The organism is Xanthomonas sp. CFBP 8151, assembly GCF_011761885.1.
Classification (GTDB): domain Bacteria; phylum Pseudomonadota; class Gammaproteobacteria; order Xanthomonadales; family Xanthomonadaceae; genus Xanthomonas; species Xanthomonas arboricola_B.
In genome coordinates, this window is record NZ_JAASQZ010000002.1 from 288,358 (window position 1) to 399,995 (window position 111,638).

At 65.5% G+C, this 111,638-nt stretch carries 115 protein-coding genes, 5 tRNA genes and 2 pseudogenes; 44 read left to right on the forward strand and 78 right to left on the reverse strand.

All coding sequences use genetic code 11. The annotated features are described in order from the left end of the window. Window positions 1–85: 85 nt before the first annotated feature. From secY to FHT08_RS09305, 47 genes are all read right to left on the reverse strand, one after another. Window positions 86–1,453: a preprotein translocase subunit SecY gene (gene secY / locus FHT08_RS09075; protein ID WP_016900648.1), complete on the reverse strand. Its 1,368-nt coding sequence runs from the start codon at window positions 1,451–1,453 to the stop codon at window positions 86–88. Between the two features lie 7 nt (window positions 1,454–1,460). Beyond that, complete coding sequence (gene rplO, locus FHT08_RS09080; protein ID WP_016900650.1) at window positions 1,461–1,904, reverse strand: 50S ribosomal protein L15; 444 nt, start codon at window positions 1,902–1,904, stop codon at window positions 1,461–1,463. A gap of 4 nt (window positions 1,905–1,908) precedes the next feature. Further along, the gene (rpmD, locus tag FHT08_RS09085) at window positions 1,909–2,100 is read right to left on the reverse strand and encodes a 50S ribosomal protein L30 (protein WP_024938563.1); all 192 of its coding nucleotides are present in this window, start codon (window positions 2,098–2,100) and stop codon (window positions 1,909–1,911) included. Next, window positions 2,093–2,635: a 30S ribosomal protein S5 gene (rpsE, locus tag FHT08_RS09090; protein ID WP_003486682.1), complete on the reverse strand. Its 543-nt coding sequence runs from the start codon at window positions 2,633–2,635 to the stop codon at window positions 2,093–2,095. Before rpsE ends, rpmD begins: the two co-directional genes overlap by 8 nt. Before the next feature lie 159 nt (window positions 2,636–2,794). Further along, window positions 2,795–3,154 carry a 50S ribosomal protein L18 gene (gene rplR, locus FHT08_RS09095; protein ID WP_016900655.1) on the reverse strand — a complete coding sequence of 120 codons (360 nt, stop codon included), beginning with the start codon at window positions 3,152–3,154 and terminating at the stop codon, window positions 2,795–2,797. Between the two features lie 90 nt (window positions 3,155–3,244). Next, window positions 3,245–3,772 (reverse strand): 50S ribosomal protein L6, encoded by a 528-nt coding sequence (gene rplF / locus FHT08_RS09100; protein ID WP_104532919.1) that lies wholly within the window; start codon window positions 3,770–3,772, stop codon window positions 3,245–3,247. A gap of 15 nt (window positions 3,773–3,787) precedes the next feature. Next, the gene (rpsH, locus tag FHT08_RS09105) at window positions 3,788–4,186 is read right to left on the reverse strand and encodes a 30S ribosomal protein S8 (protein WP_010371096.1); all 399 of its coding nucleotides are present in this window, start codon (window positions 4,184–4,186) and stop codon (window positions 3,788–3,790) included. A 205-nt stretch (window positions 4,187–4,391) separates the two neighbouring features. Further along, on the reverse strand, window positions 4,392–4,697 hold the full coding sequence (rpsN, locus tag FHT08_RS09110; protein ID WP_005917137.1) for a 30S ribosomal protein S14: 306 nt from the start codon (window positions 4,695–4,697) through the stop codon (window positions 4,392–4,394). Between the two features lie 18 nt (window positions 4,698–4,715). Next, a complete protein-coding gene (gene rplE / locus FHT08_RS09115) occupies window positions 4,716–5,258 on the reverse strand; it encodes a 50S ribosomal protein L5 (RefSeq protein WP_010371090.1) in 543 nt (180 codons plus the stop codon). 11 nt (window positions 5,259–5,269) lie between these two features. Next, a complete protein-coding gene (gene rplX, locus FHT08_RS09120) occupies window positions 5,270–5,587 on the reverse strand; it encodes a 50S ribosomal protein L24 (RefSeq protein ID WP_003486696.1) in 318 nt (105 codons plus the stop codon). A 15-nt stretch (window positions 5,588–5,602) separates the two neighbouring features. Next, window positions 5,603–5,971, reverse strand: a complete 369-nt coding sequence (gene rplN / locus FHT08_RS09125; RefSeq protein ID WP_003486699.1) for a 50S ribosomal protein L14 — start codon at window positions 5,969–5,971, stop codon at window positions 5,603–5,605. Window positions 5,972–5,985: 14 nt separating this feature from the next. Further along, a complete protein-coding gene (rpsQ, locus tag FHT08_RS09130; RefSeq protein WP_016900663.1) occupies window positions 5,986–6,255 on the reverse strand; it encodes a 30S ribosomal protein S17 in 270 nt (89 codons plus the stop codon). Between the two features lie 11 nt (window positions 6,256–6,266). Then, window positions 6,267–6,452 (reverse strand): 50S ribosomal protein L29, encoded by a 186-nt coding sequence (gene rpmC, locus FHT08_RS09135; protein WP_006450638.1) that lies wholly within the window; start codon window positions 6,450–6,452, stop codon window positions 6,267–6,269. Further along, on the reverse strand, window positions 6,452–6,865 hold the full coding sequence (rplP, locus tag FHT08_RS09140; RefSeq protein WP_011036127.1) for a 50S ribosomal protein L16: 414 nt from the start codon (window positions 6,863–6,865) through the stop codon (window positions 6,452–6,454). The genes rpmC and rplP overlap by 1 nt, the downstream gene beginning before the upstream one ends. A gap of 5 nt (window positions 6,866–6,870) precedes the next feature. Beyond that, window positions 6,871–7,605, reverse strand: coding sequence for a 30S ribosomal protein S3 (gene rpsC, locus FHT08_RS09145; protein WP_024938565.1), 735 nt, complete (start codon window positions 7,603–7,605; stop codon window positions 6,871–6,873). A 17-nt stretch (window positions 7,606–7,622) separates the two neighbouring features. Next, window positions 7,623–7,958: a 50S ribosomal protein L22 gene (gene rplV / locus FHT08_RS09150; RefSeq protein WP_002811686.1), complete on the reverse strand. Its 336-nt coding sequence runs from the start codon at window positions 7,956–7,958 to the stop codon at window positions 7,623–7,625. A gap of 13 nt (window positions 7,959–7,971) precedes the next feature. Beyond that, window positions 7,972–8,241 carry a 30S ribosomal protein S19 gene (rpsS, locus tag FHT08_RS09155; RefSeq protein WP_005993369.1) on the reverse strand — a complete coding sequence of 90 codons (270 nt, stop codon included), beginning with the start codon at window positions 8,239–8,241 and terminating at the stop codon, window positions 7,972–7,974. Between the two features lie 6 nt (window positions 8,242–8,247). Next, window positions 8,248–9,075: a 50S ribosomal protein L2 gene (gene rplB, locus FHT08_RS09160; protein ID WP_003486715.1), complete on the reverse strand. Its 828-nt coding sequence runs from the start codon at window positions 9,073–9,075 to the stop codon at window positions 8,248–8,250. A gap of 10 nt (window positions 9,076–9,085) precedes the next feature. Beyond that, window positions 9,086–9,385, reverse strand: coding sequence for a 50S ribosomal protein L23 (rplW, locus tag FHT08_RS09165; protein WP_002811694.1), 300 nt, complete (start codon window positions 9,383–9,385; stop codon window positions 9,086–9,088). Then, window positions 9,382–9,987 carry a 50S ribosomal protein L4 gene (rplD, locus tag FHT08_RS09170; protein ID WP_016900669.1) on the reverse strand — a complete coding sequence of 202 codons (606 nt, stop codon included), beginning with the start codon at window positions 9,985–9,987 and terminating at the stop codon, window positions 9,382–9,384. The genes rplW and rplD overlap by 4 nt, the downstream gene beginning before the upstream one ends. Window positions 9,988–9,999: 12 nt before the next feature. Next, window positions 10,000–10,650: a 50S ribosomal protein L3 gene (rplC, locus tag FHT08_RS09175; protein ID WP_006450633.1), complete on the reverse strand. Its 651-nt coding sequence runs from the start codon at window positions 10,648–10,650 to the stop codon at window positions 10,000–10,002. A gap of 11 nt (window positions 10,651–10,661) precedes the next feature. Further along, window positions 10,662–10,973, reverse strand: a complete 312-nt coding sequence (gene rpsJ, locus FHT08_RS09180) for a 30S ribosomal protein S10 (protein ID WP_003486723.1) — start codon at window positions 10,971–10,973, stop codon at window positions 10,662–10,664. A gap of 458 nt (window positions 10,974–11,431) precedes the next feature. Next, complete coding sequence (gene tuf / locus FHT08_RS09185; RefSeq protein ID WP_104538414.1) at window positions 11,432–12,622, reverse strand: elongation factor Tu; 1,191 nt, start codon at window positions 12,620–12,622, stop codon at window positions 11,432–11,434. Between the two features lie 48 nt (window positions 12,623–12,670). Further along, entirely contained in the window at window positions 12,671–14,788 is a 2,118-nt protein-coding gene (fusA, locus tag FHT08_RS09190) for an elongation factor G (RefSeq protein WP_053045361.1), read from the reverse strand. Between the two features lie 137 nt (window positions 14,789–14,925). Further along, window positions 14,926–15,393: a 30S ribosomal protein S7 gene (gene rpsG / locus FHT08_RS09195; RefSeq protein WP_005993356.1), complete on the reverse strand. Its 468-nt coding sequence runs from the start codon at window positions 15,391–15,393 to the stop codon at window positions 14,926–14,928. 12 nt (window positions 15,394–15,405) lie between these two features. Continuing rightward, window positions 15,406–15,780, reverse strand: coding sequence for a 30S ribosomal protein S12 (gene rpsL / locus FHT08_RS09200; protein ID WP_002811712.1), 375 nt, complete (start codon window positions 15,778–15,780; stop codon window positions 15,406–15,408). A 221-nt stretch (window positions 15,781–16,001) separates the two neighbouring features. Next, entirely contained in the window at window positions 16,002–20,216 is a 4,215-nt protein-coding gene (gene rpoC / locus FHT08_RS09205; RefSeq protein ID WP_166774924.1) for a DNA-directed RNA polymerase subunit beta', read from the reverse strand. A 100-nt stretch (window positions 20,217–20,316) separates the two neighbouring features. Then, complete coding sequence (rpoB, locus tag FHT08_RS09210) at window positions 20,317–24,468, reverse strand: DNA-directed RNA polymerase subunit beta (protein ID WP_016900677.1); 4,152 nt, start codon at window positions 24,466–24,468, stop codon at window positions 20,317–20,319. A 299-nt stretch (window positions 24,469–24,767) separates the two neighbouring features. Beyond that, a complete protein-coding gene (gene rplL, locus FHT08_RS09215) occupies window positions 24,768–25,133 on the reverse strand; it encodes a 50S ribosomal protein L7/L12 (RefSeq protein ID WP_008574194.1) in 366 nt (121 codons plus the stop codon). A gap of 61 nt (window positions 25,134–25,194) precedes the next feature. Further along, window positions 25,195–25,728, reverse strand: a complete 534-nt coding sequence (rplJ, locus tag FHT08_RS09220; protein ID WP_166774925.1) for a 50S ribosomal protein L10 — start codon at window positions 25,726–25,728, stop codon at window positions 25,195–25,197. 546 nt (window positions 25,729–26,274) lie between these two features. Next, window positions 26,275–26,973 (reverse strand): 50S ribosomal protein L1, encoded by a 699-nt coding sequence (gene rplA / locus FHT08_RS09225; protein WP_016900681.1) that lies wholly within the window; start codon window positions 26,971–26,973, stop codon window positions 26,275–26,277. 3 nt (window positions 26,974–26,976) lie between these two features. Continuing rightward, on the reverse strand, window positions 26,977–27,405 hold the full coding sequence (rplK, locus tag FHT08_RS09230; protein ID WP_016900682.1) for a 50S ribosomal protein L11: 429 nt from the start codon (window positions 27,403–27,405) through the stop codon (window positions 26,977–26,979). Between the two features lie 199 nt (window positions 27,406–27,604). Next, the gene (nusG, locus tag FHT08_RS09235) at window positions 27,605–28,162 is read right to left on the reverse strand and encodes a transcription termination/antitermination protein NusG (protein ID WP_016900683.1); all 558 of its coding nucleotides are present in this window, start codon (window positions 28,160–28,162) and stop codon (window positions 27,605–27,607) included. A 13-nt stretch (window positions 28,163–28,175) separates the two neighbouring features. Further along, complete coding sequence (gene secE, locus FHT08_RS09240; RefSeq protein ID WP_104607505.1) at window positions 28,176–28,586, reverse strand: preprotein translocase subunit SecE; 411 nt, start codon at window positions 28,584–28,586, stop codon at window positions 28,176–28,178. Window positions 28,587–28,635: 49 nt separating this feature from the next. Beyond that, window positions 28,636–28,711, reverse strand: a tRNA-Trp gene (locus FHT08_RS09245). A 106-nt stretch (window positions 28,712–28,817) separates the two neighbouring features. Continuing rightward, a complete protein-coding gene (gene tuf, locus FHT08_RS09250) occupies window positions 28,818–30,008 on the reverse strand; it encodes an elongation factor Tu (protein ID WP_104538414.1) in 1,191 nt (396 codons plus the stop codon). A gap of 46 nt (window positions 30,009–30,054) precedes the next feature. Then, window positions 30,055–30,130 (reverse strand) — tRNA-Thr (locus FHT08_RS09255). 33 nt (window positions 30,131–30,163) lie between these two features. After that, window positions 30,164–30,237: transfer RNA gene (locus tag FHT08_RS09260), tRNA-Gly, on the reverse strand. A gap of 29 nt (window positions 30,238–30,266) precedes the next feature. Then, window positions 30,267–30,352: transfer RNA gene (locus tag FHT08_RS09265), tRNA-Tyr, on the reverse strand. Window positions 30,353–30,506: 154 nt separating this feature from the next. Further along, entirely contained in the window at window positions 30,507–31,598 is a 1,092-nt protein-coding gene (gene ychF / locus FHT08_RS09270) for a redox-regulated ATPase YchF (protein WP_104538415.1), read from the reverse strand. Window positions 31,599–31,675: 77 nt separating this feature from the next. Further along, entirely contained in the window at window positions 31,676–32,254 is a 579-nt protein-coding gene (pth, locus tag FHT08_RS09275; RefSeq protein ID WP_104538416.1) for an aminoacyl-tRNA hydrolase, read from the reverse strand. Window positions 32,255–32,303: 49 nt separating this feature from the next. Further along, complete coding sequence (locus FHT08_RS09280; RefSeq protein WP_016900688.1) at window positions 32,304–32,939, reverse strand: 50S ribosomal protein L25/general stress protein Ctc; 636 nt, start codon at window positions 32,937–32,939, stop codon at window positions 32,304–32,306. 109 nt (window positions 32,940–33,048) lie between these two features. Further along, complete coding sequence (locus FHT08_RS09285) at window positions 33,049–34,008, reverse strand: ribose-phosphate diphosphokinase (RefSeq protein WP_002811729.1); 960 nt, start codon at window positions 34,006–34,008, stop codon at window positions 33,049–33,051. Between the two features lie 185 nt (window positions 34,009–34,193). Further along, window positions 34,194–34,270, reverse strand: a tRNA-Gln gene (locus FHT08_RS09290). Between the two features lie 3 nt (window positions 34,271–34,273). Next, a complete protein-coding gene (gene ispE, locus FHT08_RS09295; RefSeq protein ID WP_166774926.1) occupies window positions 34,274–35,161 on the reverse strand; it encodes a 4-(cytidine 5'-diphospho)-2-C-methyl-D-erythritol kinase in 888 nt (295 codons plus the stop codon). Further along, a complete protein-coding gene (lolB, locus tag FHT08_RS09300) occupies window positions 35,143–35,796 on the reverse strand; it encodes a lipoprotein insertase outer membrane protein LolB (RefSeq protein WP_166774927.1) in 654 nt (217 codons plus the stop codon). Before lolB ends, ispE begins: the two co-directional genes overlap by 19 nt. After that, window positions 35,793–37,481, reverse strand: a complete 1,689-nt coding sequence (locus FHT08_RS09305; protein WP_166774928.1) for a tetratricopeptide repeat protein — start codon at window positions 37,479–37,481, stop codon at window positions 35,793–35,795. Before FHT08_RS09305 ends, lolB begins: the two co-directional genes overlap by 4 nt. 65 nt (window positions 37,482–37,546) lie before the next feature. Here FHT08_RS09305 and hemA point away from each other — a divergent pair, with 65 nt between their 5' ends. The 5 genes from hemA to ppk2 all read left to right on the forward strand — a co-directional run bounded on the left by hemA (window position 37,547) and on the right by ppk2 (window position 43,084). Beyond that, the gene (gene hemA, locus FHT08_RS09310; protein WP_166774929.1) at window positions 37,547–38,845 is read left to right on the forward strand and encodes a glutamyl-tRNA reductase; all 1,299 of its coding nucleotides are present in this window, start codon (window positions 37,547–37,549) and stop codon (window positions 38,843–38,845) included. Beyond that, window positions 38,823–39,908 carry a peptide chain release factor 1 gene (gene prfA / locus FHT08_RS09315; RefSeq protein ID WP_104538421.1) on the forward strand — a complete coding sequence of 362 codons (1,086 nt, stop codon included), beginning with the start codon at window positions 38,823–38,825 and terminating at the stop codon, window positions 39,906–39,908. Before hemA ends, prfA begins: the two co-directional genes overlap by 23 nt. Then, window positions 39,905–41,593: a tetratricopeptide repeat protein gene (locus FHT08_RS09320; RefSeq protein ID WP_166774930.1), complete on the forward strand. Its 1,689-nt coding sequence runs from the start codon at window positions 39,905–39,907 to the stop codon at window positions 41,591–41,593. The genes prfA and FHT08_RS09320 overlap by 4 nt, the downstream gene beginning before the upstream one ends. Window positions 41,594–41,750: 157 nt before the next feature. Continuing rightward, a complete protein-coding gene (gene moaB / locus FHT08_RS09325; RefSeq protein ID WP_166774931.1) occupies window positions 41,751–42,269 on the forward strand; it encodes a molybdenum cofactor biosynthesis protein B in 519 nt (172 codons plus the stop codon). A gap of 32 nt (window positions 42,270–42,301) precedes the next feature. Beyond that, a complete protein-coding gene (gene ppk2, locus FHT08_RS09330) occupies window positions 42,302–43,084 on the forward strand; it encodes a polyphosphate kinase 2 (protein ID WP_166774932.1) in 783 nt (260 codons plus the stop codon). On the opposite strand, the gene FHT08_RS09335 is transcribed toward ppk2, so the two are convergent. The 4 genes from FHT08_RS09335 to FHT08_RS09350 form a co-directional block, all read right to left on the reverse strand. Beyond that, the gene (locus FHT08_RS09335) at window positions 43,066–44,292 is read right to left on the reverse strand and encodes a hypothetical protein (RefSeq protein WP_166774933.1); all 1,227 of its coding nucleotides are present in this window, start codon (window positions 44,290–44,292) and stop codon (window positions 43,066–43,068) included. The two genes, ppk2 and FHT08_RS09335, sit on opposite strands and share 19 nt — an antisense overlap. A gap of 84 nt (window positions 44,293–44,376) precedes the next feature. Next, a complete protein-coding gene (locus tag FHT08_RS09340) occupies window positions 44,377–44,643 on the reverse strand; it encodes an acylphosphatase (protein WP_104604284.1) in 267 nt (88 codons plus the stop codon). Further along, entirely contained in the window at window positions 44,643–45,251 is a 609-nt protein-coding gene (locus FHT08_RS09345) for a TlpA disulfide reductase family protein (RefSeq protein WP_104538427.1), read from the reverse strand. Before FHT08_RS09345 ends, FHT08_RS09340 begins: the two co-directional genes overlap by 1 nt. Further along, entirely contained in the window at window positions 45,248–46,525 is a 1,278-nt protein-coding gene (locus FHT08_RS09350; RefSeq protein WP_166774934.1) for a YihY family inner membrane protein, read from the reverse strand. Before FHT08_RS09350 ends, FHT08_RS09345 begins: the two co-directional genes overlap by 4 nt. A 16-nt stretch (window positions 46,526–46,541) precedes the next feature. On the opposite strand from FHT08_RS09350, the gene wrbA reads away from it, so the two are divergent. The 4 genes from wrbA (at window position 46,542) to ybaK (ending at window position 48,624) form a co-directional block, all read left to right on the forward strand. Next, entirely contained in the window at window positions 46,542–47,234 is a 693-nt protein-coding gene (wrbA, locus tag FHT08_RS09355; RefSeq protein WP_208408952.1) for an NAD(P)H:quinone oxidoreductase, read from the forward strand. Further along, window positions 47,231–47,575, forward strand: coding sequence for a DUF2069 domain-containing protein (locus tag FHT08_RS09360; RefSeq protein ID WP_104538429.1), 345 nt, complete (start codon window positions 47,231–47,233; stop codon window positions 47,573–47,575). Before wrbA ends, FHT08_RS09360 begins: the two co-directional genes overlap by 4 nt. A gap of 85 nt (window positions 47,576–47,660) precedes the next feature. Beyond that, the gene (locus FHT08_RS09365) at window positions 47,661–48,146 is read left to right on the forward strand and encodes an asparaginase domain-containing protein (protein WP_166774936.1); all 486 of its coding nucleotides are present in this window, start codon (window positions 47,661–47,663) and stop codon (window positions 48,144–48,146) included. A gap of 4 nt (window positions 48,147–48,150) precedes the next feature. Further along, window positions 48,151–48,624 carry a Cys-tRNA(Pro) deacylase gene (gene ybaK / locus FHT08_RS09370; protein WP_104604275.1) on the forward strand — a complete coding sequence of 158 codons (474 nt, stop codon included), beginning with the start codon at window positions 48,151–48,153 and terminating at the stop codon, window positions 48,622–48,624. On the opposite strand, the gene FHT08_RS09375 is transcribed toward ybaK, so the two are convergent. The 6 genes from FHT08_RS09375 to FHT08_RS09400 form a co-directional block, all read right to left on the reverse strand. Continuing rightward, entirely contained in the window at window positions 48,621–49,268 is a 648-nt protein-coding gene (locus FHT08_RS09375; protein ID WP_166774937.1) for a S8 family serine peptidase, read from the reverse strand. The two genes, ybaK and FHT08_RS09375, sit on opposite strands and share 4 nt — an antisense overlap. 87 nt (window positions 49,269–49,355) lie before the next feature. Continuing rightward, complete coding sequence (locus FHT08_RS09380; protein WP_166774938.1) at window positions 49,356–50,765, reverse strand: S8 family peptidase; 1,410 nt, start codon at window positions 50,763–50,765, stop codon at window positions 49,356–49,358. Between the two features lie 260 nt (window positions 50,766–51,025). Beyond that, window positions 51,026–52,771 (reverse strand): S8 family peptidase, encoded by a 1,746-nt coding sequence (locus FHT08_RS09385; protein ID WP_166774939.1) that lies wholly within the window; start codon window positions 52,769–52,771, stop codon window positions 51,026–51,028. A gap of 314 nt (window positions 52,772–53,085) precedes the next feature. Further along, complete coding sequence (locus FHT08_RS09390; RefSeq protein ID WP_166774940.1) at window positions 53,086–54,171, reverse strand: branched-chain amino acid aminotransferase; 1,086 nt, start codon at window positions 54,169–54,171, stop codon at window positions 53,086–53,088. A gap of 64 nt (window positions 54,172–54,235) precedes the next feature. Then, the gene (sufT, locus tag FHT08_RS09395) at window positions 54,236–54,790 is read right to left on the reverse strand and encodes a putative Fe-S cluster assembly protein SufT (protein ID WP_017156958.1); all 555 of its coding nucleotides are present in this window, start codon (window positions 54,788–54,790) and stop codon (window positions 54,236–54,238) included. Window positions 54,791–54,834: 44 nt separating this feature from the next. Then, on the reverse strand, window positions 54,835–55,059 hold the full coding sequence (locus FHT08_RS09400) for a hypothetical protein (protein WP_166774794.1): 225 nt from the start codon (window positions 55,057–55,059) through the stop codon (window positions 54,835–54,837). Here FHT08_RS09400 and FHT08_RS09405 point away from each other — a divergent pair. Next, window positions 54,962–55,381: a hypothetical protein gene (locus FHT08_RS09405; RefSeq protein WP_166774941.1), complete on the forward strand. Its 420-nt coding sequence runs from the start codon at window positions 54,962–54,964 to the stop codon at window positions 55,379–55,381. The genes FHT08_RS09400 and FHT08_RS09405 overlap by 98 nt on opposite strands. A gap of 472 nt (window positions 55,382–55,853) precedes the next feature. Here the strand turns inward: FHT08_RS09405 and FHT08_RS09410 are convergent, their stop codons facing one another. Then, window positions 55,854–57,311 carry an NAD(P)(+) transhydrogenase (Re/Si-specific) subunit beta gene (locus FHT08_RS09410; protein WP_104604265.1) on the reverse strand — a complete coding sequence of 486 codons (1,458 nt, stop codon included), beginning with the start codon at window positions 57,309–57,311 and terminating at the stop codon, window positions 55,854–55,856. After that, window positions 57,308–57,613 carry an NAD(P) transhydrogenase subunit alpha gene (locus FHT08_RS09415; RefSeq protein WP_104604584.1) on the reverse strand — a complete coding sequence of 102 codons (306 nt, stop codon included), beginning with the start codon at window positions 57,611–57,613 and terminating at the stop codon, window positions 57,308–57,310. Before FHT08_RS09415 ends, FHT08_RS09410 begins: the two co-directional genes overlap by 4 nt. A 123-nt stretch (window positions 57,614–57,736) precedes the next feature. Here FHT08_RS09415 and FHT08_RS09420 point away from each other — a divergent pair, with 123 nt between their 5' ends. The 3 genes from FHT08_RS09420 to FHT08_RS09430 are packed head-to-tail and all read left to right on the forward strand — an operon-like array spanning window position 57,737 to window position 59,135. After that, on the forward strand, window positions 57,737–58,300 hold the full coding sequence (locus FHT08_RS09420) for an RNA polymerase sigma factor (RefSeq protein ID WP_104604263.1): 564 nt from the start codon (window positions 57,737–57,739) through the stop codon (window positions 58,298–58,300). Then, window positions 58,297–58,641: a hypothetical protein gene (locus tag FHT08_RS09425; RefSeq protein WP_166774942.1), complete on the forward strand. Its 345-nt coding sequence runs from the start codon at window positions 58,297–58,299 to the stop codon at window positions 58,639–58,641. The genes FHT08_RS09420 and FHT08_RS09425 overlap by 4 nt, the downstream gene beginning before the upstream one ends. A 5-nt stretch (window positions 58,642–58,646) precedes the next feature. After that, a complete protein-coding gene (locus FHT08_RS09430; protein WP_166774943.1) occupies window positions 58,647–59,135 on the forward strand; it encodes a DUF3106 domain-containing protein in 489 nt (162 codons plus the stop codon). A gap of 172 nt (window positions 59,136–59,307) precedes the next feature. On the opposite strand, the gene FHT08_RS09435 is transcribed toward FHT08_RS09430, so the two are convergent. From FHT08_RS09435 to FHT08_RS09445, 3 genes are all read right to left on the reverse strand, one after another. Continuing rightward, a complete protein-coding gene (locus FHT08_RS09435; protein ID WP_166774944.1) occupies window positions 59,308–60,399 on the reverse strand; it encodes an NAD(P) transhydrogenase subunit alpha in 1,092 nt (363 codons plus the stop codon). 346 nt (window positions 60,400–60,745) lie between these two features. Then, entirely contained in the window at window positions 60,746–63,100 is a 2,355-nt protein-coding gene (locus FHT08_RS09440; RefSeq protein WP_104538440.1) for a DUF1631 domain-containing protein, read from the reverse strand. A 220-nt stretch (window positions 63,101–63,320) separates the two neighbouring features. Beyond that, window positions 63,321–65,567 carry a DUF1631 domain-containing protein gene (locus FHT08_RS09445; protein ID WP_166774945.1) on the reverse strand — a complete coding sequence of 749 codons (2,247 nt, stop codon included), beginning with the start codon at window positions 65,565–65,567 and terminating at the stop codon, window positions 63,321–63,323. A gap of 130 nt (window positions 65,568–65,697) precedes the next feature. Between FHT08_RS09445 and FHT08_RS09450 the strand changes: the two genes are divergently transcribed. Genes FHT08_RS09450 through FHT08_RS09465 form a run of 4 tightly spaced genes read left to right on the forward strand, consistent with a single transcriptional unit; the run spans window position 65,698 to window position 68,582 of the window. Next, window positions 65,698–66,273: a nitroreductase gene (locus tag FHT08_RS09450; RefSeq protein WP_104538442.1), complete on the forward strand. Its 576-nt coding sequence runs from the start codon at window positions 65,698–65,700 to the stop codon at window positions 66,271–66,273. Beyond that, complete coding sequence (locus tag FHT08_RS09455) at window positions 66,270–67,256, forward strand: 5'-3' exonuclease H3TH domain-containing protein (RefSeq protein WP_104538443.1); 987 nt, start codon at window positions 66,270–66,272, stop codon at window positions 67,254–67,256. The genes FHT08_RS09450 and FHT08_RS09455 overlap by 4 nt, the downstream gene beginning before the upstream one ends. Then, on the forward strand, window positions 67,253–67,804 hold the full coding sequence (locus FHT08_RS09460) for an NUDIX hydrolase (RefSeq protein ID WP_047125938.1): 552 nt from the start codon (window positions 67,253–67,255) through the stop codon (window positions 67,802–67,804). The genes FHT08_RS09455 and FHT08_RS09460 overlap by 4 nt, the downstream gene beginning before the upstream one ends. After that, window positions 67,797–68,582: an N-formylglutamate amidohydrolase gene (locus tag FHT08_RS09465; protein WP_166774946.1), complete on the forward strand. Its 786-nt coding sequence runs from the start codon at window positions 67,797–67,799 to the stop codon at window positions 68,580–68,582. Before FHT08_RS09460 ends, FHT08_RS09465 begins: the two co-directional genes overlap by 8 nt. A gap of 127 nt (window positions 68,583–68,709) precedes the next feature. On the opposite strand, the gene pip is transcribed toward FHT08_RS09465, so the two are convergent. Then, complete coding sequence (gene pip, locus FHT08_RS09470) at window positions 68,710–69,651, reverse strand: prolyl aminopeptidase (RefSeq protein ID WP_166774947.1); 942 nt, start codon at window positions 69,649–69,651, stop codon at window positions 68,710–68,712. Between the two features lie 235 nt (window positions 69,652–69,886). Then, on the reverse strand, window positions 69,887–70,738 hold the full coding sequence (gene prmC / locus FHT08_RS09475; RefSeq protein WP_104604243.1) for a peptide chain release factor N(5)-glutamine methyltransferase: 852 nt from the start codon (window positions 70,736–70,738) through the stop codon (window positions 69,887–69,889). A gap of 200 nt (window positions 70,739–70,938) precedes the next feature. Between prmC and ahpC the strand changes: the two genes are divergently transcribed. From ahpC to FHT08_RS09505, 6 genes are all read left to right on the forward strand, one after another. After that, window positions 70,939–71,502 (forward strand): alkyl hydroperoxide reductase subunit C, encoded by a 564-nt coding sequence (gene ahpC, locus FHT08_RS09480; RefSeq protein ID WP_016900725.1) that lies wholly within the window; start codon window positions 70,939–70,941, stop codon window positions 71,500–71,502. Window positions 71,503–71,717: 215 nt separating this feature from the next. Continuing rightward, window positions 71,718–73,310, forward strand: coding sequence for an alkyl hydroperoxide reductase subunit F (gene ahpF / locus FHT08_RS09485; protein ID WP_166774948.1), 1,593 nt, complete (start codon window positions 71,718–71,720; stop codon window positions 73,308–73,310). A 79-nt stretch (window positions 73,311–73,389) separates the two neighbouring features. Further along, window positions 73,390–74,331, forward strand: a complete 942-nt coding sequence (locus tag FHT08_RS09490; RefSeq protein WP_166774949.1) for a LysR substrate-binding domain-containing protein — start codon at window positions 73,390–73,392, stop codon at window positions 74,329–74,331. 411 nt (window positions 74,332–74,742) lie between these two features. Beyond that, window positions 74,743–75,165 carry a nucleoside diphosphate kinase regulator gene (gene rnk, locus FHT08_RS09495; RefSeq protein ID WP_104538449.1) on the forward strand — a complete coding sequence of 141 codons (423 nt, stop codon included), beginning with the start codon at window positions 74,743–74,745 and terminating at the stop codon, window positions 75,163–75,165. 75 nt (window positions 75,166–75,240) lie between these two features. Next, window positions 75,241–76,209: a transaldolase gene (gene tal / locus FHT08_RS09500; protein WP_166774950.1), complete on the forward strand. Its 969-nt coding sequence runs from the start codon at window positions 75,241–75,243 to the stop codon at window positions 76,207–76,209. Window positions 76,210–76,550: 341 nt separating this feature from the next. Then, entirely contained in the window at window positions 76,551–77,120 is a 570-nt protein-coding gene (locus FHT08_RS09505; protein ID WP_166774951.1) for a type 1 glutamine amidotransferase family protein, read from the forward strand. 330 nt (window positions 77,121–77,450) lie between these two features. On the opposite strand, the gene msrA is transcribed toward FHT08_RS09505, so the two are convergent. Then, complete coding sequence (gene msrA, locus FHT08_RS09510; protein WP_166774952.1) at window positions 77,451–78,101, reverse strand: peptide-methionine (S)-S-oxide reductase MsrA; 651 nt, start codon at window positions 78,099–78,101, stop codon at window positions 77,451–77,453. A 180-nt stretch (window positions 78,102–78,281) separates the two neighbouring features. Here msrA and FHT08_RS09515 point away from each other — a divergent pair, with 180 nt between their 5' ends. Then, window positions 78,282–78,989: a response regulator transcription factor gene (locus FHT08_RS09515; RefSeq protein ID WP_104538452.1), complete on the forward strand. Its 708-nt coding sequence runs from the start codon at window positions 78,282–78,284 to the stop codon at window positions 78,987–78,989. A gap of 290 nt (window positions 78,990–79,279) precedes the next feature. Here FHT08_RS09515 and FHT08_RS09520 read toward each other — a convergent pair whose 3' ends face one another. Continuing rightward, window positions 79,280–79,510 carry a DUF2007 domain-containing protein gene (locus FHT08_RS09520; RefSeq protein ID WP_039409981.1) on the reverse strand — a complete coding sequence of 77 codons (231 nt, stop codon included), beginning with the start codon at window positions 79,508–79,510 and terminating at the stop codon, window positions 79,280–79,282. 1 nt (window position 79,511) lies between these two features. Further along, entirely contained in the window at window positions 79,512–80,153 is a 642-nt protein-coding gene (locus tag FHT08_RS09525) for a glutathione S-transferase family protein (RefSeq protein ID WP_104604231.1), read from the reverse strand. A 243-nt stretch (window positions 80,154–80,396) separates the two neighbouring features. Here FHT08_RS09525 and FHT08_RS09530 point away from each other — a divergent pair, with 243 nt between their 5' ends. From FHT08_RS09530 to rlmM, 5 genes are all read left to right on the forward strand, one after another. Further along, window positions 80,397–82,136 (forward strand): glutamine--tRNA ligase/YqeY domain fusion protein, encoded by a 1,740-nt coding sequence (locus tag FHT08_RS09530; protein WP_104538453.1) that lies wholly within the window; start codon window positions 80,397–80,399, stop codon window positions 82,134–82,136. A gap of 224 nt (window positions 82,137–82,360) precedes the next feature. Continuing rightward, a complete protein-coding gene (locus FHT08_RS09535; protein WP_166774953.1) occupies window positions 82,361–83,290 on the forward strand; it encodes a DMT family transporter in 930 nt (309 codons plus the stop codon). A 233-nt stretch (window positions 83,291–83,523) separates the two neighbouring features. Continuing rightward, entirely contained in the window at window positions 83,524–83,940 is a 417-nt protein-coding gene (locus FHT08_RS09540; RefSeq protein ID WP_104538455.1) for a hypothetical protein, read from the forward strand. Continuing rightward, a complete protein-coding gene (locus FHT08_RS09545) occupies window positions 83,940–84,500 on the forward strand; it encodes a nucleoside deaminase (protein ID WP_104604225.1) in 561 nt (186 codons plus the stop codon). Before FHT08_RS09540 ends, FHT08_RS09545 begins: the two co-directional genes overlap by 1 nt. Window positions 84,501–84,536: 36 nt before the next feature. Next, on the forward strand, window positions 84,537–85,580 hold the full coding sequence (gene rlmM / locus FHT08_RS09550) for a 23S rRNA (cytidine(2498)-2'-O)-methyltransferase RlmM (RefSeq protein ID WP_104538456.1): 1,044 nt from the start codon (window positions 84,537–84,539) through the stop codon (window positions 85,578–85,580). Between the two features lie 308 nt (window positions 85,581–85,888). Here the strand turns inward: rlmM and FHT08_RS09555 are convergent, their stop codons facing one another. Further along, window positions 85,889–86,998, reverse strand: coding sequence for a Gfo/Idh/MocA family oxidoreductase (locus tag FHT08_RS09555; RefSeq protein ID WP_166774954.1), 1,110 nt, complete (start codon window positions 86,996–86,998; stop codon window positions 85,889–85,891). Window positions 86,999–87,263: 265 nt separating this feature from the next. Here FHT08_RS09555 and FHT08_RS09560 point away from each other — a divergent pair, with 265 nt between their 5' ends. From FHT08_RS09560 to FHT08_RS09585, 6 genes are all read left to right on the forward strand, one after another. Beyond that, on the forward strand, window positions 87,264–88,166 hold the full coding sequence (locus FHT08_RS09560) for an SMP-30/gluconolactonase/LRE family protein (RefSeq protein WP_166774955.1): 903 nt from the start codon (window positions 87,264–87,266) through the stop codon (window positions 88,164–88,166). Between the two features lie 81 nt (window positions 88,167–88,247). After that, window positions 88,248–88,970, forward strand: a complete 723-nt coding sequence (locus FHT08_RS09565; protein ID WP_104538459.1) for a hypothetical protein — start codon at window positions 88,248–88,250, stop codon at window positions 88,968–88,970. A 212-nt stretch (window positions 88,971–89,182) separates the two neighbouring features. Beyond that, window positions 89,183–89,578, forward strand: coding sequence for an EF-hand domain-containing protein (locus tag FHT08_RS09570; RefSeq protein WP_166774956.1), 396 nt, complete (start codon window positions 89,183–89,185; stop codon window positions 89,576–89,578). 142 nt (window positions 89,579–89,720) lie between these two features. Continuing rightward, window positions 89,721–90,194 (forward strand): MarR family winged helix-turn-helix transcriptional regulator, encoded by a 474-nt coding sequence (locus tag FHT08_RS09575; protein ID WP_104538840.1) that lies wholly within the window; start codon window positions 89,721–89,723, stop codon window positions 90,192–90,194. A 34-nt stretch (window positions 90,195–90,228) separates the two neighbouring features. Then, window positions 90,229–91,056 carry a p-hydroxycinnamoyl CoA hydratase/lyase gene (locus tag FHT08_RS09580; protein WP_166774957.1) on the forward strand — a complete coding sequence of 276 codons (828 nt, stop codon included), beginning with the start codon at window positions 90,229–90,231 and terminating at the stop codon, window positions 91,054–91,056. Between the two features lie 437 nt (window positions 91,057–91,493). Further along, window positions 91,494–92,972, forward strand: a complete 1,479-nt coding sequence (locus FHT08_RS09585; RefSeq protein ID WP_166774958.1) for an AMP-binding protein — start codon at window positions 91,494–91,496, stop codon at window positions 92,970–92,972. Window positions 92,973–93,162: 190 nt separating this feature from the next. On the opposite strand, the gene FHT08_RS09590 is transcribed toward FHT08_RS09585, so the two are convergent. The 5 genes and pseudogenes from FHT08_RS09590 to ubiH form a co-directional block, all read right to left on the reverse strand. Continuing rightward, window positions 93,163–94,164 carry a LysR substrate-binding domain-containing protein gene (locus tag FHT08_RS09590; protein ID WP_104538463.1) on the reverse strand — a complete coding sequence of 334 codons (1,002 nt, stop codon included), beginning with the start codon at window positions 94,162–94,164 and terminating at the stop codon, window positions 93,163–93,165. A gap of 65 nt (window positions 94,165–94,229) precedes the next feature. After that, a pseudogene (locus FHT08_RS09595) lies at window positions 94,230–94,567 on the reverse strand (protocatechuate 3,4-dioxygenase). A gap of 61 nt (window positions 94,568–94,628) precedes the next feature. After that, a pseudogene (locus tag FHT08_RS09600) lies at window positions 94,629–95,138 on the reverse strand (protocatechuate 3,4-dioxygenase); the annotation flags it as partial. 537 nt (window positions 95,139–95,675) lie between these two features. Then, window positions 95,676–96,857, reverse strand: a complete 1,182-nt coding sequence (locus FHT08_RS09605; RefSeq protein WP_166774959.1) for a UbiH/UbiF family hydroxylase — start codon at window positions 96,855–96,857, stop codon at window positions 95,676–95,678. Continuing rightward, window positions 96,854–98,062: a 2-octaprenyl-6-methoxyphenyl hydroxylase gene (gene ubiH, locus FHT08_RS09610; protein WP_166774960.1), complete on the reverse strand. Its 1,209-nt coding sequence runs from the start codon at window positions 98,060–98,062 to the stop codon at window positions 96,854–96,856. The genes FHT08_RS09605 and ubiH overlap by 4 nt, the downstream gene beginning before the upstream one ends. Before the next feature lie 282 nt (window positions 98,063–98,344). On the opposite strand from ubiH, the gene FHT08_RS09615 reads away from it, so the two are divergent. From FHT08_RS09615 to FHT08_RS09655, 9 genes are all read left to right on the forward strand, one after another. Then, on the forward strand, window positions 98,345–98,923 hold the full coding sequence (locus FHT08_RS09615) for a hypothetical protein (RefSeq protein ID WP_104604208.1): 579 nt from the start codon (window positions 98,345–98,347) through the stop codon (window positions 98,921–98,923). Window position 98,924: 1 nt separating this feature from the next. Next, window positions 98,925–99,482, forward strand: a complete 558-nt coding sequence (locus tag FHT08_RS09620; RefSeq protein WP_166774961.1) for a cob(I)yrinic acid a,c-diamide adenosyltransferase — start codon at window positions 98,925–98,927, stop codon at window positions 99,480–99,482. A 37-nt stretch (window positions 99,483–99,519) separates the two neighbouring features. After that, window positions 99,520–100,428 carry a histone deacetylase family protein gene (locus FHT08_RS09625; protein WP_166774962.1) on the forward strand — a complete coding sequence of 303 codons (909 nt, stop codon included), beginning with the start codon at window positions 99,520–99,522 and terminating at the stop codon, window positions 100,426–100,428. Between the two features lie 125 nt (window positions 100,429–100,553). Continuing rightward, window positions 100,554–102,983 (forward strand): LPS-assembly protein LptD, encoded by a 2,430-nt coding sequence (gene lptD, locus FHT08_RS09630; protein ID WP_166774963.1) that lies wholly within the window; start codon window positions 100,554–100,556, stop codon window positions 102,981–102,983. Further along, window positions 102,980–104,380 (forward strand): peptidylprolyl isomerase, encoded by a 1,401-nt coding sequence (locus FHT08_RS09635; RefSeq protein WP_166774964.1) that lies wholly within the window; start codon window positions 102,980–102,982, stop codon window positions 104,378–104,380. The genes lptD and FHT08_RS09635 overlap by 4 nt, the downstream gene beginning before the upstream one ends. Window positions 104,381–104,384: 4 nt before the next feature. Beyond that, on the forward strand, window positions 104,385–105,353 hold the full coding sequence (gene pdxA / locus FHT08_RS09640) for a 4-hydroxythreonine-4-phosphate dehydrogenase PdxA (protein WP_166774965.1): 969 nt from the start codon (window positions 104,385–104,387) through the stop codon (window positions 105,351–105,353). A gap of 115 nt (window positions 105,354–105,468) precedes the next feature. Continuing rightward, window positions 105,469–106,257, forward strand: a complete 789-nt coding sequence (gene rsmA, locus FHT08_RS09645) for a 16S rRNA (adenine(1518)-N(6)/adenine(1519)-N(6))-dimethyltransferase RsmA (protein WP_166774966.1) — start codon at window positions 105,469–105,471, stop codon at window positions 106,255–106,257. Window positions 106,258–106,293: 36 nt separating this feature from the next. Beyond that, window positions 106,294–106,677 carry a Co2+/Mg2+ efflux protein ApaG gene (apaG, locus tag FHT08_RS09650; RefSeq protein ID WP_104538471.1) on the forward strand — a complete coding sequence of 128 codons (384 nt, stop codon included), beginning with the start codon at window positions 106,294–106,296 and terminating at the stop codon, window positions 106,675–106,677. Between the two features lie 28 nt (window positions 106,678–106,705). Continuing rightward, the gene (locus tag FHT08_RS09655) at window positions 106,706–107,665 is read left to right on the forward strand and encodes a symmetrical bis(5'-nucleosyl)-tetraphosphatase (protein WP_104538472.1); all 960 of its coding nucleotides are present in this window, start codon (window positions 106,706–106,708) and stop codon (window positions 107,663–107,665) included. A gap of 207 nt (window positions 107,666–107,872) precedes the next feature. Here the strand turns inward: FHT08_RS09655 and FHT08_RS09660 are convergent, their stop codons facing one another. The 5 genes from FHT08_RS09660 to FHT08_RS09680 all read right to left on the reverse strand — a co-directional run bounded on the left by FHT08_RS09660 (window position 107,873) and on the right by FHT08_RS09680 (window position 111,553). Beyond that, the gene (locus tag FHT08_RS09660) at window positions 107,873–108,367 is read right to left on the reverse strand and encodes a dihydrofolate reductase (protein WP_104538473.1); all 495 of its coding nucleotides are present in this window, start codon (window positions 108,365–108,367) and stop codon (window positions 107,873–107,875) included. 62 nt (window positions 108,368–108,429) lie between these two features. Beyond that, window positions 108,430–109,224: a thymidylate synthase gene (locus FHT08_RS09665; protein WP_104538474.1), complete on the reverse strand. Its 795-nt coding sequence runs from the start codon at window positions 109,222–109,224 to the stop codon at window positions 108,430–108,432. Continuing rightward, window positions 109,221–110,111 carry a prolipoprotein diacylglyceryl transferase gene (gene lgt / locus FHT08_RS09670; RefSeq protein ID WP_166774967.1) on the reverse strand — a complete coding sequence of 297 codons (891 nt, stop codon included), beginning with the start codon at window positions 110,109–110,111 and terminating at the stop codon, window positions 109,221–109,223. The genes FHT08_RS09665 and lgt overlap by 4 nt, the downstream gene beginning before the upstream one ends. A gap of 54 nt (window positions 110,112–110,165) precedes the next feature. Further along, window positions 110,166–110,657, reverse strand: coding sequence for a TPM domain-containing protein (locus tag FHT08_RS09675; RefSeq protein ID WP_104604201.1), 492 nt, complete (start codon window positions 110,655–110,657; stop codon window positions 110,166–110,168). Beyond that, a complete protein-coding gene (locus tag FHT08_RS09680) occupies window positions 110,657–111,553 on the reverse strand; it encodes a TPM domain-containing protein (protein WP_166774968.1) in 897 nt (298 codons plus the stop codon). The genes FHT08_RS09675 and FHT08_RS09680 overlap by 1 nt, the downstream gene beginning before the upstream one ends. Between the last annotated feature and the right edge of the window lie 85 nt (window positions 111,554–111,638).

Sequence of the window (111,638 nt, forward strand, 5' to 3'; positions counted from 1 at the left end):
GACGTCGCGCGAGCCGCCCTTCTGATCGGAAGATCGTGGCCCGGGAACCAGGCCGTCTTCACGCAATGAAGATCTAGTGTACCACTTAACTGCGCGCCAGACCGCCGCGCGAGCCGCCCTTGAGGTTGGCCTTCTTCAGCAGGCTCTCATACTGATGCGACATCAGATGGGCCTGGATCTGCGCGATGAAGTCCATCACCACTACCACGGCGATCAGCAACGACGTACCACCGAAGTGGAACGAGGTGCCCAGCTGCGTGCGCATGATTTCCGGCAGCAGGCAGACGATCACCAGATACAACGAACCCGCTGCGGTCAGACGTGTCAGCACGCCGTCCACGTAATCGGCCGTCGCCTTGCCCGGACGGATACCCGGAATCAACGCACCCGACTTTTTGAGGTTGTCGGCGGTTTCCTGCGAGTTGAACACCAGCGCGGTATAGAAGAACGCAAAGCCGATGATCAGTGCAGCGAACACCAGCATGTGCACCGGCTCGCCGGGCCCGAGTGCATTGGCGATCTTCTGCAGCCAAGAACCCACGCCGCTGCCGGACGCCGCCTGACCGGACCACATCGACAGCGTCGCCGGGAAGGCCAGGATGCTGGACGCGAAGATCGGCGGAATCACGCCTGCCATATTGAGCTTCAGCGGCAGGAACGAGGTCTGGTTCATGTACGCATTGCGACCGCCCTGGCGGCGCGCGTAATTGACCGTGATACGTCGCTGCCCGCGTTCGACAAACACCACAAACAGCGTGAACGCCAGAATGGTGATGACGATCAGCAGCAGCGAGATGAAGCTCAGATTGCCTTCGCGGAAGGCCTCGACGGTCTGGATTGCCGCCGACGGAAGGCCTGCAACGATGCCGGCAAAGATGATCAGCGACACACCATTACCGATGCCACGCTCGGTGACCTGCTCGCCCACCCACATCAAAAAGATGGTGCCGGCGGTCAGTGCAATCACTGCGGTGAGCACAAAGCCCATGCCCGGCGCGTATACCACCGGAGCGCCACCAGGCGCGGTCTGGTTCTGCAGTGCCAGCGCGATACTGCCGCCCTGCACCACCGCCAGCAACACCGCACCGATGCGCGAATACTGGGTGATCTTGCGTCGGCCGGATTCGCCTTCCTTCTGCATCGCCTTGAGGGCGGGAAAGATGTGCGTGGCCAACTGGATCACGATCGATGCCGAGATATACGGCATCACGTTCAACGCAAAAATACTGAACCGGTGCAGGGCGCCGCCCGAGAACATGTTGAACATGTCCACGATGCCGCCGCCCTGCGCCTGCATCAACGAAAGCATGGCATCGGGATTCACGCCCGGCACCGGCACATAGCAGCCGATGCGATAGACGATCAATGCCCCGAGGACGAACAGTAGCCGCTGGCGAAGTTCCGTGAACTTGCCGAGCCCGCCACCGAGGTTACCAATGCCAGCCTGCGCCATCTGCCGATTACTCCTCTACGCTGCCGCCGGCAGCTTCGATTGCCGCCTTGGCGCCCGCACTTGCGGCGACACCCTTCAGCACGAACTTCTTGCTCAGCTCGCCCTTCAGCACGATCTTCGCCTTCTTGGCGCGGCTTGGGACCAGATTGGCCGCACGCAGCGCTGCAAAGTCGATCTCACCTGCTTCCAGCTTGTCCAGCTGGTAGGACAACACTTCGGCACTGTCACGCGCCATCTTGGAGCGGAAGCCGATCTTCGGCAGACGGCGCTGCATCGGCGTCTGGCCGCCTTCGAAGCCGGCCTTGATCTTGCCGCCGCCCTTACGCGCGAACGAACCCTTGTGGCCGCGGCCGCAGGTCTTGCCAAGGCCGGAGCCGATGCCACGACCGACGCGGGTGCGCTCGGTACGGGCGCCGTCGGCGGGCTTGAGGTCATTGAGATGCAAAGTCATGGGATTAGTCCTCAACCTTGACGAGGTAGTGAACGGTATTGATCAGACCGCGAACCTGCGGGCTGTCCTTCAGTTCACGCACATCGTTGAGCTTATTCAGGCCCAACGCACGCACCGACAGGCGGTGACGCGACTGGGTTCCACGCAGGCCACGCACCAGGCGCACCTTCACGGTCTTGTTGGTGTCCTTAGCCATGGTTGAGCTCCTCCACCTTCTTGCCGCGCTTGGCCGCAACACGGGCCGGCGACTGCACTTCCGACAGACCCTTCAGGGTTGCACGGACCAGGTTGATCGGATTACGCGACCCAACCGCCTTGGCCAGCACGTTCTTGACGCCGACCGCTTCCAGCACGGCGCGCATCGCGCCGCCGGCGATGACGCCCGTACCTTCCGAAGCCGGCTGCATGTAGACGCGCGCTGCGCCATGGCCGGACTTGACGGCATGCCACAAGGTACCGTTGTTCAGATCGACAGTGGCCAGGTTCTTGCGCGCCTGCTCCATCGACTTCTGAATGGCGACCGGCACTTCGCGCGCCTTGCCATACCCGAAACCGACCTTGCCCAGACCATCGCCAACCACCGTCAGCGCGGTGAAGGTGAACTGGCGACCGCCCTTGACCGTCTTGCTGACGCGATTGACCGCGACCAGCTTTTCGATCATGCCATCGTCGACTTTCTCTTCGCGGTTACGGTCGCGATCACGACCCCGCGGTGCACGTTCTTCTGCCATCTTGATTCCTTGATTGATTGAGTATGTACAGCTCGGGGCCGCTTATGGTTGTGGAGTCACGCTGTGTTCCCGGCTCCGTTGCAAAAGAACGGGACGGTCCGGCATCTCCCCTGCCGGCGGTAACGCGGATGTGGCCGATGGCCACATCCGCAGCAGTGCTTAGAACTGCAGGCCGCCTTCGCGAGCTGCGTCGGCCAGCGCCTTGATACGGCCATGGTAGCGGTAGCCCGAGCGGTCGAATGCGACCTTCTCGATGCCGGCAGCCTTGGCGCGCTCGGCGATCAGCTTGCCGACCTTGACGGCCGCATCGCTGTTCTTGCCGTTCTTCAGGCCTTCCTTGACGTCGGCCTGCAGGGTGTTCGCCGCAGCGATCACCTTGGAGCCGTCGGCGGTGAAGACCTGCGCATACAGATGCTGGCCGGTGCGCAGCACCGACAGGCGAGCGACGCCCAGTTCACGGATGTGCGAACGGGTGGACTTGGCGCGACGCAGACGGGCGATGTTCTTGTTGATGCTCATGATATTTATCCTACGGAAGCTGAAGGAAGCAGGCTTTTGCATCGAAACGTCCGGCCATGGATGGACGGGCTCCTAGCAGAGGGACCTGCGTTACGCCTTCTTGGCTTCCTTGCGAATGATGACTTCACCGGCGTACTTCACACCCTTGCCCTTATAGGGCTCCGGCGGACGGAAACCGCGAATCTTGGCGGCGACTTCGCCGACGCGCTGCTTGTCGGCGCCCTGGACCAAGATTTCGGTCTGGGTCGGGGTCGACAGCGTGATGCCTTCCGGCGCCACGAACACCAGCGGATGCGAGAAGCCGAGCGCCAGGCTCAGATCCTTGCCCTGCATGGCGGCACGGTAACCGACGCCGACCAGCTCGAGCTTGCGCTCGAAGCCTTCGGACACGCCCTTGACCATGTTGGCCAGGATGGCGCGCACGGTGCCAGTAATGGCGATCTGCGACGGGTCGTTGGCCGACAGCGTGGCGACGTCGCCGTCGATGGCGATTTCCACGCCAACCGGCTTCGGCAGGGTCAGGGTGCCCTTCGGGCCCTTGACGCTGACCAGCTCGGGCTGGACGTTGAGTTCAACACCCTTCGGAAGGGAAACAGGCTTCTTGGCTACACGGGACATGATCGATTCCTTCCCTTAGGCCACGAAGCACAGGACTTCACCACCAACGCCGGCTTCGCGAGCCTGCGCATCGGTCATGATGCCCTTCGACGTGGAGATGATGGCGATACCCAGGCCACCCAGGACCTTGGGCAGCTCGGTCTTGCCGCGGTACTGGCGCAGACCCGAGCGCGAAAAACGCTTCAGGGTCTCGATGACCGGGCGGCCTTCGAAATACTTCAGCACGATTTCCAGCTCCGACTTGTTGTTCTCGGTCGCTGTCACGCGCAGGTCCGTGATGTAACCCTCGTCCTTCAGGACCTGGGCGATCGCGACCTTGATCTTGGACGACGGCAATTTCACCGTCTGCTTACCAACCGCGGCCGCATTCTTGATGCGTACCAGCAGGTCGGCGATGGGATCAGTCATGCTCATATGAGTACCTTTGAGTGCACCGATATCCGCTTTCGCGAAAATCTTGTGTTTTCCTGGGGATGGGCCAGGACCCTTTACGCCATGCCAGGCCCATGCGGGCAAGACAGAAGCGGAAGTATACGACAAAAGAGCCCGACTTGCGTCGGACTCCCTTGTTGAACAGAACCATCCTGTTCAAGCCGGCCGCGAACGGCCGGCAATGCTGTTACCAGCTTGCCTTGCGCAGGCCCGGAACGTCGCCGTTCATCGTGGCCTTGCGCAGCATGTTGCGACCCAGACCGAACTTGCGGTAGACACCGCGCGGACGGCCGGACAACTCGCAACGGTTGCGGTGGCGGCTCGGCGACGAATCGCGCGGCAGCTTCTGCAACTTGGTCGACGCATCGATCTTCTCTTCGTAGGACGCATCCTGACTGGAGAGGATCTTCTTCAGCGCATCACGCTTGCCGGCGAATTTCTTCGCCAGCTTTGCACGCTTGATATCGCGGTGGATCATGGAGGTCTTTGCCATTTCGGATGTCCTCGACGGTCAGTTACGGAACGGGAACTTGAACGCTGCCAGCAGCGCCTTCGCTTCCGCATCCGTCTTGGCGGTGGTGGTGATGGCGATATCCATACCGCGGATCGCGTCGACGGCGTCGAAGTCGATTTCCGGGAAGATGATCTGTTCCTTCACACCCATGTTGAAGTTGCCACGACCGTCAAAGGAACGACCGGAAACACCACGAAAGTCGCGCACGCGCGGCAGCGAGATGTTGATCAGACGATCCAGAAACTCGTACATCTTGGCGCGACGCAACGTGGTCTTGCAGCCGATCGGCCAACCGTCACGAATCTTGAACGATGCGACCGAAACGCGCGACTTGGTGACCACCGGCTTCTGACCGGAGATCTTGGACATGTCGGCGACCGCATTTTCCAGAATCTTCTTGTTGGTAGCCGCCTCGCCCACGCCCATGTTGAGCGTGACCTTGACCAGCTTCGGCACTTCCATCGGATTGGTGTAGCCGAATTCCTTCATCAGGGCCGGCACCACGTTTTCCTTGTAAAACTTTTCGAGACGAGTGTTCATGATCGCATTCCTCAGGCGTCGAGCGCCTCACCGCTGGAGCGGAACACACGCAATTTGCGTCCATCCTCCAGCACCTTGAAGCCAACGCGCTCGCCCTTGCCCGTCGCCGGGTTGACGATATTGACGTTGGAGATATGGATCGACGCTTCACGCTCGACCACGCCGCCGGCGACACCCGCCTGCGGGTTCGGCTTGGTGTGGCGCTTGATGACGTTGGCATTGGAGACGATCACGCGATCGCCGTCCACACGCACAACTTCACCCTGCTTACCCTTGTCCTTGCCGGTGTTGATGACGACCTGGTCGCCCTTCTTGATACGGTTAGCCATGTATATGTCCTCCGCTCACAGCACTTCGGGAGCGAGCGAGACGATCTTCATGAACTTCTCGGAACGCAGCTCGCGCGTCACCGGCCCGAAGATGCGGGTCCCGATCGGCTCCTGCTTATTGTTCAACAGCACAGCGGCGTTGCCATCGAAGCGGATCAGCGAACCGTCGGGACGGCGCACACCCTTGCGGGTACGCACCACGACGGCGTCGTAGACTTCGCCCTTCTTGACCTTGCCACGCGGAATGGCGTCCTTGACGGTCACCTTGATGATGTCGCCAATGTGTGCATAGCGGCGCTTGGAGCCGCCCAGCACCTTGATGCACATCACTTCCTTGGCACCCGAATTGTCGGCGACATCGAGGTAGCTCTGCATCTGGATCATGATTCAGATCTCCCTTATTCGGCCGAACGGGTGACGATTTCGACCACCCGCCAGTTCTTGGTCTTGGACATTGGAGCAATCTCGGTCACACGCACGACGTCGCCTTCGTTGCAGGCATTGTCGGCGTCGTGTGCGTGAAGCTTGGACGAGCGCTTGATGTACTTACCGTACAACGGGTGCTTGACCTGGCGCTCCACCAACACGGTGACCGTCTTGTCCATCTTGTTGCTGACGACACGGCCTTCGACCGTGCGCAGCGCTTGCTTTTCGTTGTTGTCGCTCATCGCGGCCGTCCTTACTTGGTGCTGCCGAGCAGGTACTTGACGCGAGCAATCTCGCGGCGCACCCGGCGGGTATCGTGGGTCTTCGGCAGCTGGCCGGTGACCTGCTGCATACGGAGCGAGAACTGCTCCTTACGCAGATCAGTCAGGTGGGCCTTCAGTTCGTCAGCCGACTTCTCGCGGAGTTGTTTGATATCCATCAGCGCACCGTCCGGGTCACGAAAGTGGTGGTCACCGACAATTTCGCGGCGGCAAGGCGGAACGCCTCACGTGCGATATCTTCGGGAATACCCTCGATTTCATAGATCATGCGGCCCGGTTGAATCTGCGCGACCCAGTACTCCACGTTGCCCTTACCGGAGCCCATGCGGACTTCGATCGGCTTCTTGGTGATCGGCTTGTCGGGGAACACACGGATCCACATCTTGCCGCCCTTCTTGACGTGGCGGCTGATCGTACGACGTGCTGCTTCAATCTGACGCGCGGTCAGCTGACCGTGCGCGGTGGCCTTGAGGCCGTACTCGCCGAAGCTGACGGCGTTTCCGCTCCATGCCAGGCCGTCGTTACGGCCCTTGTGCATCTTGCGATATTTGGTTCGCTTGGGTTGCAACATTGCCGTTACCTCGCTTCACGAGCCGGGCGCGAAGGACGGTCACCACGGTCGCCGCGATCGTTACGATCGTTGCGCGGGCTGTCGTCCTGCTTCTCCTGGCCAACCTGGGAGAAGTCAAAGACCTCGCCCTTATAGATCCAGACCTTGATGCCGATGATGCCGTACGTCGTGGACGCTTCGGCAAAACCGTAATCGATGTCGGCACGTAGCGTGTGCAGCGGCACGCGGCCTTCGCGGTACCACTCCGAACGGGCGATTTCTGCACCGTTGAGGCGGCCAGCCACATTGACCTTGATGCCCAGGGCACCCAAGCGCATCGCGTTGCCGACCGAGCGCTTCATTGCGCGGCGGAACATGATGCGACGCTCAAGCTGCTGCGCGATCGACTCGGCGACCAGCTGCGCATCCAGCTCCGGCTTGCGCACTTCGGTGACATTGATGTGGGCAGGAACACCCATCATCGCGCTCACTTCCTTACGCAGCTTTTCGATGTCCTCGCCACGCTTGCCGATCACCACGCCCGGACGGGCGGTGTGGATCGTCACGCGGGCGGTTTTGGCAGGGCGCTCGATCAAGATCTTGCTGATACCTGCCTGCGCGAGCTTCTTGCGCAGCATTTCACGCACTTTCAGGTCGGCTGCCAGGTAGGCGGCGAAGTCGGCCTTGCTTGCGTACCACTTGGAATTCCAGTCCTTGGCGATGCCAAGGCGAATTCCAGTCGGATGAACTTTATGACCCATGGTCTTTTCCTTTCCGCTTACTTGGCGGCGCCGACAATCACAGTGATGTGACTGGTGCGCTTGAGGATGCGGGTACCGCGGCCTTTCGCCCGCGCCATGAAACGCTTCAGGGAGGGACCTTCATCAACCATGATGGTCTTGACCTTCAGCTCGTCGACATCCGCGCCCTGATTGTTCTCGGCATTGGCAATAGCCGACTCCACAACCTTTTTGATCAGGTGCGCAGCCTTCTTGTCCGAGAACTTCAGCAGATTGACCGCACGTTCGGCGGACAGTCCACGCACCTGGTCAGCGACCAGGCGGGCCTTCTGCGGGGAGATGCGCGCGGTGCGCAGGATTGCTTTCGCTTCCATCGTCATCTCTCCCTTACCTGCTCGACTTCTTGTCGCCACCGTGACCCTTGAAGGTCCGGGTGACGGCAAATTCGCCGAGCTTGTGGCCGACCATATTCTCGTTGACGAGCACCGGAATGTGGTTCTTGCCGTTATGCACGGCGATGGTGATGCCCACCATTTCCGGCAGGATCATCGAACGGCGCGACCAGGTCTTGATCGGCTTCTTGCTACCCGCAGCGGACTCCACCTTCTTTGCAAGGTGGTGATCGACGAACGGGCCCTTCTTGAGTGAACGTGCCATGGTCGATTAGCCCCTACGATCGCGGACGATGAATTGCTGGGTGCGCTTGTTCTTGCGCGTCTTGTAACCCTTGGTCGGAACACCCCACGGGGTGACCGGATGCGGATTACCCTGGCCAGCCTTGGCCTCACCACCACCGTGCGGGTGATCGACCGGGTTCATGGCCGCACCGCGAACGGTCGGGCGAACACCGCGCCAGCGCTTGGCGCCAGCCTTGCCCAGCTTCTCGAGGTTGTGCTCGTCGTTACCGACTTCGCCGATGGTGGCGCGGCACTCGACCGGCACCTTGCGCATTTCGCCCGAGCGCAGACGCAGCGTGGCATAGATGCCTTCGCGAGCGACCAGCTGGACGGCTGCACCGGCAGCACGTGCGATCTGAGCGCCCTTACCCGGCTTCAGCTCGATACCGTGGACCGTCGTACCGACCGGGATGTTGCGCAGCGGCAGCGTGTTGCCGGTCTTGATCGGTGCGTTGGCACCGGCAATGACCTGATCGCCAGCCTTCAAGCCCTTGGGGGCGATGATGTAGCGACGCTCGCCGTCGACATAGCACAGCAGGGCGATATGAGCGGTACGGTTCGGATCGTATTCGATCCGCTCCACACGCGCCGGAATGCCTTCCTTGTTGCGCTTGAAGTCGATGATGCGGTAGTGCTGCTTATGACCACCACCGACGTGACGCACGGTGATGCGGCCATGGTGGTTACGACCACCGGACTTGCTCTGCGAGTCGAGCAGCGCCGCGTGCGGTGCGCCCTTGTGCAGATCGGGAGTAACCACGCGCACGGCGGAACGACGGCCGGGAGAGGTGGGTTTGAACTTCATCAATGGCATGGGATGGACCTCAGGCCTTGGCCGTTACGTCGATGGACTGACCATCAACCAGGCGGACGTACGCCTTGCGCCAATTGCCACGGCTGCCAGCACGGTTACGGAAGGACTTGCTCTTGCCCTTGACGTTGACCACGTTGACCGCTTTGACCTTGACGTCGAACAGCTGCTCAACCGCGGCCTTTACATCGGCCTTGGTGGCTTCGTTCGAAACTTCGAAGACATACTGGTTGGAAATTTCCTGCAGGCGCGCGGTCTTTTCGGAGACTCGCGGAGCACGCAGCACGCTGAAGATTTTTTCGTTGCTGCTCATGCCAGCCACTCCTCGACCTTCTTGACCGCATCGGCGGTGATCACGACCGTATCGGCCCCGACCAGAGCGACCGGATCCAGACCCTGCACATCACGCACCTGCACATAAGGCAGATTGCGGGCGGACAGATACAGGTGCTCGGAGGCTTCCTCGGTGACGATCAGCGGGCGCTTGCCCACATCCAGCCCCTTCAGCTTCTCGATCAGACCCTGGGTCTTGGTGGTTTCGACGTCGAACGCATCGACGATCATCAGGCGACCCTGGCGATTAAGCTCAGAGAAGATCGCGCAGATGGCCGCACGGTACATCTTGCGGTTGACCTTCTGTTCGAAGCTGCGCGGCTTGGCCGCGAAGGTCACGCCGCCGCCGACGAAGATCGGAGCTGTCAATGCGCCATGACGCGCACCGCCGCCCTTCTGCTTCTTCGACTTCTTGGTCGTGCCCGCAACTTCCGAGCGCGTCTTCTGTGCCTTGGTACCAGCGCGACCGGCATTGCGATAAGCGACGACGACCTGGTGAACCAGATCTTCGCTGAATTCGCGACCGAACACGGCATCGGAGACCGAGACCTTGTTGTTGCTACCCGTGATAACGAGTTCCATCGTCATCTCTCCTTATGCCTTGCTCGCCGGACGGACGATCACGTCGCCACCAGCTGCGCCAGGCACGGCGCCGCGGATAGCAATCAGACCACGCTCGACGTCGACCTTAACCACTTCCAGGTTCTGCGTGCTTTGCTGCACGGCGCCCATGTGGCCCGACATCTTCTTGCCCGGGAAAACGCGACCCGGGGTCTGGCGCTGACCCAACGAACCCGGCGCGCGATGCGACAGCGAGTTACCGTGAGTTGCATCGCCCATACGGAAGTTGTAGCGCTTGATGGTGCCCTGGAAACCCTTACCCTTGGTGACGCCCTGGACGTCGACCTTCTGGCCGACCTCGAAGATGTCCGCCTTGATTTCGCCGCCGACGGCGAAATCGCCGAGCTGCGCGTCTTCAACGCGGAATTCCCACAGGCCGCGACCCGCTTCCACCTTCGCCTTGGCGAAGTGTCCAGCAGCCGGCTTGTTGACCAGCGCGGCACGACGGGCACCGACGGTAATCTGCACGGCGCTGTAGCCGTCAGCTTCGACGGTCTTGATCTGCGCGATGCGGTTTGGAGTTGCTTCGATCAGCGTGACCGGTACCGAGCGACCGTCTTCAGTGAAGACGCGGCTCATACCAGCCTTGCGGCCTACGAAGCCCAACGAATATTTCTTCGTCATGGTCGTAGTCCTCAGGTCAACTTGATCTGTACGTCGACGCCAGCCGCGAGTTCGAGCTTCATCAGCGCGTCCACGGTCTTGTCGTTCGGGTCGACGATATCGAGCACACGCTTGTGCGTGCGGGTTTCGTACTGGTCACGCGCATCCTTGTCGGCATGCGGGGATACGAGGATGGTGTAACGTTCGATCTTGGTCGGCAACGGGATCGGGCCACGCACTTGCGCGCCGGTCCGCTTAGCCGTTTCGACGATCTCGCTGGCCGAACGGTCGATCAAACGATGATCGAACGCCTTCAACCGAATCCGGATCTTTTGTTCCGACATGACGGAAGCTTCCTTCGTTAAAAGAGCGACGGGCAAGGCCTCTGGGATACCTGCCCCGATATTCCTGACGTAGATGAATTCGCCACGCATCCTGCTGGCGAGGGCATTTCCTCCGCCCAAAAACTGAGGCAGACCGGTAAACCGGCCTGCCCAGACGGAAAAGTATAGTGCGCAACAAGAGCACGGTCAACAACACGTGAGTTGTTGAGTGCTCCATGCGACACGACCTTCCCGGTCTGGCGAACACGAGCGGCATCCTGCCGTTCTTTTCGCTGTAACTCAGCGCCCTACCCAGGGACACCGAGCCGCGCATTATAGCGGCGCAATTGTACTGACGCAAGCGTCCTTCCCCATAAGTACGTCGGCGCGCGCACCGACCTGGCCACAAAAAAAGGGCCGGCTTGCGCCGACCCTCTCTTTTGCAGATCCAGCGACCAAAGCCGCCGGGCTGCAGGGACTTACTTGACGATCTTGGCAACCACGCCGGCGCCGACGGTACGACCGCCTTCACGGATGGCGAAGCGCAGACCTTCGTCCATCGCGACCGGGTTGATCAGGGTCACGACCATCTTCACGTTGTCGCCCGGCATCACCATCTCCACGCCTTCCGGCAGCTGGCAAGCGCCAGTGATGTCGGTGGTGCGGAAGTAGAACTGCGGACGGTAGCCCTTGAAGAACGGGGTATGACGGCCACCCTCATCCTTGGACAGCACGTAGACTTCGGCTTCGAACTCGGTATGCGGCTTGATCGAACCCGGCTTGCACAGCACCTGGCCGCGCTCGACGTCGTCACGCTTGGTGCCGCGCAGCAGCAGACCGGCATTGTCGCCTGCCTGACCCTGGTCCAGCAGCTTGCGGAACATTTCCACGCCGGTGACGGTGGTCTTCTGGGTGTCGCGGATACCGACGATTTCGATTTCGTCGCCGACCTTGATGATGCCGCGCTCGATACGACCGGTCACCACGGTGCCGCGGCCGGAGATCGAGAACACGTCTTCGACCGGCATCAGGAACGGACGATCGACGTCGCGGGTCGGCTCCGGAATGAACGAATCCAGCGCCTCGACCAGCTTCAGGATCGCCGGCACGCCGATCTCGCTCTGGTCGCCATCCAGCGCCAGACGCGCCGAACCGTGGATGATCGGGGTGTCATCGCCCGGGAAGTCGTACTTGCTCAGCAGCTCGCGCACTTCCATCTCGACCAGCTCGAGCAGCTCGGCATCGTCGACCATGTCGGCCTTGTTCAGGAACACGACGATGTGCGGCACACCGACCTGACGCGAGAGCAGGATGTGCTCGCGGGTCTGCGGCATCGGGCCGTCGGCAGCCGAACACACCAGGATCGCGCCGTCCATCTGCGCCGCACCGGTGATCATGTTCTTGACATAGTCGGCGTGGCCGGGGCAATCGACGTGCGCGTAGTGACGGCTCGGGGATTCGTATTCGACGTGGGCGGTCGAAATCGTGATGCCGCGCGCCTTCTCTTCCGGCGCAGCGTCGATCGCATCATACGCCTTGAACTCGCCACCGAAACGCTCAGCACCGATCTTGGTCAGCGCGGCTGTCAACGTGGTCTTGCCATGGTCGACGTGACCGATGGTGCCGACGTTCACGTGCGGCTTGGTGCGCTCAAATTTAGCTTTTGCCATGACTAACTACCTCTAATTGAAAAATTTGTGAGAAGTGGCTGAGCGAACTCAGCCCTTCTTGGTGACGGCGTCGGCGATGTTGGCCGGTGCCTCTTCGTAGTGGTCGAATTCCATCGAGAACGTCGCACGACCCTGGCTCATCGAGCGCAGCGAGGTCGCGTAGCCGAACATCTCACCCAGCGGAATCATCGCGTTGATGATCTTGCCCGACGGGCTGTCGTCCTGACCCTGCAACACGCCACGACGGCGGCTCACGTCGCCCATCACGTCACCCAGGTAATCCTCCGGGCTGACGATTTCGACCTTCATGATCGGCTCCAGCAACACCGGGCTGGCTTTCGCAAAGCCCTGCTTGAACGCCATCGACGCGGCCAGCTTGAACGCCATTTCCGAAGAGTCGACGTCGTGGTACGAGCCGAACACCAGCTTGACCTTCACGCCCACCACCGGGAAGCCGGCGATCGGACCACTGGTGATCGTCTCGCGCAGACCCTTTTCAACCGAGGGAATGAATTCCTTCGGGATGATGCCGCCGGTGATGTCGTTGATGAAGAGGAAATCGTCCTTGACGTTGTCGCTCTTGCGGTCATCCTCGGTCATCGGCGACAGCTCGATCACCACGTGACCGTACTGACCCTTACCACCGGACTGCTTGGCGTGCTTGTAGTCGGACTTGACGTCGGACTTGCGGATCGTTTCGCGGTAGGCCACCTGCGGCTTGCCGACGTTGGCCTCGACATTGAACTCGCGACGCATACGGTCGACGATGATGTCCAGGTGCAACTCGCCCATGCCCGAGATGATGGTCTGGCCGGATTCTTCGTCGGTCTTGACGCGGAACGAGGGATCTTCCTGCGCCAGACGGCCCAGGGCCATGCCCATCTTTTCCTGGTCCGACTTGGTCTTGGGCTCCACCGCCATCGAGATCACCGGCTCCGGGAACACCATGCGCTCCAGGGTGATGACCTTGTCCTGCGCACACAGCGTGTCGCCGGTGGTGACGTCCTTCAGACCCACGGCAGCGGCGATGTCACCAGCGCGCACTTCCTTGATCTCTTCGCGATTGTTGGAGTGCATCTGCAGGATGCGGCCCACACGCTCTTTCTTCGACTTGACCGGGTTGTAGACCTGGTCGCCCGAGTTCAACGTGCCCGAGTAAACACGGAAGAACGTCAGCGAGCCCACGAACGGGTCGGTCATGATCTTGAACGCCAACGCCGAGAACGGCGCGGTATCGGTGGCAGGACGGGTGTCTTCCTTCTCGTCCTCGTCGATACCCGCAACCGGCGGACGGTCGGCCGGCGACGGCAACAGGTGCACGACGCCGTCGAGCATGGCCTGCACGCCCTTGTTCTTGAACGCCGAGCCGCAGAACACCGGCACGATTTCGACCTTCAGGGTGCGCTCGCGCAGACCCACCAGGATCTCTTCTTCGCTCAGGTCGCCCTCGTTGAGGTACTTGTCCATCAGGTCTTCGCTGGCTTCTGCAGCCGCCTCGACCATGAACGAACGCGCCTCGGTCGCGATCTCGACCAGATCGGCCGGGATGTCGCGGTACTCGAAGGTGGTGCCCTGCGATGCGGTATCCCAATGGATCGCCTTCATCTTGAGCAGGTCGACCACGCCCTCGAAGCCGTCTTCGGCACCGATCGGCACCTGCATCGGCACGGCATAGGCGCCCAGACGGGCCTTCAGCTGCTCGACGACCTTGTCGAAGTTGGCACCGGTACGGTCCATCTTGTTGACGAAGGCCATGCGCGGCACGGCGTACTTGTTGGCCTGGCGCCACACGGTCTCGGACTGCGGCTGCACGCCACCGACGGCGCACAGCACGAACACCGCGCCATCGAGCACGCGCAAGGAGCGCTCCACTTCGATGGTGAAGTCGACGTGCCCGGGGGTGTCGATGATGTTGAAGCGGTGCTGCGGCATGGACTTGTCCATACCCGACCAGAACGCGGTGGTCGCAGCGGAGGTGATGGTGATACCACGCTCCTGCTCCTGCTCCATCCAGTCCATCACTGCAGCGCCGTCATGGACTTCGCCGATCTTGTGACTGACACCGGTGTAGAACAGGATGCGCTCGGAAGTGGTGGTCTTGCCGGCATCGATGTGGGCCATGATGCCGAAGTTGCGGTAACGCTCGATAGGGGTGGTGCGGGCCACGGGGAGCCTCTCAATTTCTTGGATTTCGGATGGCCGAACGCCGCCTTTCGGCGGCCTTCGGATTGGATGCGACGCAAAACGCGTCGCAAACAGCACTCAGATGGTGCTGAAGGGCCCCGTTACCAAGGCCCACGAGGTCACCAGCGGTAATGTGCGAACGCCTTGTTCGCCTCCGCCATACGGTGCGTCTCTTCGCGCTTCTTGATCGCGCCGCCACGGCTTTCCGAGGCGTCCAACAGTTCTGCAGCCAGCTTGCGCGGCATGGTGTTCTCGCCACGCTTGCGCGCGGAATCGATCAACCAGCGCATTGCCAGCGCCATGCGACGGGAGGAACGCACTTCGACGGGCACCTGATAGGTAGCACCACCGACGCGACGCGATTTAACTTCGACAGCCGGGGCCACGTTGTCCAGTGCTTTCTGCACCAGCTCGACGGCATTCGGATTCTTTTCGCCAATGACGTCCATCGCGCCATAGACAATTTTCTCAGCAACCGACTTCTTGCCACTTTGCATCACCATATTGATGAAGCGGGCAATGGTTTCGCTGCCATGCTTTGGATCAGGCAGGACGGTGCGCTGCGGAGTAGAACCTTTACGGGACATTGGAGTGTTTCCTTAGCTCTTCGGGCGCTTGGCGCCGTACTTGGAACGACCTTGACGGCGCTTTGCGACGCCGGCGGCGTCCAGCGAACCACGGACGGTGTGATAACGCACACCGGGAAGATCCTTGACGCGGCCACCACGGATCAGGACCACGGAGTGCTCCTGCAGGTTGTGGCCTTCACCACCGATGTAGCTGATGACCTCTTCCTGGTTCGTCAGGCGCACTTTGGCAACCTTACGCAGGGCCGAGTTCGGCTTCTTCGGGGTAGTGGTATAGACGCGTGTGCAGACGCCACGGCGCTGCGGACACTTGTCCAGTGCCGGGGAGGCACTCTTGTAGGTGGTCGCTTGCCGAGGCTTGCGGACCAGCTGATTGATCGTCGTCATCAGTTGATTCTTCTGATTGAGAGGCCGAGACGGCCTTGCACGAAAACAAAGGCAGGCCGAAAAACGGCCCGCCGAGACAGGGAAGTATAGCTGGCAGGACGAAACTCCGTCAACTTCACGGAATTCTAACCCTGCTGGCCCATCCAAGGCCGGAAAACGGAGGGCCTCCTGCCCTCCTTTTCGCTTGGCTTACGGCGGTCTTGCGACCGCCGTCGGAGCGCTTACTCCTCGTCCGCGCCAGCGTCGGCCACGACTGCGACCGGTTCGGCCACCGTCGGCTTGCCCGACAGCGTTTCCATTTCCGAGTCGGTCAGACCCGACGACTTGCGACGTCCGGCGTGATACGCCAGACCGGTACCGGCCGGGATCAGACGACCCACGATCACGTTTTCCTTCAGACCGCGAAGGTTGTCGCGGGTGCCGCGCACGGCAGCCTCGGTCAGCACGCGGGTGGTCTCCTGGAACGAGGCCGCCGAGATGAACGACTCGGTGGCCAGCGAGGCCTTGGTGATACCCAGCAGCACCGGATCGTACTTGGCCGGCAGTTCGTTGCGCTTGACCAGGCGGGCATTTTCCTCGATGACGCGCTGGCGCTCGACCTGCTCGCCGTTGAGGAACTTGCTGGTGCCCTGGTCGGTGATCTCGACCTTACGCAGCATCTGGCGAGTGATCACCTCGATGTGCTTGTCGTTGATCTTCACGCCCTGCAGGCGGTACACGTCCTGGATTTCCTTGACCAGATACGCGGCCAGCGGCTCGACACCCAGCAGACGCAGGATGTCCTGCGGGCTCGGCTCGCCGTCCACCACGGTTTCGCCCTTGGTCACATGCTCGCCTTCGAACACGATGATCTGGCGGTACTTCGGGATCAGCTCTTCGTGTTCCGACCCATCGGTGTCCTTGATGATCAGACGCTGCTTGCCCTTGGTGTCCTTACCGAAGCTGATGATGCCCGAACGCTCGGCCAGGATCGCAGGATCCTTCGGCTTGCGTGCTTCGAACAGGTCGGCAACGCGCGGCAAACCACCGGTGATGTCGCGGGTCTTGGACGCTTCCTGCGGGATCTTGGCAACCACGTCGCCCACGCCGACGGCGGCGCCGTCCTGCAGGTTGACAATGGAGCGCGGCGGCAACAGGTACTGGGCCGGCAGATCCGTATTCGGGATCGTCAGGTCGTTGCCCTTGCCATCGACGATGCGCACGATCGGGCGCAGTTCCTTGGCATGTGCACCGCGACGCTTCGGGTCGGTGATCTCGCGCGAGGCCAGGCCGGTCAGTTCGTCGGTCTTCTCGATGACCGTGACGCCGTCGACGAAGTCGATGAAGCGGATGAAACCGGCCACTTCCGACACGATCGGGTGGTTATGCGGATCCCAGTTCGCCACGCCCTGCCCGGCCTTGACCGCATCCCCGTCCTTGGCGGTGATGGTGGCGCCGTATGGCAGCTTGTAACGCTCGCGCTCGCGGCCATGGCCGTCGAGCACGGACAGTTCGCCCGAACGCGAGACCGCAACCAACGCGCCGCTGGCGTGCGCCACCGACTTGAGGTTGTTGAACTTCACCGAACCGGTGGTCTTGACGGTGATGTTGTCCACCGCCGCCGCACGCGATGCCGCACCACCGATGTGGAACGTACGCATGGTCAGCTGGGTACCCGGCTCACCGATCGACTGGGCGGCGATGACGCCGACCGCTTCACCGATGTTGACCTGGTGACCGCGTGCGAGGTCGCGGCCGTAGCAACGTGCGCACACGCCGAACGAGGACTCGCAGCTGATGGTCGAACGCACCTTCACCGACTGCACGCTGGCGTCTTCCAGCTTGGCAACCCAGGCTTCGTCCAGCAGCGTGTTGCGCGTGACGATCGGCTCTTCGTCGTTGCCCGGCAGGTACACGTCCTCGGCCACCACACGGCCCAGCACGCGCTCCTTCAACGGCTCCACCACGTCGCCGCCTTCCACGATCGGGGTCATGATCAACCCTTCGGTGGTGCCGCAATCGACTTCGGTGATCACCACGTCCTGCGCCACGTCGACCAGGCGACGGGTCAGATAACCCGAGTTCGCGGTCTTGAGCGCGGTATCGGCCAGACCCTTACGGGCACCGTGGGTGGAGTTGAAGTACTCCTGCACGTTCAGGCCTTCGCGGAAGTTCGCCTTGATCGGCGTCTCGATGATCGAGCCATCCGGACGCGCCATCAGGCCGCGCATGCCGGCCAGCTGACGGATCTGCGCCTGCGAACCACGCGCACCGGAGTCGGCCATGATGTACAGCGAGTTCATCGACTTCTGGTCGATGGTCTCGCCCTTGGCGTTTTCGACCTTTTCAGTACCGATGGTGTCCATCATCGCCTTGGCGATGCGCTCGCTGGTGCGCGACCAGATGTCCACGACCTTGTTGTAGCGCTCGCCGGCGGTGACCAGACCGGACTGGTACTGCTCCTGGATTTCCAGCACTTCGGCTTCGGCCTCGGTGAGGATGCCCTTCTTCTCGTCCGGGATCAGCATGTCGTCGATGCCGATCGACACGCCTGCGCGGGTCGCGTAGGCATAGCCGGTGTACATCAGCTTGTCGGCGAACACGACGGTGTCCTTCAAGCCCAGCAGACGGTAGCTGGAGTTGATCAGACGCGAGATGTTCTTCTTGGTCATCTCGGTGTTGGCCAACTGGAACGGCAGGCCTTCGGGCAGGATCTCGCTCAACAGCGCACGACCGACCGTGGTGTCCACGATCGAGGTGCCGCTGCTGCGCTTGCCGTCGGCTTCCACGTCCACCTGGGTGATGCGGACCTTGACCTTGGCGTGCAGTTCCACCACGCGGTTGTCGTAGGCGCGCTTCACTTCGCTGGTGTTGGCGAACACCATGCCTTCGCCCTTCTTGTTCTCCAGGGCGCGGCTCATGTAGTACAGGCCCAACACCACGTCCTGCGACGGCACGATGATCGGCTCGCCGTTGGCCGGCGACAGAATGTTGTTGGTGGACATCATCAACGCACGCGCTTCCAGCTGGGCTTCCAGCGAGAGCGGCACGTGGACGGCCATCTGGTCACCGTCGAAGTCGGCGTTGAACGCAGTACACACCAGCGGATGCAGCTGGATGGCCTTGCCTTCGATCAACACCGGCTCGAACGCCTGGATGCCCAGACGGTGCAGGGTCGGCGCACGGTTCAGCAGCACCGGATGCTCACGGATCACTTCTTCCAGGATGTCCCACACCTCGGCTTCTTCGCGCTCGACCAGCTTCTTGGCCGCCTTGATGGTGGTGGCCAGGCCGCGACGCTGCAGCTTGGCGAACACGAACGGCTTGAACAGCTCCAGCGCCATCTTCTTCGGCAGGCCGCACTGGTGCAGCTTGAGGTACGGACCGACGGTGATGACCGAACGACCGGAGTAGTCCACGCGCTTGCCGAGCAGGTTCTGGCGGAACCGGCCCTGCTTGCCCTTGATCATGTCGGCCAGCGACTTCAGCGGACGCTTGTTGGTGCCGGTGATGGCACGGCCGCGACGGCCGTTGTCCAGCAGCGCATCGACCGACTCCTGCAGCATGCGCTTCTCGTTGCGCACGATGATATCCGGCGCATTGAGCTCGAGCAGACGACGCAGACGGTTGTTGCGGTTGATCACGCGGCGGTACAGATCGTTCAGATCCGAAGTCGCGAAGCGGCCGCCATCCAGCGGCACCAGCGGACGCAGATCCGGCGGCAGCACCGGCAGCACGGTCATGACCATCCACTCCGGACGGTTGCCCGATTCCAGGAAGGCTTCGATCAGCTTGATGCGCTTGGTGAGGCGCTTGAGCTTGGTTTCCGAACCGGTGCTGGCGATTTCCTCGCGCAGGCGGGTCATTTCCGACTGCAGGTCGATCGTGCGCAACAGCTCGTACACGGCTTCGGCGCCCATGGCGGCGTCGAAGTCGTCGTTGTACTCCTGGCGTGCGGTCAGGTACTGCTCTTCGGTCAGCAGCTGGCGGCGCTCGAGCGGGGTCAGGCCCGGCTCGGTGACCACGTAGGCTTCGAAGTACAGCACGCGCTCGATGTCACGCAGGGTCATGTCCAGCATCAGGCCGATGCGCGAGGGCAGCGACTTGAGGAACCAGATGTGCGCGACCGGCGAGGCCAGGTCGATGTGACCCATGCGCTCGCGACGGACCTTGGCCAGGGTGACTTCAGTGCCGCACTTTTCGCAGACGACGCCACGGTGCTTCATGCGCTTGTACTTGCCGCACAGGCACTCGTAATCCTTGATCGGTCCGAAGATGGCGGCGCAGAACAGGCCGTCACGCTCGGGCTTGAAGGTACGGTAGTTGATGGTTTCGGGCTTCTTCACTTCGCCGTAGGACCACGAACGGATCAGGTCCGGCGATGCCAGCGCGATCTTGATCGCGTCGAAATCCAGCGTCTGGCGCTGTTGATTGAAGAGGTTGAGCAGGTCTTTCATTTGATATCTCCGGGTCGGAGGAATTTCGTAGCTGAGATGAAACCGAGGGCCTTACGTTCCGGATCCCGGCACCGCAGCGCGGCGCAGGGATCCGTCTCGATCACTCTTCCAGTTCCATGTTGATCGCCAGCGAGCGGATTTCCTTCACCAACACGTTGAAGGATTCCGGCATGCCCGCGACCATCTCGTGCTCACCATCGACGATGTTCTTGTACATCTGGTTGCGGCCCTGCACGTCGTCGGACTTCACCGTCAGCATTTCCTGCAGGGTGTAGGCCGCGCCGTAGGCTTCCAGCGCCCAGACTTCCATCTCACCGAAGCGCTGACCACCGAACTGCGCCTTGCCGCCCAACGGCTGCTGGGTGACGAGCGAGTACGGACCGGTCGAGCGCGCATGCATCTTGTCGTCGACCAGGTGGTTCAACTTCAGGTAGTGCATGTAGCCAACCGTGGTCTTGCGATCGAACGCTTCGCCGGTACGACCGTCGTACAACTGGGTCTGACCGCTCTGCGGCAGTTCGGCCAGTTCCAGCATGCGCTTGATTTCCGCTTCGCTGGCGCCGTCGAACACCGGCGTGGCCATCGGCACGCCATCGATCAGGTTCTTGCCCAGGTTGAGCAATTCCTCATCGCTGAACTGCGACAGGTCCACGCGCTGTGCATTGATCGCGCTGTCGTGGTTGTAGATGTCGTCCAGGAACTTGCGCAGCTCGCTGACCGCCGCCTGGGCTTCCAGCATGCGCTGGATCTTGCGACCCAGGCCCTTGGCGGCCCAGCCCAGATGCACTTCCAGAATCTGGCCGATGTTCATACGCGACGGCACGCCGAGCGGGTTCAGCACGATGTCGACCGGCTCGCCGGTGGCCATGTACGGCATGTCCTCGACCGGCACGACGTTGGAGACCACACCCTTGTTGCCGTGGCGGCCTGCCATCTTGTCGCCCGGCTGGATGCGGCGCTTCACTGCCAGGAACACCTTGACCATCTTCAGCACGCCCGGTGCGAGGTCGTCGCCCTGGGTGATCTTGCCGCGCTTGTCGGCAAAGCGTGCCTCGAATTCCTTCTCGTGCGCCTGGATCTGCTTCTGCGCGCGCTCGATGGCGTCGGCAGCGTCTTCGTCCTTCATGCGCAGCTGGAACCAATCGGACTTCTTCAGCCCGTCCAGATACGCGTCGGTGACGTTGTCGCCCTTCTTCAGGTTCGGACCGCCGTTGGCGACCTTGCCCACGATCTGCGAGCGAAGACGTGCGTAGATGGCCGCTTCCAGGATACGGAACTGGTCGTCGAAGTCCTTCTTGACGCGCTTGATCTCGGACTCTTCGATCTGACGCGCGCGCTTGTCCTTCTCGATGCCGTCGCGGGTGAAGACCTGCACGTCGATGACGGTGCCGTCCATGCCCGGGGGCACGCGCAGCGAGCTGTCCTTTACGTCGGACGCCTTCTCACCGAAGATCGCACGCAGCAGCTTTTCTTCCGGGGTCAGCTGGCTCTCGCCCTTCGGCGTGACCTTGCCGACCATGATGTCGCCGGCGCGCACTTCGGCACCGATGTACACCACGCCGCTCTCGTCCAGACGGTTCAGCGCCTGCTCGGACACGTTCGGGATGTCGGCGGAAATTTCCTCCGGCCCCAGCTTGGTGTCGCGCGCAACGCAGGTCAGTTCTTCGATGTGGATCGTGGTGTAACGATCTTCTTCCACCACGCGCTCGGAGAGCAGAATGGAGTCTTCGAAGTTGTAGCCGTTCCACGGCATGAACGCGATCAGCATGTTCTGACCCAGCGCCAGCTCACCGATGTCGGTGGACGGGCCGTCGGCCAGCACGTCGCCGCGCGCGATCACGTCACCCACGTTCACCAGCGGACGCTGGTTGATGCAGGTGTTCTGGTTGGAGCGGGTGTACTTGATCAGGTTGTAGATATCCACGCCGGCATCGGTGCCGCCGCCGATTTCTGCCTCGTTGACCTTGACCACGATGCGGGCCGCGTCGATCTGCTCGATCACGCCGCCACGCAAGGCGTTCACGGTCACGCCCGAGTCGCGCGCAACCGCACGCTCGATACCGGTTCCGACCAGCGGCTTCTGCGAACGCAGCGTCGGTACGGCCTGGCGCTGCATGTTGGCGCCCATCAGTGCGCGGTTGGCGTCGTCGTGCTCCAGGAACGGCACCAGCGCCGCGGCGACCGACACGGTCTGCATCGGCGAGACGTCCATGAAGTGCACTTCGGCCGGCGGCTTCAGCAGCGACTCGCCCTGGAACCGGCACGGCACGAACTGCTCGGTGAGCATGTTCTTGGCATCGGTCAGCGCGTTCGCCTGGGCGATCACGTACTCGTTTTCCTCGATCGCCGACAGGTATTCGACGTCGTCGGAGACCTTGCCGTCCAGCACCTTGCGGTACGGCGTCTCGAGGAAGCCGTACTGGTTGGTGCGGGCGAACACGGCCAGCGAGTTGATCAGGCCGATGTTCGGGCCTTCCGGCGTTTCGATGGTGCAGACGCGGCCGTAATGGGTCGGGTGCACGTCGCGCACTTCGAAGCCGGCGCGCTCGCGGGTCAGACCGCCCGGGCCCAGTGCGGAGACGCGACGCTTGTGCGTCACTTCCGACAGCGGGTTGTTCTGATCCATGAACTGCGACAGCTGCGAGGAGCCGAAGAACTCCTTGATCGCCGCAGCCACCGGCTTGGCGTTGATCAGTTCCTGCGGGGTCAGACCCTCGGACTCGGCCATCGACAGGCGCTCCTTGACCGCGCGCTCGACGCGGACCAGGCCCACGCGGAACACGTTCTCGGCCATTTCGCCGACCGAACGCACGCGACGGTTGCCCAGGTGATCGATGTCATCGACCACGCCGCGACCGTTGCGGATCTCGGTGAGCACCTTGATCACTTCCAGGATGTCGGAGGTGTCGGTGTGCTCGGCGACCAGGCGCTTGGATTCTTCGTCGTTGCGCTCGGCGAAGTACTTCTTGTCGTACAGCACCGACTCGCCCAGCACGTCCTTGCGGCCGACGCGACGGTTGAACTTCATGCGGCCGACCGTGGACAGGTCGTAGCGCTCGAAGGTGAAGAACAGGTTGTGGAACAGGTTCTGCGCGGCTTCCTTGGTCGGCGGCTCGCCCGGACGCATCATGCGGTAGATCTCGACCAGCGCTTCGAGCTGGGTCTTGGTCGGATCGATCCGCAGGGTGTTGGACAAATACGGACCGCGATCCAGATCGTTCACCCACAGGGTGCCGACCGCATCGACGCCGGCCTTGCGGAACGCCGCCAGCTGGTCTTCGGTGATCTCGTCGTTGGCATTGGCCAGCAATTCGCCGGTCGAGCCATCGACCACGTCGTGCGACAGGATGCGGGTGAGCAGGTAGTCGTCCGGCACGGCCAGCGCGGCGACACCGGCAGCTTCGAGCTGCTTGACGTGACGGGCGGTGATGCGCTTGCCCGCTTCCACGATGACCTTGTCACCATCGGCCAGGTCGAAGTTCAGCGTTTCGCCACGCAGACGCTCCGGCACCAGCTCCAGCTGCACGCCTTCGTCCGGGTTGATGTGGAAGGTGTTGATCTCGAAGAACTCGGCCAGCATCTCTTCGTTGCTGTAACCGAGCGCGCGCAGCAGGATCGACACCGGCAGCTTGCGGCGGCGGTCGATACGGGTAAACAGCGCGTCCTTCGGGTCGAACTCGAAGTCCAGCCAGGAACCGCGATACGGAATGATGCGGGCGCTGTACAGCAGCTTGCCCGAGCTGTGGGTCTTGCCACGGTCGTGGTCGAAGAACACACCCGGCGAACGGTGCAGCTGCGAGACGATGACGCGCTCGGTGCCGTTGACGATGAAGGTGCCGTTGTCGGTCATCAGCGGAATTTCGCCGAGATAGACCTCTTGCTCCTTCACGTACTTGATGGCCTTGGTGGACGACTCGCGGTCGTAGATCACCAGGCGCACGGTCACGCGCAGCGGCGCGCCATAGCTCATGCCGCGCTGACGGCATTCACGCTCGTCAAACACCGGCTGACCCAACTTGTAGCCCACGTATTCCAGCGCGGCATTGCCGCTGTAGCTGGAAATCGGGAACACCGACTTCAGGGCCGCGTGCAGACCGAGGTCCTTACGCTTGTTCGGCTCCACGTCTTCCTGCAGGAATTCGCGATAGGAATCGACCTGGATGGCAAGCAGGAACGGCACTTCGAGAATCGAGCGCTGCTTGCCAAAGTCCTTGCGGATACGCTTTTTTTCGGTGAACGAATAAGACGTCATGAGTCTTCACCCTAGGCTGCGGGGGCCGCGTCGCGGCGGCCCTGAAATAACAAAATTGTCAGTTGGAAGTCGCTGGTATTGCCGGCACCAGCACGCCTTCTCCCGCTACTTCCAACTACCAACTCGGTGAGGCCGGGAATCGGGAATGGAAAAATGGGAATCGGATGAGCACGCGATGTTGCATTTGCGATTCCCCAATCCCGATTCCCGATTTCCGCCCGAAACGGCCAAAGGCCGGGAGCTTTACGCTCCCAGCCTTCAGTGCATCACCATGAAACGCTGGCGATGCAAGGTATTGCTTACTTGATTTCGACCGTCGCGCCGGCTTCGGTCAGTTCCTTCTTGATCTTCTCGGCTTCGTCCTTCGAAGCGCCTTCCTTCAGCATGCCACCGGCTTCGGTCAGATCCTTGGCTTCCTTCAGACCCAGGCCGGTCACGGCGCGGACGGCCTTAATGACGCCGACCTTGTTGGCGCCGCAGTTGGTCAGCACCACGTTGAACTCGGTCTGCTCTTCAACCACAGCGGCCGGGCCAGCTGCAGCAGCAGCGACCGGAGCGGCGGCGGAGACGCCGAACTTTTCTTCGATGGCCTTGACCAGCTCCATCACTTCCATCAGGGACTTCTCGGCGATGGCGTCGACGATCTGTTCGTTGGTAAGGGACATTGTGATTACCTTTAAATGATTTTCTGGATTGGGGTTCTAGGTTCTAGCGAACGCTAGGACATCAAGCTTCGGCAGTCTCGACGACCGGCGCGGCGGCTTCGTCGCCACCACCCTGCTTGTCGCCCACGGCCTTGACGGCACGGGCAAACATGGCAGCCGGTTCGGACAGCACGCGGGCCAGCATGGCCAGGGCCTGGTCGCGGGTCGGCAGCGAAGCCAACACATCGACGTGGCCGGCCGGGAACAGTTCCCCGCCGATGGACACGACCTTGGCCTGCAACTTGTCGTTGCCCTTAGCGAATTCCTTGATCAGGCGACCGGCAGCGCCGGGCTCCTCCATCGAAAACGCATACAGCAAAGGACCGACCAGCTTGTCAGCGACGACAGCGAAATCAGTACCTTCAACGGCGCGCGCAGCCAGGGTGTTCTTGACAACTTTCAAGAACACGCCGGTTTCGCGTGCCTGCTTGCGCATCGCGGTCATCTGGGAGACCGTGATGCCAGCGTATTCGGCGGCGATCAAGGAGTGGGCCTTGGCGGCGATGTCTGCCAGCTCGGCGACTACTTCTTGCTTCTGAGACAGATTGAGAGCCATTGCACTCCTCCGTTAAAGCCGGGATTGGTGATTGGTGATTGGTGATTCGCCATAGCCGTGAAGCAGCCTGCAAATCCCCAATGCCGAATCCCTCATCCCCGCTTCAAACTACTCCGCTCGCGGCTCCTGCCGGTTGCGGTCCAGGGCAGCCTCCTTCCTGGAAGCCGGGAACATCGACCGATGTTCCTTTGGTGGCCGTTCTAGACCTGGAGTGGACTCGATCCGGGATATCCCAGACGCGCGTAAACCAGAAAGCTCCAGAAGGGCGACACCATCTACGCCGGCCGGCTCTTGCGAACCTGATTAAGCGATCCCGCTGCATCGACGGCGACTCCCTGCCAGTGCGAGCATCCATGCCCGTCGTCGATCTGCGCTGACCGCGCCTGCGGTCTTTGACGGCTACCGCCGGACATGCCGGCGATCGCCTTCAAAATGTCCGTTACCCCAAAGGAGGGAACGGACTCCCAGCACACGGTGACCCGGGCCGGAAAAACAATGCTGTACTACATCGACGGGTCAGGCCCAAGACAGGCCCGTCCCTTCGACTCACTTCAGTGCAAGGCTCGACTGGTCGACCGTCACGCCAGGACCCATCGTCGAGCTGACCGACACCTTCTGCAGGTAGGTACCCTTGGAAGTGGCCGGCTTGGCCTTGATCAGATCCAGCAGCAGCGCCTGCAGGTTCGACTTCAGCGCTTCGTCGTCGAAGCTGGCCTTGCCGATGGTGCAGTGGATGATACCGGCCTTGTCGGTGCGGTAACGCACCTGACCCGACTTGGCATTCTTGACCGCTTCGCCCGGGTTGGCCGACACGGTGCCGACCTTCGGGTTCGGCATCAGGCCGCGCGGGCCCAGCAGCGTGCCGAGCTTACCGACGACGCGCATCGCGTCCGGGGTGGCGATGACCACGTCGTAGCTCAGATCGCCAGCCTGCATCTTCTCGGCCAGGTCATCCATGCCCACCGCCTCGGCACCAGCGGCCAGGGCTTCGTCGGCCTTGGCACCGGCCGGTGCGAACACGGCAACGCGAACGCTCTTGCCGGTACCGGCCGGCAGCACGGTCGAACCGCGCACCTGCTGGTCGGACTTCTTGGCGTCCACGCCCAGGCGCACGGCAACGTCGATCGACTCGACGAACTTGGCCTTGGTCACGGTCTTCAGGATCTTGATTGCGTCTTCGAAGGCATAGGTCTTGCCCGGAACGACAGCGGCCGCAATGGCCTTAACGCGCTTGCTCTGTGCCATGTCTTAGCCCTCCACCGTCAAACCCATGCTGCGGGCAGAACCCGCAATCGTGCGCACTGCCGCTTCCAGCTCGGCCGCCGTCAAATCGGCTTCCTTGACCTTGGCGATCTCTTCCAGTTGCTTGCGCGTCACCTTGCCCACCTTGTCGGTGTTGGGGCGCTTGGAACCGGACGTCACGCCTGCAGCCTTCTTGAGCAGCACGCTGGCCGGGGTGCTCTTGGTGATGAAAGTGAAGGTACGGTCGGAATACGCAGTGATGACCACCGGCGTCGGCAGACCCGGCTCCAGCTTGGACGTGGCCGCGTTGAACGCCTTGCAGAATTCCATGATGTTCAGACCGCGCTGACCCAGTGCAGGGCCGACCGGCGGCGCAGGATTGGCCTGACCGGCCTTGACCTGCAACTTGATGTAAGCAGTTATCTTCTTTGCCATTTCGATACTCTCCGGGTGCTAGCGCCTAATCTGCAGGCTCCCCATCGGACCGGGAAATCACGTGTCCCGGCTTCACGCTTTTGACCACACGCAGATGGCTGCCATGCGGCAGCCATTGGTTCCCGGCGATTCGCCAGGTCAGCGAGCCGCGCACTATAGCAGCATTCAAGGCGGGCGCCTAGACAGCGCCCGGCCGGCGTCAGCCCTTCTCGACCTGACCGAACTCGAGCTCGACCGGCGTGGAGCGACCGAAGATGAGCACGGCAACCCGCAACCTGCTCTTCTCGTAATTGACTTCTTCCACCACGCCATTGAAGTCGTTGAACGGACCATCGGTGACGCGCACCATCTGACCCGGCTCAAACAATACCTTCGGACGCGGCTTCTCGACGCCGTCCTGCACACGCTGCAGGATCGCATCGGCTTCTTCATCGCGAATCGGCAACGGACGGTCGGCGGTGCCACCAATGAAACCCATCACCTTGGAAGTCTCCTTCACCAGGTGCCAGCTTTCATTGTCGATGCGCGGAATACCGGCTTCTTCGTGGGTCTCGATCTGCACCAGCACATAGCCGGGGAAGAACTTGCGCTCGGACCGACGCTTTTGGCCGGCGCGCATTTCGATGACCTCTTCGGTCGGCACCAGCACGTCGCCGAAACGGTCTTCCATCTCGGTACGGGCGATACGGTCGCGCAATGCCTGCGCAACGGATTTTTCGAAGCCTGAATAGGCGTGAACGACATACCAACGCTTCACTGCTTGATTCTCCTCAACGAGCCAGGAACCACTGCGTGAGCTTCTGGATGACAAAGTCGAAGCCGCCCAACAGCAAACTCAGAATGATCACAACAACAATTACGACCCAGGTCGTACGAATGGCTTCCTGGCGCGTCGGCCAGACTACCTTGCGCAACTCGAACCTGGATTCGGACATGAATTCGCGGGTGTCCCGACCTTTGCCGGTTCCCAAAAACACAAACGCACCCGCCACCAGACCCACGATCACGGCCAGCGCACGCAATTGCGGCGTCCAGGCTCCAAACTGCGTGGCACGCTCGGGCGCAGAAAACCAGAACCACACAAACAACCCCGCGATCACCAGGAGCGCGGAGATGACGTATTTGACGATATCAGCGCTGGCAGCAGACGCGCTTTTGGAAGGCTCGATTTTGCTATTCATCCGGCTCTAGTTACCGATCTGACCCGAGTCGCTGGGCCGGAAAGAGGAGTGGCACGCCAGGAGGGACTCGAACCCCCAACCTGCGGTTTTGGAGACCGCTGCTCTGCCAATTGAGCTACTGGCGTATGTACTCGTTTACCGCAAACCCTAAGACAACAAAGGCGGACCGCGGTTCAGCCGGCCCGCCATTCGTTTGAATCCAGCCGCCGCAAGGCGGCTGGACGCAGGCACTTACTTGACGATCTTGGCAACCACGCCGGCGCCGACGGTACGACCGCCTTCACGGATGGCGAAGCGCAGACCTTCGTCCATCGCGACCGGGTTGATCAGGGTCACGACCATCTTCACGTTGTCGCCCGGCATCACCATCTCCACGCCTTCCGGCAGCTGGCAAGCGCCAGTGATGTCGGTGGTGCGGAAGTAGAACTGCGGACGGTAGCCCTTGAAGAACGGGGTATGACGGCCACCCTCATCCTTGGACAGCACGTAGACTTCGGCTTCGAACTCGGTATGCGGCTTGATCGAACCCGGCTTGCACAGCACCTGGCCGCGCTCGACGTCGTCACGCTTGGTGCCGCGCAGCAGCAGACCGGCATTGTCGCCTGCCTGACCCTGGTCCAGCAGCTTGCGGAACATTTCCACGCCGGTGACGGTGGTCTTCTGGGTGTCGCGGATACCGACGATTTCGATTTCGTCGCCGACCTTGATGATGCCGCGCTCGATACGACCGGTCACCACGGTGCCGCGGCCGGAGATCGAGAACACGTCTTCGACCGGCATCAGGAACGGACGATCGACGTCGCGGGTCGGCTCCGGAATGAACGAATCCAGCGCCTCGACCAGCTTCAGGATCGCCGGCACGCCGATCTCGCTCTGGTCGCCATCCAGCGCCAGACGCGCCGAACCGTGGATGATCGGGGTGTCATCGCCCGGGAAGTCGTACTTGCTCAGCAGCTCGCGCACTTCCATCTCGACCAGCTCGAGCAGCTCGGCATCGTCGACCATGTCGGCCTTGTTCAGGAACACGACGATGTGCGGCACACCGACCTGACGCGAGAGCAGGATGTGCTCGCGGGTCTGCGGCATCGGGCCGTCGGCAGCCGAACACACCAGGATCGCGCCGTCCATCTGCGCCGCACCGGTGATCATGTTCTTGACATAGTCGGCGTGGCCGGGGCAATCGACGTGCGCGTAGTGACGGCTCGGGGATTCGTATTCGACGTGGGCGGTCGAAATCGTGATGCCGCGCGCCTTCTCTTCCGGCGCAGCGTCGATCGCATCATACGCCTTGAACTCGCCACCGAAACGCTCAGCACCGATCTTGGTCAGCGCGGCTGTCAACGTGGTCTTGCCATGGTCGACGTGACCGATGGTGCCGACGTTCACGTGCGGCTTGGTGCGCTCAAATTTAGCTTTTGCCATGGGTGCGTGTCTCGGTAATCGTTTGGAGTTGAAGACGATTGAGTAGTGGTGCTCACGAAAGGAATCGAACCTTCGACCTCCTCCTTACCAAGGAGGTGCTCTACCGACTGAGCTACGTGAGCGAGTTTTGCATTATGCCATGCATTTGCGTTCAATGGAGCGGGAGACGGGAATCGAACCCGCACCATCAGCTTGGAAGGCTGAGGTTCTACCGTTGAACTACTCCCGCGCCGGGAACTGCATGCCACAACGTGAAACTGGTGGAGGGAGGTGGATTCGAACCACCGAAGGCGTAAGCCAGCAGATTTACAGTCTGCCCCCGTTGGCCGCTTGGGTATCCCTCCAGCTTTTACGACCGGACCGATGTGCGATGAGGCGAATTCGGTTCGGGGTGAAGCAGCCCGTTATTTTGTTGTGGGACGCATGCAGTGTCAACAAAAATTTTGAGCAAATCGTCAGTGCCGAATCTGCGCGACCATCGGGGTCGCGCGCAACCGGTCAGACGTTGAAGCGGAAGTGCAGCACGTCGCCTTCCTGCACGCGGTATTCCTTGCCTTCCAGACGCAGGCGCCCCGCATCGCGCGCACCGGCTTCGCCGCGGTGCTTGATGAAGTCGTCGAAGCCGATCGTCTCGGCGCGGATGAAGCCCTTCTCGAAATCGGTATGGATCACCGCTGCCGCCTGCGGCGCGGTCGAGCCAGCCCTGACCGTCCACGCACGCACTTCCTTGACGCCGGCAGTGAAGTAGGTCTGCAGGCCAAGCAGCTTGTAGGCGGCGCGGATGACGCGATTCAGACCCGGCTCGTCCAGGCCCAGGTCGGCCAGGAAGGTGTCGCGATCGGCGTCGTCGAGCTGCGACAGCTCTTCTTCGATCGCTGCCGAGACCGGTACCACCTCTGCGCCTTCGGCCAATGCATGTTCACGCACCGCGTCCAGGTGCGGATTGTTCTCGAAGCCGTCCTCAAGCACGTTGGCGATGTACATCACCGGCTTGAGCGTCAACAAGAACAGGTCGCGCACCAGCGCCTTTTCATCGTCGTCCAGACCGGCTGCGCGCCCTGCCTTGCCGTCGGCCAGCGCAGCCTGCAGCTTGGCCAGCACCGGCTTGCGCGCCGCTGCATCCTTGTCGCCGCCCTTGGCACTGCGCTCGGCCCGGTTGAGCGCCTTTTCCACGCTGTCCAGATCGGCCAATGCCAGCTCGGTGTCGATGGTCGCGATATCGCTGATCGGGTCGACCTTGTTGTTCACATGGATGACGTCGTCGTTTTCGAAGCAACGCACCACGTGGGTGATCGCATCGACTTCGCGGATGTGGGCCAGGAACTTGTTGCCCAGCCCTTCGCCGCTTGCCGCACCCGCCACCAGGCCGGCGATATCGACGAACTCGACCGCCGTCGGAATCAGCTTCTGCGGCTTGACGATCTCAGCCAGCTGATTGAGACGCGGATCCGGCACCGGCACGATGCCGACATTCGGCTCGATGGTGCAGAACGGAAAATTGGCCGCAGCGATGCCCGCCTTGGTCAGCGCATTGAACAGGGTCGACTTGCCGACGTTGGGCAGGCCGACGATGCCGCATTTGATACCCATGGGTTTTCCAGTGAATGGAGAATCGGGAATCGAGAATGGCAAGAGCAACGCTCCTCCCATTCCCGATTCCCCATTCTCTATTTTTCCGTATGCAGGCGCTTCATCGCCTCGTTGAAATTATCTTCCATTGCCAGCGGCAGCACATCGATGGCTGCGTCCACTGCATTACCGATTGCCGCGTCGTCGTCGCGCCCTGCCCGTCCCAGCACCCATGGCACCACGCGGTCCTTGTGGCCGGGATGGCCGATACCGATCCGCAGGCGATGAAATTTGCCGTGCCCCAGCAGGCCGATGGTATCGCGCAGGCCGTTCTGGCCGCCGTGGCCGCCATCGAACTTGAGCCGCGCGATGCCCGGCGCCAGATCCAGTTCGTCGTGTGCAACGAGCAACTGCTCCGGCTCGATCTTCCAGAACCGCAGCGCGGCGGTGATCGATTTGCCACTGAGATTCATGAAGGTGGCCGGCTTGAGCAGCCAGACCGGCTGCCCGGCGATCTCGACCTTGGCGGTCTCGCCGAATAACTTGGCATCCAGCCCCCAACGCGCGCCATGGCGTTCAACGAGGGCATCGACGAAACGAAACCCGGCGTTGTGCCGGGTTTGCGCGTGTTCCGGACCGGGATTCCCGAGTCCGACAATCAGGCGGAGTGCAGACATGCCAGTGACCGCAGCCGATCCCGCGCAGCGCGAGGGATCGGCCGACGGCTTACTTGGTCTCGGCGCCTTCGCTGCCTTCTTCACCGGCAGCGTCTTCTTCCTCGATCCGCACGTGCTTGGCAGCAACCACCGCCACGTCGTGCTCCTTGCCCAGCTTCAGCTCCGGAATTTCCACACCGGCCGGCAGCTTGATCTCGGACAAGTGGATCACGTTGCCCACTTCCAGGGCGCCCAGGTCCACTTCGATGAACTCCGGCAGATCCTTCGGCAGGCAGACCACCTGAACTTCGTTGAGCTCATGGGTGACGACCACTTCGCTGGACTTACCGGCCGGCGAGGCCGCTTCGTTGATGAAGTGCAGCGGCACGGCGGCGCTGAGCTTCTCGTTGGCGCTGACGCGCTGGAAGTCGATATGGATGATCAGCTGCTTGAACGGATGGCGCTGCATGTCGCGCAGCAGCACCTGCTGCACGTCGCCATTGAGGTTCAGGTCGAGGATCGACGAGTAGAACCACTCGTTCTGCTGGGCGAGCCAGATCTGCTCGTGGTTGAGCTGGATGCTGACCGGCTCGAGTTCGCCGCCGTAAACGATGGCCGGAATGACGCCAGCGTGACGTAGGCGGCGGCTCGCACCCTTCCCCTCGTTCGCGCGGCGCTCGACCTTGATTTCATGTGTCTTTGCCATTGGATTTCACTACCTGGTTTGGAATATCGCCTCGCGGCGATGAAGCGCCTCACCCGCGACCAGGCGAGACGGATTGCGGCGCCCGGAACCCCGGGCGCCGAATGCGGAATCAGTCGACGTAGAGCGAACTCACCGACTCGCCGAAGGCGATGCGGCGAATGGTCTCGGCCAGCAGTTCGGCCACGCTGAGCTGACGAATCTTGGCGCAGGTGCGCGCAGCTTCGTTCAACGGAATCGTGTCGGTGACCACCAGCTCGTCGAGCTGCGAATTGTTGATGTTGTCCACCGCCGGGCCGGACAGCACCGGGTGGGTGATGTAGGCCACCACCTTGAGCGCGCCGCGCTGCTTCAGCGCTGCGGCCGCCGCGCACAGGGTACCGGCGGTATCGACCAGATCGTCGACCAGCACGCAGGTCTTGCCCTGCACGTCGCCGATGATGTTCATCACCGTGGCGACATTGGCGCGCGGGCGGCGCTTGTCGATGATGGCCAGATCCGCATCGTCCAGACGCTTGGCGACGGCGCGCGCGCGCACCACACCGCCCACGTCCGGCGATACCACGATCAGGTTGTCGGTGCCGTAGGCGCGCCAGATGTCGGCCAGCAGCAGCGGCGAGGCATAGACATTGTCGACCGGCACGTCGAAGAAGCCCTGGATCTGGTCGGCATGCAGATCGACCGTCAACACGCGGTCGGCCTCCATGGCGCAGATCATCTTGGCGGCGACCTTGGCGGTGATCGGCACGCGCGAGGAGCGCATCCGGCGGTCCTGGCGCGAGTAGCCGAAATACGGGATCACCGCGGTCACCGACGCGGCGCTGGCGCGCTTGAGCGCGTCGATCAGCACCAGCAGTTCCATCAGGTTTTCCGCGCTCGGCGCGCAGGTCGGCTGGATCACGAACACTTCCTGCCGGCGCACGCTTTCTTCGATCTCGACCTGCACCTCGCCATCGGAAAAGCGCGTGACCAGCGCCTTGCCCATGCGAACGCCGAGCTCCTTGCAGATGCTCAGGGCAAGCGGCTTGTTGGCATTGCCGGAGAACACCAGCAGATTACGTTGGTCTTGCATGAGATCTCTCGGGCGGCGGCAAAGAGCGTGCGGGCGATGGTGGAGCTGGACAAAGCCGACCAAATGCCGGGCTTTTATGTGAATCCCCGCACATGGATGTGCGGGCTGTTGCAGGGGACCTGCATATACGGCTGTTGCAGAGGGACCTGCATGTACGACTGTCGCAGGGGACCTGCATCAACAACTGGCAGGGGCGGTAGGATTCGAACCTACGAATGCCAGGATCAAAACCTGGTGCCTTGGGCCTCTTGGCGACGCCCCTGCATCAAACCTGTCTCGCGTCCAGCGCATCGAGCAGTGGCGAGTGCGGCGCACCTTCCACGACCCACGCCCTCAGATGGCCCGGCAACTGCGCCACGGCCTGCTCTGCAGCAGCGCGCGTGGCGAATTCGACGAAACACCCGCCCCCTGACCCGGTCAAACGCGGCGTCCCGATCCTGGACAGCGCCTGGAACACTGCCTCGATGGCGGGTTCACGGCGCCGCAGGACCGGCTCGAACGCATTGTCGAGCAGAGAACCCGAAGCGAAGTCCGCTATTTTCACGGGCGCAGCATCCCGCGTCAATTCCTGTGATTGAAATAAGACCGGGGTGGGCACGTGAATTCCCGGATCGACCAGCACGTAGGATGCTGCCGGGAGACCGATCGGGGCCAGTCGCTCGCCCACGCCTTCGGCCCAGGCGTTGCGCCCGCGCACGAACACCGGCACGTCGGCACCCAGCCGCAGCCCCAGCTCGGCCAGCGTGTCGACCGGCAATCCCAGGCCCCACAAGGCATTCAGCGCGACCAGCACGGTGGCGGCATCCGACGAGCCGCCGCCGAAGCCGCCGCCGGCAGGGATGCGCTTGTCGACCCGGATGTCGGCGCCGGCCTGCGTGCCCGCGCTGGATTGCAGCAGGCGCGCGGCCCGGATGACCAGGTCATCGTCTTCCGCCACGCCGGGGAGGCTGTCGCCGATGCGCCGGATCAGCCCGTCGTTGCGCAAACGAAGATGAATGGTGTCCCCCCAGTCCAGCAGCCGGAACACGGTCTGCAGCAGGTGGTAGCCATCGGCACGGCGCCCGACGATCTGCAGGAACAGGTTGAGCTTGGCCGGCGCGGGCCAGGCCGACCAGCCCGTCTCCACCGCGGACATCAGGGCGATACCGTCCATTGATCGACCAGCAAGCGCACCTTGGCCTCGCCGTTGCGGGCTTCGATGCGCTGCGGCAGCTCGGGTTGGCCGGCGCCGGCCGGCGCCCAGGCGAGAAACTCGATCGTCCAGCCATCCTGCTGCACGGTACGCGGCCGCCCGGCCGCATCCAGATCCACGCGTTCGGCGCCCGCGTCGGCGATGCGCAACGCGCGGACCCAGTCCGGCATCTGGTTGACCGGGATGGTCCAGCCGGTCGCTTCCAGCAGCACCTGCTCGGCATCCGGACCGCTGCGCAGGCCACCTTCCAGCCCTTCCAGGCGTCCGGCGCCGCTGGCGGTGTCGCCGGTGAGCACCCAGCTCTGCCGGGTCACCGGCGCGCTGAGCTGCACGCGGTACCGCGCACCGTCCTGCTGCCAGTCGATGCGGCCGCTACCGCCGTTGCTGCCCTTGCTGATCGCCACCCGACCCTGGAACGACCAGGTCGGATGCGCCTGCAGCCAGGCCTGACGTGCGGCTTCGGCCTGACGCGCACCCTCGGAGACCTGCTCGACCACCGCGGCGCCACTGCCCTGCCCGCGCGGCACGCTGACGCAGGCCGACAGCCCGAGCAGCACCAGCCCGCTCAGGGCCAGTGTTCGGATCGCCCTGCTCATAGCCCGAATTTTTCCACCGCGCGTTGCAGCGCACGGTTGTCCGGATCCAGACGCCGCGCCTCATCGAAGTAGCGCCGCGCTTCATCCTGCTTGCCGCTGACCCATAGCACTTCGCCCACATGCGCTGCGATTTCCGGATCCTTGACCAGCGCCCAGGCGCGGCGCAGCTGTACCAGGGCTTCCTTGGTGCGGCCCATGCGATACAGCACCCAGCCGTAACTGTCGACGATGGCCGGGTTGTCCGGGTCGGCGGTGCGCGCGCGGTCGATCAGCGCCAGCGCTTCCTTGTAGCGGGTGGTGCGGTCGGCCAGGGTGTAGCCCAGCGCATTCAGCGCCGCCACGTTTTCCGGTTCGGCCACCAGGATCTTGCGCAGATCGGCCTCGGCACGCGCGACATCGTCGCGGCGCTCCCAGGCCAGACCACGGGCGTACAGCAGCGCGCCGTCGTCCGGATAGGCGGCCAGGCCGCGTTCGAAGGCATCCAGTTCGCCCGCTGCGTCGTCGGCGCGCTGGTGCAACTCGGCTTCGAGCACGTAGGCGTCGCGACGCGCGTCGTCGTCGGCACTGGCATCGCTCTGCAATGCGCGGGCTTCGGCAAGCGCCTCGGGCTTGCGGCCCAGTTCGTACAGGGCGCTGGCGGCACGCAGGCGCGCTTCGCTCAGCTGCGGCCCCCCGGGCACGCCGCGATACCACTCCACCGCCTCGTCGTAGCGCTTGAGGAACTCGGCGATCTTGCCGAGCAGCAGGCGGCGGTCCGGGTCGGGCTTGGCGGCATTGCTCTTGAGCTCGCCGTACAGCGCCTCCAGCGCGGTGCGATCCTTTTCCTTGGCCAGCATGGAGGCACGCAGCCCGTAGGTCTGGGTGTCCTGCGGTCCGGTCGACAACACCCGTGCGGCGGCCTCGGTCTGCCCCATGGCGTCGTAAGCAAAGGCCAGCGCGCCTCGCAGTTCGGAATCCTTGACCGCCTGTGGCTCGACGTTCTTCAGCAGTGCCAGCGCTTCTTCGTTCTTGCCTTCCTGTTGCAGCTGGGTGGCGTGCAACAAGGCCACGCGCGGCTCTTCGGGGAAGCGGCGCACCACCTCGTCGACGATGCGCTTGGCCAGCGCCGGGCGCTCCATGCGCAGGGCGAGCCGGCCAAATTCCTGCCAGGCTTCGATCTGATTGGGGATGGCGCCGGCCTTGACCAGATCTTCGAGTACGTCGGCTGAGGCTTCCGGCTCGCGCCCGCCATTGGCCAGGGCGATCAGGGCAAAGCGCCAGCCGCGCGGGTCGGGTTCCTTGAGCAGGCCGAGCAGATCGCGGCGGGCGGTACGCAAGTCGTTGCGGCGCAAGGCCAGCGAGGCTTCGGTACTGCGCATGGACATCGACGAGGGTGCGCGGGCGCGCCACAGCGCCAGGGCCTCGATCGCGCGCGGGTCGTCATTGGCCAGCATGGCGATGCGGGCGGCGCGTTCGGCCAGCCCGGCGTCGCCGGCCTCGGCCTTGGCGGCGTCCAGGTAGGCGCGGGCGGCATCGTCCAACTGCCCGGCCTGCAAGGCGAATTCGCCGGCGAGCACCGGCTCCAGCGAGGTGGTGCCGGCGCGAGCGGACGGCGGCGCGGGCGGTGCCTTCTTGGGTGCTGCGGTGGCACTGGCGGAGACTGCGACCAGCAAAAGAACACACAGGATGCGAATCGGTACAGGCATCGGGGGCAACCGGGCCGTAAAATGGGGCCCTGAATGGCCGCCAGCTTATCGCAAGCAACTGAACAATGACGTTGTGGGTGCTCGGACTGAATCACCAGACCGCACCTGTGGACCTGCGCGAACGCGCGGCGTTCGCAGGTGACGCGCTGCCGCGCGCGCTCGAGTCCCTGTGCGCGCTGCCGCAGGTGCGTGAAGCCGCGCTGCTGTCCACCTGCAACCGCACCGAGCTGTATGCGATGTCCGACGACCCGCACAGCCTGGTGACCTGGCTGGAGACCCACGCGCCAGGCTTGAGCGGCTATCTGTACCAGCATCAGGAAGAAGCGGCGGTGCGCCACCTGTTCCGCGTCGCCACCGGGCTGGACTCGATGGTGCTGGGCGAGCCGCAGATCCTGGGCCAGGTGAAGGACGCCTGGGCAGTGGCGCGTGCCCACGGCGCACTGGGCAGTGGGCTGGACCGCCTGTTCCAGCAGACTTTCTCGGTCGCCAAGCGGGCGCGTACCGATACCCGCGTCGGTGCCAATCCGGTGTCGGTGGCCTCCACCGCGGTGCGACTGGCGCAGGAATCCTTCGCGCGGCTCAACGAATCCATCGTACTGCTGATCGGCGCGGGCGAAACCATCGAGCTGGCCGCCAAGCACCTGAGCGAAGGCCGCGTGCGCCGCTTGTTGATCGCCAATCGCACGCTTGCGCATGCGCAGACGCTGGCCAGCCAGCACGGCGGTTACGCCCTGCCGCTGACCGATCTGGACCGCCACCTGGCAGAGGCCGACGTGGTGTTCTCGGCCACCGCCGCGCGCGAGCCGATCGTGACGCGCGCGCAGGTGGAACTGGCGCTGCGCGCACGCAAACGCAAGCCGATGCTGCTGTTCGACCTGGCGGTGCCGCGCGATATCGAAGCCTCGGTGGCCGAGCTCGGCGACGCCTACCTGTACACCGTGGACGATCTGGAACGCGCGGTGGAAGACAACCGCCGCGGCCGCCGTGAAGCCGCCGACCAGGCCGAAGCCATCATCGACCTGCAGGTGGCACGCTATGTCGAGGCCTTGCAGGCCAATGCGCGCCAGGCGCCGCTCAAGCGCTTGCGCGCGTTCGGCGACAGCACCCGCGACGAACTGCTGGCCAAGGCACGCCAGCAGTTGCACCACGGCAGGCCGGCCGACGAAGTGCTGGAACAGCTGGCGCACGCGCTGACCAATCGCCTGCTGCATCCGCCCACCGCCGCGCTGCGCGAGGCCGCGCTCAACAACGACCTGGAATTGACCAGCGCGGCCGACCGGCTGTTCCCGGAAAAGCCGGGTTACCAACATCCCCCTGTAGCCACCCCGATCGTGAGGACTGATGACGCCGACCCTGCGCCGTAAGCTCGAAGCGCTGGCCGAGCGCCGCGAAGAACTGCAGCACCTGCTCTCCGACCCCGAGGTGGTCAGCAACAACGACAGGTTCCGCACGCTGTCGCGCGAACTGTCGCAGCTGGAGCCGGTGGCCGTGGCCCTGGAAGACGAAGCGCGCGCCAAGGCCGACCTGAGCGCGGCCGAAGCGATGCGCAACGATCCGGAAATGCGCGAGCTGGCCGAAGAGGAGATTGCCGCCGCACAGGCGCGCCTGGAAGAACTGGATGCGCAACTGGCGTTGCTGCTGGTGCCGCGCGACCCGCGCGACGACGGCAACCTGTTCCTGGAAGTGCGCGCCGGCACCGGCGGCGACGAGGCGGCGATCTTTGCCGGCGACCTGTTCCGCATGTATGCGCGTTATGCCGAGCGCCAGGGCTGGAAGGTGGAAATCGAATCCGACAGCCCCGGCGAGCATGGCGGCTACAAGGAAGTGGTGGCACGGGTGGTCGGACGCGGCGCGTATTCGCGGTTGAAGTTCGAATCCGGCACCCATCGGGTACAGCGCGTGCCGGCGACCGAATCACAGGGCCGCATCCACACCTCGGCGGCGACGGTGGCGATCATTCCCGAAGCCGACGATGTGGAAGAGATCGTGATCAACCCGGCCGACCTGAAGGTGGACACGTTCCGCTCGTCCGGTGCAGGCGGCCAGCACGTCAACAAGACCGAATCGGCGATCCGCATCACCCATGTGCCCAGTGGCGTGGTGGTGGAATGCCAGACCGAGCGCAGCCAGCACGCCAACCGCGACAAGGCGATGAAGCGGCTGAAGGCGCAATTGGTGGAAGCCGAACGCAGCAAGGCGGCCGCCGCCGAAGCGCAGACGCGCAAGTTGCAGGTCGGCAGCGGCGACCGCAGCCAGCGCATCCGCACCTATAGTTTTCCGCAGGGCCGCATCACCGATCATCGCGTGGAAGGCCTCACGTTGTATGACCTGCCCAACATCATCGAAGGCGATCTGGATGCACTGATCGCACGACTGCTGCACGAGCATCAGGCCGACGAACTGGCACGGTTGAGCGACAGCCCGTGAGTGCGCAGGTCCTGCGCGAGGCGGTGCGACGCCAGCCGGGCGATTTCATCGCCTGGTTGATGCTGGCCGACGCCGAACTCGGCATGGGCGCCATCGCTGCAGGCGAGGCCGCGGTGCAACGCGCGCTCGCACTGCAGCCGGGCCACCCGGAAGCGCTGGCGCGGCTTGGCCGGGTGCGCTGGACGCAGCAACGGCATGCCGACGCGGCAGCGTTGCTGCAGCAGGCATCGGACCTGGTGCCGCAGCATCCGGGCATCGCGTTGTGGCTTGGGCATGCATTGGAAGATGCAGGCCAGGCCGAAGCTGCCGCGGCCGCGTATACGCGTGCGCACCAGTTGCTGCCCGACGAGCCGTACATCACTGCGCAACTGCTCAACTGGCGACGCCGTCTGTGCGATTGGCGCGAGCTGGATGCGCTTGCTGCGCAGGTGCGCAGCGCCGTGGCGCAGGGCGCTGCTGCGGTGGAACCGTTCGCCTTTCTCAGCGAGGACGCCAGCGCTGCCGAACAGCTGGCGTGTGCACGGACGCGCGCGCAGGCAGTGGCCGCGATGTTGCGCCCGCTACCGCCAACTGCCGTGCGCAGCCAGGGCGCGTTACGGCTCGGCTTCGTTTCCAACGGGTTTGGTGCGCATCCCACCGGCGTGCTGACAGTCGCGTTGTTCGAAGCGCTAAAGCGCCGGCAGCCTGCGCTGCAACTGCATCTGTTCGCCACCAGCCACGACGACCGCAGCGAAATTCGCGCGCGCCTGACGCAAGCCACCACGCTGCACGATGTCACCGAGTTCGGGCACCTGGCCAGCGCGCAGCACATCCGCGACCAGGGCATCGATCTGCTGTTCGACCTGCGCGGCTGGGGCGGCGGCGGGCGCCCGGAAGTGTTCGCACTGCGACCGGCGCCGCTGCAGCTCAACTGGCTGGCCTATCCGGGAACGTCGGGCGCGCCGTGGATGGACTATGTGCTGGGCGATGCGTTTGCGCTGCCGCCGTCGCTGGAGCCGTTCTACCGCGAGCGCGTGCTGCGCTTGAACGGTGCGTTTCAGCCGTCGGACACCTCGCGCGTGGTCGCCGAACCGCCGTCGCGGACGCAGTGCGGCTTGCCCGAACACGGCGTGGTGCTGTGTTGCTTCAACAACAGCTACAAGCTCAATCCACGCAGCATGGCGCGCATGTTGGCGGTGTTGCGTGCGGTGCCGGGCAGCGTGCTGTGGCTGTTGTCCGGGCCGGGCGAGGCCGACGCGCGTCTGCGTGCGGTGGCGCAGGCACAAGGCGTGGATGCACAGCGCCTGGTCTTCATGCCGAAGCTGCCGCACGCGCAGTATCTGGCGCACTACCGGCATGCGGACCTGTTCCTGGATACGCATCCGTACAACGCGCATACCACCGCATCGGATGCGTTATGGGCGGGTTGCCCGGTGCTGACGACGCCCGGCGAGACATTTGCCGCGCGCGTGGCCGGCAGCCTGAACCATCATCTGGGGCTGGATGAGATGAATGTGGCCGACGACGCTGCGTTCGTGGCCAAGGCGGTGGCGTTGGCGGGTGATCCAGCGGTGTTGCGTGCGCTGCGGGAGCGGGTGGCGGAGCGTCGGCGCGAGTCGGGCGTGTTCGATATGGATGGGTTTGCCGACGGGTTCGCGGAACTGATGCAAGCACTCACGCGCCAACATGGTTGGTCAGGTAACTAGCGGGCTGCTTGCCTTTTCAAGGTAAATGACTGTCTTCCGCTGCACCCTCACTCGAGCCCCTCTCCCGGGGGGAGAGGGGCTCGAGAGCGACTCGTCCGTTGTGCGGCTTCACGCCGTGGTGCTGTACCCGGTCGTCCCGGCTCGCTAGGCTTGGGGCATGCCTTCCACTCCCGACTTCATTCCCTTGCACCTGTGCGTGCTGACGGTGTCCGACAGCCGCACGCTGGCCGACGATCGCTCCGGCGACTATCTGGCCGATGCCCTCACCCACGACGGTCACGTGCTGCACGAGCGCGCCCTGTGTCCGGACGATCGCTACCGCATGCGCGCGATCGTCTCTGCGTGGATCGCCGATGCGCAGGTCGACGGCATCCTGATCACTGGCGGCACCGGCTTCACCGGCCGTGACAGCACGCCGGAGGCGATCACGCCGTTGCTGGACAAGACCATGCCCGGTTTCGGCGAGTTGTTCCGCGCGGTCAGTGTCGACGAAATCGGCACCTCGTCGCTGCAGTCGCGCGCATTTGCGGGGCTGGCCAATCACAGCTTCGTGTTCTGCCTGCCCGGCTCCACCTCGGCCTGCCGCACCGCCTGGGGAAAGATCGTGCGTGCGCAACTGGATGCGCGTACCAAACCGTGCAATCTGGCGACACTGCGTCCACGTCTGGGCGAATAGCCTGCGCGCTCTCCACACGTGTCGGAACGCGCATGTCGCACCTGAAACGCAAGGCCTACAAGAAGCTGCTGGCACCGCTGCAGCTGGAACTGGTCACCATGGCGCGCTGGCTGCGGCATACCAACCAGCGCGCGCTGGTGCTGGTGGAAGGCCGCGACACCGCCGGCAAGGGCGGTGTGATCCAGGCCATCGCCAGCCATCTCAACCCGCGCCAGTGCCGGGTGGTGGCGTTGCCGACACCCAACGACCGCGAAAGCACGCAATGGTATTTCCAGCGCTATGTGGCGCACCTGCCGGCGGCCGGCGAGTTGGTGCTGATGGATCGCAGCTGGTACAACCGCGCCAGCGTGGAACGGGTGATGGGCTATTGCACCGACGCACAGTACGACGCGTTTCTGGAACAGGCGCCGCGCTTCGAGCAACTGCTGGTCGACGACGGCATCCTGCTGTTCAAGTACTGGTTGTGCGTGGATCAGGCCGAGCAGGAACGGCGCTTTGCCGAACGCCAGGAAGATCCGCTCAAGGGCTGGAAGCTGTCGCCGGTGGATCTGCAGTCACGCAGCAAGTACGAGGACTACACCGCCGCGCGCGAGCGCATGCTCGAGGTGACGCATACGCCGGATGCGCCATGGACGCTGGTGGATTTCCACGACCAGAAGCGCGGCCGATTGAGCCTGATCCGCAATCTGCTGGATCGGCTCCCCGACACCGCGGTGCCCGATGACACGCTGCAGTTGCCGCCGTTGAACGGCAAACCGCACAAGGAACGTTATGGCGTGCTGGAACCGATCGACGGTTACGCCGGCCAGTCCTGAGAGATCTCGTCGCTGGCGGCGGTGGCGCGTGGCAAGGGATACAGGCCAGCCTGACGCTCGGCCTGCTCGGCCTGCAGCACCAGCTGACTCAGGCGCTGACTGAACAACTGGATGAAACCGCGGTGCAGCGGGCGCATCGCTTCGATGTAATCCACATCGTCGGCCTGCGGGCCGAGCGGGCTGCAGGACGACAGCAGCACTTCGTCAAGGCGTAGCGTGCTGTCGGGCAGATGCACCAGCGCGGCGCGGCGCAGCCAGTCGCGCAGACCCTGGCGGTACTCGGCGGCCAGGATGTAGGCCACCTCGACCTGATCCAGGTCCACATCCGGATTCCACGCCAGCACCTGGATGACCTGCGAGCGCTCGTCCAGCATGCGGCTCTCGGCCACCAGGCCCTGCAATTGCTGCAGCAGGCGCCACTGGACGCCGGCGGCCTCGCGCTGCGGGGCCGGCATGGCCTCGATCGCCAGCGCCAGGCGGCGTGCGAACAGCGCGGGCACCTCGGCCAGGACGATCGGGCCGGCATCGGCGCCGAGCAGGAAACGCTCGGTACGCAGCGTGGCGGTGTCGGGCAGGTAGCCGTCCTGCAGCGGGCGCATCACGCCGTGGTCGAGCAGCGACAGCACCACATCCAGCCAGTAGCGACGCTCCTGTTGCAGCGCGCGGTTGGCGGTGGCGTTCTGCCAGGCCGGACGGACATCGTCCAGGCGCGCGATGCAGGCCTGGGCATCCAGGGTGTCCCAGGGCGCGCGGGTGGCGTCGTCGGGATCGAAATTCTCCACGCTGAGCATGCCGCCGCCGAAGCGATGCCAGGCGGCGCCGCGCTGGGTGCCGGCAGGATCGGGCCTGGCCGATAGCGGCACAGCGGTGGCCGGACGCAACAGCGCAGCGTAGGCGTCGGCCCAGCAATCGGGCAGACGCGCCGACAACGGATAGCTGGCCGCGGACGACCCCAGGCCGTGATGTGCGAGCTTCAGGCTCCACAGCACCGCACCGATCACGATGCCGCCGAAAATCCAGGCCAGCAGCCAGCTGGTGGACGCCTGTCCAGGCTGCAGCACACGGGTCTGCGGCTGCAAAAACAGCAACCAGCCGCTGCCCGCCACGATGCCCAGATACAACCATGGCACGAGCCGGGCCAGGTGACGGTTGCGGTGGTGGGCAGGCAGTTCGTGCCCGTCGGTGTGATCTTGAGATGGAGCAGCCATACATTCCCCCTGCACGCCTGATCGCGCTGACAAGGTTATCGGCGACGCATCGCAAGTCTGTTGCCCTGCTCCGGTGGCAGCGACTCAGCCAGTTACAAATTCTTCAGTCGGCGGCGGCGCGCACGGCGTGCGTGTCACCGCCGCGACCCTGGCCGCCGGCGGGCCTTGCCATAACCAGGTCTCCAGCGCGCCCAGCGCGGCGTCGGGCCCGGCAGCGACCACTTCCACGCTGCCGTCGGGCTGGTTGCGCGCATGCCCACGCAGGCCCAGCGCAACCGCGCGCTCGCGGGTGGAGGCGCGGAACCACACGCCCTGCACCACGCCGGTGACGATAAAGCGCGCCGCCTGCATCAGCCGGACTTGCCGGTGATGCCCACCGCCGTTTCGATGTCGCGTGCAGTCACCGGGCCAAGGAACTGCTTGGCGAGCTTGCCGTCCGGCCCGATCAGATACGTCATCGGCAACCCGCGCGGCGTGGCGAAGTCCTGCGGCGGCTGGTAGGGGTCGAGGATGGCGATCGGGTACGACACCGGGTGGTCCTTCAAAAACGCCTGCATGTCGGCGCTGCTGATGTCTTCATAGGCCAGGCCCACCACTTCGATGGTGTCGCGCATGGTGTGCAGCGCCGACAGCTCGGGCATTTCCTTCAGGCATGGCGCGCACCATGTGGCCCAGAAATTGACCACCACCCACTTGCCGCGATGCGCGGCCAGGTCATAGGCCTCGCCGGTCACGGTCGGCAGCGACAGCTTGGGCATCTCGGCGGTCTGCTGCACCACCGAGGTGTCGGTTGGGCTGGCCGGGTCGGCGGGGGCGGCCGGCGTTTGCGGTGTCTGTGCGGTGGTCGCCGGCGCTGCACCGCCAGCGGCGGGCGTGCCCTCGCCGGTGGGTTTGCAGGCGGTCAGCAACACCAGCGGCAACAGCAGCGCACAGGCGCCGCGCACAAGGCGCACGGTCATGGAAGGTCTCCGGGAAGGTGGGTGTAGAGGTCGCCGACCGGTTGCGCCAGCACACTGCGCAAGGGTTGGCGCAGTTGTTCCAGCGCAGCGGACGCGGCCTGGCCATAGACATCGTCGCGGCACGGCAGGGGGCGGTCTTCGATCGGCACGCGCAGCTGGCAGCTTTCGTAGAGTTCGGCCAGCGGCACCACATCCAGATCGCGTGCCAGCAGCCATTGACCGCGCTCGTCGCGCCGCAGCAGGCGGATGCGCTTGAGTTCGCACAGCAACTCCTGCATCAACGTGTCGGTGAGCATCGGCTCCAGTGCCAGGATGCGGTCTTCGTCCAGGCCGTTGCCGTGGATGCGCGCCTGGCGGAAACGGCCGAGCAGGCGCAGCAAGCCATAGATCTCAAAGCCTGGTGGCAGCCGCATCGCTTCGGGCTGGTAGCGGAATGCCGCCATCGAGGACGCCAGCGAGGCGCCCAGCAGCACCGAGACCCAGCTCAGGTAGATCCACAGCAGCAGGATCGGCAGCGCCGACAGCGCGCCGTAAATGCGCTGATAGGTCTGGAAATTGCCCAGGTAGAAGCCGAAGCCCCACTTGACGATTTCCATCAGGATCACCGCCAGTAATGCGCCCGGCAGCGCATGCCGCAGGCGCACCGCATGCTGCGGCACCACGCGGTAGATCAGCACGATGCAGACGAATTCCACCGCCATCGGCGCCAGCCGCCAGGCGAATTCGGCCAGCCACTGGCCTTCGGTGGTGCGGAACAGCGGCAACGCGAACACGTAGGCGGCCATCGCCATCGAGGCGGCGGCCAGCATCGTGCCCAGGGTGAGCACCGTCCAGTAGATCAGAAAGCGCGTCACCTTCGGCCGTGCGGCGGCCACCCGCCAGATGCTGTTGAAGGTCTGCTCGATGCTGTGCAGGGTGATCAACAGCGAGGCCACCAGCGCGACCATACCGGCCACGGTGAACTTGCCCAGATCCTCCAGCGAACGATTGAGGTAGTTCTGCACCGAGCGCGCCGCGCCGGGCACGAAGTTGTTGAAGATGAAGTCGGTCAGCGCGTCCTTCCACTCGTTGAAGGCCGGAAACGCCGACAACACCCCGAACACCACGATCGCCAGCGGCACCAGCGCGAATACCGTGGTGTAGGCGAGCGAGGCGGCCGCCTGGAACAGGCGGTCATCGAGAAAGCGGCGCCACAGGAAGCGCCCGAAGCTGACCGTGCGCGCGCGGTCGCGCAGCCGTTCTTTCCATTGGTGGATTTTGTTCACACGCGACATCGCGCAAGGGTACCCGATGCGCCGTCGTCGCGGCCTTGCCGCAACTGCGGCGTGCAGGCGGGCGGTGGCTTGGCCGATACTGCGTCGAACTCACACAGGCGGTGGATGCGCGATGGCGGAGATTCTGGTGCTGTATTACAGCCGTGGCGGTTCGGTGGCGCGGCTGGCGCGGCAGATCGCGCGCGGCATCGGCGAAGTGCCCGGCGTGGGCGCGCGGCTGCGCACGGTACCGCCGGTGGCGGCGGTCACCCAGACCAGCGCCCCGCCGGTACCTGACGAGGGCGCGCCGTATGTGGACAAGGCCGATCTGGCCGAATGCAGCGGTTTGCTGCTGGGCAGCCCGACCCGCTTCGGCAACATGGCCGCGCCGATGAAGCATTTCCTCGACGGCCTGGGCGCCGAGTGGGCCAGCGGCACCCTGGCCGGCAAGCCGGCAGGCGTGTTCACTTCCACCGCCTCGATGCACGGCGGCCAGGAATCCACCTTGCTGTCGATGCACCTGCCGCTGCTGCACCACGGCTGCCTGATCGTCGGCATCCCGTTCACCGAGCCGGCGCTCAGCCATACCACCAGCGGCGGCACGCCCTACGGCGCCAGCCATGTCTCCGGCGCCGGCGGCGACCCGCAACCGAGCGAGGACGAAGCGCTGCTGGCGCGTGCGCTGGGCCGCCGGGTGGCCGATATCGCCCGGCGCCTGGCCAGCCCATGAGCCTGCGCGCCACGCATTGGCTGCTGACTGCCGCGCTGATCGCGCTGACGGTGCTGTTCGTGAGCTGGTTTCACGACGACCGCCACCGCACCGCGGCGCTACTGGTGTTCGCGCTGCCGCCGGCGCTGATGGCCGCGCTGGTGTTGCGCAGCGCACGTGCGCGTTTCTGGGCCGGCGTGTTCGCGCTGGGCTGGTTCAGTCACGGCGTGATGGCCGCCTGGAGTCAGCCGCAGGCGCGTGGGCTGGCCTGGCTGGAAGTACTGCTGGCGCTTGCGGTTGTGGCATTGGTGGGTGGCCCCGGCATGGCGGCACGCTTGGGCCGCCCGCGCCCTCCACGTTGACCCGCTTGGGCAGCACCCGCGCCGGGGTCGTATCATGACGGCCCTCGCGCGGCCTGCACCGCGCCCGTTTGAAGGACCCGCAGCAATGGAAGACCTCCTGATCGTCACCACCGGTGGCACGATCGACAAGATCTACTTCGACGACAAATCGGACTACCAGATCGGCGACCCGCAGATCGGCCAGATCCTCAAGGAGCTGGGTGTGACCTTCCGCTTCTCGGTGATTCCGATCATCCGCAAGGATTCGCTGCACATCACCGCTGCCGACCGCGAACTGGTGCGCGCCACCATCGCCGCCCAGCCGACGCGCCATGTGCTGATCACCCACGGCACGGACTCGATGGTGGAAACCGGCAAGGTGCTGCAGTCGATCGCCGACAAGACCATCGTGATGACCGGCGCGCTCAATCCGGCGCGCTTTCGCGGCTCCGATGCCGAGTTCAACATCGGCTGCGCGGTCGGCGCGGTGCAGTCGCTGCCGGCCGGCGTGTACATCGCCATGAACGGGCGCATCTGGAATCCGAACAAGGTGCGCAAGAACGTCGCCGCCAACCGCTTCGAATCGCTCTGACGCCATGAGCAAGGCCACCCGTGCGACCAGGGCATTGGACGCCGCCGGCGTGGCCTATGTGTTGCACCCTTACGCCTACCAAGCCGATGCGGACGCGAAGGGCGTGCAGGCGGCAAACGCCTTGGGACTGGCGCCGCACACGGTGCTGAAAACACTGATGGCCTGGGTCGACGACCAGGCGGTGTGCGTGGTGATCCCGTGCGATCGCCGGGTGTCGCTGAAGAAGCTGGCCAGTGCCTGCAACGGCAAGTCGGCGCGCATGATGGAGGTGGCCGATGCCGAGCGCCGCACCGGCTACAAGGTCGGCGGCATCAGCCCGCTCGGGCAACAACGCCAGGCGCCGGTCCTGATCGAAGCCAGCGCACTGGATGTCCCGTCGCTGTGGATCAACGCCGGGCAACGCGGCCTGCTGCTGGAGTTGCCGGGCGATGGCATCGTTGCCGCATTGCAGGCGCGGCCCTGCGGTGTCTGCGACTAGACGCGGCGGTACATCGCGCCGCGTGCGTGTGCGCTGGCGCCAGCCGGCACTCGGAAATCCGCAAAGTACCTAGTGCTTGCGGCTGCGATCACCCGCAGGCTGCGCGTGCCCGAGGGCACAGTGACCTGGTAATACAGCGAGCCACCGGTCGCTGTGGCCAGGCCGTTGCGCGCCGCATTGCTGGTCAGGGTGGTCGAGGCAATCACTGCAGCCACTGCACCATCGGCGTTGACCAGCCCTGCCCCGCAGCCCTGCGGACAGGCTACCGGCAATGCACGCGCAGTGCTCTTGAGCATCGCGTCGACGCCGGCCGCACTGAGCGGATCGAGCGCCACCGACTGCATCAGCGCCACCACGCCGGCCACGTGCGGCGCCGCCATCGAGGTGCCGCTGTAGACCGCATAACCGGGGCTACCCGCCGCCGTGCTGCCGCTGTTGAGCGTGGACAGAATGGCCTGCCCGGGCGCGGCGATATCCACGCCCGGGCCGAAGTTGGAAAAGCCGGCCCTGGCCCCGACCGAGGTGGTCGCCGCCACCGCGATCACGTTCGGGCAATTGGCCGGCACGCTCTGGGCGACGTCGACATCGCTGTTGCCGGCGGCCGCCTGCCTCCAGAACGCCGTTGCCCCGCGTGGGCGGGGCAACGGGGGTGTCGAGCGTGCGCTGCAGCCGCACTGCATCACGCACGCCGACGCGGTGCCAACGGCTCGGCCACTGGCACCGTGCGGTCCTTACGGGGTCTGACTGACCGCACCGGCCGCGTTGACGATGCCGGCGCCGCAGCCGCCCGAGCAGGCGCCGGGTAGCGGACGCGCGGTGTTCTTCAACAGTGTTTCCACCGCCGCCGGGGTCAGCGGACGGCTGGCGGCCGACTGCACCAGCGCCACCACGCCGGCCACGTGCGGGGCTGCCATCGACGTACCGTTATAGGAGGCGTAGCTGGCGCTGCCCGGGGTGGTGGTACCGCTGTTGAGCGTGGACAGGATCGCAGAGCCCGGCCCGGAGATGTCGATGGTGCTGCCGAAATTGGAGAAGCTCGAACGCGCGCCGGCCGAGGTGATCGACGCCACCGAGATCACGTTGGCGCAGCTGGCCGGGGTGAAGTTGGCCACGTTGGCATTGCTGTTGCCGGCCGCCACCACCACCGTGGTACCGCGCGACACCGCGCCGTTGATGGCGTTCTGGTAGGTGCTCGAGCAGGTGCCGCTGCCGCCCAGCGACATGTTGATCACTTCGGCCGGATTGGCATTGGCCGGCACGCCGGAAACGGTGCCGCCCGATGCCCAGACGATCGCGTCGGCAATGTCGGAGGTGGTGCCGCCGCACAGACCCAGCGCACGCACCGGTACGATGCGCGCATTGAACGCGGTGCCGGCCACGCCGGTGCTGTTGTTGGTGACCGCAGCGATGGTGCCGGCCACATGGGTGCCGTGCCAGCTGGAGTTGGCCGCTGGCACACCGGAGCCGCATTGGTCGGCAGCGCGCCAGTCGCCCTGGTCGGCCGGATTGTTGTCGCGACCATTGTTGTCACGCGCCCGCGCCGCGTCGCTGATGAAGTCGTAACCCGGCAGCACATTGGCGTTGAGATCCGGGTGGCTGGTAATGCCGGTGTCGATCACCGCCACCACTACGCCAGTACCGGTGGCGGTGTCCCAGGCCGGACGCACGTTGATGCTCGAGGCGGTGGTGCCGAAGCCCCACTGCTCGGACAGACGGGTGTCGTTGGGGGTCAGCGTCGGGTACATGATCTGATCGACTTCCACGTACTCCACGCTCGGGTCGGCGGCGAGCCGGCGCATCAGCGTCTCGGCCTCGGCACGGTCCAGGCCACGGTCGGTCTTGAGCACTTCCGAACCCAGCGCGGTGCGACGCACGTGATTCAGGCCCAGCGCACGGCCGGCGCGTGCCGGCACGGCGGTAGCGATCGAATTGAGCGACGCGCGCATCGAGGTCGGGCTCACTGCGGCGCTGGAACCGTCCCGGTACTTGACGATGAAGCGGTCCAGGGTGGGCTGCGAATCCAACCCGGAAAGATTGACCTGACCGGCAAACGCCGGCACCGCCAGCAGCGAGGTCAGCGCGGACACACCCAGGACCACCAGCGCGCGCGTGGGCGCACGTCGTTGCGACACATTGGACATCGATCGTTCCTTATTTGAGAGGTACCGCAATTGCGGCGAGATGGCCGAACCGGCTCCACGTGCCGCGGATCGGGTCGGGCAGTGCGCGGGCGCGGGCGCCCGGCGAGACGACTGACCGATGTCCGTTCCGGTCGAGCGGCAACACATCGCCGGCGCCCGCCGATGCGGCAGACGTGGGCGATACGTCGCTGATGGGGTGAAGCGGATCTGCTGCAGCGGATCGGCACCGCCCGGCCATGGCCAGGCAGTGCCGACGTGCCTCAGTAGCTGGCGCGCAAGGTCACGCCGGAGAACGTGCTGTATGCCTTGACCCGCACGTAGTAGGTGCCCGACGGCGCGCTGATGCTGCAGGTCTCGGCATTGCCGCTGCGGTACGGACGGCAGGTGTAGGTGGTGTCGGTCGGCGCACTGCCGGCACGCACATACAGGTCTGCATCGCCGCTGCCGCCGCTGATCGCCACGGTCAGCGTGCCGCTACCGGCCGGCACTGCGATGGTGTAGTTCAGTTCCGCACCCGTGGCCGCGCCCAGTCCGGTGACCGGCGTGCCGTTGGTCAGGGTGTTGCCGGTGCCGCCACCGCCGCCGCCATTGCTGCCACTGATGGCGGCTGTCACCGCCGCATCGGCATTGACGATGCCGGCGCCGCAGCCGCCCGAGCAGGCGCCCGGCAGCGCACGCGCGGTGTTCTTCAACAGGGTTTCCACGGCTGCCGGCGTGAGTGCGCTCGGCGCGACCGACTGCACCAGCGCGACCACGCCGGCCACATGCGGCGCCGCCATCGAGGTGCCGTTGTAGGACGCGTAGCTGGCACTGCCCGGGGTGGTGGTGCCACTGTTGAGGGTGGACAGGATCCCCGAACCCGGTGCCGACACATCGATTCCGGTGCCGAAGTTGGAATAGCTGGCCTTGGCGCCGGCCGAGGTGGTGGCTGCCACTGCGATCACGTTGGCGCAGTTGGCCGGCAGCGAACCGGACACGTTGGCAGAATCGTTGCCGGCCGCCACCACCACCGTGGTGCCGCGCGAGACCGCACCGCTGATCGCGTTCTGCATGGTGGTCGAGCAGGTACCGCCGCCGCCGAGCGACATGTTGATCACCTCGGCCGGATTGGCGTTGGCCGGCACGCCGCTGACACTGCCGCCGGAAGACCAGACGATAGCGTCGGCAATATCCGACAGCGAACCGCCGCACTTGCCGAGCACGCGCACCGGCACGACCTTGGCGTTGTAGGCAGTTCCCGCCACGCCGGTGGTGTTGTTGGTCACCGCGGCCACCGTGCCGGCCACATGGGTGCCGTGCCAGCTGGAATCGGAGGCGGGAATGCCGGTGCCGCATTCATTGGCGGCGTACCAGTCGCCTTCGTCGGCGGGATTGCTGTCGCGCCCGTTGCCATCGCGCGCCGTGGTGGCATCGCTGATGAAGTCGTAACCCGGCAGGATGTTGGCGTTGAGATCGGCATGGGTGGTGATGCCGGTGTCGATCACCGCCACCACCACGTTGGCGCCGGTGGCCTTGTCCCAGGCCGGGCGGATATTGAGGCCGGCGTTGGTGGTGCCGAAGGCCCATTGCTCGGACAGGCGGGTGTCGTTCGGGGTCAGTGTGGCGTGCAGGATCTGGTCGACTTCCACGCTCTGCACGTTGGGGTCGGAGGCCAGCTGGCGCATCAGGGTTTCGGCGTCGGCACGGTCGAGTGCACGGTCGGTCTTGACCAGCTCCGGTCCCAGCGCCAGGCGGCGCACCGAGTTCAGGCCCAGCGCCTTGCCGGCCTTGGCCGGAACAGCGCGCGCGGCGGTGCGCAGCGAGGTGTTCAACGCGGTTGGACTGGCCAGCGCGGTGCTGCCGTCCTTGTAGGTCACGATGAACTTCTGGTGGGTTTGAGCGGTCGCCAGGCCATCCAGGTACACCTCGCCGGCAAAGGCCGGGGTTGCCAACAACAACGACGTCAGCGCAGCTGCGCTCAGGATGGTCAGTGCACCGGGGCACTTGCGGAAAGGCTCGTTCGACATCGAATTCCCTTCTAGATCAAAGAGCACCGCCGGAGCGGTGGTAACCGGTGCCGCCTTCCATAGGTCAGCACCAGCGTCCCGGATCGACCCCCTGTTATCGATCCGTTCAGCGAACCTACCGCACTACAACCAGGCTGGACAATAACAAGTTCGCACTTTTGCTCAATGAAATATCATTTTTGTGACACCGTACGGCACCGTTCAGTCAGTTGACGACACTATCGGACATGAATTGGCACACACCTGCTGCGCTGCGGCCAAAAAAAAGCCTCTGCGCGATTGCGCAGAGGCCTGTTTTGACGCGACGGGTCGGCTCAGGACAGACGCACCAGCCAACCGCGGCGGTCCGGGACACGCCCGTACTGGATGTCGGTCAGCTCCTGGCGCAGCGACATGGTCACCTCGCCGGCCGGGGCGGAGAGATCGCCGACCGCAAAGCCATCGCCCTTCAGCTCGCCGATCGGGGTGACCACGGCAGCGGTGCCGCAGGCGAACACCTCGCTGATCTCGCCCGACGCCACGCCCTGCTTCCACTCGTCGATGGCGACCTTGCGCTCGACTACCCGCATGCCGCGGTCGCGGGCCAGTTGCAGGATGCTGTCGCGGGTGATGCCTTCCAGGATGCTGCCGGACAGTTCCGGCGTCACCAGCGTGCCGTCCTTGTAGACCAGGAACACGTTCATGCCGCCCAGTTCTTCGATGTACTTGCCTTCCACCGGGTCCAGGAACAGCACCTGCGAGCAGCCCTGCGCATAGGCCTTCTGCTGCGGCAGCAGCGAGGCGGCGTAGTTGCCGCCGCACTTGGCCGCACCGGTGCCGCCCTTGGCCGCACGTGCGTATTCGGTGGACAACCAGATCGACACCGGCGCCACGCCCTTGGCGAAATACGGGCCGGCGGGACTTGCGATGACGTAGTACGAGGCCTTGTGCGCCGCACGCACGCCCAGGAACGCCTCGTCGGCGATCATGAACGGGCGGAAATACAGGCTGGTTTCCGGCGCCGACGGCACCCAGCTCGCGTCCACTGCCACCAGCTGGCGCAGCGATTCGACGAACAGGTCCACCGGCAGTTCAGGCAACGCCAGCCGGCGCGCCGAGCGCTGCAGCCGCTCGCCATTGGCTTGCGGGCGAAAGGTCCAGATCGAGCCGTCGGCATGCCGGTAGGCCTTGATGCCCTCGAAGATTTCCTGGCCGTAATGCAGCACCGAGGCGGCCGGATCCAGCTGCAGCGGGCCGTACGCACGTACCTGCGCGTCGTGCCAACCGAGCTCGTTGGTCCAGGAAATGGCGACCATATGGTCGGTGAAATGCAGCCCGAAGCCGGGTGCGGCCAGGATCACGGACAGCTCGTCGGCACTGCGCGGCGACGGGGAACGGGTGGAAGCGAAGGACACGGACACCGGAAGATTCCTGTATGGCGGGCGGAAGGACGCGGCGCCACCTGTTGGACATGGCGCCTGACGATCAGAGCATGCCGGTCTCGAGACGGGCCGCTTCGGACATCATATGCCGGCCCCACGGCGGGTCGAAAACCAGCTCGACGTCGGCTTCGGCAATGGTCGGGATCATCTCCACCTTGCTGCGCACGTCGTCGACCAGGATCTCGCCCATGCCGCAACCGGGCGCGGTGAGGGTCATCTTGACGTCCACCCGGCGCTGGTCGTCTTCCTCGCGATGGCTGACCACCGCCTCGTAGACCAGGCCCAGATCGACGATGTTGAACGGGATCTCCGGGTCGAAGCAGGTGCGCAGTTGCTGCCACACCAGTGCCTCCACCTCTTCGTCGCTGGCATTGGCGGGCAGTTCCAGCCCCGGCGGTGCCTCCTTGCCGATCGCATCGCCATCCTTGCCGGCAATGCGGAACAGGTTGCCCTCGACAAAGACGGTATAGCTGCCACCCAGCGCCTGGGTGATATAGCCATAACTGCCTGCGGGCAGGGTCACCGAATCGCCCTGCGGCACCATGACGGCATCGCAATCGCGTTCGAACTGGACGGGTTCGCTGCTACGGGAGTACATGGGCTGGATATGGGGCCGCGGCGGATGCGCGCAAGTCCGCCATTCTAGCCGACCACGGCAATGTCACTGCCGTTGCGGATGGAGCCAGCGACGACGCTGCATTCCATCGGCGCGTCCATCACCACGCAAAACACGGCGCGCCTTATCATGTGCGCACTGTCAGGAGTTCCAATGCCGCCCACCACCGCGTCCGCCAGAACCGCGCACTGGCTCTGGCCCCCGCTCCTGCTGCTGGGATGCGTCACCGCCCTGATCGCCTGGATGCTCATCGCGCTTGCCCTGGGCAACCAGACCGGCTGGATGGCGGTGCTGGTGGCCCTGGAAATCGTCTGGATGCTGCGCCTGGGCACGCTGGGCGCCGGCCCGTTGCGCATCGGTATCGCGGTCGTGGCGACCGCGCTGATCATCGTCGGCGCCAACTGGGGCATCGCCTCGGCGCAGCTGGGTGGCGCACTGGGCCTGGACCCGTGGACCTCGGCGCAGAAGATGGGCACCGGGCTGGCCTGGACCCTGCTGCAACTGGCCAACAACGGCTTCGACCTGCTGTGCTATGCCGCCGCACTGGTCCTGGCGTGGTGGGCGGCACGCTGAGTCGGACGTGTTCGCAACGGCTATCAGTAGGCATTGTGTTGAAGCTGATGCTTCGTCTGCACAGCTCAAGTCACGCGGCTCCCTACCTAGCGCTAGCGCTTTATTTTCCTGACGCAGCGATATCCGGGGAACTCCGCGACTTGGCTGCCTGGTGCGGTGTCCTCACCGGTTGCGGGACCCTTGGCGGCATGGATGCCGCCACCGAGCTTCCACGGACGGATGCACGGCGTGTCCCGCGAGCGGTGAGGGCACCGCGCACTCGACTCACCGCGTTTTGACTGTCACTAAGCACCGCTGCGACTCGAAAGCTCGTTGGCTTGTCTCGGGCTGGCTGCTAAGACTGGCCGGATAGTGCGGATAGAACACTCGTGAAGCAGCCGATCTGCGGCTCAGCTGTGGAACTGGCAGCGAGCACACCGCCCTCGATCAAGTGGCTTCACAAGTTAATCTGCTAACTCGCTCGCACGACGCCTCAATGCCCGCCCCCGTCCAGCGCCTTCAGCTCGCTGACCAGCGCGCCGGCCGCTTCTGCGCCATCGCCGTACAGCATGCGGGTGTTGTCGGCGTAGAACAGCGCATTCTCGATGCCGGCAAAGCCGGTGCCCTTGCCGCGCTTGATCACTACCGTGTTCTTCGAATTGACCACGTCCAGGATCGGCATGCCGTAGATCGGGCTGGCCGGGTCGGTCCTGGCCACCGGGTTGACCACGTCGTTGGCGCCGATCACCAGCGACACGTCGGTGCTGGCGAACTCGGGATTGATGTCGTCCATGTCGGCGATCAGGTCGTAGGGCACGCCGGCCTCGGCCAGCAGCACGTTCATGTGCCCGGGCATGCGCCCGGCAACCGGGTGGATCGCGAACTTCACCTTGACCCCGCGCGCGATCAGCCGCTGCGCCAGCTCCCAGATCTTGTGCTGCGCCTGTGCCACCGCCATGCCGTAGCCGGGCACGATCACCACCCGCTCGGCGAACGCCATCATCGCCGCCACGTCGCCGGCCTCGATCGGCTTCTGCGCCCCGGCGATCTGCTGTGCCTGCCCGCCGCCGCCGAAGTTGGAAAACAGCACCCCGCTGATCGGCCGGTTCATCGCCTTGGCCATCAGGCGCGTCAGCAGGATGCCGGCGGCGCCGACCATCATGCCGGCGATGATCAGCGCCTCGTTGCCCAGTACATAGCCTTCGAAAGCCACCGCCAGGCCGGTGAATGCGTTGTACAGCGAGATCACCACCGGCATGTCGGCGCCGCCGATCGGCAGCGTCATCAACACGCCCAGCGCCAGCGCCACCACGAAGAAGGCGATGATCGCCAGCGGCTGAAGGCTGCTGGCCGCCCAGATACCGAGCGCCAGCACCGCCAGTGCCACCAGCAGATTGAAGGCTTGCTGGCCCGCAAAGGTCACCCGACGGTCGAGCCGGCCATCCAGCTTGGCCCAGGCCACGATCGACCCGGACAACGACACTGCGCCGATCGCCGAACCGACCACCGCCAGCACCACCGTGGTGGTGTCCGGCTGCCGCGCCGCCAGTTCGGCGATCGCCTGGGCGCTCCAGTGGGTGGTGTCGCGGTTGGCGAAGAAGGCAAAGCGCAGCAACTCCACCGCCCCGATCGCCGCCGCCGAGCCGCCGCCCATGCCGTTGTACAAGGCCACCATCTGCGGCATGTCGGTGATGGCGACCTTCCTGGCCGACCACCACGCCACCCCGGTGCCGATCGCCAGCGCGGCCAGGATCAGCGGCACGTTATGCAGCTCGGGCAGGAAGAATGTCGCCACCGTGGCGATCAGCATGCCCAGCCCGGCCCAACGGATGCCGCTGCGCGCGGTCAACGGCGACGCCATGCGTTGCAACCCGAGCAGGAACAGGGTCGCCGCGACCAGATAGCTGGACTTGACCAGCCACGCCAGCAATGCGGCGGTGGACACGTTCATGGCGCGTCTCCGCCCGGTGGCTTCTTGCTGGACTTGAACATGTCCAGCATCCGCTCGGTCACCACGTAACCCCCGGCCGCATTGCCCGCACCCAGCATCACCGCAACGAATCCCAGCGCTTTTTCCAGCGTGGTATCGGCGTGCCCCAGCACCACCATTGCGCCGATCAGCACGATGCCGTGGATGAAGTTGGAACCGGACATCAGCGGGGTATGCAGGATCGCCGGCACCCGCGAAATGATCACGTGGCCGGCGATGGCCGCCAGCATGAAGATGTACAGCGCTACGAACCCGTCGCTCATGGTCTTTCGCTCCACTGGCCGGTGCGGCCCGCCGATCATACCCACGCCGTGCGTGCCCGGGCGCGTGTCAACCGAATCGGCACTCGGCCGTTGACGTCGTATCGTCTCTGCGGAAGCTACGCTGTGCTGGTGGGAACCCCTTTCGATCCGCAACCTGCCGCACCCGCCGCCACCGCGCCGGTTTCGCTGGACGCCTTCCTGGCCGGCATCGGCCCGCGTGCGTTCCGGTTTGCCGAGGCCGGCCTGCGTCACCGCGAAGATGCGCTGGACGCCGTGCAGGACGCCATGGTGAAGCTGCTCGGCTACCGCGAGCGCCCGGCCGCCGAATGGACGCCGCTGTTCTGGAGCATCCTGCGCAGCCGCATCATCGACCTGCAGCGCCGGCGCAGCTTCCGCCTGAAGTTCTGGGCGCCGGCCGAACGCGCCGACGATGAAGGCACCATCGACTGGGCCGACCCCGGCACAGGCCCGGTGGACGAACAACAGCATCAACAGGCCTACCAACGGCTGGTCCAGGCCCTGCGCGGATTGCCGGCGCGCCAGCGCGAAGCGTTCACGCTGCGGGTGCTGGAAGACCTGGACGTGGCCACCACCGCCAAGGCGATGGGCTGCTCGGAAGGCTCGGTCAAAACCCACCTGTCGCGTGCGCGCGACGCGTTGCAGAAACAGTTCGAGGATTTGCTGTGAACCGCTCCCACGACCCGGTCCAGCTGAATGCGCAATTGCGCCAGCTGCATGCCACCGCACTCACCAGCCTGCCGCCGCAGACCTTGGCGCGCCTGCGCCAGGCCCGTCACGCGACCGCTCCCACACGCGCCCGACGCGGCTACTGGCTGCTGGCGACCGCGTGTTCCGGGCTGCTGGCGATCGGCATCGGCCTGCAACTGCGGCCGGGCGAGCGCACCGCGCCCGGCCCCGCCCCGACCCAAGCGGTCGCCGGCACCACCACCGATACCGACGACATGCTGACCCAGAATCCGGACCTGTACGTCTGGCTGGGGTCCGACACCGCCCTGGCCATGGAATAAGCACGATGACCCGCACCACCCGCCTGTTGTTGACTCTGCTGCTGTGCGCTGCACCCTGCGCCTCCTTGCTGGCCCAGGCCCATCCCCCGGAACCGCCGGGACCGCCGCCGGATGGCCCCGGTCCGCGACGTCCCGGCCCGCGCGAGGCAGACACGCCGATGCCCGAGTGGGACAAGCTCACCCAGCAGCAACAGCAGGTGCTGATCGATGCGCTGCACCAGCGCTGGAACGATGTGCCGGAAGAACGCCCGCGCACGTATCGCCACGCGCGCCGCTGGCTGGACATGACCCCGGAGCAACGCAAACAGGCCAAGGCCGGCATGGACCGCTTCCGCAACATGAATCCGGCGCAACGCCGCGAGGCGAAGGCCTTGTTCGAACGCATGCGCACGCTCAACCAGCAACAACGCAATGAGCTGCAGCAACGCTGGCAGAAGATGAGCCCGGCCGAGCGCAACACCTGGTTGCGCGAGCATCCGTCAACCGACGATTGACGGCAGCGCCACCGCGGCGAGTGCGGCACGCCATCGCACGGGTCCCCGGTCGCGCGCGGCCACCGTAGGAGCGCGCTGGCGCGCGACGGAGCATTACCGATAAAGCGCCATCGCGCGCCAATGCGCTCCTATCCGGAAACGCAAACGCGCAAGGCGCATGGGCTCGGCGGGGCTACGCAGTCGCTGGCGCCGACCAGCGCGTTTTCGCCAGCAGTTCGTCGTCCCAGTCGAACGCCAGCGCGCCATCCTTGATCAACAACGCGGCGAACGCGTAGACATTGCGCGCGAACATTTCGCTGGCGTGTATCGCGCCCTGGCTGGCCAGATTGAGCGGGCCGGCAATCACCACGCCGTCGCGCTCGTAGGTGTCGCCTGGCCGGGTGGCGGCGCAATTGCCGCCGGCTTCGGCGGCCAGATCGACGATCACGCTGCCGGCGCGCATGCCGTGCAGCATCTCCGTGCTCAGGATCTTGGGCGCCGGCCGGCCGGGCACGGCGGCGGTGCAGACCACCACGTCAACGCTTTTGAGATGCTCGGCCAGCCGGTGTTGCTGTTCGGCGCGTTCGTCGTCGGTGAGCTGGCGCGCATAACCGCCCTCGCCGGCCGCGCTCACGCCCAGATCCAGAAAACGCGCACCCAGCGAGGCGATCTGCTCGCGCGTTTCCGGGCGTACGTCGAAGCCTTCGACCTGCGCGCCCAGCCGCTTGGCGGTGGCGATCGCCTGCAGCCCGGCCACGCCCGCACCGATCACCAGCACCTTGCACGGGCGCATGGTGCCGGCGGCGGTGGTCAGCATCGGAAAAAAGCGCGGCGTCAGTTGCGCGGCGATCAGCACGGCCTTGTAGCCGGCCATGCCGGCCTGCGAACTCAATACGTCCATCGATTGCGCACGCGTAGTGCGTGGCAGGCGCTCCAGCGGAAACGCGACCAGCTCCCCGGTGGCAATCGCCTGCGCACGTGCCGGGTCGGCGTCCGGCGCCAGCATGCCGATCAGCACCGCGCGGGGCTTACACTGCTGCAGCACCTCGGTGGGCGGTGCCTGCACGCTCAGCAGCACCTCGGCCTGGCCCAGGGTGTCTGCCGTGGCGAGCCGCGCCCCGGCCTGAAGATACGCTGCGTCGGCCATGCTGCTGGCGCAGCCGGCGCCAGGCTCGATCCACACGCTGGCGCCGAGCGAGACCAGTTTCTTGACCGTTTCCGGCGTGGCGGCGACACGGCGCTCGCCTGCCGCGTGTTCTTTCAGCACCAGCACCTGCACAGCCATGCATTGCTCCGCTCGCGCGCCTTTGGTCGGGGCGATGCTAGCAGAGCGTGCGGCAGTCACGCTCCGGCCGGCAGCATCGGGAGCGAGCAACTGCTAGGGGCGGCATCAGCGCCACCGCTTCGGTGCGGTGGTCGATGGCAAGGCGACACTGCTGGCCGAGACAGCCCAAGCATCGATGGCATCGATACTGCGGTACATGCCTGGGGCGATGCGGTGGCGGCCTTCGACCAGCCCGGGCCAGGGCTGAGCAGGGGCTGGCTCGGTCATCGCGGCAGCGCTGGGTTCTTATCGGCCAGGTGCGCGCCTGACCGTAAGGCGATGCGTCGAGCGCATCGCGCGTCACCCGCTAGTGCACGGTGCTGTTGTGCAGCGGGTCCAGGCGGTCGATGACGCCCTGCATGGCGCTGTCGAAGGCGCCGTCGTTGATGTGCTCGCGCAGCCGGCCCAGACGCACCATCACCGCCAGTTCCTCCGGCGAGGCGACGCAGAAGCGCACGCCGCGGCGATTGACGAATAGCAACCGCTGCGAGATCGGGCTCACCCAGGACAGCTTACCCGCCTGCACCTTGCCGTCCTTGTCGACAAAATCCAGCCAGGTGCCGATACCCATCGCGCGGAAACGCTCGGCATCGGCGCTGTCGATGCTCTGCGCCACCGCCTCGGCACCCAGCACCACACTGACGCTTTCGGCAGCCGGGGGCGGCAGGTTGACCTGGGGCAGTTCCGGCAAGGCCTTTTCCAGCTCAGGACGCGCCTCGGCGATCGCCTGCAGGGTGTCGTGCAGCGCACCGATCGCCACCACCACTGCATCGCCATGCAGGCCGACGCTGGCGAACACGCGGTGCAAGGCCGGCTGCCAGACCTGCAGCCACGGCTTGCCGACGATATGGCGGCGCGCCTCGGCCAGTTCCTCGAGCACGCCATCGGCCAGGGCCAATGCCTCGACGGTGCCGGGACCTTCGTCGCCGTCGCGCAGGATCGCCATGGTCAGATGGTGCAGCCACGGCTGACGCAGGAAATCCTCCACGGCCTTGGGCAGCGGCGCCCCCGCTTGCGTGCGCTGTTCCAGCTCCGACAGCGCGCGGCTGCGTGCCAGTTCGAGCTTCTCCTGACCGCGTTGGGTTTCGGTGGCGCGCCGCTCGGCGATTTCCACCCGACGCCGGTGCTGCGACAGGAAATCGCGGAATTCCTCTTCCAGGGTCAGGAAGATCGCCAGGTTCTCGTTGAATTCGGCCACCAGGCGGTCGACGATTTCCTCGACCTTGCCCATCAGCACGCGCTCGGCAGCGGTGTCGCCGTTGTTGCCCTCGCAGGCCTCGGCCAGCGAATTGAGCAGGCGCCGCGCGGGATGGGTCTTCTGCACGAACATCTTGCGATCCAGCAGCGCAACCTTGACGAAGGGCACCACCAGCCGGCCGATCATTTCGCGCGACCGGTTTTCCAGATCGCGCTCGTCCAGCATCACGTCGAACAGCATGCCGACCAGATCGATCGCATCCTCGTCCATCGGGTCCAGACGCGCGGTCGCCGGGTCCACGCCCAGCCGTGTGGCGCTGGACAGCACCTCGTTCTTCAGCCGCTGGGCAAGCGACTCGGTGTCGTCGCCGATGGCCGCCTGCAGCGTCGCGCTCGGCGTGGCCTGCAGCAGCGACAGCACCGACATCATCTCGCGCTGGCTCAGCGGGCGTTGCTGGCCCACCGCCACCGATGCGGCAGAGGCAGTGTTGTCGCGCACGCTGCGGGTCTGCTGCAGCAGTTCGTGCAGTGCTTCCAGCAACATGCCCTGGCTGCCGCCGGGATGACCGGCCTCATCCCCGTCCATGCCGCCGGCAGCGCCGCCGGCATGGTCACGTTGGGCTGCGGCCTGCATGCGGCCACGGCTATGCGCCCAGCGGTCCAGAAAGCGGTTGGCCCAGGCCGGTGCGTACTGGTCGTTCTGGTCGTCGCCGCCGATCTCGGCAACCGCGCCCTGCGCCTCGGCCTGCGCGCGCTCTTCGGCGGTGTCGCCACGTGGCTGCACGCGCGGCGGCGGGCGCTTGGGCTGGGAGATTTCGGGCATGACGCCGGCCTTGGCCAGCGTCTCGTCCAGACGCGCATACAACTTGCCGATCGGCTCGGCCAGGTCGCGCTCGCACAGCTTGATCAGCACCAGGCGCACTTCCGGCGCCAGGTCGCAGGTGGCGAAGGCTTCGTGGATCGCCACGCCCAGATGTTCCGGACCGAGCGGGTTGGTGTCGGCCACCAGCTCCAGGCCGCCGGCGATCCAGCCCAGGCGGCGGTCCACCCGCGCCAGCACCTGCTTGAAGTCACGCAGCAGCACGGTGGCCAGATTGCGCACCGCCAGCCGCGATTCGAGCACGTGTTCGGGCACCAGACTCAGCGGGCCGGTGCCAATGTCGCCTGCCAGGACCACTTCGGCCGACAAAGGCTCGCCCAGCAGCAGCGCCTGCCAGCCGTCGTCCAGCTGCTGGCGGAACCGTGTGGACACTTCGTCGCGCTTGCGGCGCAACTCGCGCATACCATCGAGAAACAGCAATTGGGATGCGCCCGCGGATTCGGCGCGATCGAACAGCACATCGTCGAAGTGTGCGACTGCAGCTGCAAAAACCTGCGCGAGCGCGGGCACGAACACGGCGTATGCCTGTTCGAGCAAGCGTTGGTCACGGCCCGGATGTCCCGACGGACTGGGCTGAAAAGTCATGCGCAAAGGCTCCCCGCCCCTGCAGGCGTGAAAATATCCAAACGAAAAGAAACAGACGCGGCCCCACATTCCGCCAGCGCATGGTAGGCGTTTCGCTTGTTCGTTAAATGTGACGCAATTTGCACTTTAGTCGTGACCGCCAAGGTTTGCGTGTCAGCCGACATCCTAGCTTGCATCGCTGCGGTGGCGCTTGCCAAAGCGCGTTCACCGCCTGCGGGGGTTAAGCCTTCAGCTTAGGCGGCCGGTCCAGCGCATCGACCACGTCCTGCATCGCGCTGTAGAACGCGTCGTCGTCGCGATGCAGCCGCAGGCGGTCCAGCCACACCATCATTGCCAGTTCCTCCGGCGAGGACACGCACAGCCGCCCACCACGCCGGTTGACGAACATCAACCGCCCGGAAATGGGGCTGATCCAGGACAGCTTGCCGGCCTGCACGCGGCCGTGCCGGTCGATGAACTCCAGGCAGGTGCCGATCGCCATGCCACGGAAGAAATCGGCGGTGACACGGTCAAATTCCACCTGCGCGGTGGCATCCAGCATCGGGGTCAGCGGCTCGCCGACCGGATCGGCCGGACCGGGGCTCAGGCGCAGCGCGGCCAAGGTCGGCGCAAGCGGAGCTGGATCGGGCGGTCCCGCAGCAGGTAGCGATGGCATGGGCACCAGCGCGCGCTGCAGTTCCTTCAGAGCCAGCTCGGCGTCGCGTTGCGCCAGCCCGGCCAGCGTAAAGGCCTGCAACAGCTGCGCACGTTGCGCCTCCAGCGCAGCGTCGCCAGGCGCAGCAGCCAGTTGCGCCAGCACCACATCGCCCATTGCCACGGCGGCCTCCAACGCCGGGCCGGCGCTGTCGCTACGCAATGCCGCCTGTTGCACATACGGCTGCCAGACACGAACGAGAAAATGCTCGACCAACGGCGGCAGCGGCCCGCGCGCCAGGCGTTCGGCCAGCGCCTGCGCAGCGGTGCTGCGCGCGCGTTCGCGGCGTTCTTCTGCGCGCTGCAATTCGTTGGCGCGGCGCTCGGCGATTTCCACCCGGCGCTGATAGTGCTCGTAGCTGGCGCCAAATTCGGCTTCCAGCGCCAGAAACAGCCCCGGATGCTCGTCGAAATCGCGCACGACCGTGTCGATCACCGCCTGCACCTGGCCGAGCAAGGCCTGTTCTGCCGCGGTTTCGCCACCATTGCCATCGCAGGCGTCGACCAACAGGTTGAGCAGGCGGCGCGCCGGATGGCTTTCGCGCACGAACAGGTGGCCGTCCAGCATCGCCAGCTTAGCCATCGGCACCAGCAACTGGCCGACCAGGCTGCGCTGCGCATCGGACAGATGGCTCTGCATCAGGATCGCGGCGAACAACAAGGCCACCAGATCCAGCGCGTCTTCGTCGTCGGGATTGAGGCAGGTGGTGGCCGGATCCAAGCCAAGCGCGGCGGCGGCGCGCCTGACCTGCTGACGCAAGCCACGCGCCAGGCCCCGATCGGTGCCGTCGATGGCATCGAAACCGGCTGCAGGCATGGTCTGCAGCAGCGACAGCGCCGAGACCACCTCACGCGGCGATAGCAAGCGTTGCTCTGCAGAGACGGGCGTATCGGCTTCGGGTTCGCGCTGGCGACGTGCATGCTGCAGCAGGTGGTGAAGGCCAGGCGGCAACAGCTCGCGGCCGCTGCGCACATGCACGTCGATCGCCTCGACGCCGACCAACGCACCCTGCCCACCCGACCAATCGGTGAAGAAGCGCGCAATCCAGTCCGGCGTCTCGGCGGCCTGCTCACCTGCGCCTTCGTCCTGCCGAGGAATGCCGTGCCGCCGGCTGCGCGGCTGCGGCAAATCACGCAATCGCGCCACCTGCACCAGCGCCTGCTCCAGCGCGCCGTAGCGTTGACCGACGCGTTCCATCAGGTGCTGCTCGCAGACCTTGATCACCGCCAGATGCACCTTTGGCGCCAGCGTCACGCCCTGAAAGGCGTCGTACAAGGCCACGCCCAGATGGTCCGGCCCAAACGGATTGCTGTCGCCGTCGATACGCAGCCCGCCGGCAATGAAGCCGAGATAGCGATTGAGCCGCATCAGCTCCGGGCGCCACTGGTGCTGCAGCGCGCCAGCCAGATTGCGCACCGCCAGGCGCACCTCCAGATCCTGCTCGGGCAGCAGGGTCAGCCCGGCCGCGCCGCGTCCCAGGCTGCGATCGGCCGACAACGGCCGCCCGGATTCCAGCCCCTGCCAGGCCTTGGCCAGGTGCCCGCGAAAACGTGCGGTGATCGGCTCGCGCTGCTGCCGCACCGCCTGGATGGCCTCCAGGAAGTCGTTCTGGGCCGCGCCGGCATCGGCCGCCAGCCGGAACAGCGCCTCGGCCAGTGCATCCTGAAATTCGACAAATGCATCGGCCAGCGGCACCAGCACGATCTCGCGCACCTGATCGAGCAGGTGCGGATTGTGGCTGGGAAGCATAGGGGTGGAAACGAACTGGGTCATCGGGGAGCACGCAGGACGAACACGGAAGGGATGTCACGGCCGGGCCGGCATCGGCCCACTGGCCATGATGCGGCGGGCGTTGGGAAGGGCCTGTCTATAATTGCCCGCATCCTCGCCTTGACCCGGAATTATGCACGCACCGTATTCGCTCCAGGCGCTGGACGCGCGCCGCTCGGTCCCCTCCAAACAGCTTGGCGAGCCCGGCCCGGATGAAGACACCCTGCTGCGCATGCTCGCCTCGGCCGTGCGCGTGCCGGACCACGGCAAGCTGGTGCCGTTCCGCTTCCTGCGCATCAACGGCGATGCACGCCAGGCACTGGGCGATTTCCTGGCCGAGCGCAGCCTGGCCGCCGACCCGCTGGCGCCGCCCGCAGCGGTCGAAAAAGACCGCAACCGTTTCAACGATGCGCCACTGGTGATCGTGGTGATCGCCGCGCTGCGCCCCGGGCACAAGGTGCCCGAGCAGGAACAGCTGCTCACCGCCGGCTGCGTGTGCTTTGCGCTGCTGCAGGCCGCGCAGGCGCATGGCTTCGGCGCGCAGTGGCTGACCGCATGGATGGCCTACGACCCGGCGGTGACCGGCTATCTGGGCCTGGAGCAGAACGAGCGCATCGCCGGTTTCATCCATATCGGCACCCCGCGCCTGCAGGTGCCCGAGCGCGAGCGCCCGGATCCGCGTGCGCTGCTGCGCGACTGGACACCGTGACCACGCATACCCCTCCGCTTGCAGGCGCACCATCGGCGATCAATCGCCCGATCCCGCTCTATCTGGTCGATGCCAGCCTGTACGTGTTCCGCGCCTGGCATTCGATCCCGGACGAATTCCAGGATGCGCAAGGCTGGCCGACCAATGCGGTGCACGGCTTTGCGCGCTTCCTGCTCGACCTGCTCGAACGCGAGGATCCCCAGCACATCACCATTGCCTTCGACGAGGCGCTGGACAGTTGTTTTCGGCATGCGATCTACCCGGCCTACAAGGGCAATCGCACCCCGGCACCGGATGCGTTGCGGCGCCAGTTCGCGCATTGCAAGGCACTGTGCGCAGCGTTGGGCCTGAGCGTGCTGGCGCACCGCGATTACGAGGCCGACGATCTGATCGGCAGCGCCTTGCACAGCGTGCGTGCGCACGGCCTGCGCGGGGTGATCGTGTCGGCCGACAAGGATCTGTCGCAGCTGCTGCTCGAGCACGACGAGCAGTGGGATTACGCGCGCAACCTGCGCTGGGGCATGGACGGGGTCAAGGCGCGCCACGGCGTGCATGCCCATCAGATCGCCGACTACCTGGCGCTGTGCGGCGATGCGATCGACAACATCCCCGGCGTCACCGGCATCGGCGCCAAATCGGCGGCAGTCCTGCTGGCGCATTTCGGCAGCCTGGATGCCTTGCTGGAACGCATCGACGAAATCCCGTTCCTGCGCCTGCGCGGCGCGGCGCAGATGGCCGCGCGCCTGCGCGAGCAACGCGAACACGCACTGTTGTGGCGTCAGCTCACCACCATCGCACTAGACGCGCCGCTGGCGCTGACCGCTGCCGGTTTCACGCGCGCGCAAGCCGATGCGGACATGCTGGCAGGATTATGCGAGAGCCTGCGCTTCGGCCCGCTCACCCGGCGCCGGCTACTGGCCGCGTGCAGCGGCGCGCAGGTACCGCGCACTCCCGTTTCCCTGGAACAAGGTCTGCATCCATGAACCGACACGACACCCCGCCCACCGTGGTTTACGAAGGCAAGTACCAGCGCATGGTCGTGCGTGGCACCTGGGAGTATTCCGAACGTGTGCATGCCGGCGGCCTGGCCGCGATCATCGTGGCGGTGACCCCGGACGATGCGATGCTGTTCGTCGAACAGTTCCGCGTGCCGCTGCAGGCACGCACCATCGAGATGCCGGCCGGCCTGGTCGGCGACGTGCACGCCGACGAGTCGATCGAGCTGTCGGCCATTCGCGAGCTGGAAGAAGAAACCGGCTGGACCGCCGAACATGCCGAAGTGCTGATGATCGGCCCCACCTCGGCCGGCGCCAGCAGCGAGAAGATCGCCTTCGTGCGCGCCACCGGCCTGCGCAAGGTCGGCGCCGGCGGCGGCGATGCCAGCGAAGACATCACCGTGCACGAGATCCCGCGCGCACAGGTCGGCGCCTGGCTGGTGCAGAAGATGGCCGAGGGTTATCAGATGGACCCCAAGCTGTGGGCCGGGCTGTATCTGGTCGATCACGCGCTGGACGGCACCGCGCGTGGGTGAAGCGACCGCTGCCCGCCTGCTGGGCGCCGACGATCCCGCACCGTTCAGCGTGCACAGCCCGCAGGCCGCCTCGCCATGGCTGTTGATCGCCGACCACGCCGGTCAACGCGTGCCGGCGCGGCTGGCCAATCTCGGCCTGCCGCAGCAGGAGCTGGACCGCCACATCGGCTGGGATATCGGCATTGCCGAGGTCACCCGCTTGCTGGCCGATGCGCTGGATGCGGTCGCCATCGCGCAGACCTATTCGCGCCTGGTGATCGACTGCAATCGTCCGCATGGGTCGGCCACGCTGATGCCCGAGGTCAGCGACGGCACCTCGATTCCCGGCAACCAGCAGCTATCGGCGGCCGATCGGCAGCAGCGCATCGATGCGATCTTCGCGCCGTACCACGCGCGCATTGCGGCAGAACTGGATGCGCGCGCACAGCGCAGGCAACCGACCGTGCTGGTGTCGATGCACAGCTTCACGCCGATCATGGCCGGCAACGCGCGGCCCTGGCATGCCGGCGTGCTGTACAACCGCGACACGCGGCTGGCGCACCGCCTGCTGCAGGCCTTGCGCAACGAGCCGGATCTGGTGGTCGGCGACAACCAGCCCTATGCGGTCAGCGACACCAGCGACTATGCGATTCCGGTCTACGGCGAAGGCCGCGGGCTGCTGCATGTGGAGCTGGAACTGCGCCAGGACCTGATTGCCGACGCGGCCGGGCAACAGGCGTGGGCAAAGCGCCTGGCACGCATCCTGCCGCCGCTGGCAGACGCGCTGCTGCCGCGTTAAAACACCTGAAATCCGCGTAGGAGCGTGCCTGCGCGCGATGAGGCGTCATCGGTAACGCCTCATCGCGCGCAGGCATGCTCCGACAGGTCATGCCAGCGCATGACCCGGCTGCGCCGGACGTCGTCGCTCAGGCGAACCCGTCGGTGGCGCGCACCAGCGCATCGACATTTTCCGGCTCGAATCCGGAATGGCCGGACGCCGCGCTGATCTGCAACTGCGCCTTGGGCCACACCTTGTGCAGGTCCCAGGCGCTTTGCAGCGGGCAGACCACGTCGTAACGGCCGTGCACGATCACGCCGGGGATGTCGGCGATGCGGTGCGCGTCGCGCAACAGCTGATCTTCGACTTCGAAGAAACCGCCGTTGACGAAGTAATGATTCTCGATGCGCGCAAACGCCAGCGCGAAGTGCGCGTCTTCATGCCCGGTGACGAAATCGGCGTCCACATGCAGGAAGCTGGTGGCACCTTCCCACACGCTCCACGCCTTGGCCGCGACCAGACGCGTGGCTTCGTCGTCGCTAGTGAGGCGGCGATGGAAGGCGGAGATCAGATCGGCGCGCTCCACCACTGGAATCGCGTTGACGTAATGCTCCCAGGCATCCGGGAACAACCGGCTGGCGCCCTGCTGATAGAACCATTCCAGCTCGAAACGGCGCAGCAGGAAGATGCCGCGCAGCACCAGCTCGGTGACCTGCTGCGGATGGGTCTGCGCATAGGCCAGCGCCAGGGTCGAGCCCCAGCTGCCGCCGAACACCTGCCAGCGCGCGATGCCCAGGTGTTCGCGCAGGCGCTCGATATCGGCGACCAGGTCCCAGGTGGTGTTGTTCACCAGATCGGCATGCGGGGTGGAGCGGCCCGCGCCGCGCTGGTCGAACAGCACGATGCGGTACTTGGCCGGGTCATGGAAGCGCCGCATCTTGTCGTTGCAACCGCCGCCGGGGCCGCCGTGCAGCATCACCACCGGCTTGCCCTGCGGATTGCCGCACTGCTCGAAATACAGGGTATGGCGGTCGTCGACCTGGAGGGTGCCGTGGTCGTACGGCGTGATCTCGGGATAGAGCGTGCGCATGCGTCGGTCCTGCGGGAAACCGCTAGTGTATCGGCACCCGGTCTGCACACGCGGGCGCCCCATGCGATCGAGCCAGGGCGGGGGCACGGCGAAGCGCGAGGGAGTGGAGCGACGGAGCCAGGCTCCTGCACGCAGCGCCGGACGGGCGCGGTCGGTGCCCGGAAGCGGCATGTCCTGTTTCAGCTCCGAGCGCGCCGTCCCCCTCCACCTGGCGACCGCTCCGTGGCCCGCCGCGCTAGCTCGCAGCGGGCGACCAGCGCCCCGACGTCACCCGGTCACGCTGCTCCAGGTCCTGATGCGTGGCTACCGCATCGAAGCCACGCGCCTGCAGCAGCCCGGCCACCGCCGCGCCCTGGTCCCAGCCGTGTTCGAGCAGCAGCCAGCCGCCCGGCAGCAGATGCGCAGGCGCATCGGCGACGATCAGACGGATGTCGTCCAGGCCATCGGGGCCGGAAGCCAGCGCACTGGCCGGCTCGTAGCGCAGGTCGCCTTCGCCCAGGTGCGGATCCTGCGCGGCGATATACGGCGGGTTGCTGGCGATCAGGTCGAAGCGTTCGCCGGCCAGCGGCGCGAACCAGTTGCCCTGCCGGCATTCGACATTGCGCAAGCGGTGGCTGTCGGCATTGCGCCGGGCAACCGCCAGCGCCGCCGCGCTGGCATCGGTGGCGATCACCTGTGCCTGCGGCCGTTCGCTGGCGATGGCCAGCGCGATCGCGCCGCTGCCGGTACCCAGATCGGCAACGCGGCGGCCTGGCCGGGCATCCAGTCGCTCAAGTGCCAGCTCGACCAGCACCTCGGTGTCGGCGCGCGGGATCAGCGTGGCGGTGGAGACCGCCAGATCCAGCGTCCAGAACCCCCGCGTACCGGTCAGGTAGGCCACCGGTTCGCCGGCCTGGCGCCGCTGCACCAATGCCGCGAATGCCTGCGCGACAGACGGCTCGACCGGATCGCGGCCATGCGCGAACAGCCAGGCGCGGTCGCGGCCCAGCGCGTGCAGCAGCAGCGGCTCGGCATCACTGCGCACGATCCGCTCGACCGCACGCCGCAGCAGCTGCTCGGCGGCAAGACCGGCTGGGTCCTCACTCATACGGATCATTCACTCATGCGCAACATCGGCTGACCATTATCGGAGATGGAATCGGCCCCTGCAGCGGCAGACGCCGTCTGCAAATTCGATAGCCACAGCCTATCTATACAATTCCATCAATCGATTTGAGAAATCTATCGATCCTACCTACCATGGCGACTGTTCCATCCCCCGCCCCCTTCATCGCACGAGGAAACTCAATGTCTCTTATCAACACTCAGGTCCAGCCGTTCAAGGCGAATGCGTACCACAACGGCAACTTCATCGAAGTCACCGAGGCCAGCCTGAAGGGCAAGTGGTCGGTGCTGATCTTCATGCCGGCCGCCTTCACCTTCAACTGCCCGACCGAAGTGGAAGACGCCGCCGACAACTATGCCGCGTTCCAGAAGGCAGGCGCCGAGGTCTACATCGTCACCACCGATACGCACTTCTCGCACAAGGTGTGGCACGAAACCTCGCCGGCCGTGGGCAAGGCGCAGTTCCCGCTGATCGGCGACCCGACCCATAAGCTGACCCGCGCATTCGGCGTGCACATCGAAGAAGAAGGCCTGGCCCTGCGCGGCACCTTCATCATCAATCCGGACGGCGTGATCAAGACCCTCGAGATCCACGACAACGCGATCGCCCGCGACGTCACCGAGACGCTGCGCAAGCTGACCGCTGCCCAGTTCGTCGCCAACAACCCTGGCCAGGTCTGCCCGGCCAAGTGGAAGGAAGGCGCCAAGACCCTGGCTCCGTCGCTGGACCTGGTCGGCAAGATCTAAACCGACTGACACCTCCGGCCTGTGGTTGAGGCCGGAGCATCTCCGGCCCAGCACTGGGCCGGGGGTGAACCGGAGCCGGTGCCGGGCTGCCCGCCAGCCATCGCCAGCACGCATTCCCGACATCGCGCCGGCTGCGGTTCATCCCCTCCTCCCCGGCGATCTGCCTCAGCGCAGCGACGCCACGCCCTCCCCTTGCCCATTCCCAGGAGTTCTCCATGTTGGATGCCAACCTCAAGACCCAGCTGACCGCCTACCTGGAACGGGTTACCCGTCCGATCCAGATCAATGCCTCGATCGACGAAAGCGCCGGCTCGCGCGAAATGCTCGACCTGCTCGAGGATCTGGTGCTGCTGTCGGACAAGATCAGCCTGGATATCCACCGCGATGACAACCAGCGCAAGCCCTCGTTCGCGCTGACCACGCCGGGCCAGGACATCTCGCTGCGCTTTGCCGGCCTGCCGATGGGCCACGAGTTCACCTCGCTGGTGCTGGCGCTGCTGCAAGTGGGCGGTCACCCGTCCAAGGCCGCCGCCGAGCTGATCGAGCAGGTGCAGCACCTGGATGGCGACTACCAGTTCGAAACCTATTTCTCGCTGTCGTGCCAGAACTGCCCGGACGTGGTGCAGGCACTGAATCTTGCCGCCGTGCTCAACCCGCGCATCAAGCACGTGGCCATCGACGGCGCGTGGTTCCAGGACGAGGTCGAAACCCGCCAGATCATGTCGGTGCCCACCGTCTACTTGAACGGCGAGCTGTTCGACCAGGGCCGTATGACGCTGGAGCAGATCGTCGCCAAGCTCGACACCAATGCCGCAAAGCGCGACGCCGCCAAGATCGCGGCCAAGGACGCCTTCGATGTGCTGGTGGTCGGCGGTGGCCCGGCCGGCTCGGCAGCGGCCGTCTACGCCGCACGCAAGGGCATCCGCACCGGCGTGGCCGCCGAGCGCTTCGGTGGCCAGGTGCTGGACACCATGTCGATCGAAAACTTCATCTCGGTGCCGGAAACCGAAGGCCCGAAGATGGCTGCCGCGCTCGAGCAGCATGTGCGCCAGTACGACGTGGACATCATGAACCTGCAGCGCGCCGAGCAGCTGGTTCCGGCCGGTGCCGATGGCCTGATCGAGATCAAGATGGCCAACGGCGCCTCGCTCAAGAGCAAGACCGTGATCCTGTCCACCGGCGCGCGCTGGAGGCAGATGAACGTGCCGGGCGAAGACCAGTACAAGAACAAGGGCGTGGCCTATTGCCCGCATTGCGATGGCCCGCTGTTCAAGGGCAAGCGCGTGGCGGTGATCGGCGGCGGCAATTCGGGCGTCGAGGCCGCGATCGATCTGGCCGGTATCGTGGCGCATGTCACGCTGGTGGAATTCGACGACAAGCTGCGCGCCGACGAAGTGCTGCAACGCAAGCTGCGCAGCCTGCACAACGTGCGCATCATCACCAGCGCGCAGACCACCGAAGTGCTGGGCGATGGCCAGAAGGTCACCGGCCTGGTCTACAGGGACCGCACCGGCGGCGACATCCAGCACGTGGATCTGGAAGGCGTGTTCGTGCAGATCGGCCTGCTGCCCAACACCGAATTCCTCAAGGGCTCGGTTGCGTTGTCGCCGCGCGGCGAGATCATCGTCGACGACCGTGGCCAGACCAATGTTCCGGGCGTGTTCGCTGCCGGCGACGCCACCACGGTGCCGTACAAGCAGATCGTGATCGCGATGGGCGAAGGTTCCAAGGCTGCGTTGAGCGCGTTCGATTACCTGATCCGCTCCAGTGCACCGGTCAGCGCCGACAACGTCGCCCAGGCAGCATAAGCGCACGCAAGCCAGCGCCCGGCCAGCCCGGGCGCTAAGCTCCATTCGTACCCCGTCACCGCAATGAGGGCTGCTGCACATGAATCTGCGTGACCTGAAATATCTGGTCGCCCTGGCCGACCACAAGCATTTCGGCCGTGCTGCGACGGCCTGCTTCGTCAGTCAGCCGACGCTGTCCACACAGATCAAGAAACTCGAAGACGAGCTCGGCGTGCCGCTGGTGGAACGTGCGCCGCGCAAGGTGATGCTGACCCCGGCCGGCCGTGAGGCAGCGATGCGCGCACGCGGCATCGTGGCCGAAGTGGAACAGATGAAGGAAGCGGCGCGGCGCAGCCAGGATCCGGAAGCGGGCACCGTGCGGCTGGGCATCTTTCCCACCCTGGCGCCGTATCTGTTGCCGCATGTTGTCCCGCAGATCCGCGAGCGATTTCCGCGTCTGGAACTGCTGCTGATCGAGGAAAAAAGCGATCAGCTGGTGCACCAGCTGCGCGAAGGCCGCCTGGATGCGGCGCTGCTCGCGCTGCCGTTGCAGGATGAGCAGCTGCATGCCGAATTCCTGTTCGAAGAACCCTTCGTGCTGGCCGTTCCGGAAGGCCATCCGCTGTCGCGCTATGACAGCATGACGCTGGACGATCTGTCCGAGCAGCGGCTGTTGCTGCTGGAAGATGGCCACTGCCTGCGCGAACAGGCGCTGGATGTCTGCCATCTTGCCGGTGCCCTGGAAAAATCCGAATTCCAGGCCACCAGCCTGGAAACGCTGCGCCAGATGGTGGCCGCCAACGTCGGCGTGACCTTGCTGCCGCTGCTGGCGGTCAAACCGCCGGTCGCACGCTCGGAGAACATCCGCCTGATCCGCTTCCGCGAAGACAAGCAACCCAGCCGCCGCATCGCCATGGCCTGGCGACGCAGCTCGGCCATGACTGCGTTTCTGGAGCAGCTGGCGCAGCTGTTCAAGGAGCTGCCGGCTAGTTTGTTCACGCTGGACCAGCCGGCGACCGGCCCCAAGGCGGTTGCGGCCTGAGGAATCGGGAATCGGGAATCGGGAATCGCAAGATCGTTGCATGGCTGCGGTTGCTTGGCGGGATGTTTTTTCACCTGTTCTCGGACATAAGCGACGCGCAAGCGTCGTTTTTTGTTTGGTGGGTGGTTATGACGCGATGTATCCGGAAGCACATGGCGGTTGCGGCGTCACTGGCGTGCGGCAGGCTCCCGCCGTCGCGTGCAGTTGGTCGCTGACGCGCGCGGCGACGTGCTGCGGTGTCGCGCTTGCCTCCCTTGCCAACGGCTCGCAGCTTGCAGTACCGCGCCGGCCTTGCCCGGCCCAGGCCGTGCGCTGCGCCATCTCGCCATGCATTGCGATCGGGCAATGGCGCCCTCATCTGGTGAGTGACGCTTGCCATGTTGGCGAGCCGTAGTCGTCAAGGAGATTGTCATGACTTCGCAGCATCACAGCGGCTTGCCGCCGTCCATCCTGGTTTCCAGCCACGACCTCGCCCGGCTTGAGGCCTTGCTCGACTCCCCCGCATTCAACAAGCACCCGGCTGCCACCGCGCTGAGTGACGAACTGGGCCGCGCACGCGTCGTGCCGCCCGACCAGATTCCCGGCGATGTCGTCACCATGCACTCCCGCATCGATTGCGAAGATGCGCTGCATGGCGAACGACATACGCTCACCCTTGTGTATCCGCACGAGGCCGATGTGCAGCAGGGCCGTATCTCGGTGCTGGCACCGGTCGGCAGCGCGCTGCTCGGGCTGTCGGTCGGTCAGAGCATCGACTGGCGCACCCCCGATGGGCGCGACCTGCGTCTGCGCGTGAGCGCCGTACATGATCAACATGCACTGGGCGACGCCTGACTTCCCACGCCATGCGCGCTACCGTAGCGCGCTGTGTCCTATCCACGACCCGCCCCACGATTCGAGAGAACCCGCATGACTGCATCTGCCTCCAAGCTTGCCCAGTTGCGTGACCTGTCCGTCGTCGTTGCCGACACCGGCGACTACGACGCCATCAAACGTCTGAAGCCGGTCGACTGCACCACCAATCCCACGCTGGTCAAGAAAGCATTGGACCTGCCGGTGTATGCCGATCTGATCGAGCGCGAACTGGCCTGGGGCCGCGAGCACGGCGGCGAAGACCGCACCAGCACCGTCAACGAAGTGGCCGACCGCCTCACCGTCGGCTTGGGCGTCAAGCTGGCCGAATTGGTGCCCGGCCGCGTCTCCACCGAGGTCGATGCCGACTTGGCACACGACACCGAGGCGACCGTCGCCAAGGCGCGCAAGTTCATCGCGATGTATGCCGAGCGTGGCGTGTCCAAGGACAAGATCCTGATCAAGATCGCGGCCACCTGGGAAGGCATTGAAGCCGCGCGTCAGCTGCAGCGCGAAGGCATCGACTGCAATCTGACTCTGATCTTCAACCGCTCGCAGGCGCTGGCCTGTGCGGAAGCCGGCGTGTTCCTGATCTCGCCGTTCGTCGGCCGGATCCTGGATTACTACGTCGCCCAGGGGCAGACCCCGGCCAGCATCGACGAGGACCCGGGTGTGGTGTTCGTGCGCACGGTCTACAACGCGTTCAAACAGCGTGGCTCGTCCACCGTGGTGATGGGCGCCTCGTTCCGCTCCACCGCGCAGATCGAAGCCCTGGCCGGTTGCGACCGCCTGACCATCTCGCCGGAGCTGCTGGAAAAGCTTGACGCCGAATACGGCGAGCTGCCGCGCAAGCTCTCGCCTGCGCAGCCCGACAATGCGCAGATCGTCCCGATCGACAGCGACGGCTTCGCCACCGATCTGGCAGCCGACCCGATGGCCACCGAAAAGCTGGCCGGCGGCATCGACGCCTTCGCCAAGGATCTGCAGGCACTGCGCAAGACCATCACCGACAAGCTCGCCGGCTGACTGCAACGCCGCGGGTCGCAATACCAACGCCTGCAGCCTGATGGCTGTGGGCGTTGTGGTTTCTGCAGTCTGGCTGCACAGCACGCTGCAGCCACGACACGTAAGGCAACACTGGCCTGCGACGCTGGCGTTGGAAACTGCGGCTGCCGGCCTGGGCTGCCGTACTTTCTGGGCACCGCTGAGCTGGCGGGCGCGTTGACGCCTGCGCAGCCGTCACTGAGCTGGCATGCGCGCGTCTTGGCCTGATCAGTGCGCGGATCGATGTGGCTCTGCACACGTCGCTTACACCCGCGCACCCCGCACTGCCTAGAATCCGGGTTCCTCAACTGGCGTAGCGGACAATGGCAAACATTGCAGTGGTGATGGTCGACGGCGTGGCCGATTGGGAAATTGGCGTTGTCCTGCCGGCGGCGCGCGAATGGTTCGGCGACCAGGTCGCCATCGCCAGCATCGATGGTCAGCCGGTGCAGTCGATCGGCGGGCTGCGCATCACCCCGGATTTCGCCCTCTCCGATCTGGCGCCGCTGGACGCCGATCTATGGATCTTGCCTGGTAGCGAACGTTGGCAGGCCGGCGAAATCCCCGGCCTGAGCGGCCTGCTGGTCGAGCGCGTGCAACACCAGCGTCCGGTCGCGGCGATCTGCGGTGCCACCATCGCCCTGGCCTATGCCGGCCTGCTCGACCAGCGCGCGCATACCAGCAACGCGCTGGCCTTCCTGCAGGAACACGTGGTGCCGTACGTCGGTGCCGCGCAATACCGGCACGAAAAGGTGGTGACCGCCGATGGCGTGATCACCGCACCCGGCACCAGCCCGGTCGGCTTCGCGCTTGCCTGCATGCGACTGCTGCATCCCGAACGCACCGACATGCTGGCCCAGCTGCGCGGCATGTTCGCCGGCGAGTTCGTCTGACCCAGCGGTTCAGGCACGCCTGGCGCACTGGCTGCACTGACTGGATGCAGTGAGTCGCCGCACCGATCCATTGCACCGACTGGCTGTAGGGATTGACCGCAATGATCCGCTGGGCCAGTTCGCCTCTCAGCCACACGCGGCGGTGCCGGCGCGTCTTGCGCACGCGGCAAAAAAAAGATGGCGACGTCGTCTCCGACGTCGCCCTTCCCCTTGCCCGGCATGCACTCCCATGCGCTGCCCGATCGTGATGACGCTACCGGCCACTGTCAGCCACCGGCGCGCCGCCACGATCACGTGGATGGCAGCGCTTCAATCCGGCCTGCCTTTCCGTCAGGCACCCAGCCCGATCGGGCAGCTCACTCCCGTTCCGCCAAGCCCGCAGTAGCCATTGGGATGCTTGGCCAGATATTGCTGGTGGTCGTCTTCGGCGTAATAGAACGTGGGCGCCGGGAAACGGATCTCTGTGGTGATCGCGCCGTACCCGGCTGCGTCCAGTTGCTGCTGGTACGCATCGCGGCTGGCAAGCGCGGCGTCGTACTGCGCCTGCGTGGTGCAATAGATCGCCGAGCGGTATTGGGTGCCGACGTCGTTGCCCTGCTGCATGCCCTGGGTGGGGTCGTGGCTTTCCCAGAACGTGCGCAGCAATTGCGCAAACGACACCGCCTCTGCGTCATAGACCACCAGGACCGCCTCGGTGTGGCCGGTCTGCCCGGAACACACTTCGCCGTAAGTCGCATTGGGTGTTTCGCCGCCGGCGTAACCCACCGCCGTGGTGTACACCCCTGGCAGGTTCCAGAACTTGCGTTCTGCGCCCCAGAAACAGCCGAGCCCGAACTGTACCTGGGCCAGGCCGGAGAACTCCCCGCGTAACGGGTGGCCGTTGATCAGGTGGGTGTTGTGGAGCGGCAGTGCTTGCTCGCGTCCGGGTAACGCCTCGCCCGGACGTGGCATGCGTTGTTTGAAAGCGCCGATTCCCAGCATGGTGCAACTCCGCAGGTGTGAGGGTTGCCTGCTGGATGGCGCCGGCCGTGGCGGCTTTCAAGCCACCTCGGCCAATACGGCATTACTTCCTGGTCCAAGCTCAACATCGAAACCAAGCGACCCCAACAATGTTTCCGGCTGGCATATACTCGAATATGCTGATCGGCCTAGAGCTAGCCCATGCAAACCCTCACCGATACTGGCGATTGGCGTCCGGCGTCACCACACCAGGCATCCGACAGCGCGCACTGGCAGGCGCTGTGCGAAGCCGCGGTGGCGCTGCGCCAGGCACGGACGCCGGAGCAAGCCTGCGACGCGGTGCTGGGCCGGGTGCTGCTCCTGCTGGGTCTGGAACATGGCGCGGTGCTGGCACAACGCGGGCCACGCGCGCAGGTGCTGGCCAGCCGCGGCCACGCATTGCCCTCCGGAGCAAGCGTAGCCGGCGACAGCCATGAAGCGGCCTGGCTGATGCCAACGCGCCCGGCCGATACCTGCGAGGCCAAGGTGCCGATCCATGCGCTGGGCAGCACTCTCGGCATGCTGTGCGTGGCCTGGAACGACAACCGTCCCGTCCCAGGTAACGATGATGTCCAGGCGTTGCAGGCCTTCGCCCTGCTGCTGCCGGCGATGGTGGCCGAACCGGCAAAACCGCCTGCCACGCGTCGGCGCAAGCCGATCCAGGACGACCGCCTTGGCGCGCTCAGCAAACGCGAGAAACAGGTGTTGTCACTGCTGCCGCGTGGCCTGACCAATGCCACGCTCGCAGCTGAACTGGGGATTTCTCCCGGCACGGTCAAGGTGCATGTGGAACGCATCCTGCAGAAGCTTGAGGTGAAAGATCGCACCCAGGCCGCGGTCTACGCAGTCCAGGCCGGACTGGCGCCATGAAGGCATTGGCGGTGCGCCGCAACGATTGGCCGACCATCGGCAGGAGCCTGGCGGCGCTGCCCCTGACCTGCTGCCGCTGGCGGCCGGGTTGATCGCGATCTGCAGCGTGGAGCGGCGGAATATCGCCGCCGACAGCTGCAGCACCGCCAGGGTGGCGCCAGTGGCGATGATGCGTGCCGTCTCGAGCGATTCCCTCATAGGAGCGCGCCTGGGCACGACGGGCATTTCCAGGAGCGCCTCGTCGCGTCCAGGTGCGTTCCTACGACAGGCACTGCCCTGGCGTCTGGCCGCTACAGCGCGCGGGTGACCTCGCCGCACAGGCCGATGTCCGCCAACACCGCCTGCGCCTGGCTCAGGTGCAGGTCGGCCACGCAGACCTGCAGCACGCCGAAGGCAGGCAGTTCGCCCGCACCACCCAATAGCGACTCGCCGAACACGAATGCAGTGATGCCGGCATCTTCCAGTGCGTGCTTGGCCAGGTGTGCGTCGATGATGTGGCTGGCGCGGTATGCGATCTGCATGTCAGCCACGCTCCAGGCGTTCGCGCTCGGCGTCCTGCTTCCACTCGCGCAGTGCCGGCAGCGCATCCAGTGCGGCCAGGTAATCGCCGGCAGCCTCGAACAACGGCACGCCGTAGCTGGCAAAACGCAGCGCGACCGGGGCGAACATCGCATCGACGATGCCGAAGTCGCCGCACAGGAACTGCCCGCCATGGCCGTGCTCGGCGCGCAGGCTGGCCCATAGCGCCTGGATGCGGGCGATGTCGCGCTCGGCAGCCGCATCCCAACGCGCCGGGCCAGGCATGCGGCCCAGATTCATCGGCAGCTGGGTGCGCAAGTCAACGAAGCCCGAATGCATTTCCGCCGCCGCCGCGCGTGCCTGCGCGCGCACGGACGGCCCGGCCGGCCAACCGCGGCCATCCAGCCAGCGTTCGTTGGCGTATTCGCAGATGGCCAGCGAGTCCCAGACATGCAAGGCGTCGTCCCACAGCACCGGCACCTGCAGGGTCGGCGAATAACCGGCGATGCGGGCCTGGAATTGCGGCGTATCCAGCGGCAGCGCGATCTCTTCGAACGGCACATGGAAATGTCGCAGCAGCAGCCACGGGCGCAGCGACCAGGAAGACCGGGTCTTATCGCCGATCACCAGGCGGGGCAAAGGCATGCGTGGGGAACTCCGAAGGATCGCCGCAGCGTACGCGCCGTCGGCGGTGCCGGCCAGCCCGGCATGCCGCCTGCCAATGGCGCCCGTCCCGCGTGCAGTCAGCAGATGCAGGCCCCGGTAGTGCGGCGCTTGCACGCGGGACCAGCGCGCACGGGCGACGCTCGCTGTCCGCACCCGACACGCCGCCTACCCCTAACCCGTGCCACCGCCTAAACTTGCGGTTTACCTATTGCTGATGCACGCATGTCCCAGACCCTAGCCACCGACGCCACCGCCCCGGCGGAGAAGAAAGACTTCATCCGCCAGATCGTCCGCGAGGATCTGGCCAGCGGCAAGCACACGGTCATCCGCACCCGCTTCCCGCCCGAGCCCAACGGCTATCTGCATATCGGCCACGCCAAGGCGATCTGCCTGGATTTCGGCCTGGCCTCCGAATTCGGCGGGCTGTGCAATCTGCGCCTGGACGACACCAACCCGGCCAAGGAAGACCCCGAGTTCGTGGTCGCCATCCAGGACGACGTGCGCTGGCTGGGGTTCGAGTGGGCGCAGCTGCGCCACGCATCGGATTATTTCCAGGTGTATTACCTGGCCGCGGAAAAACTGATCCGCGATGGCCATGCCTTCGTCTGCGACCTGTCCGCCGAGCAGGTGCGCGAGTACCGCGGCACGCTGACCGAGCCCGGCCGCAATTCGCCCTTCCGCGAGCGCAGCGTCGCCGAAAACCTGGACCTGTTCCGGCGCATGCGTGCCGGCGAGTTCCCCGATGGCGCGCGCACGCTGCGCGCCAGGATCGACATGGCCAGCGGCAACATCAACCTGCGCGACCCGGCGCTGTACCGCATCAAGCATGTCGAGCACCAGAATACCGGCAACGCGTGGCCGATCTACCCGATGTACGACTTCGCGCATTCGCTGGGCGACGCGGTGGAAGGCATCACCCATTCGCTGTGCACGCTGGAATTCGAAGATCACCGCCCGCTCTACGACTGGTGCGTGGACAAGGTGGACCTGGCCGCGCATCCGGAGCTGCTGCAGCCGCTGCTGGACCAGGGCCTGCCGCGCGAGGCCGCCAAACCGCGCCAGATCGAGTTCTCGCGCCTGAACATCAACTACACGGTGATGAGCAAGCGCAAGCTCACCGCGCTGGTGGAAGAACGGCTGGTGGATGGCTGGGACGACCCGCGCATGTACACGCTGCAGGGCCTGCGCCGGCGCGGCTATACGCCGGCGGCGATGCGCCTGTTCGTGGATCGGGTGGGGATCAGCAAGCAGAACTCGCTGATCGATTTCTCGGTGTTGGAAGGCTGTCTGCGCGAGGATCTGGATGCGGCCGCGGCGCGCCGCATGGCGGTGATCGACCCGCTCAAGCTGGTGCTGACCAATCTGCCCGAAGGCCACAGCGAGACGCTGAGCTTCTCCAACCATCCCAAGGACGAATCCTTCGGCACGCGCGAGGTGCCGTTCGCGCGCGAACTGTGGATCGAGCGCGAGGATTTTGCCGAAGTCCCGCCCAAGGGCTGGAAGCGTCTGGTGCCCGGTGGCGAGATCCGCCTGCGCGGCGCCGGCATTGCGCGCGTGGACGAGGTGATCAAGAACGACGCCGGCGAGATCGTCGAGCTGCGTGGCTGGCTGGATCCGGAATCGCGTCCGGGCATGGAAGGCGCCAACCGCAAGGTCAAGGGCACCATCCATTGGGTCAGCGCCGCGCATGCGGTGGAAGCGGAAATCCGCCTGTACGACCGCCTGTTCTCGGTGGAGAAGCCCGATGACGAATCCGAGGGCAAGACCTACCGCGATCATCTCAACCCCGAGTCCAAGCGCAGCGTGCGCGGCTATGTGGAGCCGAGCGCGGCACAGGCCGCGCCCGAGCAGTCGTTCCAGTTCGAGCGCACCGGCTACTTCGTTGCCGATCGCCGCGACCATAGCGCCGCCACGCCGGTGTTCAACCGCAGCGTAACCCTGCGCGACACCTGGGCCAAGTGAACCGGGCCTGCGCCGGATGCCAGCCCTCCGGTGCGGATACGACGGCAGGCAGCCGTAGCGAGGCCCGGCCTGCGACGATCGGCGCGCTGATGGATGCTTGTCACTGCGGGATGCAGCAAGAGTGACGCCGCTTCAGAGCGGTGTCTTCTGAGTTAATGAACAAGCGCAATGGAGCTGCGTGCCGCACTTCATTGCATGCTGCGTGGCAGGTAAGGAGCAGCACGATGCGTGAGCGCTTGATGGTGGGTGTTGCCTGCGGCATCGGTGCAGGCGCGTTATGGGGACTGGTGTTTCTGGCGCCACAATTGCTGGCGGCGTTTACGCCGTTGCAACTGGCCGTCGCCCGTTATCTGTCGTATGGCGCGGTCGCGGCGCTGGTGCTGGCACCGCGCGCGCGCCAGACCGCTGCACGGCTCGGACGCGCCGAATGGTGGGCGCTGCTGCGTCTGAGCCTGCTGGGCAACCTGATCTATTACGTGCTGCTCGGCAGCGCAGTGCAGTGGGCGGGCAGCGCGGCAACCGCGCTGATCATCGGCCTGTTGCCGGTGGTGGTCACCGTGATCGGCACGCGTGCCGCAGGCGCGGTGCAACTGCGACGCCTGGCCGCGCCCTGCGTGTTGTGCGTCATCGGCGTGGCGCTGGTCGCCCTGGACACCTTGCAACACGATGCCGGTCACCACGCCAGCGATCGCGCCACCCGCATCGCCGGCCTGCTCTGTGCATTCGGTGCGCTGGCGTCGTGGTCGGCCTACTCCATCGGCAATGCGCGTTGGCTGCGGCGGCGCCCGGACCTGTCCGGTGGCGATTGGTCGCTGCTGACCGGCGTGGTCACCGGCGCATTGTCGCTGTTGCTGGCGCCGGCCGCACTGATCGGCAGCGCGCCACATGCGCCGATCGACTGGGTCAGTTTCTGGGGCATTTCGCTGCTGCTGGGCATCCTGGCCTCGGTGATCGGCAACGCGTTGTGGAACCGGGCCAGCCGCGTGCTGCCGCTGACCCTGGTTGGCCAGATGATCGTGTTCGAAACGATCTTTGCGTTGCTGTACGGCTTTGCCTGGGAAATGCGCCTGCCCACGCCGTTGGAGTTGGCCGCCATCGCCTGCCTGCTGGTCGGCGTGCTGTGGTGCGCAGCACTGCATGCAAAAGCGGAATGACGCCGGCACCTGATGCACGCACCAGCCTGGATTGCAGGCTGTGGCCGTCAGGAGCGCCGCCATATGCGCTGCAGGCGTATTTCAATCACATGCCGGGCCCTGGCCAGCGCCATCCGCGGCAACGCGCGCGAGATACGGCCCCCGCGCGTTTGCGCAGTGGATCCGGCGCTCGCCGCATTGCGCACATCTGGGGCTTACCATGGCCGCTTACCTGTCCCGATCGGAGCGGCCGCATGTCCCGTCTTTTGTCCCGGTGTCTGAGCACGCTGTTGCTGCTGGCCTGTGGTGTGTCGATCGGCTGCGTGGCCGCACCACCGGCCGATACGGCCACGCCGACTCCGGCGACCAACGCGGCCAGCGGCCCGGCAACCGGCAAACCGGTCACCGTGACGACCACCTGCCGCACCGACGCCGATTGCACGGTGAAGAACGTCGGCAACTGCTGCGGCGCATTCCCGGCCTGCGTCAACGTCGACAGTGCCACCGACCCCAAGGGCGTGATGGCGCAGTGCCAGGCCAGCGGCATGATGAGCGTGTGCGGCTTCCGCGAGATCAGCGCCTGCCAGTGCGTGGCCGGGCAATGTGCCGCAAAGGACGCCCAGGCCGATACACTGCGCCCCGCTCCCCCCTCTACGGAAATGGTCCACTGATGCTTTACGCGCAAGTCCACCTCACGCTGCCCGACTGGATCCACGCGCATGTCGACGACAGCCGCGCCTATCCCAGCGACGAGGACAAGGTGGCGCTGGCAATCGAACTGTCGCGGATGAATGTGCAAGAGCGCAGCGGCGGCCCGTTCGGTGCGGTCGTGTTCGGCCCGGACCACCGCATCATCGCCGCGGCGGTGAACCGCGTGGTGCCGCAGACCACCTCGCTGGCGCATGCCGAAAACATGGCCTACATGCTCGCGCAGCAGCGCCTGCAGACGCCGCGCCTGAACGATGTGCTGTCGCCGGTGACGCTGGCCACCTCGGCGCAGCCGTGCTGCCAGTGCTACGGCGCCACGGTGTGGGCCGGCATCGACCGCCTGCTGATCGGCGCACGCGCCGACGACGTGATGGCGCTGACCGAATTCGACGAAGGCCCGCTGCCTGCCGACTGGGTGGGCGAGCTCACCCGCCGCGGCATCGAGGTGGTGCGCGACGTGCATCGCGACCAGGCCTGCGCGGTGCTGCGCAACTATGGCGAGGGCGGCGGTGACCATTATTGAGCTGCCCCGCAGCGGTCGCGCACGCCGGGCACCCCGATGAGCGGCCTGCTGTGTTACTGCCGCCAGGGCTTCGAGCCGGAACTGGCTGCCGAGTTGAGCGCGCGCGCCGCGTTCGTCGGCATCGCCGGCTATGCGCGTACCCAGCGCAACGACGGCTATGTGCTGTTCGTCTGCGATGAGGCCGCACAACTGGCCACCAAGCTGCACTGGCGCGAGCTGATCTTCGCGCGGCAGAAGCTGGTGGTGGTCGCCGAACTCAAGGGCATCGACCCGAAGGACCGCATCACGCCGATCCTGGCCGCACTGGAAGGCCAGCCGCGTTTCGGCGATCTGTGGGTGGAACACCCGGATTCGGACGCGGGCAAGCCGCTGGCAGGGCTGGCGCGCAGCTTCGGCAATGCCTTGCGTCCGGCCTTGCGCAAGGCCGGCCTGCTCACCGACAAGCCGCAGCCGCGCCTGGCACGGCTGCATATCTGTTTTCTCGATGGCGACCACGCCTTGCTGGCGGTGGCCGACAGTGCCGACAGCGCGCCCTGGCCTCTGGGCATTCCACGTTTGAAGCTGTTGCCGGAGGCGCCATCGCGCTCGGCGCTGAAGCTCGACGAAGCCCTGCTCACCCTGCTCGCACCGGAGGAACGCGAAGCGCTGGTCAAACCCGGCATGCGCGCCGCCGACCTGGGCGCGGCCCCTGGCGGCTGGACCTGGGTGCTCACCCGCCAGCACCTGCATGTCACCAGCGTCGACAACGGCCCGCTACGCGAGCATGTGCTGGAGACCGGCCTGGTCGAGCATCTGCGCGCCGACGGCTTTCATTGGAAGCCTGCGCAGGCGCTGGACTGGATGGTCTGCGACATGGTCGAGCAACCGCGCCGCGTGGCCGAACGCATGGCCACCTGGATCCGCGAAGGCTGGTGCCGCAACACCATCTTCAACCTCAAGCTGCCGATGAAAAAGCGCTGGGACGAGACCCGCCTGTGCCTGGACCTGTTCGAGCAGCAGGCCGAGAAATCGCTGATCGTGCGTGCCAAGCAGCTGTATCACGATCGTGAGGAGATCACGGTGTTGGCGATGCGGGGTTAGGAGCGGGGAATCGGGATTGGGGAATCGTGAGAGCTGGGAATCGGGATTCGGGATTCGGGATTGGGGAATCGTAAAAGCGGGGGATTGGTGGCGTTGTTGCTGTGGGTGCTGGCGGGTATCGCGTGAGTTGGTGTGGTGATTCACCTGCGCCAGTCGCGCTGATGGCAGTCCGGTGTGATTGCTGGGCAACCGCTTTCGGTGCTGGACTGCACGGCCTGTGGGGACTTCATCGTGGCAGGCTGGTGCGTGCCAGCCTGCTCGCCTGGCTCAGGCGGGCCTGCTCCATCGATTGACGGAGCGAGGCGCGATCAGAGCACGATTCGCTTGCTGCCCTCGCGGGCAGAGCGGTAGATCGCATCGACGATGCGGATGTCGCGCAAGCCTTCTTCGCCGGGCGCACGCAGGGGGGTGCCGTTGATGATCGCCAGCGCGTCCTCGTCCATCTGCAATGCCTGCTGGTGCGGCACCTTGGCGTCGAACACGCGCCCGTCGCTGGCCTTGCCGGTCACGCCCTGGTAGCTCTGGAACGGCGACAACTCGTACCAGCCGCGCTCGCATTCGGCGCGCAGCACATTCATGTTGTTCCCGAAGCTGGTCTTGCACTGCGCACGCACCGCGTTCGGAAATTCCAGGGTGAAGTCCATATGCTCGTCGACTTCGTCGAACAATTCGGGACGATCGGTCCAGCGCTTGGCGGTCACGGCCAGCGGCTCGCTGCCCACCGTGTAGCGCGCGGCATTGAGCGGATACACGCCCATGTCGTACATCGCCCCGCCGCCGAACTGGGAGCGCAAGCGCCATGGACGATCGGCCTTGGTCGCATCGTGATAGCCGTTGTAGCCGGCCTCGGCGCGCACACGCTGCATCGCGCCGAACGGCTTCTCGCTGGCCATCGCGATCAGGCGACGCGTGTTGGGTTCGTGCTGCATGCGATAACCGATCGTCAGCGCCACCTTGTTGCGCCTGCACGCCGCGATCATCGCCTCGCATTCGCCGGCATGCATCGCCATCGGCTTTTCGCACCAGACGTGCTTGCCGGCCGCCGCCGCGCGCAGGGTCAGCGGCGCATGCAGATGGGTCGGCGTGACGATGTACACCACGTCGATGTCGTCGTTGTCGGCGATCCGGTCGAAGTTCTCGTAGTTGTAGACGTTGCGATCGGCGATGCCGTACTTGGCCTTCCACTGCGGAATCTTCGCGGGCGTGCCGGTGACGATACCGGCCAGCCGGCAATGCCTGGTCAATGCCAGGCCCGGCGCGAGCTGTTCGCTGGCATAGCTGCCCAGGCCGGCCAATGCCACGTTGAGCGGTTTGCCCGGCTTTTTCTTCGGCAATGCCCAGCCGGGTGCAGCAAGCAGGACGCCTGCACCGCCGAATGCGGCGAGCAAACGACGACGTGTGATCGATTCCACGGACATGCAAACCTCCTTGGCAAGATTGAGAGCGGCTGACACCATCGCGTGCGATCGTCAGCGATGACGACGACAGCACTCGCACCGGAGTGTCAGTGGACACGTGCCGCACCGCGGCCCATTCGCACTGCCCGCAGGTGGGCGCAGTGCTGCTGTTGGTCGCTCGTCGGCCAATGCTGCCCGGGCACCTTACTTGATCGTGCGTGATTACCGCCATGGCCGCTGCGCACGTTCTGGCACACTGGCAACGATCCCATCCGGAGCACGCCGCATGACCGCCATCGCCCGCCGCCGTTTCCTGCCATTGGCGCTACTGTTGTCCAGCTCGCTTGTGGTCGCTGCCGATGCGCCGTTCGTTGCGCGCGACCTGATCGGCGATGGCGCCTTCACCCACAATGCCGAGGGTCCTGCGGCCGGACCGGATGGCGCGCTTTACGCGGTGAATCTGGGCAAGGACGGCACCATCGCGCGCATTGCCCTGCACGCCGATGGCAGCGCCAAGGCAGAGGTCTTCGTGACCTTGCCCGACGGCAGCACCGGCAATGGCATCCGCTTCCGCGACGGGACGATGTACGTGGCCGATTACACCGGCCACAAGATCCTGCAGGTGAACCTGCAGACGCGCGCGGTCAGCACCTTCGCCTCGCTGCCCGACGCCGACGGCCCCAACGATCTGGCGATTGCGCCCGATGGCAGCTTCTATGCAAGCGACCCGAACTGGAAAGACAACAGCGGCCGCCTGTGGCACATCGGCCGCGAGGGCGTCGTGGCGTTGATGGAATCGGGCATGACCACGCCCAACGGGCTGGACGTCAGCCCCGACGGCAAGCATCTCTACGTCAACGAAAGCGTGTCGCGCAAGGTGTGGGTCTACGACCGCGTCGATGGCGGCCTGCGCAACAAGCGCCTGCTGATCAGCTTCCCCGACTTCGGCATGGATGGCATGCGTTGCGATGCCGACGGCAATCTCTATATCGCCCGCTACGATGCCGGGCAGATCGCGGTGGTCTCGCCGCAGGGCAAGTTGCTGCGCACGGTCGCGTTGAAGGGCCGCAAGGCCAGCAACGTCGCCTTCGGCGGCACCGATGGCAAACAGGTGTTCGTGACCTTGCAGGATCGTGGCGCAGTTGAAACGTTCAGGTCCGATCGCCCGGGCCGCGAAACCGGACACTGAAACTGCTGCGCGCGTCGCAACGGTTCTCAGGTCGCGCAACAGCGCCCTGGCATCCTGCAGGTCACCCGTGGAGGACTCCCCATGCAACCGATCGAACTCAAGGACGCGGCGGCCTTCGGCAACGAATTCCTGCGCCTGACCCTGCTGCAGGGATTCCAATCGCTGACCAAGCGCGATCTGGAATTGCTGATCTTCGTGCTGCTCGAACGCGACGGCGCCATCTCGCGCAACAGCTCCAACGCGATGGTCGCGCTGCAGCTGCGGGTGACCTCGGCCAAGGTCAAGGCATTGCGTCGCGACGGCTATGCGCGCTGGCGCTCGCTAGTGCCCGAGGAAGGCGACGCGGCAATGCAGCGCATCGTCGCCAACGTGCTCACCGAAGACAATCTACGCTCCGGTGCCAAGCACGTCAGCGAACGCAGCCGCAAGGAAGGCTTTCTGGCGGTGCGCATCGAACACCCGGACGATGCGCAGCAATTCGAACAGGCCATCCTGGATGTCGGAGCCTTGCCGGTGTACGAGCGCAATCGCGAAGTGGTCGCGGTGCGCTTCGACACGCTGCTGAAAGTCGCCGAACGCTGGGGCTATCTGCAGCCGGACCCGCAGGCCACCGTGCGCCAATTGCAAAAGCTCACGCCCACCGCCGAGGAAGTGGCGGACCTGCTGAAGAAGGACATCGCGCAGGTGCGCTGGGACGATGTACGGCGCGCGCTCAACAGCCTTGGCGCCAAGGCCGTGGCCAGCACTGCCGAGGGCGGTCTGAAGGGCTTGTTGAAGATCGTGTTTCCGTTCATCCCCGGCTGAGCTGCCGTACCGGGTGCAATGTGCGAGGTTGCGGTGCGGCCATGGGTTCCGGCTCCGGTCGCGGTTGGCCGATGGCGCATCGCGCACGCCGCACAGACCGCCGGCCTGGGCATACGCAGGCACTGTCGCCATACGGCGAGCACGCGGTGCACGCACCTCAAGACGCCCGACAGCCTCTATGCTTGCGGGCTGTTCCACGTCAGGGGGATCTGATGACCACCATGCGTATCGTTTCGTTTTCCGTGTTGCTGCTGCTCGGCGGCCACGCGCTCGCGCAACAGGCGCCGACGCCGGCCAGCAGCATGCCGCTGATCGATGTGCCCAATGTGATTCGCACCCAGCCGCTGTCCAGCGGCGAGGTCACCCATCAGGCCCAGCTGGAGCGTCCGCGCGGCGAATCCAGCGTGATCGTGCGCTCGATCCAGCCCAACAGCGTGGTCGGCAGCTACCGCATCGACTTCCAGGCCTTGGATACCGACGGCGACGGCAACATCAGTCGCGCCGAGGCACAGGCCAACCCGGCACTGGCAGATGAATTCGATGCGCTCGACACACGGCACAGCGGACACCTGAGCCGCGAACAGCTGAGCGGCTGGTTGATCCGGTAAATCATCCGGCAGCACCGCAGACAGGTCCTGCGCCCGCGCTACACAGGCGCGCAGTGCCCTTTGCTTGCGACCGCCACCACCTCTTGCAGTGCCCGCTTCGGTCGGCTAGATTGTATTTAACGGATACAATTTGGATGGCTCGATGAGCGCTCGCCTGACCCTTGCCGCAGACCTTGGCTATCAATTGCAACTGGCGACCCTGGCCTCCAGCCACGCCGCGCGCCAGGAACTGGCCGAACTGCATCTGACCCCGGCGCGCGTCACCGCCTTGATCCACATTCGCGACCAGCCCGGCTGCGACCAGACCGAACTGGGCAACCGCCTGCTGGTCAATCGCGCTGCCGGCATGAAGATCGCCAACGCACTGGCCGAGCAGGGCCTGATCGAGCGCCTGGCCGGCCGCGACCGACGCAGCAAGGGCCTGTACCTCACCCCGCTTGGCGAGCGCACGCTCGGCACTGCGCAGGGCTGTCTGGCGCGGGCGGTCGCGCGCACCTGCACGGGCCTGCAGGCCAGCGAGCAGCAGACCTTGCTGCGCCTGCTCTGCAAGTTGAACGCCAGCGCCGCGCTGGAACGGGCCGGAGTGCCGGACACCGCGCTCGCCGACGCACTGTGATTTCCACTCTGTACCCACTCGAAGGAGACGCCGCTTGAACGAGCATGACGTGGTATCGGTCCGCATCGAACACCGCATTGCCTGGGTAAAGTTTGCACGCCCCGACAAACGCAACGCGATGAGCCCGGCGCTCAACCGCCGCATGATGGACGTGCTGGACGAGCTGGAATTCGACGACAACGTCGGCGTGCTGGTGCTCGGTGGCGAAGGCACCGCCTGGTCGGCCGGCATGGATCTGAAGGAATATTTCCGCGAAACCGAAGCCCAGGGCCTGCGCGGCGTGCGTCGCTCGCAGCGCGAATCCTATGGCTGGTTCCGCCGCCTGCGCTGGTATCAGAAGCCCACCATCGCGATGGTCAACGGCTGGTGTTTCGGTGGCGGTTTCGGGCCGTTGTTCGCCTGCGATCTGGCGATCGCCGCCGACGAGGCGCAGTTCGGCCTGTCGGAAATCAACTGGGGCATCCTGCCCGGCGGCGGCGTCACCAAGGTCGCGGTGGAGCTGCTGTCGATGCGCGATGCGATGTGGATGACGCTGACCGGCGAAACGGTGGACGGCAAGAAGGCCGCCGAATGGCGCCTGGTCAACGAAAGCGTGCCGCTGGAACGGCTGGAAGCACGTACCCGCGAGGTGGCCGAGCTGCTGCTCAAGAAGAACCCGGTCGCGCTGAAGTACGCAAAGGATGCGGTGCGCCGGGTCGGCACCATGACCTACGACGAAGCCGAAGATTATCTGGTGCGCATGCAGGAGGCGGCCAACTCGTTCGACAACAACGCCCGCAAGGAAGGCATCCGCCAGTTCATCGACGAGAAGAGCTACAAGCCCGGCCTGGGCGCATACGATCTGACCAAGAACAGCGCCTGATCACTTCCTACGGCGCCTGAAGCGATGCGTGCACCACGCGCATCGCTGGCGCTGCCCGTTGTTTTCCGCACCGAGGAGGGAGGATGGAAGCCGTGTCCGCAACGCTGCGCGGGATCGCCGCGCGTGGGCCGTCGGGCCTGCTCATCCAGCGGGTTCAAGCACTCCGGGAGCGGCCGCGAAGACGGCATCGAAGAACCGCACGCGTTCCTCGAACCCAAAGCCATCAATCCCACTCAAGCCCTTCAGCACCCGACCGCGCCGCGACCATGGCGCGGTCGTAACGCGATGCGGCAGGCACTGCGTTGTCCATCGCCTCCTGCGCTGCGTCCGCAGCGTCGGGTGAACGTTCGCTAGGTGTTCTGACGCGCGTCAACCTTCAGCCGCAGCCGCCGTCGTCACGTCAGTCACCCACTCATCTGCATTCGGAAGACAGCGCCATGACCATGCCGACCGACTCGATCTCCCTCCACGCCCGCCTTAGCCCTCATCGGCTTGCTGCGCGCGACCTGCTGCTGGATCAGCAATGGTCGTACGCAGAATTGGACGCATTGATCGGCCGTCTGGCTGCATTGCTGCACACGCGCGGCTGCGTCGATGGCGAACGGCTTGCCACACTGGCACGCAATTCGGTCTGGCAGGTGGCGTTGCATTTCGCCTGCGGACGCGTCGGTGCGATTTACGTCCCGCTCAACTGGCGGCTAAGTGCAGGCGAACTGGATGCATTGCTACAACGCGCCGAGCCGCGCCTGCTGTTGGGCGACGACGTTGCTGCGGGGCGCGCCGATGTCGCGTCGCTGGCCGACTTCATCGACGCGGCGAAATTGCTCGAACCTGCAGACACTGCGTCGATTCCACCCGACCGCATCAGCCTGATCCTGTTCACCTCCGGCACCTCCGGTCAGCCCAAGGGCGTGATGCTGAGCGAGCAGAATCTGCAGCAGGTGGCGCACAACTTTGGCGTCACCACGCGCGTGGATGCGGGCAGCAGTTTCCTGTGCGAAGCGCCCATGTTCCATATCATCGGCCTGGCCACCAATGTGCGCCCGGCGCTGGCGGTAGGCGGCTCGATCCAGGTCTCCAACGGCTTCGAACCCAAGCGCACCCTGGGCTGGCTGGGCAACCGGTCGCTGGGCATCACGCATTACGTCGGCGTGCCGCAGATGATGCAGGCGTTCCGCAGCCAGCCCGGTTTCGATGCGGCCTCGCTGCGGCATCTCACCGCGCTGGTCAGCGGCGGCGCGCCGCACGCCAGCGATGACCTGCTCGGCTGGCTGGAAGACGGCATCCCGATGGTCAGCGGCTTTGGCATGAGCGAGGCCGGCACGGTGTTCGGCATGTCGGTGGACTGCGCGGTGATCCGCGCCAAGCTGGGCGCGGTCGGCATTTCGCCCCCTGCGGTGCAGACACGCGTGGTCGATGGCGATGGCAACGACTGCCCGGTCGGCGTGCCAGGCGAGTTGCTGTTGCGCGGCCCCAACCTCAGCCCCGGTTACTGGCGCGATCCGCAGGCAAGCGCCGCCGCGCTCGACGAGCGCGGCTGGTTCCGCACCGGCGACATCGTGCGGCACGATGCCGACGGGTTTTTCTGGATCGTCGATCGCAAGAAGGACATGTTCATTTCCGGCGGTGAGAACGTGTATCCGGCCGAGATCGAAGCGGCGCTTGCCGACCATCCGCAGGTACGCGAATGCGCGGTGGTGGGGATCGCCGACCCGCAATGGGGAGAGGTGGGCTACCTGGCGATCGTGCCGGCCGACGACGCGCCGGATCTGGAACAGATCCGCGCCTATCTGGTCGAACGACTGGCCAAGTACAAGGTGCCCAAGCATCTGCGCGTGGTCCAGGCGCTGCCGCGCACCGCGACCGGCAAGCTGCAGAAAGCGCGCCTGAAAGACGCCCTGGTCAGCGGGGCGTGATGCGTCCGGGATGTGGATCGCGCCGCGCGCAGCTGGCAGCGACCCGCAGGTTCGCTGCCGAGCCACGGCGGCGAACCATGCCCGGCAGCGCAACAGGGGCCCCGAGCTGCCTGCCGTGTGCGTGCATCACGCCAGTGCAGCACCACCCAGACGCGGCAGCGCTTGCGCCGCGCATGCCCCGCTCAATCGATCACGCGGACTCGTCCAGCAACAGGGTGTCCTCGCTGATCTGGTCGTCCACCCACACCGCCCCCTGCTCGGCCATGGCCGCCAATTGGCGTTCCAGTTCGCGCATCAGCAAGCGCACGCCAGGCTTGTGGATGGCACTGCCATCGCGATAGATCACCCCGCCTGCGCGCGCCTGCGACGGCTGTTGCAGCTGAAAGGCGCGCAACTCGCCACGTGCGATATCCCCGGCCACCATCATGCTCGGCATGACGGCGATGCTGTCGGTGCCGAGCAGAATCTCGCGGGTAAAGCTGGCCGAACTGGAACGCAGCTGATCGCGCGTGGCCAGCCCGTGTTCGCGCATCACCTGCCCCACATCGCGCTCGACATGCTGGCTCAGCGTCGGCAGCACCTGGCGATACGCAGCGGCTTCGGCGATACGCACCTGGCCGTTGGCAAACAGCGGGTGGTCGCTGCGCGCCACCAGCGCGATCGGATCCTGGTACAGCACCTTGCGGATCAACCCGTCGTAGCGAGCCAGCGGATACAGCCGGCCCACCACCAGATCGATCTCGTTGCCGGCCAGCTTGGGCAGCAGTTCGTCGGTGCGCCCATGCAGCAGGCGCACCCGCAAGGTGGGTTCGGCGCGATACAACGCGGCCAGCACGGCCGGCAACAGGCCGCTGGCAGCGACCGGCAACGCGCCCACGGTGATGGTGAGCGCATCGTCTTGCAGCAGACCCTCAAAGGTGTCCTGCGCACGGCGCAACTGGCCGAGCACAACATGCGCGGTCTGTACCAGCACCTCGCCCATCGCGTTGGGGCGCACGCCGCGCGAATGACGCTCGAACAGCGGCGCGCCGACGATCTCTTCGATCTCCTGCAGGGCACGCGTCAATGCGGGCTGGGTGACGTTCAACACGCGTGAGGCGCGGAGCAGGCTTTTCTGCCGATCCAGCGCCTCGATCACACGTAGATGCCGGACCTTGATACGGTGTTCGAAGAACACGGAGGACATGGTCATGGGGATGGACCTTACGTTGGGAAGTCGGGTAATGCGGCGGGACGGCACCTGGCCGGCCCTGCAGATCAGCGTGCATCGGGCACACGCCGGGTCTGCATGGCGTCTTCGAAGGATTCGCCACGCATGATGGCGTCGACCTGCAGATTGGTCATACGCACCAGACGGGCGAATTTTTCGATGACGAAGACGTTGGCGCGGTACCGCACCAGTCCGAGCCGGCCGCGTGCGAGGATCAGCGCCTTTCATGCTCGGTGAGGCCGGCCTCCTGCATCAGTGTTTCGGAATTTTCAAGCAAGCGATCGCGCCACCGGGCGCGAATCATATGCCACAAGAATCGATCGATGCGCAACGCGCGGTTGCCGGTACGCAGATCGAACAGGTACGTGCCGCCGATCTGGTGCATGCCGCGTACTTGCGGAATCGTAGGCCGCCCCCCGTGCCGCGTTTGCGGTATGCGTGGTGTGCGCCAGCAACTGCGCTGAAGACGGCGCGTCAGCGGTTTCGATGCCCGGCTCGTACAGCACCACCGTCATCGCGGTGGCGCTCATCAGGCAGTGGTTCTGATGCAGCGTGCGGATCGGCCCGCCCAGCGCACTGCGCAGCGCCAGCCACATGATTTGCTGCACGCTCCCGTCGCCCCCCTGGCACACGTCATCGCCGTGGGTGAGATCGGTCAGCGCTCCCGGCGCATGCTGGAAACGGTCCAGAAATTCCAAGCCCCACCCGGTGTTGTTGACGCAAATGCGCTCGCCGATGCCCGCTGCGAAGGCCGTATATGGGCCGAAGAACGGCGTGCAGTGGTCGTTGCAGAACAACACCAGCCCAGCGGCCTGCCGCTTGGCCGACCAGCCAGCCACGGGCGTGTCGCCGTCGAACAACGGCTTCCACAATGGATCCTGTTGTCTGCCCTTGTCGTAGGCCACCCCGATGGCGGGAACGTGCGAGGTTCCAATGCCGCCGATGATGCTTGCCATGCTGCACTCCTGCGATGCGCGCTGGCCATTTGCCGGTGGCCGATTGCGCGTCGCTGATTGAATCGAAATGCGTCCCGCCATGGGATCTCACCAACGCCGGCCAGCCACTGCGGACCGCCGAAACGATCTCCTCGGGATCCAAAGTGCCACCAAGCGATCTCATCTGCAAGATTTTTATACCGGTATTGCAAGTTGAGCGCATCACCGCGGCAGTGCTGGCAGCGCCACTGACCATCTCGCGCCGAGCACGCCACTACCCAGCGCCACAGCATAGGCATCTGACCCGCACACTGGCTGGCGCGAGCCACCCGCACGGCTTCGGACCTTAGCAGTCTGGCGACCCGGCCTGGCACTGCATGCAGCGCTGTCTGCATCAGCGTGCCGCATCCGCCTCCGCAGCACGCACGCCGACGCAGCAGCATGCATGCCGCGGATCCGGGCGTGTTGCCGCGCTAGTTCGGCGGCAGCCTGCCGGGCGAGCGCCCGCATGCCTTATGTGGGGGTAAGCCACACCGGTGCCGCGCGCTGCGCGCGCGATCACGCGCTGCCGGAGGCACGCTTCCACAGCACATCGACCAGCGGCGGCAACCTGCCGGCCAGCCCGAGGACCGACCCGCGCAACAGGGTCAGGTGCATGTCGTCGTTGGAGAACACCGTGTTGATCGCATCGAAGCCATAAGCAGCCACAGTGTTCTCGCTGCGGCGGGTGCGCGCCCAGCGCTGCAGCCGATGCGGGGCAGCCCAGTCAGCACGCCTTGCCAGCGCATCACGCACCTCGGCGCGCAACGCAGCGACATCGCGCAGGCCCAGATTGACGCCCTGCCCGGCCAACGGATGCACCACATGCGCAGCATCGCCCAGGGTCAGCACGCGGCCGCTGACATACTGCTCCACCAATTGCCGTTGCAGCGGAAACGCCGCGCGCGCGGAGACCACCCGCACCTGCCCCAGCCGCGCTGCGAAGGCCTGGGTCAGCTCGCGCGAGAAGTCGGCATCGTCCAGCGCCAGCACGCGCGTGGCCTCGGCATCCGGCAAGGTCCATACGATCGAACTGCGGCCATCGGCAAACGGCAGCAATGCCAGCGGGCCGGTGGTCAGAAAGCGCTGCCAGGCAGTGGCCTGATGCGGCTGCTCTGTCTCCACGAAGGCGACCACGCCGCGCTGCGCGTAGGCATGCCGCGACACCGGCACACCGGCGAGCTCGCGCAAGGTCGATGCGGCGCCATCGGCGGCAATCGCCATCGCCGCTTCCAGGCGGCTGCCATCGTCCAGGCGCAGGCGCACGCTGCTTGCATCCTGTTCCAGCTCGACCACGCGTGCCGGGCAATGCACCTCGATGCCGGCCGCATGCACGGCGGCCCACAAGCGATCGACCAGCACCGCGTGTTCGATGATCCAACCGAGTTGTTCGCGGCCCAATGTGTCGGCATCGAAGCTCAGTTCGCCGCCACCGGCCGCGTCCCAGACCCGCATGCGCCGGTACGGCTGCACGCGGGCAGCGCGCACCGAGGCCCATGCGCCCAGGCTGTCCAGTAACGCGGCATTGTCGGCGGCGAAGGCATAGACGCGCAGATCGGGCTGGTCGGCCCGCCAGCGCGCGGGCTCGCGGCCTTCGACCAGCGCCACGCTCAGGCCGGCATCGGCCAAGGCCAACGCGCAGGCGGCACCGACCACGCCGCCACCGACGATCAACGCATCGCGGGTACCACGGCGACTCATGCGACTCCCCTGCACAATTGCGGCACATCGCCACGGAAACCCATCGCCCCGCCGACCAGCATCGACTGCAACGGCGCCGCCTGCGAGGTGGCGAGCAGGCCGAGGCTGCGCAACGGCCTCAGCAGCGGCGCCGGGTTGCCGGTGAGCCGCGCCAGCCCGCTGGAGAATCCAATGGTCTGCTCGCGGTCCACCCGTCGACGTGCCAGATACTTGGCCAACAGTGCCCCTGCACCGGCATCGCTGCGATCGTGCTCAATCAATTCGGCCAGCGTCAGCGCATCGCGCAAGCCGAGGTTGAAGCCTTGGGCGCCGATCGGATGCAGCGTCTGCGCGGCGTTGCCCAGCAGCACCACGCGCTCGGCGACCAGGGCGTTGGCCAGCACCTGCACCAGCGGATACGCGCTGCGTTCGCCGCTGGCGACAAAACGCCCGGCGCGCCATCCGGCCGCCCGCTGCAACCGCGCCAGCCAGCCGGCTTCGTCGAGCGCGGCCACCGCCTCGGCCTCGGCGCGCGCCACGCAATGGATCGCGCCGTAATGGCGGTCGCCGCGCGGCAACAGCGCGGTCGGCCCATGCGCGCCGAAGCGCTCCCACGCGGTGCCATCCGGTGGGCGGGAGGCGCGCACCCGCGCCACGAACAAGGTCTGCAGGAAGTCGTGCGCGTCGCTGCCGATATGCAGCAGCTCGCGCACTGCGCTGTGGGTGCCATCGGCGCCGACCACCAGCCGTGCCTGCACGCGCTGCTCGCCGTCATCGGTGGCAAGCCGCAGCGCGCGCAGACCGTCCTGTACCGGCTCGACCCCGATGCAGCGTGCCGGGCGATAGCGGCGCAGCCGGGTCAGTTCGTCCAGGCGGGCCTGCAACGCCTCGCCGAAATCGCGCGCCACCACCACCTGGCCGAAGCTGTCGCGGCCGTAATCGGCCGCGTCCAGCTGCACGCGGCCAAAGTCGCCGGCGCGGCTGACGTGGATGCGCCGGATCGGCCCGGGGGCGCTGCGCAGCTTGGCCATCACCCCCAGCACGCTCAGCGCGTTGACCGTGGCGGCGGCAAAACTCAGGTTGCGTTGGTCGAACACCGCTGGGGGCATACCGGCCGGGGTGGCTTCCACCAGCCCGACATCCAGGCCGATGCGGTCCAGCGCAATCGCCAGACTGGAGCCGACCAGGCCGCCGCCGACGATCAGAACGTCATGTGGATGTGTCATTGCCACATGATAAGCCTTCGCCCATGACCCGTTGCCGCGACCGGGGGACAGCTTGCCGCGCCCGGGCTGGCGTGGTGCGGCCGGCTGCTCGCGCGGGGAGCGCTGCCCGACGCTTGCCGGTGCAGGGCGTATCCAGACGTCGAGCCGTTTGCGTCCGCAGTGTTCGGCAACGGGGGGCTCGGCGGTCGCTTGCGCCAGGCGGCTTCCGCAAGGCCGCCCATGGCGCGGGCGTACCGGGTTCCACGCTACACTCGCCAGCCTGTGATCCAGCCACCTCCGCGCATGACTCCTCGCTCGCACGACACCCTGATTTTGAGCCTGCTCGCCGTCCTGATGGCCGCCACGCGGATCAATCACTTCGCGCCGGTCCCGGACGCGTCCTGGGCGGTGTTCTTCATCGGCGGCTTTCATCTGGCCGCGCGCACCAGGCTGGCATTCCCGCTGCTGATGCTGCTGGCGGTGGCGGTGGATTGGCTGGTGATCACCAACCAGGGCCTGAGCTTCTGGCAGCACTACTGCGTATCGCCGGCGTACTGGTGCCTGATCCCGGCGTACTTCGCGCTGTGGGCCGGTGGCATGTGGCTGCGGCGGCAGTACCACGGCGCGCAGTGGAGCACGCTGGCCAAGCTGGTGCCGGCGCTGTTGCTCTCCGTGGCGCTGTGCCAGTTGATCGCCCAGGGCAGCTTCTACTGGATCAGCGCCAGCGTGGCCGAGCCGACCGTGGCCGGCTGGTTCAAGAACTACACCGACTGGCTGGGGCCGTATCTGCGCAGTGCCGCGCTGTATGTCGCCGCTGCCGCGGCGGTCCAGGTGGCCGCCGAGCGCCTGACCAGCGCGCCCGGCCAGGCCCAGGCCGGCTGAGATGGGCAACCGGCTCTCGCGGATCTATACGCGCACCGGCGACGACGGCAGCACCGGGCTGGGCGACGGCAGCCGTACCGGCAAGGATGCGCTGCGCGTCAACGCCTACGGCACCGTGGACGAGGCCAATTCGGCCATCGGCGTGCTGCTGGCCGCCCCCGGCGTACCGGAACCGATCGCCGGGCTGCTGACCACCATCCAGCACCAGTTGTTCGATCTGGGCGGCGAGCTGTGCATGCCCGGCCGTGCGGCCGTCGAGAGTGCCGATATCGATGCGCTGGAGCGCCAGCTGGACCTTTTCAACGACACGCTTCCCCCGCTGAAGGAGTTCATCCTGCCGGCCGGTGGCGAGGCCGCCGCGCGCTGCCATCTGGCCCGTACCATCGTGCGCCGGGCCGAGCGCGAGACCGTTGCGCTGTCACGCCAGGAGACCGTGCGCAGCGAAGCGATCGGCTATCTGAACCGGCTGTCCGACCTGCTGTTCGTGCTGGCGCGCGTGCTGGCGCGTGCCGATGGCCAGCAGGAAGTGCTGTGGCGGCACGACCGCCGGCGCGGCTGACCTGCACATGGCACGACGGACAGGCTAGATTTGCCCCATGTTGGTCTTTACCCATCCCGCCTGCCTCGGTCACGACGCCGGCCCCGAGCATCCCGAGAGCCCCGCCCGCCTGGAAGCGGTGGTGGAGGCGCTGCGCGACGCGTTCCCGGACCTGGACTGGCGCGAGGCGCCGCTGGCCAAGCTCGGCGACCTGTGCCGGGTGCACGAGCGCGAACAGGTGGACGCGGTGCTGGAAACCGCCTTCGAAGGCCATCACCGGCTCGACGTGGACACCGTGATGTCGCCCGGCTCGCGCGCGGCGGCATTGCGCGCGGCCGGTGCCGGCATCGCCGCGGTGGATGCGGTCATGCAGGATGCCACCCGCACCGCCTTTTGCGCAGTGCGCCCACCCGGGCACCACGCCACCGCGCAGGTGTCGATGGGCTTTTGCCTGTTCAACAATGTCGCAGTGGCCGCCGCGCATGCGCGCGATCGGCATGGGCTGGAACGGATCACCATCGTGGATTTCGACGTCCATCACGGCAACGGCACGCAGGCGATCTTCGAACGCGACCCGAGCGTGCAGTATCTCAGCACCCACCAGTCCGGGCTTTATCCGCACTCGGGCAGCGTTTACGAGCGCGGCATCGGCAACATCCACAATCTGCTGCTGCAACCAGGCAGCGACGGGCTGCGCTTCCGCAATGTGTGGGAGGACGAGATGCTGCCGCTGATCGATGCCTTCCGCCCGCAGCTGATCCTGATCTCTGCCGGCTTCGATGCGCATCTGCGCGATCCGCAGGCCGATCTGCTGCTCGATGCCGACGATTTCGCCTGGCTGACCGCTGCGCTGCGCACCCTGGCCGAGCGACATGCCCGTGGCCGGGTGGTGTCCATGCTGGAAGGCGGCTATGACCTGCAGGCCTTGCGGGAAAGCAGCGTGGCGCACGTGGCCGCGCTGCGCTGAACCCCGGCGGCCCCTTGCTCGCGCCCTCATTGCGATGAACCTCGCCCTCCCGACCCGGGAGCTCGTCATTGCCCCTATGCGGGGTATACGGCAAGCTAGTGGCCATTTTATTGGTTGAATCACGCGTGCGCCGAGCTCTCCGCCTGCTGCCCCTGCCTTTGAGCATCGCCATCTGCCTCCCGGCCATGGCTGCCGACAAGCCGTTGAACTGGGGACTGTGCCCGGCGGTTGATCCGTTGCCAGGGTTCGACGGCGCGCCCGCCGCAGATGCCAAGGCCGCCGAAATGCGCCAGCAGTTGCCGACCGACATCGAAGGCGACCAGCTGTCCGGCACCAGCACCACCCCGCAGTACCAGGGCAATGTGGCGCTCAAGCGCGGCGACCAGTTCCTGGGTGCCGACAACCTGCGCATGGACACCGAGACCGGCAACTACATCGCCGAAGGCAATGTCCGCTACCAGGACACCTCCTTCCGCATGGTCGCCGACCGCGCCGAAGGCAACCAGGACACCGACGCCCACAAGGTCACCAACATTCGGTACCAGTTGGTGGACCGGCGCGGCAATGGCGCGGCCGAATCGGTGGATCTGCAGGGCCAGGTCGGGCAGATGCACCGCTCCACCTACACCACCTGCGATCCCTCGCAGCCGATCTGGCGCGTGCGCGCGCCGGAGATCGACGTCGACAACGAAGAAGGCTTCGGCACCGCCCGCAATGCCGTGCTGCAGATCGGCAAGGTGCCGGTACTGTACTTCCCCTGGTTCAAGTTCCCGATCGACGACCGTCGTCAGACCGGCCTGCTGTTTCCGCAGTTCGGCCTGTCCGGCCGCAATGGCTTCGACTACCTGCAACCGATCTACCTGAACCTGGCGCCGAACTACGACGCGACCCTGCTGCCGCGCTACATGAGCAAGCGCGGTTTCATGTTCGGCACCGAGTTCCGCTACCTGTACGAAAACGGTCGCGGCGAGATTACCGCCAACTACCTGCCCAACGACAAGTTGCGCGACAAGGACCGCGGCAGCGTCTTCTACAGCGGCTACCATGACATCAACAAATACTGGCAGGCGCGCAGCAGCATTTCATGGGTCAGCGACACCCGGTATGTGGAAGACTTCACCAGCCGCCTGAACGGCATGGGCTCGGCCTCCAGCCTGCAGAGCACCGTGGGCATCTACGGGACCGGCGAGACCTGGACCGCCGGCCTGATGGCCGACCGCTGGCAGCTCACCGACTACACGCTGGACGAGCAGTCGCTGCCCTATAACCGGCAGCCGCGCGCCTATTTCACCTGGGACAAGCCATTCGGCATCTTCGAGGCGGGGGTGTACGCCGAGGCGGTACGGTTCACTCACGACGATTCGTACGACGTGGTCTACACGCCCAGCAGCGGCAACAGCGACGCCAACGGCGACGAATACGTCCGCACCAATATCCGCAACTACGAATACGGCAGCGGCTCGCGCTTCGACATCAAGCCTTACATCTCGATGCCATTGTCCGGCGCAGCCTGGTTCTTCACGCCGACCGTAGCTTGGCGCTACACCACGTATCAGCTGGATTCGACGTTGGCCAACACCAAGCCGCTGACCGGCGACCGGTCTCCCTCGCGCAGCCTGCCGATCGCATCGGTGGACGCCGGTCTGTATTTCGATCGCGAGACCTCGCTGTTCGGCACCAACTATCTCAATACGCTGGAACCGCGCATGTACTACCTGTACGTGCCGTACCGCGACCAGGACGATCTGCCGGTCTTCGATACCCGCCCGTTCACTTTCAGCTACGGCCAGTTGTTCCGTGATTCGCGCTACACCGGTGCCGACCGTCAGAACGACGCCAACCAGCTGACCCTGGCGGTGACCTCGCGCTGGCTGCGCCAGGACGATGGCCGCGAGAAGTTGTCGCTGAGTGCAGGCCAGATCCTGTACTTCAACGACTCGCTGGTCACCATCAACAACAGCACCAATTCGGCCGCCGGCAGCGAACAACCCATCGAGCAGGGCAAGTCCGCCTGGGTGGCCGACGCCAATTACATGATCAACGACCGCTGGTCGATGGGCGCCACCTATCAGTGGAACCCGAATTCGCGCAAGGAAGACCTGGCCAGCCTGCGCACGCGCTATCTGCTCAATAACGACGGCATCGTCAATCTGGCGTATCGCTACCGCCGTAACCCGACCAACAATAGCGACCAGCTCGAGCAGGCCGATTTCTCCTTCCTGTACCCGATCAACCCCAGCTGGAGTGCGGTCGGCCGTTACTACTACTCGCTCCTGGATCGCAAACCGCTGGAGATGATCGGTGGCGTGCAGTGGGACAGCTGCTGCCTGGCGGTGCGCGCATTGGTGCGCCGGTTCGTGCGCAACCGCGACGGCGAGATGGACAACTCCATCCAGGTGGAGTTCGTGCTGAAGGGCTTGAGCTCGTTCGGCCAGAACACGGACCGCACTTTGCGCCGTGCTATTCTCGGCTATTACCGCGACGACCTGTACCTGGTCCCGCCCAGCAATACCACGACTAATCCGGACGATTACGATCCGAACTTGATTCCATGACCAAGCCTTTCTCTGTTGTTCTCGCCTCGCTGCTGGTACTCACCAGTACGCTCTCGCCGTTGGCCTCGGCACAGCAATCCCAGCCGCTGGATCGCATTGCCGCCATCGTCGATGAAGACGTGGTGCTGCAGAGCGAGCTCGATCGCGCCGTACGCAACGTCAAGTCGCAGTACGCCGGCCGGGAAAACCAGCTGCCGCCGGACGATGTCCTGCAGCGCCAGGTGCTCGAGCGTCTGGTGCTTGTCAAATTGCAGGTCGGCCGCGCCGATGGCAGCGGTATCCGCGTCAGCGACGAGGAACTCAACCGCGCCATTGCCAGCATTGCCCAGCAGAACGGCACCACCGTGGACGGCTTGCGTCAGAAGCTGGCGGCCGACGGCATGGGCTATGGCGATTTCCGCGCCTCGGTCCGCGACGAAATCATCGTGCAGCGCCTGCGACAAAGTTTTGCGCAGAGCCGCATCAGCGTGAGCGAAGGGGAAGTGGACACTGCGTTGGCGCAGCAGGCCACCACCGGCAGTCAATATCACCTGGCGCACATCCTGGTTGGCCTGCCGGAAGGCGCGACGGCCGATCAGATCGCCACCGGCCAGAAAAAGGTCGATGGCGTGAAGGCATTGATCGACAAGGGCGAGCTGGACTTCTCGGCAGCGGCCGTGCGGTACTCCGACAGCCCGAATGCGCTGGAAGGCGGCGATCTTGGCTGGCGCAGCCTGGATGAAATCCCGAATGCATTCGCACAGCTGATCCGCGACATGCAGCCCGGCCAGGTTGCCGGCCCGCTGCGTGGTCCGAGCGGCTTCCAGTTGCTCAAGTTGGTGGAAATGCGCGACGCCAATGCCGGCGGCGAGAAGAAGCTGGTCACCGAATACAACGCACGCCACATCCTGATGCGCGTCGGCGACAACCAGACCGAGGCGCAGGCCAAGGCCAAGATCGACACGCTGCGTGCGCGTATCACCGGCGGCGCCGACTTTCAGGCCACCGCGAAGGAATCTTCCGAAGACACCAACAGCCGTGGCCAGGGTGGCGATCTGGGCTGGTTCCCGGCTGATGCGTTCGGCCCTGACTTCGGCAAGCAGGTCGAAGGCCTGGCCGACGGCGCAGTGTCCGAACCGTTCCGCACCCAGGCGGGTTGGCATATCGTGCAACGCGTGGGTAGCCGTCAGACCGACGTCAGTGCCGAAAGCCAGCGTGCGCAGATCCGTGAAACGATCGGCCGTCGCAAGCTGGAAGAAGAGTACAACCGCTATCTGCAGGAGCTACGTGGCGAAGCGTATGTGAGCTTCCGTACCGGCGACCGCGCCGACGGCGATGCCACCGCCGCTCCAGCCAAGCCGGCCGACCCTGCGGCGCCTGCCGCACCGACACCGCCGCCGGCGCGGCCGACGCGCTGATTCGATGCTCCCGTCGCTCGCGCTGGTGCCAGGCGAGCCGGCCGGGATCGGGCCGGAGCTGTGCGTCCGGCTCGCCCAACGGCCGCGCTCGGACGCCCACCTGATCGCCTACGCCGATCCGGACACCCTGCACAGCGCCGCAAAGGCGCTGTCTTTGTCTGTGCGGCTGCTCGATCCGGACCAGCGCGCGCGCGCGCCCGGCGACTTGCCGCTGCATCCGATCCGCCAAGCCGTGCCTACCCACTTCGGGACACCTGATCCCGCCAATGCGGCAGCGGTCATTGCCGGCCTGCGTGGCGCTGCCGGCGACTGCCTGTCCGGCAAGCTGCAGGGCATCGTCACCGGCCCGGTACACAAGGCAGCGATCAATGCCGGTGGCATCCCCTACACCGGCACCACCGAGCTGCTGGCCGAACAGGCGGGCTGCCCGGTGGTGATGATGCTGGCCAATGCCGTCGTGCGCGTCGCCCTGGTAACAACCCATTTGCCATTGCGCGCAGTCGCCGATGCGATCACCGCCGAGGCGGTAACGCGCTGCCTGCGCATCACCGATGCCGCGATGCGACGCGACTTCGGCCTGGAACGCCCGCGCATCGCGGTGCTTGGCCTCAACCCGCATGCCGGCGAAGACGGGCACCTGGGCCGCGAGGAACTGGACATTATCATCCCGGTACTGGAGCAGCTACGCGGCGACGGCATGCAGCTGATCGGCCCGCTGCCGGCCGACACTGCATTCTTGCCGCAGAAACTCACCGGCTTCGATGCGGTGGTGGCGATGTATCACGACCAGGGCCTGCCGGTGCTCAAGTACAGCGGCTTCGAGCAGGCGGTCAACATCACGCTCGGCCTGCCCTACCCGCGCGTGGCGGTCGATCACGGCACTGCACTGGAGCTGGCCGGGCGCGGTATCGCCGACCCGTCCAGCCTGATGGCGGCGACCAACCTGTGCGCGCGTCTGGCAGCACGCCGCTGAGCGAGAGGCGATTGCCTGCGTTGGACGATGCGCATCGTGCACGCATCCCATCTGCCGCGTCTCCCAGGTGCAGGACCGGCACCGCGTGCAGGCGCTGCCACGTTAAACTGCGCACATGAATCATTCTTTCAGCGCACCGGCCAAGAAGTCGCTTGGCCAGCACTTTCTTGCCGACCGGTATTACATCGACTGCATCGTGCAGGCAGTGGACCCGCGCGCCGGCCAGCACCTTGTCGAAATCGGCCCCGGCCAGGGCGCGATCACCTTTCCGCTGCTGCGCAAGCACGGCGCACTGACCGTGATCGAGTTCGACCGCGACCTGATCGCACCATTGACCGACGCCGCTGCACCGCTCGGCGCGCTGAGCATCATCCATCGCGATGTGCTTGGCGTGGATCTCACCGCGCTGGCCGATGGCACGCCGATCCGGCTGGTCGGCAACCTGCCCTACAACATCTCCTCGCCGATCCTGTTCCATGCGCTGGACCATGCCGGCGCGGTGGCCGACATGCACTTCATGCTGCAAAAGGAAGTGGTCGACCGCATGGCCGCCGGCCCCGGCAGCAAGGTATACGGGCGCCTGAGCGTGATGCTGCAGGCCTATTGCGAGGTCACCGCACTGTTCGTGGTACCGCCAGGCGCATTCCGGCCGCCGCCGAAGGTGGACTCGGCGGTGGTACGGCTGGTGCCGCGCGATCCGGCCACGGTGCTGATCAGGGATCGGCGGCGCTTTGCCGACGTGGTGCGCGCCGGTTTCGGCCAGCGTCGCAAGACCCTGCGCAATGCCTTGTCCAACGTCTGCGAGCCCGCCCATTTCGAGGCCGCGCAGGTGCGCCCGGATGCGCGCGCCGAACAACTCGAGGTCGCGGATTTTGTCCGTCTGGCCAATGTCGAGCTGGCTTGAGCGCCGCTCCCACACGGTTTTATTTAGACTTTCCGCATGCACGATGATCCGCGCTACCGGGTCGAGGTCGAGGTGTCGCCCCGCTTCCTCGCCCATCAATCGACCCCCGACGAAGGCCGCTACGCCTTCGCCTACAGCATCCGCATCCACAACGCGGGCGTCGTGCCTGCGCGCCTGATCGCACGTCATTGGCAGATCACCGACGCCAACGGACGCACCGAACGGGTGGATGGCGAAGGCGTGGTCGGCGAGCAACCCTGGCTACGCCCCGGCGAGGCATTCAGCTACACCTCTGGCGTGCTGCTTGAGACCGAGCAGGGACAGATGCAAGGTCATTACGACATGGTGGCCGACGATGGCACCGAATTCACCGCCCCGATCGCCGCCTTCGTGCTGAGCGTACCCAGGACGCTGCACTGATGGATGCTGGACTGATGGAGCGCAAGCGATGAGCGTCTGGGCGATTGGCGATCTGCAGGGGTGTTACGACATCACCCAGCGCCTGCTGGAAAAAATCAACTTCGATCCCGCGCAGGACACGTTGTGGTTCTGCGGCGACCTGGTCAACCGGGGCGGCCAATCGCTGGAAACGCTGCGCCTGGTGCATTCGCTGCGCGCACATAGCGTGGTGGTGCTCGGCAACCACGATCTGTCGCTGCTGGCGATCGGCGCGCGTTCTGAAGAAGAGCAGCGCAAGGTCAATCCGGATCTGCTGCGCATCGTGCTGGCCGAAGACCGCGACCTGCTGCTCGACTGGCTACGGATGCAGAAGCTGGCACACCTGGACCGCGAACTGGGCTGGATGATGATCCACGCCGGGCTGGCGCCGAAGTGGACCACGCAGATGGCCGAGAAACATGCGCGCGAGGTCGAGCAGCAGCTGCAGGGCGGCGGCTATCGCAAGCTGTTGCGCAACATGTACGGCGATCAGCCGGGCTGGTCGCCGGGCCTGAGCGGGTACGACCGCAGCCGCGCGATCATCAACCTGTTCACGCGCATGCGCTATTGCACCCCACGCGGGCGCATCGCCACCGACGACAAGGGCACGCCGGGCACGCAGGCGCAGGGCCTGTATCCGTGGTTCGAAGTACCGGGCCGGGTCGAGCGCGATCTCAAGATCGTCTGCGGGCATTGGTCCGCACTCGGGCTGACCATCACCCAGGGCGTGCACGCCATCGATACCGGTGCGGTATGGGGCGGCAAACTCACCGCCCTGCAGCTGGATACCGACGAACTGCGCGTGGTGCAGGTGCCGGGAATCCCGATCACGCAGCCGTCGCAGACCGCGCAACGTAGCCGGTCGCCGCGCCGTCGACAACGCCAGCGCGGCGGTGGCGGGGACAATGCGAATGCGAACGCCGGTTCCACCGCACCCGGTGCCGCTCCGCCCGCTGCCGCTGCGGACTGAATAACGGGCGCGGTCGGCGCACTGCTGCAGCATGCCGAGGCAGTGCCTCGGCGCTTGCGATCAGCCTGATCTTGCATCTGCCACGCGACTGGCACGCTTGCACATTGGGCCTTCCGGCATGCGAACGCACTGATTCGCATCGCTGCCTCAAAACCGCCGGACTGCATGCACTCGGCAGCACCATCGTGCATGCGCGGCTAACTGAGTTCAGCGCCGCCGATAGTCCACGTAATCGAATGCGAAGGCATGCCGCGCATCGACCGCGTGCGACTCGCGTTGCACCGGCTCCCACACGGCCGGGTCGATCGGCGGAAAGTAGGTGTCGGCCCGTTCCACGGTGGTGTCCACTTCGGTGACGGCCAGCAGGTCCGCACGCTCCATGGTCAGGCGATAGACCTCACCGCCACCGATCACGCACAGCTCCTGTGCACCGGCCGCCTCGGCCTGCGCAATCGCCTCATCGAGCGACACCACCGCCTGCATGTCCGCGAACGGCACCTGCCCCGAACGCGTCAGCACCAGGTTCACTCGCCCCGGCAAGGCACGCCCCAGCGACTGCGCGGTCTTGCGCCCCATCAGGATCGGCTTGCCCAAGGTCAGCGCCTTGAAGCGCTTGAGATCGTCCGGCAACTTCCACGGCAATGCGTTGTCGCAGCCGATGGCATTGTTGCGGTCGAAGGCGACGATCAGGGTCAGTTTCATACGGCCGACAGTATCCCTTCGAACATCAAATCCACGTGTGGCATCACTCAGCGAAGCGACGCTTACACCGCCACCGGCGCCTTGATCGCCGGATGCGGGTCGTAACCCTCGATGGCGATGTCCTCGAAGCGGAATGCAAACAGGTCGGTCACGGCAGGATTCAGGCGCAAGGTCGGCAGCGCACGCGCGCTGCGCGCCAGTTGCTCGCGTGCCTGCGCGAAGTGATTCGAATACAGGTGCGCATCGCCCAGCGTATGCACGAAGTCGCCCACGCCCAGGCCGGTGGCCTGCGCCACCATGTGCGTCAGCAGTGCGTAGCTGGCGATATTGAACGGCACGCCGAGAAAGATGTCGCCGCTGCGCTGATACAGCTGGCAGCTGAGCTTGCCGTTCACCACATAGAACTGAAACAGGCTGTGACACGGCATCAGGGCCATCTGCGGCAGCTCGCCGACGTTCCAGGCGCTGATCACCAGCCGGCGCGAATCCGGGTTGCGCTTGATCTCGTCCACCAGCCATTGCATCTGGTCGATCTCGACGCCGTCCGGGCCGGTCCAGCGCCGCCATTGCTTGCCGTACACAGGGCCGAGATCGCCGTTGTGGTCGGCCCATTCGTCCCAGATCCGAACCTGGTGGTCCTTGAGATAGCCGATGTTGGTGTCGCCCTGCAGGAACCACAGCAGCTCGTGGATGATCGAGCGCAGGTGCAGCTTCTTGGTGGTCACCAGCGGAAAACCGTCGTTGAGGTCGAAGCGCATCTGCCAGCCGAACACGCTGCGCGTGCCGGTGCCGGTGCGATCGGACTTCTCGGCGCCATGGTCCAGCACATGCTGCAGCAGGTCCAGATAGGGCTTCACTTGGCCGCCTCCGCGCCCGCGGTCTGCACCAGTACCGGCTGCAACACCGGCGCGCGGCGCGACATCGCCAGCAACACCAGGCCACCGATGATCAACGGCAGGCTCAGGATCTGCCCCATCGTCAGCCAGTTGAAGGCCAGGTAGCCGATCGGTGCATCCGGCACGCGCACGAATTCCACGATGAAACGGAACACGCCGTACAGCAGCGCGAACATCCCCGACACCGCATAGCGTGCGCGCGGTTTCATCGAGAACGTCCACAGCACCACGAACATCACCACCCCTTCCAGCGCCGCTTCGTAGAGCTGCGAAGGATGCCGCGCGAACCGGTTCAACGCACCGGCGGCGTACTGCGCCTGAATCTGTGCAGGCAACGTGCCGGCCAGTTCCGGCGCAAGCGGGAAGATCACGCCCCAACCGGCAGCGGTGAACTTGCCCCACAACTCGCCGCCGACGAAATTGCCGAGCCTCCCGAAGCCCAGACCCAGCGGCACCAGCGGCGCCACGAAATCCATCACGTCGAAGAAGTGCAGCCGGTGCTTGCGCGCCCACAGCCCGCACGCGATCAGCACGCCCAGCAGGCCGCCGTGGAAGCTCATGCCACCCTGCCACACCTTGAACAGGATCAACGGGTTGGCCAGCAGGCTGTCGAACGCATAGAACAGCATGTAGCCGATGCGCCCGCCCAGCACCACGCCGAGCATGCCGTAGAACAACAGGTCGGAAAATCCGTCCATGTCCACACCCGGCAAGCGGCCACGCAGGATGCGCGAGCGCCCCAGTGCCCAGGCAGAGAAGAACGCGGCGAGATACATCAACCCGTACCAGTGCACCTGCACCGGTCCAAGCGAGAAGGCGATGGGGTCGATGGCGTGCAGATAGATCATGCGGACCGCGGATCACAAAAAAGCGAGGCGTCTATTCTGACACCTCGCACGCGTTCAGCCTAAAAGATGTGGACGATCGGGCAGCTCGTCTTCATGCTGGACGCCATCAGTTGTGGGGAACTGCTCGGCCAACAGCACGGTCACCGCCTCGATCCCGGCCAGCACCGCCGCCTCGTGCTCGCCCTCGCGCAGGAACTGCTGCATGCGCCGGCACACCTCTGCCCATTGCGCCTCCGGCACCCGGCTGCGCAGCCCGCGGTCGGCGACCACTTCGATGGCGTGGTCGGCCAGCAGCAGATAGAGCAGCACCCCGTTATTGGCCTCGGTGTCCCAGGTGCGCAATTGCGCGAACGCCTGTTCGGCACGCTGGCGCGCGGTGTGCCCGCGCCATAGCGCGTCCAGCGGCAGGTCGGCTTCCACCGCCACCATGACCTGACCGGTGTGGGTGCGCTCGCTGGCGGCAACCGCCGCGGCGATCGCATTCATGCAGCCGGCAGGGAAACTGCGCTGCGCCGACGGCGCGAAGACATGCCTGAGCCACCGCATTACCAGCTCCCCGAGGCGCCACCGCCTCCCGATGATCCGCCACCACCACCCCAGCCGCCGCCACCAAAACCGCCGCGGCCACCGCCTCCAAAGCCACCGAATCCACCACCGCCCCAGCCACCGCCACCGACAAAGCGCCCCGGCGAACCGGACGCCAGGCCTGCCAGCAGCCCGATCACCGCAGCGCCGGCGCTGGCGAACAGCAGCGAGGTAAACAGCAGGGCGGCGCCACCGGCGGCGACGCCGGTCAGCAACGCGCGCAGCGGCCGTGGCAGGGCACCGAGAATGCCGCGCGCCACCATCGCGACCACAAAACCGATGAACAAGGCCATGATCCAGCCGCCGCCACCCGAACCGTTGCCGGCGCCGCCATCGGCGTGCCCGCTGACCGGCGCCGGCAGGGCCTCGCCTTCGATCAGGCCGGCGAGCGTCGCAGTCGCAGCGCTGATGCCGCCTGCGTAGTCGCCCTCACGGAAGCGCGGCGCCAGGTACTCCTGAATGATGCGGTTGGCGGTGATGTCGGGTATCGCGCCTTCCAGCCCGTAGCCGGGCTGGATCCGCACCCTGCGATCGTCCTTGGCCACCAGCAGCAACACACCGTCGTCCACGCCCTTGCGGCCGATCTTCCACTGGTCGAACACGCGCTGGGTGTACTGCTCGATCGCTTCGGGCTGCGTGGTCGGCACGATCAGGATCTGCAACTGCGCGCCCTTGCGCTGCTGCAAGGCCAGCGCCTGCTGCTCGAGTTGTTGGGTCTGCGAGGCATCCAAGGTGCCGGTGGTGTCGACCACGGGCGAGCGCAGTGGCGGAATGGCTGCCAGATCCTGCGCCAGGAGCGAGGCCGGCAGCAGCAACAGCGCCACCATCCAGAACACCCGCATGTAGTTCTTCCGCATTCGCAACTCCTACCTGATGAGCACTGGCGCTTCATCGGCACTGGCACTTGGTTGACCCTTCTACCTGCGGGAGAAGCTGCCCCGA

Bases quoted from the DNA above. Each gene is read 5' to 3' on its own strand.
- secY (WP_016900648.1), bottom strand. From the start codon at position 1,453: ATGGCGCAGGCTGGCATTGGTAACCTCGGTGGCGGGCTCGGCAAGTTC.
- rplO (WP_016900650.1), bottom strand. From the start codon at position 1,904: ATGACTTTGCATCTCAATGACCTCAAGCCCGCCGACGGCGCCCGTACC.
- rpmD (WP_024938563.1), bottom strand. From the start codon at position 2,100: ATGGCTAAGGACACCAACAAGACCGTGAAGGTGCGCCTGGTGCGTGGC.
- rpsE (WP_003486682.1), bottom strand. From the start codon at position 2,635: ATGGCAGAAGAACGTGCACCGCGGGGTCGTGATCGCGACCGTAACCGC.
- rplR (WP_016900655.1), bottom strand. From the start codon at position 3,154: ATGAGCATCAACAAGAACATCGCCCGTCTGCGTCGCGCCAAGTCCACC.
- rplF (WP_104532919.1), bottom strand. From the start codon at position 3,772: ATGTCCCGTGTAGCCAAGAAGCCTGTTTCCCTTCCGAAGGGTGTTGAA.
- rpsH (WP_010371096.1), bottom strand. From the start codon at position 4,186: ATGAGCATGACTGATCCCATCGCCGACCTGCTGGTACGCATCAAGAAT.
- rpsN (WP_005917137.1), bottom strand. From the start codon at position 4,697: ATGGCAAAGACCTCCATGATCCACCGCGATATCAAGCGTGCAAAGCTG.
- rplE (WP_010371090.1), bottom strand. From the start codon at position 5,258: ATGAACACTCGTCTCGAAAAGTTTTACAAGGAAAACGTGGTGCCGGCC.
- rplX (WP_003486696.1), bottom strand. From the start codon at position 5,587: ATGGCTAACCGTATCAAGAAGGGCGACCAGGTCGTCATCAACACCGGC.
- rplN (WP_003486699.1), bottom strand. From the start codon at position 5,971: ATGATCCAGATGCAGAGCTACCTCGATGTCGCCGACAATTCGGGTGCC.
- rpsQ (WP_016900663.1), bottom strand. From the start codon at position 6,255: ATGAGCGACAACAACGAAAAGCAAGCGCTGCGCACGGTCGAAGGCCGT.
- rpmC (WP_006450638.1), bottom strand. From the start codon at position 6,452: ATGGATATCAAACAACTCCGCGAGAAGTCGGCTGACGAACTGAAGGCC.
- rplP (WP_011036127.1), bottom strand. From the start codon at position 6,865: ATGTTGCAACCCAAGCGAACCAAATATCGCAAGATGCACAAGGGCCGT.
- rpsC (WP_024938565.1), bottom strand. From the start codon at position 7,605: ATGGGTCATAAAGTTCATCCGACTGGAATTCGCCTTGGCATCGCCAAG.
- rplV (WP_002811686.1), bottom strand. From the start codon at position 7,958: ATGGAAGCGAAAGCAATCCTGCGCACCGCGCGCATCTCCCCGCAGAAG.
- rpsS (WP_005993369.1), bottom strand. From the start codon at position 8,241: ATGGCACGTTCACTCAAGAAGGGCCCGTTCGTCGATCACCACCTTGCA.
- rplB (WP_003486715.1), bottom strand. From the start codon at position 9,075: ATGCCATTGATGAAGTTCAAACCCACCTCTCCCGGCCGTCGTTCCGCC.
- rplW (WP_002811694.1), bottom strand. From the start codon at position 9,385: ATGAGCAGCAACGAAAAAATCTTCAGCGTGCTGCGTGCTCCGCGAGTC.
- rplD (WP_016900669.1), bottom strand. From the start codon at position 9,987: ATGGAACTCGTTATCACGGGTAGCAACAACAAGGTCTCGGTCTCCGAT.
- rplC (WP_006450633.1), bottom strand. From the start codon at position 10,650: ATGACGAAGAAATATTCGTTGGGCTTCGTAGGCCGCAAGGCTGGTATG.
- rpsJ (WP_003486723.1), bottom strand. From the start codon at position 10,973: ATGTCGGAACAAAAGATCCGGATTCGGTTGAAGGCGTTCGATCATCGT.
- tuf (WP_104538414.1), bottom strand. From the start codon at position 12,622: ATGGCAAAAGCTAAATTTGAGCGCACCAAGCCGCACGTGAACGTCGGC.
- rpsG (WP_005993356.1), bottom strand. From the start codon at position 15,393: ATGTCCCGTAAAGGTTCTACTCCGCAGCGCACCGTCCTGCCTGATCCA.
- rpsL (WP_002811712.1), bottom strand. From the start codon at position 15,780: ATGACGACGATCAATCAGCTGGTCCGCAAGCCTCGGCAAGCGACCACC.
- rpoC (WP_166774924.1), bottom strand. From the start codon at position 20,216: ATGAAAGACCTGCTCAACCTCTTCAATCAACAGCGCCAGACGCTGGAT.
- rpoB (WP_016900677.1), bottom strand. From the start codon at position 24,468: ATGACGTCTTATTCGTTCACCGAAAAAAAGCGTATCCGCAAGGACTTT.
- rplL (WP_008574194.1), bottom strand. From the start codon at position 25,133: ATGTCCCTTACCAACGAACAGATCGTCGACGCCATCGCCGAGAAGTCC.
- rplJ (WP_166774925.1), bottom strand. From the start codon at position 25,728: ATGGCTCTCAATCTGTCTCAGAAGCAAGAAGTAGTCGCCGAGCTGGCA.
- rplA (WP_016900681.1), bottom strand. From the start codon at position 26,973: ATGGCACAGAGCAAGCGCGTTAAGGCCATTGCGGCCGCTGTCGTTCCG.
- rplK (WP_016900682.1), bottom strand. From the start codon at position 27,405: ATGGCAAAGAAGATAACTGCTTACATCAAGTTGCAGGTCAAGGCCGGT.
- secE (WP_104607505.1), bottom strand. From the start codon at position 28,586: ATGAATAGCAAAATCGAGCCTTCCAAAAGCGCGTCTGCTGCCAGCGCT.
- tuf (WP_104538414.1), bottom strand. From the start codon at position 30,008: ATGGCAAAAGCTAAATTTGAGCGCACCAAGCCGCACGTGAACGTCGGC.
- ychF (WP_104538415.1), bottom strand. From the start codon at position 31,598: ATGGGTATCAAATGCGGCATCGTCGGCCTGCCCAACGTCGGCAAGTCG.
- pth (WP_104538416.1), bottom strand. From the start codon at position 32,254: ATGTCTGCACTCCGCCTGATTGTCGGACTCGGGAATCCCGGTCCGGAA.
- FHT08_RS09280 (WP_016900688.1), bottom strand. From the start codon at position 32,939: ATGGCAAAGACACATGAAATCAAGGTCGAGCGCCGCGCGAACGAGGGG.
- FHT08_RS09285 (WP_002811729.1), bottom strand. From the start codon at position 34,008: ATGCAAGACCAACGTAATCTGCTGGTGTTCTCCGGCAATGCCAACAAG.
- ispE (WP_166774926.1), bottom strand. From the start codon at position 35,161: ATGGACGGTATCGCCCTGATGTCCGCGGTGGAGACGGGCTGGTCGGCC.
- lolB (WP_166774927.1), bottom strand. From the start codon at position 35,796: ATGAGCAGGGCGATCCGAACACTGGCCCTGAGCGGGCTGGTGCTGCTC.
- FHT08_RS09305 (WP_166774928.1), bottom strand. From the start codon at position 37,481: ATGCCTGTACCGATTCGCATCCTGTGTGTTCTTTTGCTGGTCGCAGTC.
- hemA (WP_166774929.1), top strand. From the start codon at position 37,547: ATGACGTTGTGGGTGCTCGGACTGAATCACCAGACCGCACCTGTGGAC.
- prfA (WP_104538421.1), top strand. From the start codon at position 38,823: ATGACGCCGACCCTGCGCCGTAAGCTCGAAGCGCTGGCCGAGCGCCGC.
- moaB (WP_166774931.1), top strand. From the start codon at position 41,751: ATGCCTTCCACTCCCGACTTCATTCCCTTGCACCTGTGCGTGCTGACG.
- ppk2 (WP_166774932.1), top strand. From the start codon at position 42,302: ATGTCGCACCTGAAACGCAAGGCCTACAAGAAGCTGCTGGCACCGCTG.
- FHT08_RS09335 (WP_166774933.1), bottom strand. From the start codon at position 44,292: ATGGCTGCTCCATCTCAAGATCACACCGACGGGCACGAACTGCCTGCC.
- FHT08_RS09340 (WP_104604284.1), bottom strand. From the start codon at position 44,643: ATGCAGGCGGCGCGCTTTATCGTCACCGGCGTGGTGCAGGGCGTGTGG.
- FHT08_RS09345 (WP_104538427.1), bottom strand. From the start codon at position 45,251: ATGACCGTGCGCCTTGTGCGCGGCGCCTGTGCGCTGCTGTTGCCGCTG.
- FHT08_RS09350 (WP_166774934.1), bottom strand. From the start codon at position 46,525: ATGTCGCGTGTGAACAAAATCCACCAATGGAAAGAACGGCTGCGCGAC.
- wrbA (WP_208408952.1), top strand. From the start codon at position 46,542: ATGCGCCGTCGTCGCGGCCTTGCCGCAACTGCGGCGTGCAGGCGGGCG.
- FHT08_RS09360 (WP_104538429.1), top strand. From the start codon at position 47,231: ATGAGCCTGCGCGCCACGCATTGGCTGCTGACTGCCGCGCTGATCGCG.
- FHT08_RS09365 (WP_166774936.1), top strand. From the start codon at position 47,661: ATGGAAGACCTCCTGATCGTCACCACCGGTGGCACGATCGACAAGATC.
- ybaK (WP_104604275.1), top strand. From the start codon at position 48,151: ATGAGCAAGGCCACCCGTGCGACCAGGGCATTGGACGCCGCCGGCGTG.
- FHT08_RS09380 (WP_166774938.1), bottom strand. From the start codon at position 50,765: ATGTCCAATGTGTCGCAACGACGTGCGCCCACGCGCGCGCTGGTGGTC.
- FHT08_RS09385 (WP_166774939.1), bottom strand. From the start codon at position 52,771: ATGTCGAACGAGCCTTTCCGCAAGTGCCCCGGTGCACTGACCATCCTG.
- sufT (WP_017156958.1), bottom strand. From the start codon at position 54,790: ATGTACTCCCGTAGCAGCGAACCCGTCCAGTTCGAACGCGATTGCGAT.
- FHT08_RS09405 (WP_166774941.1), top strand. From the start codon at position 54,962: ATGCCGCCCACCACCGCGTCCGCCAGAACCGCGCACTGGCTCTGGCCC.
- FHT08_RS09400 (WP_166774794.1), bottom strand. From the start codon at position 55,059: ATGAGCATCCAGGCGATCAGGGCGGTGACGCATCCCAGCAGCAGGAGC.
- FHT08_RS09410 (WP_104604265.1), bottom strand. From the start codon at position 57,311: ATGAACGTGTCCACCGCCGCATTGCTGGCGTGGCTGGTCAAGTCCAGC.
- FHT08_RS09415 (WP_104604584.1), bottom strand. From the start codon at position 57,613: ATGAGCGACGGGTTCGTAGCGCTGTACATCTTCATGCTGGCGGCCATC.
- FHT08_RS09430 (WP_166774943.1), top strand. From the start codon at position 58,647: ATGACCCGCACCACCCGCCTGTTGTTGACTCTGCTGCTGTGCGCTGCA.
- FHT08_RS09435 (WP_166774944.1), bottom strand. From the start codon at position 60,399: ATGGCTGTGCAGGTGCTGGTGCTGAAAGAACACGCGGCAGGCGAGCGC.
- FHT08_RS09440 (WP_104538440.1), bottom strand. From the start codon at position 63,100: ATGACTTTTCAGCCCAGTCCGTCGGGACATCCGGGCCGTGACCAACGC.
- FHT08_RS09445 (WP_166774945.1), bottom strand. From the start codon at position 65,567: ATGACCCAGTTCGTTTCCACCCCTATGCTTCCCAGCCACAATCCGCAC.
- FHT08_RS09450 (WP_104538442.1), top strand. From the start codon at position 65,698: ATGCACGCACCGTATTCGCTCCAGGCGCTGGACGCGCGCCGCTCGGTC.
- FHT08_RS09460 (WP_047125938.1), top strand. From the start codon at position 67,253: ATGAACCGACACGACACCCCGCCCACCGTGGTTTACGAAGGCAAGTAC.
- pip (WP_166774947.1), bottom strand. From the start codon at position 69,651: ATGCGCACGCTCTATCCCGAGATCACGCCGTACGACCACGGCACCCTC.
- prmC (WP_104604243.1), bottom strand. From the start codon at position 70,738: ATGAGTGAGGACCCAGCCGGTCTTGCCGCCGAGCAGCTGCTGCGGCGT.
- ahpC (WP_016900725.1), top strand. From the start codon at position 70,939: ATGTCTCTTATCAACACTCAGGTCCAGCCGTTCAAGGCGAATGCGTAC.
- ahpF (WP_166774948.1), top strand. From the start codon at position 71,718: ATGTTGGATGCCAACCTCAAGACCCAGCTGACCGCCTACCTGGAACGG.
- FHT08_RS09490 (WP_166774949.1), top strand. From the start codon at position 73,390: ATGAATCTGCGTGACCTGAAATATCTGGTCGCCCTGGCCGACCACAAG.
- rnk (WP_104538449.1), top strand. From the start codon at position 74,743: ATGACTTCGCAGCATCACAGCGGCTTGCCGCCGTCCATCCTGGTTTCC.
- tal (WP_166774950.1), top strand. From the start codon at position 75,241: ATGACTGCATCTGCCTCCAAGCTTGCCCAGTTGCGTGACCTGTCCGTC.
- FHT08_RS09505 (WP_166774951.1), top strand. From the start codon at position 76,551: ATGGCAAACATTGCAGTGGTGATGGTCGACGGCGTGGCCGATTGGGAA.
- msrA (WP_166774952.1), bottom strand. From the start codon at position 78,101: ATGCTGGGAATCGGCGCTTTCAAACAACGCATGCCACGTCCGGGCGAG.
- FHT08_RS09515 (WP_104538452.1), top strand. From the start codon at position 78,282: ATGCAAACCCTCACCGATACTGGCGATTGGCGTCCGGCGTCACCACAC.
- FHT08_RS09520 (WP_039409981.1), bottom strand. From the start codon at position 79,510: ATGCAGATCGCATACCGCGCCAGCCACATCATCGACGCACACCTGGCC.
- FHT08_RS09525 (WP_104604231.1), bottom strand. From the start codon at position 80,153: ATGCCTTTGCCCCGCCTGGTGATCGGCGATAAGACCCGGTCTTCCTGG.
- FHT08_RS09530 (WP_104538453.1), top strand. From the start codon at position 80,397: ATGTCCCAGACCCTAGCCACCGACGCCACCGCCCCGGCGGAGAAGAAA.
- FHT08_RS09535 (WP_166774953.1), top strand. From the start codon at position 82,361: ATGCGTGAGCGCTTGATGGTGGGTGTTGCCTGCGGCATCGGTGCAGGC.
- FHT08_RS09540 (WP_104538455.1), top strand. From the start codon at position 83,524: ATGTCCCGTCTTTTGTCCCGGTGTCTGAGCACGCTGTTGCTGCTGGCC.
- FHT08_RS09545 (WP_104604225.1), top strand. From the start codon at position 83,940: ATGCTTTACGCGCAAGTCCACCTCACGCTGCCCGACTGGATCCACGCG.
- rlmM (WP_104538456.1), top strand. From the start codon at position 84,537: ATGAGCGGCCTGCTGTGTTACTGCCGCCAGGGCTTCGAGCCGGAACTG.
- FHT08_RS09555 (WP_166774954.1), bottom strand. From the start codon at position 86,998: ATGTCCGTGGAATCGATCACACGTCGTCGTTTGCTCGCCGCATTCGGC.
- FHT08_RS09560 (WP_166774955.1), top strand. From the start codon at position 87,264: ATGACCGCCATCGCCCGCCGCCGTTTCCTGCCATTGGCGCTACTGTTG.
- FHT08_RS09565 (WP_104538459.1), top strand. From the start codon at position 88,248: ATGCAACCGATCGAACTCAAGGACGCGGCGGCCTTCGGCAACGAATTC.
- FHT08_RS09570 (WP_166774956.1), top strand. From the start codon at position 89,183: ATGACCACCATGCGTATCGTTTCGTTTTCCGTGTTGCTGCTGCTCGGC.
- FHT08_RS09575 (WP_104538840.1), top strand. From the start codon at position 89,721: ATGAGCGCTCGCCTGACCCTTGCCGCAGACCTTGGCTATCAATTGCAA.
- FHT08_RS09585 (WP_166774958.1), top strand. From the start codon at position 91,494: ATGACCATGCCGACCGACTCGATCTCCCTCCACGCCCGCCTTAGCCCT.
- FHT08_RS09590 (WP_104538463.1), bottom strand. From the start codon at position 94,164: ATGACCATGTCCTCCGTGTTCTTCGAACACCGTATCAAGGTCCGGCAT.
- FHT08_RS09605 (WP_166774959.1), bottom strand. From the start codon at position 96,857: ATGAGTCGCCGTGGTACCCGCGATGCGTTGATCGTCGGTGGCGGCGTG.
- ubiH (WP_166774960.1), bottom strand. From the start codon at position 98,062: ATGACACATCCACATGACGTTCTGATCGTCGGCGGCGGCCTGGTCGGC.
- FHT08_RS09615 (WP_104604208.1), top strand. From the start codon at position 98,345: ATGACTCCTCGCTCGCACGACACCCTGATTTTGAGCCTGCTCGCCGTC.
- FHT08_RS09620 (WP_166774961.1), top strand. From the start codon at position 98,925: ATGGGCAACCGGCTCTCGCGGATCTATACGCGCACCGGCGACGACGGC.
- FHT08_RS09625 (WP_166774962.1), top strand. From the start codon at position 99,520: ATGTTGGTCTTTACCCATCCCGCCTGCCTCGGTCACGACGCCGGCCCC.
- FHT08_RS09635 (WP_166774964.1), top strand. From the start codon at position 102,980: ATGACCAAGCCTTTCTCTGTTGTTCTCGCCTCGCTGCTGGTACTCACC.
- pdxA (WP_166774965.1), top strand. From the start codon at position 104,385: ATGCTCCCGTCGCTCGCGCTGGTGCCAGGCGAGCCGGCCGGGATCGGG.
- rsmA (WP_166774966.1), top strand. From the start codon at position 105,469: ATGAATCATTCTTTCAGCGCACCGGCCAAGAAGTCGCTTGGCCAGCAC.
- apaG (WP_104538471.1), top strand. From the start codon at position 106,294: ATGCACGATGATCCGCGCTACCGGGTCGAGGTCGAGGTGTCGCCCCGC.
- FHT08_RS09655 (WP_104538472.1), top strand. From the start codon at position 106,706: ATGAGCGTCTGGGCGATTGGCGATCTGCAGGGGTGTTACGACATCACC.
- FHT08_RS09660 (WP_104538473.1), bottom strand. From the start codon at position 108,367: ATGAAACTGACCCTGATCGTCGCCTTCGACCGCAACAATGCCATCGGC.
- lgt (WP_166774967.1), bottom strand. From the start codon at position 110,111: ATGATCTATCTGCACGCCATCGACCCCATCGCCTTCTCGCTTGGACCG.
- FHT08_RS09675 (WP_104604201.1), bottom strand. From the start codon at position 110,657: ATGCGGTGGCTCAGGCATGTCTTCGCGCCGTCGGCGCAGCGCAGTTTC.
- FHT08_RS09680 (WP_166774968.1), bottom strand. From the start codon at position 111,553: ATGCGGAAGAACTACATGCGGGTGTTCTGGATGGTGGCGCTGTTGCTG.